We start from the raw sequence: 115,343 nt of genomic DNA, 5'->3' as shown, positions 1-115,343 counted from the left end.
CGTGTAATCTACATGTAGTTGCTCTACCCAGCCGGAGACTTTGGGATTTACGTTAAAGAGCTTTTGCTCATCGTATTCGACCTTGCCAACGGCACTGACCGTGGTTGAAAGATCTTTTTGTTGAACTGTTGCCGTACGTACATTCATATTTTGGACAACTACGGGATTGATCTTAACCATCCCTTCCGAACTGTTTGCCTGGTCGGCATAAACGGGCACCAGATCCATCCCCATCTTGGACTTACCGGGCTTGTCATAAATCTCGCTGGGGTTCATCGGGGCCTGCCAGTACAGAATTTCTCGGTCTCCCTTTTGGGAGGCCTCTGATTGTATATCCTTCTGCATATCATCATGCTGCATCTTTTCAGTAGCCTGAGAAGTTGAAGCAGTTGTATTTGTTGATTGTGTCCCCAGCCAGTAGCCGCCCAGTGTGAAGATGGTAATTACCCCCAGGGAAAAAAGTATAGATTTGGTATTCATGGTGTTGGTCCTCATTGTTCTGTTTTTCTAAAATGGTTTAAAGGTCGGTGCCGGTAAGGGCTTCTAGTTCGGCTACGGCTTTATGGTAATCGGCCACAAATCGATGGTAATCAAGGCGAAACTCAAAAAGCGTCATTTCACTGTCGAGCAGGGAAAGAAAGTCCACTTTATCATTTTGATAGCCGGCCATCGAAGATTCCAGCGACTCTTCGGCCTGCGGAATAATGCCGGTTTTATAGAGGTCAACCAGCCTCCGGTGTTTCTCAAGGTTGGTTAACGACTGCTGGAGCATTTGTTCAACGGAGTTTGCTACATTTCGGTAGCGATATTCCACGGAAGATTGCCTGATGCGGTTTTCCTGGACCTTTTTGTTCTGCTTCTTATTGTAAAACAGCGGTATCTTGACATTGAACATGGCTGAAACAAAATCGTAGCCCGCCATTCCGTTTTGAAGTTCATTGCGTTGGGTATAGGCCAGCCCTACCGCAAAATCGGGATAGCGGTCTTTTTGGGCCAAATCTACCTGTTGCCCACTTTGTTTTACAGCTGTTTTCCATGCAGCGAGCATGGGACTGGTGCTGTCGGCTTGCTGGATGAGTGAGCTTAATTCGAATTCGTACTCTAACGGTTTCGGTTCGGAAGCTAACGCTCTTCCAAGCGAGGCATCTGCTGGCTGATCTATCAGTGTGTTAATTTGGGCCTGCATCGCTTCACGCTGTTGGCGAAGCTTGAGTTCGCGGTCAATCATCTTGGAAAGGGCCACCTGTGCTCGCAGTACATCTTGCTGAATGCCCTTGCCCACACCATATCGCGTTTCCGCGATTTTCACGAATTCCCTGAGCAACTCCTGATTGCTGCCGACGGTAGCCAGGGCTTGATCTATGTAATAGAGATCGTAATAGACTTGCTTGGTTTTCTTTATCAGCTGATTTTTGAGCTCGTGATACTGGTGCAAAGTTATGTCAGACTCACTGCGCGCAATGTCTCCTTTAAGCCCGAGCTTACCCGGGAAAGGAAAAGGCTGCATCAGGGAGATTTGCTTGCCGGTCATCGGTTCCTGGTCAAGGGCAAAGCTGTTTACGGGTAGGTTCATGAGATTTAAGCCCAGCGTCGGGTCGGGCAAGGCTTCTTGCTGAGAAATTCGGGTTTTACTTGCTTCCCATCCCTGAAAGGAAGATTGCAGTTCAGGGTTTTGGGTCAATACCTTTTGGATAAGTTTATCCAAGACAAGCGTTGAATCATTAGCTTGTCCTTTTGCTGCTAATGGGGATATCAATAAAAAGGAAAGGAGTAATATCAGGGGGGCAAAGATTATTTTGTTCATAGTTATTGCTGCGTATTTAGTTCAGTCAATGGTAAAAAAAGAGTTTTTTATCTTATTTATGACTAAACTAACACCAACTTCCTTAAATGAACCTTAAATCATCCCGGGGTTTTCAATAAAAAAGTCCTGCACCATTAATGCAGGACTTTGAGACAAAGTAATGGACTAAGACTTAGTCTCGACTGGCCGAGGACCAGTGAAGTGCGGTAATATTCCAGTTTCCTTCTTCTTGCTTAAGGACCGCCAGTTCAAGACTGTTTAGATCCAATTTTCTATCGCTGTAGGTGCCCCAGGTGTGTGTTTGAGTTGAAACCCAAGCAGTATTGCCCTTAATCGTTACATTTCGTGATTCAACTTCCCGTTTCATAGCACTCAGAAATTTCCCATCAGAATGAAAGTGGTGAGACAAATATTCCTCCTTTGTTTCGATATTCCCGCCTTCGAGGATTCGTACAGATTCTGATAGTAGGTTTTTGGCTGCCTGGCTGTCATTATCAATAATTGCCTGGTGGAACGCATCAAGTGCCTTGATTACATTCTTTTCTGAAGCAGAAGGCTGGCCTACAGATATAGAAGTTCCGATTATAAGTAGGAAAATTGCAGCTAATGATATTCGAGTAAACATAATGTTGTTTTAATGATTAATTGAGTTGGGTTAAGGTCATTCGATCAATAAGTATGCTTCCAGTTCCATTTAGTTTTAGCCCCACACTTCCCGTCTCGGGGGCATCCCCATGGCCATGGACTACCATCTCTTTGTTGATATAACCCCGGAAATGAGTGCCGTTTCCGACCGTGCGGACAAACAGCATTCCCGAAGCAGAATAAGATTCTTCGGCAAAGACTTCACGGTTGCCCTCGCTGACACGTCCTTGTGAAATAGTCCCGTCGGAAGAGAGCGTCACAAAATCATAGTTTTGAGCATCCTGCACATGGTTGACGAGAGAAATACTACCCTCAAAATCAGACAGGTCCAAGTAATAATCGACCTGCACATTTTGGAATGAGTCCTTACCTACAACGAAATTCGTGGTGGAATCTACAGAGAGTTTAAGAAATTGATTGTTGCCACTGGTTACAATGGTTGGCTGTAGCTGGGAGGCAGAACCTTCCAGCCACCGGAAATGAGAAAGTAATGTACTAACGCCATTCGGACCGATATCCCAAGACCAGTTGCCATTATCACTGACCCTGAAGGTGGTATTTGCTTGTTGCAGACTATCCGTAGGGACGGAGGTATTGCTTTGCTGTTCTACCAACTGACCGGTGCCCGCACCATAGCCAAAGACCATTTCGGCACCGTGGTCGCTGGTTTTATAGAGGAAGAATATTCCAGGTAAGGCGAGGACAAACAGGCCGATTCGAATGGTCTGCTGATCCCATTTTGAATACCAGTGGAGAAGAATCCGTAGCAAGGCATAAATCCCAAAGAACCAAACTGTCCACAAGGCCCAGTCGGCATGTTCATTTAAAACCGATTGCGCTCCCGACGGCAAAAACACGCTGTCAGCAGCCAGGGTGCCTGAATAATAAGCAGCAATGGCTGAAATAGAACCAATTCCATAAAGGATGGTTGTTTTCAGGTCATCCCACCACTTATCGGGTAGAAAAGAGTTCAGCAGATCCATCAGTACGGCAAGTAGAATGATGGCAATGGGAAAGTGTACAAGCAGGGGGTGTATATTAGGTGCCCACTCGGGAAGTAATTCCATAGGAAACCTATCTATTTAATGGAGTTTTCAAAATGATACGTACTAAAGCGATTATCTAAAGTATTAAATATGGTGTTCTATTTATAAACAGAATTTCCGACTTTCTGTCTGAAGGTATTCCTGTTGAAGAGTTTTTGGATTCTATCTTATCCAGTCGGGGTTTATGTTTTAACCAATCTTCTTCCCGAAATGTAATCTCAGTTTTATCAAAATGCTTAGAGTGTTGTACTAATTCACTAATTTCATCCAAATTATCTTCTATTTTTGACATAGTTGGAATGCTGATATTTGGGTTTCGAATTCTTTTCACGGAAATTATAGATACTAAAAATAAGTTATGGCTACCTTAAATTAAGCTTAAACTCTAATCGAATATTTTAGATCATAGCCACCGAAAATGAGACCACTCCGCCTGCAAGAATAGCGATAAACAGATAAACAACTATTTTCTTGAGCTTACCGCCGCCTTCCATATTCATCATTTTCATTCTATGGGTCTGCATGTACTTTTTGTGCAGCCAAATAAGTATGCTGGCTATCCAGATAAAAATGAGGTTCATCCAGAAGGTGTAATCGATTTTAAACTGTGTGATCTCCGATACGACCCGCCGGCTTTCCGGTACGATGTCCAGTAGTGAGAACAGTCCGTTCAGGATCAAGGCCGTAAGTACAATGCTGACAAACATGATTCCCGCAATATACAGGGCGACCCGCCAGCCGTAATATTTGGCATTGATATGGACCAGCGGGGGTACCATCAGATCGGAATAGATAAAGCCCATGATGCCGGCGAAGAGCACTCCGTTTTGATTGAGCACCGTCGCAAGTGGGATATTGCCCATTGAGCCAATGAAAGTAGCAGCTGCTACAAAAGGAGCAACAAGGGCATTCTCCAAGGTTACCAGCCAGCCGGGCAGGTGCTGGGCTTCGGTCAGAAACAGGCTCGCCCAGAACGACTCGGGGACCAGCACGGCCACAAAGCCGGCAATGGTGAAGCCAATAAGGATGTCTTCCCAGGCCATCTTCCAGTCATTGACAAACTTGTGTCCGACCAGCTGCCATCCTTCTTTACTGGTGATGCGTTCTTTCCAGTCGAAATCCTCAGTCAGTCCGTCGTCATCCTGTTCCACTTTTTCGCGGGCGGCCTCCAACCAGTTTTCGGGATAGGTCCATTTGATAAGCAGGCTACTGATAGCAATGAGTACCAGTCCGCCAATAAGTTCAGCCGCCAGGAACTGCCAGCCCAGAAAAATGAGGATCAGAATGCCCAATTCAATGACAAGGTTGGTGGAGGCAAACATAAACGCTACGGCTGCAATAAAGTGGGCTCCCTTTTTGACCAGCGATCGCGCGGCGGCCAGGGCGGCAAACGAGCAGGACGAGGAGGCGGCCCCGAAGAAGGTGGACAGGGAAATGCTTTTGAAATTGGCGTCGCCCATATATTTGGTGAGCTCTTTCTTGGGGACAAAGGCTTGGATCATCCCGCTGACAAAATAACCAAGTACAAATGCCCAACCGGCCTTCCAGAAGAACCCGAGGGCCGTTTTTACTGATTCACCGTACAGGCTTATAAAATCCATAAATAATAGGAACAGTTATTTAAAATTAGGTTCTACAAATAATTGTTACGCGAATTATTCAACAACAAATTTAAAACCACATTCGTACCCCGCCCACCAGGCCAAATGTACTAACGTCACCTCCTTCCAGACGGGTAAAGTCGGCGGTGTCGCCTAGCTTCCGATTCCAGGAGATACCGACGTATGGTGCAAATTCCCGCTCGATTTCATATCGTAGCCGGAACCCGAGTTGTACGTTGTTGAAGCCGGAACCAACGCCAAATTCAGGTACTTCCTGCACAGCAAACTTGGTAGCAAAGCGGGGTTGTCCGATCAGCCGCTGAGTAATCAGCAGATCATACTCTCCTTCAACCACGGCAGAAATATCACCGTCTTGGCTGACAAAAAGCCCTCCGTCAACTTCAAATAAGTAGGGAGCTAGGCCCTGAAATCCGACGACGCCAAATACACGGCTGTCATTCCCCTCGCGATTATACATCAGGTCATACCGGATTCCCACCTGCAGATCGAAATAGGGGCTGATCCCACGACTGTAGAGGCCCTGGAACTCCATTTCGCCTTCCTTTTCAATCGTTAAGGCTTCGCCTTCTGCTTTAAACCAGAACTTATTAAGATCTTTGCCTATCCATCCCTGGGCATCCCAGACGATGGGGTCAGCCCCACTTATTCGGTAGTATTCCAACCGGTCTGTCATGAAAAACAAGTAGGTGTTATCGTCCATCATCAGGTCGTTGCTAAACTCAGGTGCTTTTTGAGCAAAGGCTGAGCTGCCGGTGATTACGATGATAGCTAAGATAGTGAGAATGAATGATGAGGTGCGTTTTATCATGGTCATGATGTTGCAATTTTGTATGTCAGATAGAATTCGTTTGGTAAGGCTTGTTGGATGTACTTACGAATAGTCTTGCCCGTAAATGCTTCCATTTTCATCAGCCACCTGAACGACCCGGAACATGCCGCGCTCCATGTGATAGAGGATGTGGCAGTGGAACGCCCAGCGCCCTTTGTCTCGCGGCGTAATGAGTGCTGAAATGCGTTGAGCGGGTTGTACCAATAGGGTATGTTGACGAGGATTGTATTGCCCGTTGCCGTTTTCCAGCTCCATCCACATGCCGTGCAGGTGAATCGGGTGCTCCATCATCGTATCGTTGACCAGCGTGAGCCGGAGCCGTTCGTTGTGTTTAAATTCGATAGGACCGTCCACTTCATGAAACTGATCGCCGTCAAACGACCACATGTAGCGTTCCATGTTTCCAGTCAGGTGTAGTTCTACGTCTCGCTGGGCATTGCGTTTATCCCTGTTAGGACGCAGGCTTTTCAAGTCATCATAGACCAGCACTTTTCGTCCGTCGTTGCCAAGGCCGATGCCGGGTTCGTCGAGCCGGTCAAACTGATTCTGTGCAATAGCAGCCGCGCCCGGTCCGTGCTTGTCGGGACCATGCTTGACGGGGGATTTGGGGTCTTTGGACATATCCATGTTGCCATGATCCATATCTCCGTGATTCATATCCCCATCATCCATTCCTTCCATGTTGTCGCCTTCCATATCCATGTCCCCCATAGCCATCATCATGCCCATATCTCGCATGCTGCGTTTGGGGCGGGGGCGAAGATCAGGTACTGGGGCTTCCATCCCTTCTCTGGGCGTCAGCGTACCACGGGCATAACCACTTCGGTCAAGCGATTCTGCAAAAATGGTATAAGGCTTTTCTTCTTTGGGTTCGACAACAACATCATAGGTTTCGGCAATACCGATGCGAAATTCGTCAATGGGTACCGGCTCTACATTCTGCCCATCAGCTGCTACCACGGTCATCTCCAGGCCGGGAATGCGTACGTCAAAAGCTGTGGTGCCAGCTGAGGCGTTGATAAAACGCAGGCGCACTTTTTCACCTTTCTTGAACAGGGCATTCCAGTTGGAGTCGGGCCCACGACCGTTCATCAGGTAGGTATAGGTGGCGCCGGTGACATCCAGTAGATCGGTGGCGCTCATCCGCATATTTCCGAACATGGCATAGTCTTTAATCGTGTCGCCAAGACCGTTCTTTTTAACATCACTGAAAAATTCTCCAAGGTCGCGCTTCTGATAGTTATAATAGCCCTCCATTTTGATGTTGTTCGCCAACACGTCGTGGGGATCTTCGAAGGTCCAGTCGGAGAGCACAATTGGATAGTCGCGATCATACTCGACCGGGTTCTCATCGGCAGGATCAATGACAAGTGGCCCGTAATGGCCCAACTGCTCCTGTAGCCCGGAGTGGCTGTGATACCAATAGGTCCCGCTCTGCCGCACCGGGTACCGGTATTCAAAGGTTTCTCCGGGAGCAATACCGTCAAAACTAACACCGGGGACCCCATCCATCTGGAACGGCAGCAGAATCCCATGCCAGTGGATTGAAGTGGTGTCTTCCAGTTCATTTGTGACCCGAAGCATTACGTCTTGTCCTTCCTGCAGGCGGATCAACGGCCCAGGCACCGAACCATTGATACCTATGGCTTCGCCTCGTTTTCCATCGATCTTGTGAGGCATTTTGCCGATGGTCAGATCAATAACATTATCAGGGCCTTTGGGGGTTAACACATCTCGCTTCTCACTGCCGAAGCCCGCTAACGCGTAGCCCGGCAATACCGCACTTGCCCCGGCAAAAGCTGCCAAGGAGCCAGCATATCGGAGAAAGGTGCGGCGATTCATACCATTATTGTTATCGTCACTCATAAATCAGTGTAAGCTGTTGTTTTAATTAGCTAAAGCGTCGGTTTTCAAATATCGAACCGAAACATACAAACTGAACCTTAAATTAAGCTTAAAACATTATTGGTTAGCATCTTTTATCTTAAGACCGTTTTGTTAATAATCAGAAAGTCTGTGGTATGTGGATATTTTTAGTGGAAGATGAAAAGCAGCTGGCCAGTAATTTGAAGCGAGGATTGGAAGAGGAAGGTCACGTTGTGGAGGTCATGCATGATGGGGAAGAGGCCGAGCTGCAGGGATTGGTAAATGATTATGATTTGGTGATTTTAGACTGGCGGCTGCCTAACCGTGATGGCAAGCAAATTTTGGAGCATTGGCGTGCGGAAGAGCGAATGTTTCCTGTCCTCATGCTAACGGCGCTTGGGGATCTGGATCATAAGGTTTCCGGGTTGGATGCCGGAGCCGATGATTATATGGGCAAACCGTTTTCGTTTGAAGAGCTGCTGGCCCGCGTTCGGGCATTGGGACGACGTTCCTCTGAGTTGCAGAATGATGAAGTGGTTTCGGTGGGACCTATAGAACTGGACGCGCGTAAACACTGGGTGAAAGTATGTGGCATTAAGCGATCGCTTCGGCCGAAAGAGTTTATTTTGTTAGAACTTTTGGTGAGCGAGCCGGAAACGGTGTTCTCTAAGACCCAGTTGGCAGAGCGGGTGTGGGGATCGGCTTACCACGTGAGTGATAATACGATTGAGGCGACGATTTCCACGTTGCGACAGAAGCTGGCCGATTCGTTTGAAGAGTGCGAGGAAGCATTTTTGGCGGACCACTCCCAAGTTATTGAAACCATACGAGGCGCAGGATATCGATTGAATGGTGACTTAATAAAAGAAAATGAGTAAGATTGTGAGCAGTTTGACGAGCTTTTTTGATCGCCTGTCTATTTCTAAGAAGCTGGCATTTTGGTATGGATTGAGTTTGTTTATCATGTTAAGTGCTTTCGGCTATTTTTTATATGAATCCTTTCATCAGTCGATTCACCATAACTATGATCGCCATCTGCGGTTCGAGGCTGAGCAGTTGCTTCCGCATATCGATACCGACGGGGATACACTGGCTATTGACTTGTCAGGGTATAGTCGCAATGCAGCGCTTAAAAGTGGCGTTGAGTACGGAACCTATGTGAGATTATATAATCAGGAAGGGCGGCTTATATACAGGAGTCCGAACTTTACCGGTGTCGATCAGCCACTGCAAACTGATATCCCTGATTCGCCCGAGGAATATTCGTTCAGCAGCCAGTGGCAGGATCTGCCGGCACGTACGCTGTTTTATCCGATTATGGATGATGAGGGATTCAACGGCTGGCTGGAAGTCACCGGATTCGAATGGACACTGCACGAAGAACTGAGCCGATTCAGGCGATATTTGTTGGTTCTTATTGCAATAAGTGTGGCCTTTTCCATCCTTGGAGGGTACTGGCTGTCACGTCGCGCTCTGTCCCCGGTATCGTCAATTATTGACGCCGCCAAATCTATTACGACTACAGATCTTGATAAACGCATCCCCGTAAACTATCAGGTTAGGGACGAACTTACCGACCTGGCGGAAACGTTTAATATGATGCTCAATCGCCTGCAAAAAGGTTTTGAGCGGGAAAAACGCTTTACCTCTGATGCAGCACATGAACTCATGACCCCTTTATCATCCTTGCAAAGCGATGCGGAAATTATGCTTCGCAAGCCACGCTCAAAAGAAGAGTATCGTGAAACCATCCAGCGGATGCTCACGGAAACACGCCGCATGAGCGAGATGGTACATCTGTTGCTTCAGTTGTCAAGGGTAGAATCAGTGCATCGTTCGCAGCCGGAAACCATTAATATAAGTCGCATTACAGAAGCAGTGGCCGATCAACACCAAGAAAGTGCTCAGGCAAAGAATATCAGTATTCAAACACAAATTGATCCTGAACTGCAAGTCCGGGCGCATGGAGCCTATATCGAGGAGGTAATCAATAATCTGATGGAAAATGCTGTGAAGTACACACCTAACGGTGGCCAGGTAAAGCTACAACTACAACGCAGCAGTGGCAAGGCGGTTATCCATCTTAGTGATACCGGAATCGGTTTTGATGAAGAAACCAAAAAGCATCTGTTTGAGCGGTTCTACCGGGCTAATGAGTTAACCGTTCAGGAACAATCCGGGAGTGGCTTGGGGCTGCCACTCGTAAAAGCCATAATTGAATTGTATGGTGGAAGGATTAGAGCTTACAGCGAAGGAGAGGGTAAAGGAAGTACATTCGTGGTTGAATTGCCGCTGTCAGAAGCAAAGGAAATTTAATGTGGTTTGCTCGCTTCGATTTTTTTGAAGATACCCTTCGCAGTTAAATCCTGAACCTTTTCAATATTCCAACCGGCCTTTTCAACATTTTTTACCGTATTACGGGCAATATGAACACCGCTCAGGTAATGGATTGGAGCATCCAGTTTTTCCATTAGGCTTGCCAGAAAGGATTGGTCGGCTGTCATATGTTCCAGTAGATGCAGCCGGCCGCCGGGTTTGGTGACGCGCAGAGCTTCTTTTAATCCCAATATAGGATCTGGCACCGAGCAAAACACAAAGGTGGCAACCACCTCCTCAAAATGATTATCGGAAAAATCCATTTGCTGGGCATCCATTTCACGTAGTGTAATGTGATCTTTTGCAGGGTCGGGCAGTAATTTATTAGCTCGTTTCAGCATGCCAGGAGAAAGGTCTATTCCTGTTATTTCAACATCCTCGAGATAGTATGGAATATTCTTGCCTGTCCCCACTCCGATTTCCAATACCGTTGGTCCATGGATGTTCTGCCATAGCTTTTGCCGCCATTTTTTATACCACAGCTGCTCGACCGGCCATTCCATAAAATTATAAATAACTGATGTAGCGTTATACCGATTTTTAGTGAACTGGGTTTGTTTAGGATTGGGATTCTTCATTTAAATCGAAATTGTGATATCTATTTCAATTTTCAAGTCGGTTTATAACAAGCGAATCACAAAGTAGCTTTCATCATCTTCACTAGTGAATTTTTGCCAGATAATACCCAACTCTTTGTCGATGATCTCTATAATCTGGTATCCGAATTCTTTCATTTTTATACCCATTACATAAATGCGGAAATTTACTTCTGAATTTATTTGGTATTGCTCGGTTTGAAGGGTGTCATTAGATACAATCCGTCGGTTATGGATGTTTACTCTACTTTTGCCTCCCAGAAACCCCACCAGTCCCTTGTCGATATTCATTTGAAAATTAATGGATTCCATTTCCCATCCCGGTTCTGGAGACACGGGGTAAAAAGCAGTTGTTTCGTTTACATTTATTTTTATTTCACTGCCCTTCGCATAATCTGAGAAGGATAGGAGGTTTACCAAGATTTTACGCTCATCTGGATTGCAAGTATAGATTGTCTTCGTACTGTCGACCAGGTCACCCTTTCTATTGTAACTGTATAGTTTGACGGGCATTCTTAGCAGATCATTTTGTTTTTCAATAGTCTCAACTTTGAGAACCTGTTTTCCCGTCTGCTTCCCTTCTGGTGAATAGTCTGTTTTCACATATTGATTACCTTCAATTTCGTGTATAAGCATACGATTGTTGTTCTGAGCCATCAAGGGAATTATGGATATGGCGTAAAGAACAATAACAAGAAAGATATTTCTGTAATGGTACTTCTTGTTCATACTATCGTATCATCTTTTGTCAGACTGGTATTCAAATTCATAAAACTTCAGGTACAAAATATAATTGGTGTAGATACAATAATAATTCTAACTGTTGATTTAAGCTTTTTTTAAGGTACCACCCCGTATATACTATAAAAGAACCCTCGTACAATAAATTAAAACCTCTTTATCCTATTTAAGTTATGTTCTTTTTAGCAAGATGGATTATCAAGTCAAGATGGTGGATCATCGCTGCAACGTTGCTGCTTACAGGTTTTATGGGATGGAAAACGGTACAAACCATCAGTCTGAATGCCGATTTTTCTACCTATTTGAGCCAGGATGACCCTCTCGTCCAGGAATATAACCGCATAGGGGAAGTGTATGGCAGTAACTCCACCGGCATGGTGCTGATTACTGCGGATAAAGTTTTTACCTCCGAAACCCTTGGGCTAATCAACCGGTTGACCGAGGCCTACAGCGATGTGGAAGGGATTCGGTATGTCACCAGTTTAACGAACGTACTCGACTTCAGGAAAACCGAATGGGGGCTGGAAGTTGGCAAGCTGCTCAATAAGGGCGAAGTTCCCGGGGATCCGAAAGTGCTTGCCCGGCTAGAAGAGTATGTGTTGAACAAGGAGCGCTACGAAGGCAACCTGGTTTCCAATGACGAAACCACAACAGCCATCATTTTGCGCTTTGCCAACGGCAGCAACGAGTTCGCTACCAGTCTGCTCGTACGTGAGGCTTCCGATCAGGTGCTTGGAGAAAGTGTCCCGGGCAGTGCAACATTATACTATGGTGGTATGCCGTTCCTGGTTTATAACATGACCCTGCTTATCGGCCAAAATATGACGGTGCTGATCCCGCTGATGCTTCTCCTGCTGATCGTAGTACTCTATCTGGGCCTGCGCCACTGGACCGGGGTCGTATTTCCACTGACGGTGGTGGTTGTCAGCACGGTATGGACCACCGGACTTATGGGTCTGTGGGGATTGCAATTCGATTTGCTGACCGGGATCATGCCCGTCGTACTTATTGCACTGGGCAGCGCCGACGGTATCCATCTGATGAAGCGATTTTATGAACGCCGCCAATTGGGAGAATCACCGGAAAAAGCCGCCCGTTTTACCTTCCGAGATATGGGCACCCCCATTATTCTCACCACCATCACTACCATGGTGGGTTTTGCCTCGCTGAGCATTTCGGATTTTTCCGTAATCCGCCAGTTTGGCCTGCTTACGGCCTTGGGTGTGGTGCTGGCGCTGGTCGTCACCCTCACCTTACTTCCCGCGCTATTGTCGTTCGGAGTAGGATTCGAAGCAAAAACTACGGTGGCTAAAAACAGAGGCAAAGTGCCCGGTACCGATCGCTTTGCTGGCTGGGTCTTTAATCATCGATGGACACTCGTCTCGGCGACAGCTGTCGTAGTCGCTGCCTCGCTGATAGCCATTCCCCGCATCAAAAAAGATGTGGACTGGACCCTCTGCCTGGCTGAGGGAAGCGATGCCTATCACGCTGAAATGCTGCTGCGAGATAAATTCGGGGGTTCACTGCCGCTTCAGGTTGTCGTTCGCGGCGATCTGAAAGACCCGGCCGTCCTTACGGCCATGCGTACCGTTGAGCGCAAATTGCAGACTGTCAGCGAAGTTAGCAAGCCGCAGTCTATGGCCAATATCATCGGGGAAATGAACGAGGTGATGAATGACCATTTTGTGATCCCGAAGACCCGGCAGGGCGTTACCAACTTATGGTTTCTGGTGGAAGATGAAGAGGAGATGGAGCAAATGATCGGCCCCGAAGAAGACGAGAGCCTGATGAACTTTAAGCTGGGCACCTGGGATACCGCTACCCTGGTTGCCTCGGTGGACAGCGTAAATGCGTACTTGAAGACCCTGCCCTCAAAAATGGCCGTGGTAAACCTGGAGCAGGTTTCCGGCCCCGCCCGCACCCGCCTTGACCAATTACGACAGACCGAACTGGCCCGGGAATTGGAATGGCTGCTGCAGCGATACGGGGTAGCATCAACGGAGGAACAGCGGAACCGTATTGTTGCGTCAGCACTGGAGTTTACTATTAATGATGCAATCCGTTCCCAAGTGCGCAGCTCGCTGGCCGATTACCTGCAAAGTCCGCAGGCCGAACTGGAATTATCTTCCGGCCGTATCCAAACCATTACTGCTGCGATTGCCCGGAGCCTGGATGAAGCGGCTACAACCTCCGCCGGGCAAATAGCTAAACAAATTCGACAAGCCAATCCCGGTGTAACCCGCGAAGATGCCGAATGGCTGGCCGGTTCCCTGTCGGCTGTCGTGGATGAAAGCCTGGGGGAAGCCCGGATCGGATTGGCGCTGAACCGCCTTGATCCGCTGATAAATGAAACAGCTGACCGGTCACTGATACGAAAATATGCAAAAGGTCTGCTTTGGAGAACTGCTGATGCCCAAGTGTTGGTGGATGCCGCCCGGGCGCCCGAACTGCTGGGTGATTATACCTCAGCCATCGACCGTAAGGCCGAATGGAATATATACCAGGCAGGCATGCCCAGCGTACTTAAAAGCATGGAAGAAAATCTGACACCCACCCAGGTCGAAAGCCTGCTTCTGTCCCTGGTTTTTGTGCTTATCCTGCTGGCTATTATTTTTCGCTCCAGCCTTGTTGCTTTTATTGGCGTAGCTCCCATTACACTTACTATTCTGATCAATTTTGCGGTAATGGGCTATCTGGGCATCGGGCTGGATTCGTTTACCGCTATGATCGCCTCCATCATCATCGGCCTGGGCATCGACACCGACATCCACTTTATTTCGCGCTTCCGCGAGGAGTTCAACGCCTGCGGCGATAAGCTCAAAGCCCTGAAAACAACGCTGAGCACCACCGGACTGGCTATCGTTACCAACGCCCTGGCGGTCGGCAGTGGATTTCTTGTGCTGTTGTTTGCCGGCGGGCAGCATATCCGCAGGTTTGGAGGATTGACCTCGCTGACCATGTTCGTAAGTGCTACTTTCAGCCTGACACTTCTGGCTGTGCTGCTTCTGTGGCTCAAGCCGAAATATCTGATTGGAAAAACGGATCGAAAAACAAAACCAGTAACTAAAAACTAAAAGCATTATGAGACGGTTTAAATTATTCCTACCAATTCTGATACTGATATTTTATGCGTTTCCTTCATGGGGACAATCACCTGATATGGTCCTGGCCAAAGTCGATTCAGTGCAGAACGCTTTTGAGGACATGACGGCCAATGAGACCATGACTCTTATCGGCCGCGGCGGCAACCAGAAGGAACGCAAAGTGCGCATCAACCAGAAGGGCAGTGAACTGCGCATGGTGCGGTTCCTTGAACCGGCCGATGTGCGCGGCGTGGGATTTCTACGGCTGGCATCTGACCGGCTTTATCTTTATTTGCCGGCTTTCAGGAAAGTTCGGAGAATCGCATCATCTGCAACCAACGAAAATTTTATGGGTACCGATTTTACCTATGAAGATATGTCTCGCAGCAGTTATTCGGAGGATTATATAGCCCAAGATCTGTCGATGGAAAATGGGCAATACCGGTTGTTACTGGAACCTCAGCCCCATGCGGATGTTAACTACCACCATTTGATAATTTTCGCCGATACGTCCAACTATGTATTGCGTAAAGTTGAATTTTACGACGGGGAAGAGGAGAAGATTAAGGAATTGACGATTGATAATGTAGAAAAAATCGATGGCTATTGGATGGGCAAAGTGATGAGAATGAAATCGTTAGATAAAAACCACGAAACGGTGATGGAACTGTCTGATATCCGGTTTGATCAGGGGCTCTCAGACAGGGAATTCAGTGAACGCTCTCTCAAACGACCCATCCGGTGATCAGTGATGGTCCGAAAAAGAGTCATATCGTTATTTATAAGTATGGGGCTTTCCCTCATGTTCTTGCTCACGATCAATACGCAGCTGACTAATGCCCAACCCACCCTTAGCGGTTTCCTACAGTTGGACAAGCGGTTTGTGACGGGCGGAGACAGCACCTATATCGATAACTTTTACAACCAGTTTCGATTGGAAATGAAAGCCCCGGTGGGTGCTCAACTCTATCTATTTAGCAGCCTGGATTTCCGTTTTTATGATTTTCCCGAGACGCAGTCGCTTAGTGACTTGGAACGCCTGGAATCCGAATTTCCCCATGAGCTTTCGGTGTGGGAGGCTTTTATCGATGTTTATGGATTCTTGTTTGATGATTTGGACATCCGCATGGGAAAACAACGCATTGCCTGGGGACGGGCCGACAAACTGAATCCCACCGACAACCTGAACCCCAATGATTTCTCCGACCTCGTTAATTTTACCGAGATGGCTACTTCTTGGGCGTTCAAGGGGACATGGTATTTTGATGACAACCGGTTAACGGGAGTATGGCTGCCGGGCATTACCCCGGTTCTGCTTCCGCGGAATGGGGCCGGCCTTTTTCTAGGTGATTTGGGTACATTCAATGACGAATTGAACCTTCCCGACCGGACGCCTGCAAACAGCATGTTTGCCTTTCGCTGGGATGGCAGCATCGATAAATGGGATTATTCCCTTATTTACTTTAATGGCTATGATGATATCCCTATAGCAACAAGCTTGACTATCTCTCCGCCACTACAGCCCCAGATAGAGATGGAATTCCCTAGGATGCAGGTTATTGGAGCTGATGTTGTGACTGAGCTTTCGGGAATAGGACTATGGGGAGAGGCTGGTCTGTTCTTACCTGAAAAGGTGGAGTTAATTTCAGATGTAAATGGTTTTTCAAGCCGGGAAATCCAATTGGTAGATAAACCCTATCTGAAGTTTACGCTCGGTGGTGATTATACTTTCACAAATGGTATCTACCTGAATACCCAGTGGATGCATGGATTTTACACCGAGCGGGGGACAGGAAATTTGAACGACTATTTTGTAATAGGACTTGAGCAGGATTTTTTAAATGAAGATGTGTTAGTTGCTTTGAATAATACCCTGGAAGTTAACGATTGGAAACAGCTGGGATACGGGCTATCGCCTGAGCTTACCTACCAGGCCATCGACAATTTAGAAGCCGGATTAGGGGCATTTTTGATTTGGGGAGAAGAAGGAACACTATTTAACAGTTGGGAAGAGCTGGATCAAGTTTTTGTAAGATTTCGGGTAGACTTTTAAGAGCGGTCAATTGGCAAAGGAACGCACCCATATCCTTGCTCCAGGGCTCGTTTGGAAAACTGGTATGCTTCTTCAATGATCATTTCAGTCTTGCTGAAATCCAGCACGCTCGTGAGACGGGTATTAATACAGAGATCCAAGAGGTACAGCTCTGTATTTGCAGCAATTTTTTGAATATCATTTCTCAACTTTTCGTGTTGGCTAACTTGGGCAGTACGAATGATCATATTAAACAATCCATTTACCGTGTTTTTAAACTGGTGCCTGCAATCGCTCAACATGCAATAAATGGCATCTGCTCCCAGCTCGTAAGCTTTGTCTATAGGGATGTTGTTGGTGATTCCTCCATCAACCATTTGATTACCATTTATAATTTGCGGAGGAAAATATACTGGTAGGGCACAACTTGCTAGCAGGGCAGGTTGTAATTTACCGTTATTAATATAGGTGGAACCAGCTTTTTGAAGGTCGGTTGCTACTACCGTCAGCGGGATATCAAGTTCTTCAAAAGTATCGACTGGTAGATTCCTTTTCAGGAAATGTTTTATACCTGTGGGTTTGAACAAACTAGAAGCATTACCCCATTTCCATAGAAGCTCCGGGTTGAACCGGTAAAGTTTCTGTTCTGAAATTCCTTTCCATAGTTCTTTTAATTGATTTATATCTAATCCAGAAGCTATGAAAGCTCCGTTAATAGCCCCAATTGAAGTACCAATAATAAAATCCGGCTTTACTCCCTGTTCCACCATAGCTTGATAGAAACCAATTTCAGCAGCCCCTTGGGCCCCGCCTCCACAAAGAACAAGTCCCGTTTTTTTAGATTCGGCATGCATATTATTGGTTGCCATGTTCTTGTTCATTCAACTCTTCTGCATTCCAAGGAGTAGCTCGGTCGCTGTAGGTGTTGCTAATTCGGATGATGTCTTCTTGGGAAATATTCGAATGATTACCTACGCTTTCATCCCTTAGATAATTCAAAATAGCAGCCATTTCCGCTGCACTGAGCCGTGCTTTAAAAGAAGGCATGCTGCCTTGATATTCTTGTTCTTGTACTTCAATCTCACCCTGCAGGCCATGAAGTAAAATACGGACGGGAACAGATTTATCGCTGGTAATCCACTCTGAATCGACTAGTGGTGGGAATGCCCCTGATACCCCCTTGGCATTACTTCCATGACAGGAGGCGCAGTTTTGAGAATACAGGTTTTCACCATTCAATAATGCCGGATCTCCTTCCTTGTTAAAAGGCACCTCGCCGGGTTCATCCAGGCCGGGAATCATTTTTCTCATATTGCCATATTCTTCGGAGAGACGACGGTTCATTTGGGCCATATTTTGCTGCCCCATCCGCTGGTGCATTCGGGCCATCTGGTCGTGCATGCCCATCATCTGGCTATACCACTCACCGGTCATATGACTTTGCATGTGCATGCCCATGCCTTCAGCCATCATATTATCACCCTGCATATGACGCCCCATGTTTCCTGCCATCATTTGGCGGTGGCTGACATCCATGTCGCTGTGCATTTTCTGAATCTGGCGGTAAACCGATTGTAAGTCCGAAGGCAGTGTGTCCGTTGCGTCTTCGTAGTTTGCCAGCAGCATTTTGTAATTAGATTGCAGAGAATCATAGGCGGTTTCTAATTCCTCTCGTTGCTCTTCACTCATGTAGCCAGAGCCTCCCATTTGACAGGAGGATAGAAAAACGAGGAGTCCTATTGTTAATAGATAAAGTCCAATGTCTTTTTTATTCATCACAACTCTCTTTTCTAGTTAAAGTTAATTCATGATAAACTTCTTTTAATAGGATTCATAACCATCCGTTTCTAAATCCTGCTTTTTTTAATCCATTCACAAGATGTCTGGATCCACGCATAAGCTTCCAGATCAGTCCGGTCCTATAGTTTTCGATCATCAAGACAACCGGCCCAAGATTGATACCATAATGATAGGAAGACGTCCACCCATCCTGAGTTTTTTGGTTGTTGGGATAACTGAGATTGAAACTACATCTCAGGCAATATTTCCCTGTAATCTGGGGATACACGTCTTGGAAATTTTGGATAGTTGGCAAGACAATTTCAGGGGCGAAGGGGAGTGATGTGAGGACAGCCCACGGGGCAACCGTGCCATCATCGGGGCCGTAGGGTGCGCCACGGGCGATATAGCCGAAGAAGGAGCGTTCAATGCCGTTAACTTTTTTGGTACTCCAACCCGGGCCATCGCTGGCTGTTATTCCCCAGAAACTTTTCCCATAGCCTTTAAAATCCAATGGATTTCGTATGGCGTATTCTTGCTGGATATAGGTAGCACGACGGCTGTTCTCAAAATAGTCGATTCCTTTTTCCCGCATAAAATCGTCCTGGATTCCACGAAAATCGATCCAGATGTGGGAGTATTGGTGGATAAACAGCGGTCCGCCATAGATGAATTCATAGCCATATATCTTTTTCCATTCATAGGTAGATGTCCAGGCTTTGTAGCTTTCCTTTGATAATGGTTGAGACGGAGAGCCGAGGGCGAGGAAGTACAGGAGCCCGGCCTCGTCATAGCCTTCCCACCGATAGGGCAGAAAGCCGTCCTTCGGTGTCCACCCGTGGGTGATTGTGGCCTTACCGTTGCAAGCCCATTTCCAATCGACGCGGCGATAAATGTCATCGGCCAGGGTACGTATTTCCTGTTCCTGTTTGGTATCGCGGTCAAAAAAAGCGGCAGCCAGTAGCATGCCAGCCAGCAGAATACCGGTATCGATCGTCGACAATTCGCACTTACCAGCACGTTTCCCAGTCTTCATATCCAGAAAATGATAATAGAAACCTTTGTGTCCGGTAGCACTTGGAGCGGGACTTTGCTCGCTGGTCCAAAAGAAGCGCAGGGTGGATAAGGTACGTTGAATTGCTTCCCTTCGTGATATCCAGTCGCGTTCAACGCCTACCACATAGGCTCCCAATGCAAAGCCGACCGATGCGATGCTAGCGGGTGCTCCTAACTGTGAATTGTCTGCTACCAGGCCATTACTCGGGTTTGTTTCGTGCAAAAAATAATCAAAAGCGTGACGCTGTAGTGTATCAATTCTGTTGTTATCAAAATCGGGAGGTATTTCATGTTCCGCCGGAGAACTACTGAATTTTATGTTATCTGACTTTTCCTTTAGCTGTTGAAAAGCTTCTTCCGTTATTCTCTGGGTAGAGATGCCCTCATAGAGCTTATTTTGAATAGACTTTATTATTTGTTCAATTACTTCTGAATCAGCGCCAGTAGCAACCAGCATTCGGCGGAGCTTAGCCTTATCGAAAGGTTCTTTTTCTCCAGAGGCTTTTGTGACATTTATCGTTCTCATAGTCATAGTGGTTATTAATCGACTTCTGATGGTAATATACCATAGTAATTTTGATCAATTTGTTTCCTCCAAAGGTATCCGTTTCAGAATATTTGCAACTCTTGAAATCGGTGGCTTTTCATGATATATCCCGTCAAAGGAGAGTACTGGAAGAATCAGGGGATTGCCCAGTTCAGATATCAACTCTTTTGCTTTTTGCGTGTCAAACCGCAAATCGATAAAGGTGAATGATTGCTGTTTCTCCCGAAGCAGGTTTACCAGCTCGTGAAGATAGTGGCACCACTCTTTGCAGTAAATAATTAAAGTAGCATTTATTTCAGTACGCACATTATCTAAGTATTTCATTTGGTTACTTAATATTTATTGACATTACAGATATCCTGAGCTTCCTTCAATACTTGGTTCTTCTTGCGATTGTCCAGTCCTATACTTGTTAGGATCTTATCATTCTCACATAACTGTTGACAAAAAATGACATTTTGCTGAAGCAGCTGCTGTTTATCTTTTTTACTAAGGGTTGAAAGACAGGTTACAGGATGGAGATTCACTTGGCTAATAAGATCTTTAAGCCCATTATTTTGGGGATAATCCCAACTTAATAGTTTAAGACCGATACAATTCCCATACTGCAGGGCATCTTTGGTAAATCGGGTATTGGTAACCACCCAACCCTGGTGTTGTTTATCTTCGTGACCGGATTGATTGCTCCAGTTTCTTTCCACATCCTGGAATCGTGATTGAATGTAGAGCGGGACTTTCACATTACATGTATGCCCTTTACGGTTGTGGAATTTGCATTCTATCATGAAATGCTTGTCATCCTTTTCAGCAATCACGTCAATTTCATGGGATACGCAGTTGCCCTCTACAACTATTCCTGTTTCAGTATGGTACCCTAATCTCTTAAGTAGTTCACCAACAAACTTTTCAAAGGGGTAACCAGTAGGTCCCAGCTCTAATAATGCTTCTTTTAACTTATAACGTCCGGCGGAACGATCAGAATACTGTCTAAGCAGTCGAAAAGCCCTTTTATAGATCTCCTGAGTGGAAATGCCATCATAGAGTATCCCACTGATTGCATTTGCAATTCGATCAATAATTTGTTGATCAGCACCTGCACTGTTGAGTGAACGCCGAAGTTTATTTTCATCAAATGGCTCTTTTTCTCCAGAAGCTTTGGTGACTGTGATCGGTACCATATATTAGACCATTATTGGATTGAAATAACTACAAATTTGATTGTCCAGTATTACCGGACCGTTGAATAAACTGTTTCCACTTACCTTTGACAGGAAGGAAGGCCGGTACCTTCTGCTTATATTCGAGGTATTCTTCCCCAAATTCTTCAATTACTTTCTTCTCTTCCCTTCGGGCAAGCAGGACATAAATGAGAATGATAACTGGAAAAAGACCCACGGAAAATATAGTCGGCCAGTGAATAACCCCCTCTCCAAAAAGCCCGATAAACAATCCGGTGTATTGGGGATGTCTGACCAGGCTGTATAATCCGTCGGTTGCCAGCCTGTTTTCCTGCTTGGCATGGTAAAGCTGACGCCAGCCCTGGATAAAAATTCCGAAGCCAATAAAAAGTAAGGCATAGCCCAGAATCATCGAGATCATCATACCAGTTTCACCAACGCCCACTAAAGTAGACCAAAGATTGGCATTTAGGTCACCACTACCACTATCCAACCCCAAGAACCGAACCATCAGATAAATAGTAAGTGGGAAGCCATACATCTCTGCATACAACGCGATAATAAAGCTCTGAATCAACCCGGCTCCCACCCACTCCCGCCAGGTTTTGGGTGCCATATACTTGTATAATAGCCAGGAAGCAATAACGATAACAAAAAGCGCTATAACCCAGGCTCCTGAATGTTCAATTCCTAGTTCCATATAATTATTCCGTTCAGTTAAAAGAGTTTTTGGTAATGGAAATGGATCATTTTCTAAATGAACCGTTGCTTAATACCCAGTGATCGATTTGTTTTGTCTATCGATTTTTCGGGATTGGATTCTATGCCAGTTAGTGCTCGAATGGCATCGATGGTTTCGGGAATTACAATGGCCTGGTTATCAACCAGGTAGGCGTAGTAAAGCTCGTCTCCCTCCACTTTCAACATATCTTCCCATATGGCCACCTCGTACATATCACCATGGGGACGGCCTATATCCAGCATTAATTCTTTCACAGCATTATTTGCTGATAATTCATTATCCATGCGTATAAAAGCGGTTCGGGAAGAGGTGCCAAACGCTTCCAGCACTTCTTCTTTGGATGCTTCCCGGGTCAATTGAACAGTCCAGTAGTGCAGGTGAGAAAGTGTTTGGGGTACTTTTACAGCTGCGGTTACGACATCCAGCTCGGGATCCACGCTTTGGGCATCGGGGCCTTGATGACTGGGTATGTCTGGTTCAGGTACCATCGTATTCATGATGCCATTTTTATGGCTTTCCCATGGGTCGGTGGCTCGCCGCAGCAGAGTACCGCGCGCTTTTTTAAGCAATCCGGCCCGTTTCAATGCATTCAGGGTTCGTACAATGGAGGTGGTGTTGCAGGAGACAACTCTCGTTGCATCTCTTCCTACCGTTGAACCATAGTTGGATTCGGCACTGAAAGAGTGACCAGTAGTTTGATGCTTCTCACCACCTTGTACGATATATTTCACACTGGCAAGTTTATATTTTTCGGCATTTTGGGCTCCGAACTTTTTGGGAGCACAGTCCACAACTACATCGGCACCGTCAAGCAGATCATCAAGACCGCCGGCTATCTGGATGTTTTTGCTGGTCATCAATTTTCGCCCATCTTCGGTATTGGCAAATATGGAGTATCCTTTTGATTCAGCTGATTGAATTCTCCAGTCGGCAGCTACATCTCCAATGCCAATAAGCTCCATATCATCCTGTAGGGTTACTGCCTCCGCTACTCTTTTCCCGATTACTCCATAGCCATTTACGGCAACTTTAATTTTCTTCATAGGTTTAGCCTTAAATTTAATTGCTTTGTTTTAAGATTTTTTTCCGTTCCTCAAACTCTTCCCGTTCAATTTCCCCGCGGGCAAATCTTTTCTTTAATATTTCCATGGCATTTTCTTCCAGTTCTGTTTTGGGGCGATAGGGGATGACATTGAAAACAACCAGAAGGATAATACCAACCACAATGAGCCACCATATCCAGTGCATGCCTATAAAGTGATGATCGTAAAACATAATACTGATGTTTTAATTAACGGTTGGTAAATACAGCCAGAACTGTATTTAAACTATTAGTAAGATAGGAACAGGCGCCTTAAAACAAGCTTAAATTAGGAGAGGAGTTTTCTTAATCTTGATTTTGTGGGGCTGCCTGTTTATCAAGAAGTATCTTATTCAGATTGGAATGTGTAATTATCCCTTTAAGTTTGCCGTTTTCAATGACTGGATAAAGGGTTTGGTTTTCCAATCGAAGGACATCAATTACATCAGCCAATACTAAATTGGGTTCAAAGGTCTTAACATCTTCCTGAATTAGATCAATTATTGGTTGTTCTGATTTGCCTTCCTGAATTGCTTGGATAACGAATCTAAAGGAGACGATTCCCACAAATTGATCTCCGTTTGTGACAACAAGTTCTGAGGATTGGTTTTCAAGCATCAGAGAAGTGGCTTGTGCTACTGTGGCACTCAGTGAAATACTTTGGAAATTTCCGGTCATGACATCTTTTGCTGATATCAGTTTCATAGATTCTGCCATAGAAACCTGTCGCGATTCAGCACCGGCACCAAGAAATACAAATACCCCGATAAATAGTAGAAACGGATTGTAAAAAAGTCCAAACAGGATGAAGCCTATGGCCAGTAGTTGTCCTACTGAGGCAGCAACTTGGGTGGCTTTGGCACGCTTCATCTTAAAGGCCAACAAGGCCCGAAGCATGCGGCCTCCATCCATTGGAAATGCCGGTATTAAGTTGAAAAGGACCAGAATGATGTTAATTGCGAGCAAATCAGACAGGAAATTACTCCCCGTTACGTGATGGCTAATATCCAATTGGCTCTGTCCGGTTACAATTATCAACAAGAATAGCACAATGGCAATGACCACATTTACTGCAGGACCGGCAGCCGCAACAACTAATTCTTGCCTGGGATCTTCGGGCATTCGCTCAAGCCTTGCTACTCCACCAATGGGCAATAAATTGATATCCTGTGTGTCGATCCCATACTGACGAGCTGCCAGAGCATGTCCAAATTCGTGCAGCGTAACACAAGCAAACAGCAAGACCAGAAAGAACAACCCTGTTATAATTTCAAAAAGTCCGTGCCCTAGTTGCAGGTGCATCCAGGAGAGCCAAATGACCAGCAGGATGAAGGTCCAATGGATAAAGACTTTAATGCCTGCTGGTTTGCCGATGTATAGCGACCATTTCATGATGGATTACTTTCCACCTGTTCATCCGCACCCAATCCAATATTGTATATAGCCGCTATTAATGCACCAACCAGCCAACCCAGGATAAAGGTTTGTATGATCCCAAAAAATGCATCCAATGCCGGGACACTCATACGAATTATGGGTTCTACATCCAGTCCATGCAAAAGGCTGTTAAAGAAGAAAATAGTTCCCTCTCTTCCCACCGAAACCATCAGGATGATACAACCGATATAAAGAACAGCGCCGGTTGTGCCAATGGCCAGCCCCATTTTTTTGATGTTTAGTGTTTTCATAGTTGTTTCTCCAATAGGTTAGTGTTGAGGAACATCATGATCTGATCCTTTGTGGTGATGACCGATCATCAGGATATGGCATAGAAACATGGCTACGATAAAAAGAAAAAATGTCACATTGCTATTCAGTCCCAAGAAGGGAGCGAAGAAAAGCAGCAGTAGCGGAATACCACATCCTATAATCATCCAAAGCGTATGCTTGCTCATTTTCTTAGAGGTCAGTTGTTGGATAACGATTGCTTGAGCCAGTTAAACTCTTCCTTTGAAATTTCACCGGTTTGTAATCGTCTCCGGTGAATTTCGATAGCTGCGTTTCTGATTTCATTCTGGTGTTTTCTACGTAGGGCAAAGTACCAGATCAGAAGAGAGACCCCGGCCATCAGAATCCAAAGGGCTGGGGCCCAATGAGTATTAAGGGCATTTAGCCAGTCCATGATCAGTTGTGGTGTTGTTGATGGTTACTGCCTTTCATGCCATCTTTTTTGTTCATCATCCCCTGGTCGCCCATCATCTGCATACATTTCATATGCATCTTCATCATGGATGATTCGCCCATCATCTCCATCATTTTGGAGTGATTCATTTCGCCATCTTCCATCATAGATTGCATCATCTCCATATGTTTCTGCATGCGCTCTTTCATTTCAGGATCGTTCATCATTTTCTCCATATTATCCATCATGGCTGAGTGATCCATATCTTCGGAATTCATCATATGCTGCATCATTTTCTTGCGCATTTCGGGATTCTGAGCCATGTGTTCCATCATCATAGTGCGCATGGTGGAATCTTGCATCATTTCCTGCATCTGCTGTTTTTTCTTTTGCATATCGTTGTTCTGCTGTTGGGCAAAACCTAAACTAGTGATAAGGAAAAGTGCTGATAGTATAAGTGTTAAGCGTTTCATAGTAGTCACCTTTTAGTTGGATTAAATTCCAGTTTAATTTCTTGTTATAGGTTGCTGATTACCTTTTCTAACCTTTTTCGGACCTCGTCAGCAATAGGCTGAAGTCCATCATTGGATACAGCCTGCATCGAAGCGACCGGGTTGACGGCGGAAACTTCTACCGTGCCATCTTCATTTTCTTCTACAATGACGTTACAGGGTAGCATCACGCCAATCTTGTCTTCTGCCTGCAGTGCCTTGTGAGCAAAATTTGGATTGCAGGCTCCCAGGTTTTATACTTTTTGAAATCCACGTCCAGTTTCTTTTTTAACGTGTCTTTGACGTCGATTTCCGTCAGTACGCCGAATCCCTCTTCTTTGAGAAGGTCGGTAACTTTTTCGATGGCCTGATCAAAGGGAAGATCGACTGTTTTTGAAGTAAAATATTCCATGAGTTAAGAATTTTTTGATTTAATAGCTTATAAACATTCTACTCTAACATACGGCTGTTTCCCTTAAGGTAACCTTAAAGTGTTGAGATTAATTGAGTATACCAGCCCCCTGTTTCCCATCTCGAATTCGGGTCACTTGTTCAATAGGGCTGACAAAAACGATACCGTCTCCTTTATGACCAGTCCGGCCATGTTTTTTGATGATTTCGGTAATTGCGTCTACATTTTCGGTTTCTGCAGCAATCTCAATTTTTGCTACATGCGAATGCATGGCTGGGAAGCTTAGAGATCCGTGCTGATCCTCGGGGTCACTGAATCGACCTGTGCCTTCGCCTTCGAAGACAGTCATGCAGCAATACCCTTCGTTTCGGAGTGCCGTATATACATCTTCCAGTAGCATTGGCCGTATATAAGCTTTGACAAGTTTCATGATAACCTCACATTTAGCGTTCGATTTTAAGAAAACGGGCATTGATAGCCACAATTACCGTACTGAGTGACATTAGCACAGCACCAAGGGCGGGGCTCAGGATTATCCCGTAGGTGTATAAAACTCCTGCGGCCAACGGTATCGCGAAGGCGTTGTATCCCGTAGCCCACCATAGGTTTTGTACCATTTTCTTGTAGGTCGCTTTTGCAAGTGCAATTAGTGAAGCTACATCCTTCGGGTTACTCTGGGTGAGAATGATATCACCGGTCTCTACAGCGACATCAGAACCGGCCCCGATGGCAATACCCACGTCTGCCTGCGCCAGGGCGGGAGCGTCGTTCACTCCGTCGCCTGTCATAGCTACTTTGAGTCCGCGTTGTTGCACTTCTTTTATTTTGGCGGCTTTTTCCTCGGGCAATACCTCGGCAAAGAAATCATCCAGTCCAAGCTCGTTGGCAACATAGGCGGCTGTTTGCCGGTTATCGCCGGTGAGCATAATACACTGAATACCCATATCATGGAGGCTTTGAATAGCCTCGCGGGAATCATCCCGGATACTGTCGCCAAGGGCGATTGCCCCCTGAAGTTGGTCGTTAATAATTACGAACACCACCGTTTTCCCCTGTCCTGAAAGCTGCTCGTACTGTTCTGTTGGATGGTCAATGTTATGTTCACGCAGGTAGCCGGGGCTCACTACTTTGATCTGTTTGCCATCTACGCGACCTTCTATTCCTTTTCCTGTGATAGAGTTGAACTCCTCTACTTTCATCAACCCGTCGGTTGCTTTTACGATGCCACGGGCGATAGGATGTTCAGAGTTTTGCTCCAGCGAGCCGGCAAGGCTCAAGAGTTGTTCCTTATCGTCGAAGCCATTGAATGTCAGTACATCAGTTACGCCAAACTCACCATGGGTAAGTGTTCCCGTTTTATCGAAGATGATAGCTCCAAGATTGCGGGCTTCCTCAAAAGCGGTACGGTTGCGGATCAGGAATCCATTTTGGGCGGCCAGGCTGGTGGATACGGCTACGACCAGCGGTACGGCCAGTCCCAGCGCATGCGGACAGGCAATCACCATTACGGTAACCGTACGTTCCAGGGCGAATACAAAATTTTCGGTGGTAAAGAAAGTCCACGCAAAGAAGGTAAGCGCACCGGCACCTAAGGCAATGATTGTTAGCCAAAATGCTGCACGGTTAGCCAAGTCCTGTGTTCGAGATTTGCTTTCTTGTGCCTGCCGTACAAGGTCAATGACCTGGGAGAGAAAGGAGTCTTCCCCCGTCCGGTTAACTTCAATAGTAAGAGATCCTTCTCCATTAATAGATCCCCCGATTACTTCATCGTCTTTTTGTTTGGACACGGGCTTAGATTCTCCCGTCATCAGTGATTCGTTAACTGAACTTTTCCCCTCCAGGACAACACCATCTGCAGGAATCTTCTCACCAGGTTTTACCAGCACCTTAAATCCTTTCTGAAGCTCCTCAAGCGGGACATCTTTTGTTGATCCATCGTCTTGCACAACATGCGCTTCCGAAGGCATGAGTTTGGCCAGCTCTTCTAACGCACGAGAGGCGCTCATCACCGACTTCATCTCGATATAATGGCCGATCAGCATAATATCCACCAAGGTGGCTAGCTCCCAGAAGAAAACCTGTCCTTCTACTGCAAAGACTACGAGAGTGCTATATACGTAAGCGGCCGTAATGGCAACACCGATCAGGGTCATCATTCCGGGCTGGCGATCACTTACCTCGTCGTAGAGGCCCTTCAAAAATGGCCACCCACCATAAAAGAACACGATGCTAGAAAGGATGAATGAGATATAGGTATCACCGGTAAACTGGAGGGTATCTCCTAATCCCAAGAACCCCTGAATCATGTGAGAAAGAATCAGGATAGGAATGGTTAGGGCAATGGATATCCAAAAACGCTTCAGAAAATCCTCGGCCATGTGGGCGTGGTGTTCAGCATGCCCACCGGAGTGCTTGTGTTCTCTATGATTTTCGTGGTTATGTTCATGGTCGTGATGCTGATTGCCACTGTGATTATGATCGTGCTTCATGTCTTGGTGAGAATGTTCCATAATACCATCCTTAAGCTATTTATTGTGGTAACCCATAGATTATGGGCCTTGGTTTTCAGGTATTATAGGAAGAAGAGGCTTAAATTAAGCTTAAAAAGCTTAATTTTTATTTCTAAAAAATGGTAATCCCCAACACAACTAATTTGTGTTGAGCATTCCTGATGAATACGTACACGAGCTGATTGCTGCGACAGGATGAGATTGGGTTGAATCATTCTGGTATTCGTTTCAGAAATTCTTTAGCTCCTACAAATCCAACCACTCGTGACTCTTTGATTTCTATTCCGTTTTTATTCAGAAATATGATCGTGGGTACGCCAGCCACGCCAAACTTTTTGCGTATTGCTTCAGCTTCGGGGGATTCATAATCGGTGAGGTCGACTTTTATCGTTCGGTAGGATTGCAGTGCAGAGATAACTTCTTCATTGGTAAACGTGATCCGATCCAACTCCAGGCATGGCACGCACCAGTCAGCATAAAAATCGAGTACTACGGGTGTTCCTGCCTGGGCCGCTTTTTCCAGTTTATCGGGATGATATGATTCCCATTGAACTGTTGGTTTTGTCAGATTCATAGTGAATAGAACACCACCAATTATACCGGCAACACCCACTATTCGTTTAACGCGGTTAAATGTTTTAAGGTTTTGTCCGGAGGATTCCATAAATCCGAGGTAGATGCCACCCAGGATAAGTGTCGGGGGGAGGATATACAGTACGTATTGAGGAAACCAGGCCAGAGCAAGGAAAAACAGGGCAGCGCCGATCAAAACTACTCCAAATACCTTTTTGACCCACACCATCCATTCCCCGGATTTCGGAAGTTTGGACAGTAGACTGCTGAAGGTACCGAGGACGAGATACGGAAGCCCAAGACCGAATGCCATCACAAAGAAGGTAAAAAAGCCAAACAATGGGTTACCTTGGGCACCTACAAATGTCAGCAGGGCGATTACTGGTGGTCCGATGCAGGGGGCTGCAAAAATACCTACCATTACCCCAGAAAGAAAAAGACCTACAGGCCCTACAGACCGTTGGGATCCACCCAGCTTTTGCAATACCCATTGTGGTGGCTGCAACTCATAAAGTCCGAACATACTCAATGCCATAGCCAGCAGAATTCCCCCCACTGCAGCCAAAACGACTGAACTTTGTAGCCAGCTTCCAAACAGACTGCCCGTGTAGGCAGCCGCTACCCCCAGTACGCTGTACATAAAGACAATGCCCAATATGTAAATTAAAGCCTTTGTAAAAGACTGATATGCACTTATTTGTTGATCAGCACGTCCGCCAAACAGCGACACGGTGACCGAGAGCATGGGATACACACAAGGGGTTAGATTAAGCGCCAGTCCAATCAGGAAAATACTTAAGAATGCCCAGACAGCCCCGCGTTCACTGAACATAGTGGCAATGGAATTGTCAGGCAACAACGTTGAAGAATTGCCGGCTGTCGATGTTTGCCCATAGTCCTCAAATAGATCTTGATTGATGGATTTGTATCCGGTATTGGCTGCGGCCACTTCAACAGGAATGGAAATATCAAGGGTTGATGGTGGCAGACAAGAGTTATCATTGCATGCCTGAACGCGCAGGGTGCCTGTTATGGTGTACGATCCGGGGGATATATCGGGGGTAGTAGTGAGCGTAAAAAATATTGGGGCATTGCCCTGATATACATCGATAGGCTCATCGGCAAAGGCAAAGGTGAATCGTTCCGAATCGGGATATTGTATTCCGCTCATACTGAACCCCGAAAGAGAATCAAGGCTCAGCTCAGTACCGATCAAATAATCGAGCGTGGGTTTTTGCGCATTGACGTGCCAGGTATCATCGATATTCATTTCTACTGCCACAGCCATAGAGTCTCCAGCTGGGATTACATTTTGCGAGAGTTTGACTTCGGTGGATACTTTCCCGGTACTACCCACAGGCTGGGCTTGGAGCAGGGGACCAATACTGGATAGAAGAAAAGTGAAAAGTAGTGGAACGAGATTTTTTTGAATGTTCATAGGTGGTAGGGGCAATTGGGGATTAGGATTACCTTTCTTCTGCCAGAAGCTCTTTCAAACGGGGTTCAAGTTCTTTATTGGTCAGTGCTCCCACGGCAAAGTATCGGAGATTACCCTTCCGGCCGATAATATAGGTCGTCGGGATGCCCATCGTAGGACCGTATTTTTCCATAACGGTACCGTCGGTGTCGATGTACATCGGATAGGTAACGTTATACTCTTCCATAAACGGACGCACTACCGATTCGCCCTGTTCGTCAACTGAGACACCGAGCGTGACATATCCCTGGTCTTTGTATTTTTCGTATAAGGCAACAAGATCAGGAGTCTCTTCCCGGCATGGTGCACACCAGGTAGCCCAGATATTCATCAGTACGACTTTTCCTTTTTGATCGGAGAGGCGAAACGGTTCTCCACTCAGGAGCGTGATCTCGAAATCCGTGGCGGGGGCTTCTTTTTTAGCCTCATGTAACGGGGCGGAAGCAGGATCAAGGTGTTCCACTTTCTTGGCAGTGGCACTTCCCATACCCTGTTGTTCTGTAGTTTCGTTCTGTTCCGCTCCACAAGCTGTGAAAGCAATCAACAACATTGAATAGATAAAGTATTTCATAGTGTAAGCAGTTTTCGGTTGAACAATTTATTACCCCTATATTTCTATAGTGAAGGGGAGAATAAGCAGTTTAAGTTGTCGACCTCAAGGTTTTTGGGCTGCCGAATCGGCTTGCTGAGATTCCCATTTATCCTTTCGGACGATTTGACCGGTTGGCGTAATTATCTCTCTGGGTCCCGGCTCCTCCATGGGAAATTTGTTGATGCCCACTCCTGAATCTCGGTTTTCAGGGACGTAATGATTGTGTGAGCCGTGATTTACGGCTGTGTACGGTTTGGGATTAAAAAAGCCCAGTGAATCTGCCAGGGCAAAGCCTGCAGCAATGAGCACTCCCAGTATAAACAGGTATTTGTATTTGTTTTTAGATGTCATAGCGTCATTTATGGTTTAATCTTTCCAAAATAGGCGACTTGGTCGGGCCCATTAAAAAAGTATACGTCAACTGGTCCGGGCTCTTCCGCCATACCCGGGGATTGAGCCGGCATGCCGGGCACGGTAATACCCTTGGCGTTGGGTTGTTTTTTAAGCAGTTCCCGAACTGCTTTGGCCGGGACATGCCCTTCTACGATATATCCCCTGACAACTGCCGTATGGCAGGCACTGAGTTTATCCGGAACATCTTTTTGTTTCTTAACGGAGGCAAGCGTATCTGTCGGCTGCTCGGTCACTGAAAATCCGTTTTCCTCCATGTAGGTGGCCCACTTGGAGCAACACTTGCAGTTCGGATTTTTGTACATCGTCACATTGATCGGTTTGGGTTGTGCAAGGGCTACATCATCTGTTGTATTGGTTTTATCTTGTTTTCCCTGGGAGCAGCCAATAATGCCGATAAACAGGACGAGAACTGCCAAGAAATATGATCGTGAAGTTTGGTATTTCATTTTTAAAGGATATAGAGTTATTGAATTAAAAATCAGTGAGGTGGATTGGATACTATTTGGTTAGGAGCTAAGGCTATGTAATTAGATGCGAGGATATGGAAAGCCCTCCTAATAGTATCGCTTAGAGAAGAGTTGCTAATTCAGAAAAGTGCTGTTTATCAAGAAGATGGGAGGAGTAGAATAAGATAACGAATTATCCAGCGGAAGGTTTATGAATAGTCCGTTACCCTGAATGTGATGGGAAACTGTTTGGATCGGCCCGATAGCTTCAGTAAACAATTTTTCTACGGGCAACAGGCTCGTCAGGTCAATAAAGGAATGGGAGAAAGCTTGCTGGCAAACTTCCCTGAAGGTGCAACTGTCTATCTGATCTTTGTTTGTGGAACTGTCCGTATTTTCTGCGTTAATCTTCGGGCAGCATTCTACAGACTCATTAGAAACATTAGCCACAACTTGTGGCGTGCTCGCCATTTGACAGAACAGGTTGACCGCATGAAGTGCGGAAGGCAAAACTATATTTGCTGCCAAGGTAATCAGCAGGAACAATATAGCATGTCGGTATTTCCTGATGTTTGCTGTCAATAGGTTACGTTAGTTGTAAAATAGCTACAAGAAGATAAGAAACTAGGTGGCCATAATAAATTGAGGGAACACCAAACCTGTTTGCTATGGATTAGTTCAGGAGAGAATTTCAGAATAAAGTTTCTAAGATGGTCTATTCAGTTTAATACTAAGCGTAGTTGGTCTCTAACATCGATTGATCAAATACATAAGTAATAAATAGATGGAGTAAAGATCTTAGCAAGATAATATAGTACTTTTTGTAGTACCGAGACCTAATGACTAAATTCTTAGATTTCACAACAAGCGTTAGCTTGCTCTTCTACTTGACTTGTAGAATCGCTTTTAGCAGTAAGGCTAAATCCCTTATCGGAGTACTTATTCTGGATGCGGATGGCGTTGCCGATAGCAATAAGGGCTACACCAACATCAGCAAATATAGCTTCCCACATGGTAGCCATTCCTAGGGTAGCCAGGACCATCACCAGGACTTTAATCCCCAACGCAAAACCGATGTTTTGCCATACGATGCGATGCGTAAAGTTTGCGATCTCAATAGCCATTGGTATCTTGGATGGCTGATCGGTTTGAATAACCACATCGGCCGTTTCAACGGTCGCATCCGATCCAATACCGCCCATGGCTATCCCGATGTCGGCCAGTGTAATGACTGGAGCATCATTGACCCCATCTCCAATAAATCCTACTGTTTTGGATGGGCTTAGCGCTTGCTCGACGTGTCGATATTTTTCGTCAGGTAACAGGCTTCCATACGCATGATCCAACCCCAGCTTTCGAGATACATGGTCGACCACTTCTTGGTTATCTCCGGACAGCATCACGATTTCGTTGACACCATGTTTTCGAAGGTCCTCAATAGCTTGCTTGCTATCCTCCTTGATCTGGTCGGCAATGCTGATGGTACCAACATGTATGCCATCCTCGGCCACATGTACATAGGTATAAGGATCATCAACATCGGTGGAAGAAATGCTGATACCCTCCTGTTTTAATAGGTCACTGTTTCCGACGACAACAGTTTTCCCGTTGACGCTGCCTTTTAATCCTTTGCCGGAAATTTCCTGCTGATTTTCTACGGGGTGCAGCTGTTGCCCATTGGTGCGGTTGAGGATCGCTTTTGCTATCGGATGAGTGGAGTCCTGTTCCAGGGAAGCGGCCAGTCTAAGCAATTCTTCCTGGCTATATCCATTCACGGGATGGATATAGCGAACCTCAAAGCTGCCTTCGGTCATCGTGCCCGTTTTGTCCATGAACAGGGTTTTCATCTTTCGCAGCTGATCAAGGAAATCCGAACCTTTAAGCAGAATGCCGTTTCGGGAGGCTGCCCCGATACCACCGAAATAACCGAGGGGAATGGAAATAACTAATCCACATGGGCAAGAGACAACGAGGAAAATAAGGGCTCGGTAAAACCAATCCTGAAAGACATAGTTTTCAACCACAAAATACGGGACGAATGTAAGAGCTACCGCCAGCCAAACGACGATGGGGGTATAGATACTGGCAAACCTCGTCATAAACCGTTGCGTCGGGGCTTTTCGCTTGGAAGCTTCCTGGACCATCGTTAAAATGTTGGATAGCTTTGTATCCTCATAGCCGCTGGTTACTTTAATGCGGACCGGTCGGTCCTGGTTGATTGAACCGGCCCATACCTCTTCACCCGATTCCCGACTCATGGGTTTTGATTCACCGGTCAGGGCTGCGGTATTAAAGGAAGCCTTTTCGGTAAGGAGCTCGCCATCAAGTGGTACTTTTTCGCCGGGTTTTACCTGGATGATTTCACCTGTTTCAATCTTGGAGGGATGGACGCTTTCCGTTGTCCCATTGCGCTCTACCGTAGCCGTGTCCGGTTGTTGATCTATCAGGCTCTTAATGGATTGCTTTGCCCGGTTCACCGCTCCATCCTGGGCGTATTCGCCTACCATGTAGAAGAGCATGACGGCTACCCCTTCAGCATATTCGCCAATGGCAAAAGCACCAACAGTGGCAATGCCCATCAGCAAGAACTCACTGAATATGGTGCCGCTTTTTATAGACTTGAACGCTTTCATCCACACCGGTCCGCCGACAACAATATATGAAAGTCCATATAGTGGCAAATACACATAGGCCTGACTGGAAAACGAAAACGCGTGTTCAACAATCAAGGCCGCTGCTAAAAACAGGGCGCTGGCAATGGCCTCTTTATATTTTTTTATAAATGTCATGATTATTCAGTTGTGATTTTGTTTGAGCCATTCCCACGCACTCTCGGCTTGATCAATGGGAAAGAATTGCATCTCTTCCTTGGTGATGGGATCGACGAGCTTCGTACCCCACTCTTGCCATTTTTTATCTCCCACTACCGCAATTCGATCAAAATATCCAATGTATTCGGCATCAAGCTGCAAGTCTTTCCAAAATGCTGCGGTATCCTGCCATCCCCCAAAATCTTCCAGTATCATGATTAAATGGGGGTCATCAGATGCAGTTGCAAACTTGTTTAAAGCCGGTTCTAGGTCATCCAAGTCTTCTTTTGAAAGCTTGCCGGATGCCTTGATGGCAAGAATATCGTCATTAGTATGAGCATTTACTTCAATCATAGCATGAAATTGTTTTCTTCGACTTCAAATTCTACTTCCAAGATAACTGCCGGTCGCAAAGAGTGCTTGCATCTTTATGTGAATCTTGTGCAAAATTATGCGGACAATGAGTTTGGGACAGCGGGTTTTAAGGTGTCATGCGGACAGCAGGCCCGACAGTGGTTTGAGCAGAAGCGGATCCTGTTAACAGCAATGTTGCTCATAGCCGATCAATTGAATTTCGTTTGTTCTCTTTGATCTCTTTGAAATGCGACGGCGACAACCCGGTTTCTTTTTTGAACTGCCGGGAGAAATGTTGCTGGCTGCTATAGTCAAGTTCCAGAGCAATCTGGCCAAGCGTCTTTTCATCATAAACGATGAGTTCTTTGGCCCGTTCAATTTTCTGTAGTATAAAGTAACGCTCGATAGACTTGCCTTCGACTCCCGAAAACAGGCGACTAAGGTGTTGATAGTCTTTGTGGATGTTCTCAGAGAGATAATCCGACAGGTTCTTTTCTAATGGTTCTTCTGACCGAACTTGCTGAATAATGAGCTGCTTAATCTGTTCTACAGTACGGCTATTTTCATCATCGATGATGTCAAAGCCATTATTGCGAATAATGGATACCAATCGCTCATAATCTTTTTCGGTAACAGTTTCGGATAGGTAAAGTTCGCCGAGTTCAATCTTTTGGACCTCGAAGCCGGCATCGGTGAGTTTTTCCTGCAGAACTTCAGCACAATGGCTGCACACCATGTTTTTAATATGAAAATGTTTGTGATCCATAACTTAAAAGGTATGATAATTTGAGAAAACTGTCACTGCGGTCAAGCAGTGACAGTCTCGGGGATAGTGATGGGACGTTGGTTATCGTATGACATCGTCATCGGTTTCCCCGGTTCGGATTCGTACAGCTTTTTCTACGTTGGATACAAATATCTTTCCGTCTCCGTAGTTTCCAGTGTGCCCCTTTTCAACGATCACCGAAATTATTTCATCAACTCTATTTGTGGGTACGACAGTTTCTAGCTTAATGCGTTGGACTAGTTGAGCCGCTTCTTTTTCTTGGGCATGTCCCCAGCCGCGCACGTCACTGAGCGTGATGCCGGGGGCATCCTCAAGATTTTCAAGGGCGTCAATAACATAATCGATCATGTTGGTTCGAATAAAAGCTTTGATCTCTTTCATAATAATCTTGGTTTAGACTTGGCCAGTTTCAAAAACTGGCCAAGTTGTATTAGAAATTTACAGTTCGGCGTGGGTGACTGGTTCGGCAAACCACTTGTAGATGGTCGGTAGTACCACCAGCGTAAGTAGGGTAGAGGTAAACAATCCACCTACAACCACGGCCGCCAGCGGGCGCTGCACGTTGGAGCCGATATCATTGGCTAGCAGTAGCGGCAACAGGCCCAAACCGGTGGTCAAGGCGGTCATCAGTACGGGACGCAGGCGCAGCAGCGAAGCCCGTACGACTGACTTCTCGGTGGACATGCCTTCCTCTCGCAGCTGATTGATATAGGATACAATCACCAGTCCGTTAAGCACCGCAATACCGAAGATCGCGATAAAGCCTACCGCAGCCGGTACCGACAGGTATAGCCCGGAAATCCAGAGGGCAAAGATGCCCCCGATGGTGGCAAACGGAATATTCAGGAAGATAAGTACCGCATAGCGCCAGCTTCCAAAGGTGGAAAACAGCATAAAGAAGATCAGTCCCAGGGTAATGGGAACCACCACCATCAGCCGGTTCATCGCACGCCGTTGGTTTTCAAACTGTCCGCCGTATTCGGTAAAGTACCCGGCGGGCAGATCTACTTGCTGGTCTACTTTTTGGCGAATCTCGTTGACGACGCTCCCCATATCCCGACCGCGTACGTTCAGTTGCACGTATGTACGTCGACTGGCCTTGTTGCGGGATATTTGTTTGGGACCGGTAAAGACCTCCACATCTGCGATCTGGGAGAGCGGTATTAGGGAACCTTTTGCCGTTCGAACGGGCAACTCTCGCACTTGCTCAATGCGTTTGCGTTGGTTTTCCTGCAGGCGAACGAAGATATCAAAGCGGCGAATACCCTCAAATACCTGACCGGCTACCGAGCCCCCAATACCGGTTTCTACGGTTTTCAGAAAGTCGTCGATGCTGATGCCCAGTCGTGCCAGCTGCTCGCGATCGGGTCGCACAAGGATTTGTGGTTTGCCACCCTGTTGTTGGGCACGGACATCCACGGCTCCTTCTACGCTTTTGGCAACCTCCGCAATCTCTTGGGCCTTTTGAGCCAGGGTATCGAGATCATCACCATACAAGCTGGCAACGACCTGGGCGCGAACGCCACTGAGTAGCTCATCCGTACGAAGCTGGATAGGCTGAGAAAAGTTGGAAGCCACGCCCGGCAGATCTTCCTGCAGTTTTTCAGCCATCGCCGACTGCAGCTCTTCATAGCTGCGTCCGGCTTCCCACTCATCGAGGGGTTTTAGGTTCACGACATTGAAGACCACGTTCACCGGCTCGGGATCGCCGCCTACTTCGGCACGTCCTACGCGGGAATAGATCCCTTGCACTTCGGGAAAGGTTTGCATCGACTCCTGAATACGCTTCGTGTATTCTTTGGTGGTCGGAAGGTTAGCGCCCGGTGGCAGTACAGAGCGTACTGCAAAGGTACCTTCCCGCAAGGTCGGCTGAAACTCGGTTCCCAGGAAGGGGAATACCGCCATACTTGCGGCAAACAGCACGAGAGCTCCACCAAAGACCATCTTGGGGAATTTCGTGGCTTTTTCAATCAGCGGGCGGCTGTATCCTTTCACCTTGCGGACCAACCACGGCTCTTTGTCCATCCCCTTATCCGGCAGGATGAAACTGGAAATGACCGGGATGTAAGTCAGGGCTAGAAAGATGGCTCCGCCCAGTGCAAAGGTAATGGTATAGGCCAGGGGCTTAAACATTTTACCCTCGACGCCTTCCAGCGAAAAGAGCGGGATGAATACGATAATAATAATGCTGGTCGCAAAGATCACCGGGCGTATCACTTCGCGTGCAGCTTCGCCTACCACCCGCACCAGAGATACATTTTCAGTATCCCGTTCTTCCAGCAGGCGATAGGTATTTTCCACGATCACGGTGGCACTATCCCCGATCATACCAATGCTGATCGCCAAGCCCCCCAGACTCATCAAGTTCGCCGATATGCCCATGAGGTTCATCCCAATGAAGGCAATCAAAAATGCAATGGGAACGGTGGATATAATAATAAGTGTCGAGCGAAGGTCCCCCATAAAAAAGTAGAGAATGACTAGCACTAGAATGGCCCCGATGTACAGAGCATTGCTGACTGTACCCACGGCTTTGCTGACGAGCTGTCCCTGCGAGTAAAAGGGCTTCATAACCATGCCGTCGGGCAGTGCTTTATTAATGGCATCGATCTTTTGATCCACCTGCGCCAGCAGGTCCTGCGTGTTCGTGTCAATGAGCTTTAACACAAAACCACCAACCGATTCCTCTTGATCTTTAATAAGGGTCCCCCGCTTAATCTCGGAGCCGAATTCCACCTTGGCGACATCCTTTACGTAAATGGGCGTACCATCAGAGTTCTTGACAATGATGTTTCGGATATCCTCCAGCCCCTGCTTGTCTGGCTTAATCCAGCCGTAGCCGCGGACGAGGTATTCTTCCCCACCGCGTTCCAGAAAAGAAGCACCCACATTTCGGTTGTTACTGTTGATGGCTTTTTCCAGATCCTCAAGGGTAAGTCCGCGTGAAATTAGAGCGTTCATATCGGCATTGACCTGGAACTGACGGACATCTCCGCCAAGGGAGAGCACGCCGGTAACGCCGGGTACGGTTCGCAGCTGGGGCTTTACGATCCAGTCCTGGGCCGTGCGAAGTTCCATCAGGGAATGGTCGGCGGTATCAGTGTTGGTTACTTCGTACATCATGATCGTCCCGAGTCCCGTAGTAATAGGACCCAGTTGCGGTTGTCCCAGCCCATCAGGAATGGATTCCTTTGCTTTGGAGAGTCGTTCCATGACTAATCTTCGGGCAAAATAGATGTCGGTGCCATCCTCGAAGTATATGTTTACGCGCGAAAGCCCGAAGATAGAGGTACTTTGCACGCGATCCAGCTTGGGCAGTCCATACATCGAGATTTCGATGGGGTAGCTAATTTGCGTTTCCACATCCACCGGAGAAAGACCGGGGCTGGAAGTAAAAACCTGCACCATGGTGGGCGATACGTCCGGGAAGGAGTCGATGGGAACATCCTCAAAAGAGAAGTATCCATAGACGCCAACGGCCGCCACCAGAATGAGGATCGTCAAACGATTCTTTAATACTTTGTCTATTATTTGTTGAAGCATAAGTCTGTCATTTAAGAAATTCGATGTTGCAACGAGCAGTTAATGTCCATGAGATGCGCTTCGTCCCTGAGCGGTAAGAGCGGACTTCAGGTCAAAGGCTCCGGCGATAACAGCTTGCTGGCCGGGTTTCAGGCCCGATGCAATTTCCACATAGCCCTCATTTTCACTGCCCAGCATGACCTCGACCGGTTTGTAGCTGCCATTCTCGTTGCCAGGGACAAACACCACTTGCTCACCCTCAATCGTTTGTACGGCGTCAATGGGAATCATGGCTACGTTCCGTTCTTTCCCTGTTGATATACGAGCGGTACCGAACATCCCGGCCCTCAGCTTTCGATTAGGGTTTTCAACAACTGCGCGAACCGGCATGGTGCGCGTCTGCTTTTCGAGGCTATAAGAGACCCAGTCTGTTTTTCCCTCAAAGGTTTCTCCGGGGATGCTTCGAACCGAAAGGCTTACGTTTTGTCCTTTGTCCAGATACCGGATATCCTGCTCGTAGGCATCGATCATGACCCACATTTTGGAGAGGTTCGCTACGCGGATGGGCGTCTCGCTAGGACTGATTGTTTGCCCGGGCGAAATATCTCGCTCCTGGATCACTCCGTCGAGCGGACTCGTCAGATAAAAGTGGGACAGGGGCTCATCGCTGCCCGCTTGTATATTTTCGATGTCCTTTCTTGACAACCCATAGAGGCGTAGAGCCTCAGCCGCAGAATTCAGTTCGGCTTTGGCTTCCTGGTAATTGGCCTCGGCATCCAGCAGCTCGGCTTGTGAAGATATTTCCTGATCATACAGCGACTGCTCACGTTTGTAGCGTGCCTCTTCGGCTTTGAGTCGGGCCCGAAGTCGAATATATTCGGCCTTGGCTTTCCCCAAGCCCACACTACTCATGAGGGCAATCGGCTCGTCTTTTTTGACGCGTTCTCCCAGGTCTTTTATGACTTCAACAACCTTTGCCTCAATACGGGGGCCGACTTTGGCAATTTGATCCAGATCGTATCCAACGCTGGCGGGTCGTGAAATGGTTGAGGAGGCACTTCCTTCGGACAGTGTTTCCACTTTGATGCCGAGGTTACCTTCTTGCTGCTGAGTTAGATGCACTTCACGGGCATGCTGTCCGGATTCTTCATTGTGTTGTCCAGCTTCCTCAGTATGCTGCTCGGTTTCTCCGCTGTTTTGAGATTCTTGTTGATGTTGTTCGGTTTGCGTGTGGGCTTGGGAACCTGAATTAGATCCACAGCCTGTTAAAAGACTTCCTAACAGAAGTCCGGTAAGTGTTAAGATTGTTAAATTCTTCATGGTTGGTGATTCCATATTCATTCAAAAAATTAGTTTGCAGAAATTTCAGAGAGAGGCGTGCCGATGAGGCGTTCTACTTCGGCTACGGCCCGATTGTATTCGGCCAAGGCCTGGATGTAGCGAGTACGCGTCGAAAACAGCGTGCGCTGGGCATCCAGTACTTCCAGGTAATCGAACTTACCCTGCCGGTAGCCGGTTTGGGCTGCCTCAAAAGCTGTCTTGGCGCCGGGTAATACTTGTTTTTGCAGCTGATTGACTTCGTGAGCAGCTGCATCCAGCCGGTTGTAAGCTGCTTGCAGGGCCTTGTAGGTTTGGGTGACGGCCGCTTCCCGTTGGGTCTGCACGCGACTGAGCTCATACTTCGCCGCCTTGATATTCCCCTGATTGCGATCAAAGAAGGGCAGTGGAATAGAAACGCCTACAATGGCGGCGCTGGCACCTAAATCCTCCGCACGTTTGTATCCCCCGCTCACGGTGATATCGGGAATGCCTCTAGCTTGGGCCAGTTCAAGAGCTAATTCGCGTTGCTGCAATTCGGTAGCCCACCGCGCCACATCCGGATTTCGCTGGATATAGGTTTGCACCTTGGCGTATTCGGGGATGTCAGAAGGCATGCTCAGCTCACCTTTTAACTGCTTGAACTGTGGTTGCTCGCTCCCCCAATAGGAGGCCAGTGAACTACGAGCGGACTCCCATTGGTTGCGGGCATTTTCCAGATCAATTTTTGCGCGGGAAAGCTCAACCTGTGCTTTGGTCTGAGCCAGCTTGGAGACTTTTCCGGCCTTTACTTGGGCAGAGATAGAGTTGTACAGGTTTTGGGCCACATCAACCAGATCTTTTTGCTGCTGCCACTGGCGCTGAGCTTCCAGTGCTGAGATGTAGGCTTTGGTCACGCCGGTAAGCACGTCCAGCCGTTGGGCTTCATAGTCCCATCCGGCCAGCTCTTTGGTGGCACCAGCGAATTGTTTGCGCTTGAGGCGATCAGCACCGAGCAGGATTTTCTGTCCCAATTTGACGGTCACTTCTCGGCCGCCGTAGCCTTCAAAGGGACCCGTTCCGCCAAAGTTTTCCATTTCGGCATTGAGCTGCGGATTTGGAAGCAGGGAAGCCTGAATGCGTTCGGCTTCCTTCACGCGCACCTGCCAGCCGTAGCTTTGCAGCCGGGGATTTTCGAGCAGGGCTTTGGACAGCGCATCCGAGAAGGTCAATGTATCCGAAATAGTGACCCTGGATGCGGTATCCTGTGGGTTCACATTCTGATTTAAGGCGGGAGACGTCTCATAGGTTTGGTCTCCCAGCGTGCTTTCTGAAGGTGGTTCAATAACGGTTTCTTCTGTGGCACATCCGGCAGCAAGCACGAGCATGCCGAGGGCCAGTAGTGGGTTTAATAATTTCATGTGTTTCCAGCCAATTTTTGCTGTTATAGAGGGGCAAGCAGAACCGGCAGGATATAACTATTCCTTACCTGATTACATGACTTGCAAGTGAAATGGCGATATGGAAAGGGCTGGAACTACTTAGTTGTATAGAATACGGACAACCGTCTTGAGCGAAGCTGTTATCGTATCCTCAATCAAGGGAGGGACGTAAGAAACAAGTTGAAAGACCCGTGATTGCGGGAGGTTTTCAACCTTACTGTTCAAAATTCCATCAAGAAACTTGAGCGTGCGTTCCTGATCAAAACGTGTTGTTTGTTGTTCTTTTGCACAGTTCAGCGACAACGGTAAATCATGATGGTTGTCGAGATCTGCCTTTAGAGTAGGAGTAGTATGTTGATGTGCATCTTTGGCGTGTATCACATCTTCAGAAGGAATGCTCAAGAGGGAGCCGGCCTCAGACTCGATATTGATTTGCCCATCTTCTTCAAAGCAATAAACAAGGCTATCAACAAATCCGTGGATGCTTAAAAAATGCAATCCAAACAGGAAAAGGAGGGCAAGCGTTATGCCCTTGAGGCTTTTCTTGTATGTGGATTTAATCTGCTGCATTTGTGAAATCTTTTAAATCAAACCCAAAGTTACGGAATAGCTGAGAGGGAAAAAAGCAAAAAAGCAGTCTTTGTTAAATGAGACTGCCTTTTTTAAGAAGGGATTATGTTACCCAAATAATTTATTAAATACCTTCCGAATTAATCCCCCTACACGGATCAATATTTTTCCACCAAACTGATCAATTGTAATTCGCAGTTCATGTAGGAACAGATCTAGCAGGCGTCCTTTTTCTTTGGGAGAGAGCTTGCTTCCTTTCTCGCTTTTAGGATCTGTGTATTGGGCATACAAGCGAAGAATTCTTTGGGCTTTTTCAAATAAGGCACGGATTTGAACCGAGGCAGACAGTGCAATCATGCCGAGGATAACCACCCCAATTTCGGCCAAATTATTTGGAACCAGTAGGCCTGATAGCCAATCTGTACTGAGTAGAACTAAAATGAATAAGAAAGATAGAATTGTAATCATCGTTTTTTCTTTGATTTATGGGATTTGTAGTGGGAAATATCTTCGACTTTGACTTTTAGATCAGAGTAGTCATCATCAAACAAGGAGTTACCGGGAATCCTGTGACTTTGATTCTTTTGCATTTGTTTTAGCCACTGTTGCCCTAAAACCTTGGCTTGATGGTCGGATAAGCCATCGCCTTTTCCTTTTAGTAGCTCATCAACAGGATAGGTCTGCGTGGCCCCCGATGAGATAGCGACCATCCCATAGAGATATCCGATTATCTCCAGGATGGAGAGAATGAGCAGTAGGGTGGTATCAATACTAGAGGCAGAGAGTCTACCTGTCGACAGTAGTCCGGAAATGGTGAGACTGGCTATCCCGCTTTTTACGATTCCCCTACCTTTTTCGGGCGTTCTTTTTTTGAAAAGACCAATTAAGGTGGGGACCGCCTTAATTATCGGAGTTAGTATTTTGTGCATCAGTAGTGTCTTTTGAGGTTGGGGATTTTAATCGGTTGATCCGGCGTGGGATGAGTTCAAATTCGATAGATCGAATTCGCTGGTTATGATCGTCAAAGCGACTGTCCGTACGCTGGACATGGGTTTCCAGGCTCTTTTCCAATTTGCTTAGGTTATCAGCCTGTACCTTCACTTTCTCGTTAATGCCAATCATCAGCTCATACCATTTCTTAATTTCGGCGGTCTGATTATTGATGGAATCGTAGATGCCGGTCAAAAACAGGCAAATGATCGTGGTGACAATCAGTTCCTTGTATTTTTGGAAAAAGCCATCTTCTTGGGAGTTGTTCATGGGCCGTACCTCCTTATCGCTTCATCCAGCGTAATGGATTGCTTATTGGATTTGCAATGGAAGATGCCACTGGCAAGTGATTGGTAGTAATAGTGGCCGTCAATTCGTAGCCACCGTAGCGGACGCTGGGAATGACTGTTCCCTGCCCATCCATCCACGTGCAAACCGATAGCCGGTATGTTGTTACCTTCTTTGTTGGTGTAGCTCCAATCAAAGTACAAGCCTACGCCGTTAAATCCCCAAGTGGTGGCCAGTAGCCAGTGTTGGAGAGCGGAAGGTTGACTTTCAAGCCATTGGTCAAAAAGTAGTACATCAAATGCCATTCCGTGGCCGTGGGATTTTTGGTCTCCTTTTCGCCAGGCGGAGCTAATAAGGGTCGACAGGCCATGCCACCGGCGCCAGGCCAAAAAGGAGCGTAAAAACCCAATGTCCATGCGTTTGACGGTTCCGGGACCTTGGATTTCGAGTTCGCCGATAGAGAAGTGGTTGCCGTAGCTGTCCAGCAGTGCGTTATAATCCTGGGTATTCATTACTTCTTCCCTCTTGTGGCTATAAGTAATAGGCCAAGGGCTGCTAACCCGCCGACAACTTTTATTGGCGTTGGTATTTCGCTGTTTATGTACTTTTTAGCTTCATTGATGAGATCTTTCTGTGTTTCGGGGGCTTGTGCTTCCCCAAGTCCTCCGCTGCAGCCGCAACCGGATTGAGTAGCGCTAGTCCCGCCCGAAAGTCCACTACCGGAGCATCCACAGGGGTATTCATTTACAAAAGAGGTTTCCATAGTATTTCACCTGAATGTTTTGAGTTTTTAAAAGAGGATTTTCCAAAGAAGCAGGCCGCCTGCAATCCCCCCACCTGCCATTGCCGCATGGGTTTTCTTTACCTGCATGCCGCCAATACTAAAAGTGCCCGCTAGGATATCCTTGTGGGAATTAGGCTGCTGCTTGCTGGCAGATTTGTTTGTGGTTTTGGGTTTAGAGGTCGGTTTCGACTGCTTAGTAGTGGGTTTCTTAACTGTGTTGATATTTAGCTTTGGAGGAGCAGGTACCGGATTTTTGTCAATGACAGGCCGAGGTATAAGCACAGGCTTTGGCTTTGGAGTAGGTCGCGGCCGTACTCGTGGCCTTATTTGCTGGGTTCGATTGCGAGGGGCTGGTTCATCCAGAACTGGTCGAAGCATTACCGGACGCGTGGGCATCCGTCCTAGTCCTCGCGCTTCTGTAGGTTCTTCGTAGATATAACTTGATTCGGTATTCATGAGTGTTGGGGGGTCATATAGTTATAAGTTGCAAAGGCTATAGCGGCCATAGGAAGGACGTATATGGACAAGCTGGTTGCTGTGGAGAGACCGATTAGCTGACCGATGAGCTGTTTACGCCCCAGCACATCTTGGCTGTAATCTCTGCCGGTAGTGACGGAATCTGGTGGTAAGCCCGCGTAAATTGCAGTTTGCACCCTGTTTGGCCCGGCGTTATAGGCGGCAACGGCTTGGGCAATATTTCCGTTGAACTGCCTGAGCAGTTTGGCCAGATACTCAGCGCCATAATCAATATTGGCCTGGTGGTCAAAGGGGCTGTGATTCTCGGTAAACCCGGGGTGATAGCGTCGGTCGATTTGCATGATTCCTATACCGTTGCCATGATCTCCGGTGCCATCAGCTGACAGAGCCAATCCCATACGACTTTCCCGGGAAGCCACCGCAAGAAGCAGTGCCAAGGGAACGCCATATCGTCTGGAGGCTTCAGCGAAATATCCCATTAGCCCACGAATACGAGCGTAGGTAAGCTCGGCCGATATCGAAAAAGAGTTGGTCATCAGGCCACCATCTTGATCTTGTAGTTAACCTTACGCATTTGGCCGGCCATGATGGTAAATTGGTCAGTCGGTGCAAGAGCCTTGCGAGCAATGAGCTTGGGCAAGAAGCGATTGGTGCTGTCGTCATTTTTTGCGTAGAGGCCGATCTCTTTCACGGTGATATCAGTAGCCCCACGATTTTCAAATACCCGGGATAGGTTGAAATACGCTTCGTTGTTGGTTTCATCAATGGTCACCTGGTCATCGATCATCATCCCGTGATATAGGAGTTGGCCGTCCTCGGTGCCATGCGTAATTCCACCTAGATTGTATGGGGTTTCAGGACTAGCATCCGGGGAAAGATCGGTATCGGTCATTGATACGAATTTGTTGCTCTGTCCAAGCCGAAGGCCAAGCTGCCATCCCTTGTCGCTGGTTGAAGCATCGGCATTAAGGGAAGACATGGACGTACCGCCGCCTCCGATACACATGAGCATTCGCGCCCATCCGGTATGGGTGGTTTCAACAGCTTGTCGGCGCAGCGCTTTGGCGAATTCGGCCAGGAATCCCCCATTGGTTCCATTCAGGTCGGTATCCTGATTGAAGTTTTCCAGCTCGAATCGGCATTCGTAATCGAGCGTGAGCGTTTTACTGTCTGGCAGGTTAATAGCAGATTGGAGAATGTCCCGGGCATGCAGGTTTGCAATCGTCTTGAGGGCGTAACGGGAGACATCGATGTAGGTAACCAGCCCCATCTCACGAATGGTGATATCCCCACCGGTAGCGTTGGAAAAAGGAGCAGAGATTGTAAAGATCGATTTCTCCTGGTCGGTAACGACGCCGGAAACAGATACGGCTCCGCGCGACAGGAGAGCATCAATAGGATTATGTAGCCCCACGTCAGAAATACTTATCGGACGGGTTCCTGCACCTACCGTTGGATATACCTTCCGGAAGGGCATACAATAGCGTTGCGTTGTGGCAATATTCTTGTAGGTTTTCGAGATACAGGTTGCATCATCGGGGACGTAGGTCGAAGGGTCAATAGTCGTAGGTACACCTATAAGTCGGACGTAATCATTGTTGGTATGGGCGCTTTCGACTTCCCACGTGCCGTTGAGTTCGGGTACCGACTGGCATCCCCAAATATGAACCCATACCGGCTGGTGCCCATTGGGGTTTCCAGAGTGGGAACCGCTGAATACGTTTCGCAGATAACTGCGATAGATTTCCACGGCGCCATCCACAATGTGAATACTGGTGATCGTGTAGTCAGGCACATACTGCTCCAGCGGTGATATGAGTCGCTTGGTTCGGCCGCCGTGCATCATCCCGTGGATGTCACGGAGAAATCCTCCCACAAAGGACTCGCTATGAAGGCGCATCAGGTGTTTGCCGCCCATACGAATGTTACAGAACAGATCCATGCCGGATTTGGGCGTTCCAATTGATAAGGTGTGATTAATAGATTCCATATGGTTAAGAAATTGTGGTAATAATATTGGTGTTGGCGTTTCCGGTCTCCGGTCGCTGCTCCTCAGAAATGGCCGGATCTGTTTGCAGGGTCGCTGTTATCGGACCGGTGTGGGAGGTGGGTTCGTAATTTGTTGATGGTATCGAGAGGGCCGCCGGACGGAACTCAAATTCGGTAGCGTCGATAGGAGTAATATCAAGGTGGACAATCCCGAATGGCGTTTCGTTGACTTTCTGTACGTCATCAGGAGTGATAACCGAGTAAATGCGTGATTGGCCGACCTGCTCACCTGCGGTCTTGGATCGAACCCGGAAGTAGTGCCGAGCATCCAAGTAGGTGATGGGAAAATAAAGCGTATGGTAACGGACCATCTCCGCAGGCTCCCGATGATATTCAGGGGTGGTAGCCAGATTCTCGGGATCTAGGCCCCAATCCATCTGGGACGAGGCTTTTTTGCCGGTGGCCCATGAGATTTGGATGGAGCCATCGACCAGCATGCCACTGACCACGCGCATTTTAAATCCTTCGGAGAACTCTTTGCCGGTGATCTCGCTCATGCTAGGTGGTCCAGAAGATTTCAGTTACGAGGGCTTTTGAGGTCTCCAGTGCTCCGGAATCTTCATCCCACAGGCCCATCATGCTTCCTTTGTACAGCTCTTTGAATTGACGCTCGTCCATGTGCAGGGTTTCCCCGGGCTTCAGTCGAAACGTGTAATAACGCTCGTCGATGCGATTTTCGTCCAGGGCGATCATAAATTCGCCATCGCTGCTATTCTGGATGATGACCCCAAGGCGCATGGGGTTGCCGTTTACGAGTTTGACAGGACTTGCCCCCTGCTTGAGGACCGGGGAAATAGAGGTCCCGATACGTCCGGCGGCTCCGATCCCGATGGAAGGTGCATTTACCTGAAGTTGATCCAGTAGACTGTCCATTTTTTGGGTGAGCTCGCAAAGCGATTGGATGAGGCTATTCCACATCAGTTATACCTCCAGCGGGTTGGCATCGGACTTTTGAACCACGTAGGATTCGCAGAGGAAACTTACGTTGGCTTGAGATGGTCCTTTGTTGGACGCATAAACCTGAAACGGCATATTGGAGCCGATGATAAAAGGGACGTTGGCATAAAACTGTCCGAACTCGTCGTTGAGCTGTTCCAGGTAGACCTCGTTGCGGATGGTCGTATTATAGACTTTCAGGCTGGCAGTGATATCGCCGGGCCGGTCGCTGCTCATGGCCAGACGCCGAGCTTCCACGTCAATGCTTTTAGCTTTGACGCCCATGTCGATATTGACCGCTCCAGCTGCAAGTGTGGCTTGCCCGTAGAGAAAGCGCGGCTGCGGCATCGGACTGCCAATGTCAGAGTAGATGTTGATCAGTTTGGTAAGGCTGTAATGATCGTAGCCAATGAGTTGGATATTTACGGTCTGAGCTGCGCTGTGGGTATTGGTCAGCTCGAATACCAGGCTGTTGCTTTTCTGAATAATGAACGGGGCCAGCAGGCCGTCGATCTGTTGGAAAAGTCGGTGTACTACGGAAAGCTGCAGGTCGCGAAACAGGTACAAATCTTCATTGAGTCGAGCAGAGACAAATATGGTATTCATGTCAGGGGCATAGGGCAATATCTTTCGGACACCAAAACTTTCCCCGCCCATGCCATTCATCATAATGTGACCGGTGCCACCGGCTGGAATTTCAATGGCTTTGGCCGGATTAAAGGGCGTAGACTCGGTTGGAGGAATAAAATTCTTTACAATTTTCATGGTGGTCAGATAGGAGTTAGGGCAATAAAAAAGCCGGCAACGACCCGATGGCCGCTGCCGGATCAAGGGATTATTTTTCGGGCTTCATCTCAGCCACGACAATGCTGGCGCGCAGGTACAGCAGGCCTTGGCCGGACGTTGTCCAGTTTTCATCACTTGGGAACACCGAGGAATCCTCGAAATGAACCGACAGCGACAGAGTCTGATTCACAGCCAGATCGAAGGGATCGGCCAGGCGGTATTCGTCCGCTGAACGAAGGGCAGCGATACGTTTGAAGACCACCGGGGCATCTACGGTATTTGCCGTTCCGGCTACCAACTGCACGTCAGTGCCGGAGAAGTTGGAATGCTTGGAGATGGGCACGCGCAGGAACTCCTTATTGTCATTATCGGCCTGCAAAATGACGCCAGCATCTTTTAGCGAGTTGACGATCCCGCGGGCATCGATGCCGTTGGTCTCATCGTCCTCAATGAATTGCTTGGTCACCTCGAAGGAAAGGGCGAGTATGCGTCGCTTGAGTTCGCCCGGAAAAGGATTGCCTACGTAATTGTTGCGGGTGATTTTCCGCGTTGAGTTTGGCGGAAAGAAGTTAACGACAGCGCCATTTTGGGTGACTTGCTGGGTATCAAAATAGGTTTTGATGCGCGCGCTGGCGGGGACAATAGCTTTTTTAGAAATTTGGTTACTCATAGTTCGTTGTTAGTTAAAAGGGTTGTAAGTGGGGCCGTTGTGGCCTACTGCTTGTTCCCGCAGGCAGTCCCTAGTCAGCAAGAGCTATGAGAAAAATGGGTTGCCGATTACACCTCCACGGTATCTTCAAATACGGTTTCGATTTGAGAGACGTGGCCGGTTTCTTTGGGGAGGGGGACCGGTGGTGCTGGTTGTGGCGCTAAGTTTTCCTCATCCCACAGGTATTCGCTGCCTTCCATCAGGCCCTGGGAGGGCGTCCAGTCGGGCATGACGAATTTGATTAGTTCCATCACGCCTTGCACGCCGAGCCCCATGGCCAGACCGCGAAGGTGTTTGTTTTTGGTAAACATGGTAAAGGCCATGCCGAGGGTGAGCGGGAGGCCAACGCGGGCCGCTTGCTGGACGGTAGCCGAGCTTCCGCCAAGAATAGCAGGCACGGCCAGCCCATTAAGCTGCGCACCAATTGCCTGGCCGCCCACAATGTATCCGGCAGTGATAAGCTGCTGCTTAAATTCGCTTACCGCTTTTTCGGTAGTTGTTTGTTTTGCCATAGTTGCAGGTTTTGGGGTTGTTGGGTTTTCGATTACATCCAAGTGAGTTGGATTTTTTGCAAATATTCGTTGTGTCATAAGTTGGTTCGATAAGGGTTAATTAAGGATGCCGCGTCCGTCAATGTTTAGGTTCGTAATGATGTATACGTCACCATATTGGAAGACAGGACGTTTGCCGTCGTCGAAATAGTGGTAGTACTGGTGGTTTTCGCCCTTCTCGTCGCCAGGGTATATCACCTTATCGCTGTCGTACATAATGCGTTCGGCGTGACCGACCGCCGTTAATTCGGCACCGGAGGGCGGAAACAGCTCGTAGTCGTATTCGTCCGGCGGGAAATGGTGGAACTCTTCGTACATCTGCTCGGCATCCCCGTTGTCAAAGGCTCCTTTTAGGAGCTTCATGCGCTGGGTTGGAAAGGCAAAAAGCGTTGTTCCCTCGGCGTCGATAATCATGGCTAGATCCTCATCCTCAGAAAGTATGCGCTGCATAAATCCTTTTGTGTCAATAAACTCCAATTCACCAACGGAGCCCGCGTACACCAGTGGGTTGCCAAATAAGGTTCTCAGAGGCATGGGGAGAGATTTCGTTGTCTGTTTACTAGATCGGTTCGGGCGTATTTTTTCCTCCGGTGAACTGTCGCGATAAATACCAACCTCACGCACCCGAACGGTTCCTGTTACGCCATAGGTGGGCGCAATGCGGTTGAGTTCTTCGTACAATTCAGAACGGTCAGAAAATTTGGTTTTGACTAACTCGTTGACTACATCTTGCAGTTTGGTTACGGTGTTTTGGTTGGAGGTGAGATCCAATTGGGCTTGCTCCAATTCTTTTTGGGTTTGCTGGTGAGTGGCCTCCAGTTCGCGCAGGGTTTTCTTCGAGCGTTTCAGCTCCGAGGTAATCTGCTCAATGCGGGCCTGGGCTGATTGCTGCCATCCTCGTTCCAAGGCCAGGAAGAGCTCGGCTAGTTTCTGTTTAATGATCGGCAGCCACCGCTCGGTGTTATACATGCCCAGCCGTTGCTTGATTTGATCGTAGGTTACTTCGGTGCCGTCTGGGCCTGTTTTCTGTTTTTCGGCTTCGATATCTAATTCGTAATGGGCGTAAAAGTCAGATTCGTCGGCGATGATATTCCCTTTGTTTCCCGCCAGGCTTCGGCCCGATTGGACCGGCTCGTCCATACTCCAGCCAAATTCCTTATTCAGCTGATCGCCTGCCATTTGCTTAATGGAGCTCCATTTGATCTTGTTGTAGAAGCTTCGGTTTGGAGCGTTGGGATCAGGGATAAGATTAAACAGCACCCGTCCGTTGGCGTTATTTTTGGGCACTTCCAGAGTAAGCTCGTGACGGAACCGAGGAATGCGTTTGCCGTCGGAAGACAGGTTGTTTTCGATGGTACCGAACTCACCGCTGTAGTCTAGCCAGCCGATGCGAATGAGTCCTTGGTCAAGGGCGTGTTGGGCTGATTTAGGCAACTTCGAATCGATGAGGGATTGCTCCCGCTGGATAGCCGATTCCATGCGTTTACTTCTTTTGGCAACATCTTGACTTGCTTGGGACAGAGAGGACTGGAGCCGCTGGGTCTCACTGAGAAGTGATTCGATGCGAGCTTTCAGTACCTTGGTTTGGGCTTTGGAGCCGAAAAACTCTTTAACTCTGGGGTCGGAGTTGGTGGCGGCCACCATCTGCTCGTATTCCAGGGATTCTCCCTCGGAGTCAGCGGAGGTTTCCCGGCCATCTCCAAAGAAGAGCTCGTCAATCCAGCTTTGTTTCTTGCTGACCAACTCCAGGCGGTACTGATCGAAGGAATCCTTCATCAGGTAAAAGTGGATGTTTACTTTCGGGTGCTGGTTCCCCTGCCGGAGCCCGCGCCCGTTGCGCTGCTGAATCTGGGAGGGCGTGTAGGGCACGTCCATGTGATGCAGGTCAGTGGTCCATTTTTGCAGGTTCATGCCTTCGGCAATGGACTGGTTACCGATCAGCACCCGGTACTTGCCGACGTTGAAATCGTCCTGAACCTGTTTTTTGAGGGCTTCCTTGTCATCGGACGAAGAGACAAAATAGTCGTCTCCTTTCCCGTCGGTGCCAATAATAGAACCATTAATAATGGCAATTTCGGTGGCCAGAATCCCAGCTTTGGTGAGTTCTTGCTTAATAAGCTGGTGGTAACTTCCGCCTTTTTGACCTTCTACGGAGATCCAGTCGCAGAAGATGATTTGGTTGCGAAAGGATGGGGCAGCCGGATTCTTGCGCCCGCTATACAGGGCCTGAACAATCATCACCGCCCGGTCGAAGGTTTCTTCCATGGCGTCCGATCCATCGGAGAGCTTCTCGCGCTGTTTTTCAATCTTGTTAAGCAAGAACTGCTTCCCAACGGGGACTTCGTGAAGGTCGCCTTCGGTGGCTTCGATCTCACCGGCTACTTCCTCAAAGTATTCCAGGGATTTGAGTTCTTTAATAAGTTTGTGGCGGGACTGTCCATCGTAAGGGTTCGGGTTTTCTCTGACGGCATTCATCTTGGAGAAGTAATCGCCATATATGCTTTCCGGGATTCGCTTGGGAGCGGGGTTTTCGCGGTAGGCGTAACTTTCGGCTACGTTATCGACCAGGGCGCCCAGCTTCAGAAACTTTCCATCTACGCCTGCGAAGCTGTGGTCATATACGCGGAGGTCGGTCGCAATTTTGCTGCCATCGCCGGTAATGACCAAGAAATTGTCTTTGGTCTGGCATCCGCGCTGGCGCATACAGTCCAAGATGTTATCGGCCCGGAGAATGATATCATCAAAGAGCAGCTTGTGAATTTCGCTGGGCTCAATAACCTGCTGTTTGGTTTCGGCCTCGGGGCGCTTGAACTTTGGCTTTAACACTTTAGTTTGGCCCTGTTCATCTTTTACGAGGTTACCGCTATCATTTTTGAGCAGGTCTGGAAACTTCTCGTAAAATCCCACTAGCTGATCATAGCTTTTGATGTCCATAACCTCATCGATAATCGCCCGCATTTCGGGGAGGTTATAGTACCCGGCCACCACGCGCTCGGTTCGGTATTCGCCGTTGGTCTTTTTGACGATCTTTTCTTCCTCGCGGACAAACTGGTTGATGAAGTTATCGAGGTTGGCAATCTGGTATTTCTCCAACAGATCCGGAGCACAGAGGTTAAGCATGTGCCAAACCTCCACTGGGGAATTCACCACCGGTGTAGCGGTTAGGACAAACACGTTTCGGTAACCTATTTTCGAAAACAGCCACTTTGTTTTTTGAAGGGCATCTTCGGCTCGTTGGGAAGGTTTGTTAGCCGCAATACCCAGCTTGGCGGCTTTGGCGCTGCCCAGTGCATTTTTGTAGAAGTGGGCTTCGTCAAAGAAAAGGGCATCCACACCGAGCTCGTCAAAAAAGATATCGGTCTCTAATCGTTTAGCACTTGCTATATTGCGGAGCTTGGCCTCCCATTCTTCTTTCATCTTCTCCAGGCGCGTAACCATCGACCTCTTAGCCGTGGAGCTGAGAGCATCGTCTTCTTCGATAAGCGCGTCAAAGTTTTCGATCATTTGATCAAAGTATTCCACGCGCTCGCTGTACATATTCTGCTGCACCGATGGAGAGAGCGGCAGGCTCTTGAACGCATGGTCAGCAATAAAGATCGCATCCCAGTTATAAAGCTGGGCCATAGTCAGCTCCTTGTGGCGTTCGGTGCCGGTCATTTTCATGTTGAGAATTTTGGCTTCGGGAAACAGCATCGCGTATTCCTCGACCCACTTTTCCTGCACTTTCCCAGGCACTACGAACATGGGTTTGTGGCAGGCGCCTTGCTGCAGCAGCACTTGCGAGGCAATAATGGAGGAGAGCGTTTTTCCGGCGCCGACGTCGTGGCAGTTGGCGCCGCGTCCGTTCCAAACCAGTTTCTCGGCGACCGCGCGGTTGTGTTTGTACACCGCAAAATCTTTGACGCCATAGAAGGTGTCCGACATGCCCCGAACGCGGAGGGTGGCCCCGTCGAATTGAGGATTGATGTGGGCGTTATATTCGTGGTTATAGGCCTCTTCGATCAGCTCGCGAATCTCCGTGGAAGCCTTGGTACGTACCCATTGGTTGAACTTTTGGGGCACGCGCGTCAGCATCTGGTCGTTATGGGTCCGTTGTTTGGCGCGGGAACGCTCGATCAAAGCTGTAAAGCCCTTTTCTTCGGCTCGTTTGAGCGTCATATTCGGGAGCATGTTGTCGTCCTCGTCGTAGAAGACCAGCGGGAAACTGGAATCCTGAATGTAATTATTGATGATCTTGCTGAACGGCGTCTCGCCCCAACCCTGGTTCCAGTCATCGGCCGTTTCTTCTCCATTTTTAATATACCGCCCGCCTTTGCGAAGTTTCATATAGAAGCGGTTGCCGAGTTCGGCTTTGTCTTTGACGAGCCCGATATGTACGTCCCGATAGCCCAGCTCATCTTTTATCCACTTGGTAAGCACTTTCGTGGGCAAGTAGGTAAAAATGTGGCGCGGATCGACAGTAATGCTGTAGGCATCAATCCAATCGGGGAGAACTGCCTTCAGGGCCTCGGTATTTTTTTCCAGCTGGTTGTCTTCGGCTATTTCCAGCTTGCGCCGGACATTGCCGGCCAGGTATTGATAGCGAAACTCGTAGTTATTGGACTCTGGGTTATAAAAGAACTCCGGATGGTCCTCGATAGCTTTGTTGAGCTCCGACCGGCTGGCTGTGCCTCCTTTGTAGGTGGACTGGTAGAAATCAAGGCTCAGCTCTTCGCCGATGGAGCGGCCGTACATGGCAATTTCGGCCAGATCATTTGAGTTGGAAACCGCTGGTACGTAGTTGCGGTTGAACATCGAGTCGGCATCGATAATATCGGCATAGACCAGCTCTTCGCTGATCGGATCGCGCTTCACAAAGGTCGTCAGCTTATACAACCGGTTGTCATAGCGGAATACCTCGCGAATATCCTCATCTTCGTCGGGAATGCCGTAGGCATCGATATGAGATTGAAGTAGCTTCTTAAACTCTCCGCGAAGCGGCTCTTTTTGCTCGCTGTCTTGAGCCAGCGCCGTGACGAAATCATCGTATTTGTTTAGCATTTGGCAGGCCGAGCTTATCTTGGCGCGAAGGCCGTCACCCGCTTTATCCGATCCACCTACGGTAACAGGTTTGAAATAATGGCGCTGTTTTTCGTAGAATTTCTCCCCGTGCCAGACAATATTCCCGGCGTGATAATCGCGGGTCGTCTCCAGGCGCACGCCTTCATCGGGGATCCGGTAGAACGGCATCTTCCCCGGAAGCGGGTATGGGAAGCGAAGGTTATCTCCAAGAACCTTACCGGTCAAAGTCGCATCAACTTGGCCTTTTACGCCCATGCGGGTCAGGAATTGCATGTCGTGTCCTTGAATATGCTCACCTAATACCTGTTGGGGATATTTCTGATAATAGGGGTTATAATAGGCCCCGTAAGACTGGCCCTTATGTTCGGTGATGCTGACGGCCAGTTCCTCATAGGCAAACAGCTGGTTTAATTCACTGCTTATGTCAGGATGAGTTTCGCCGTCAATATCGGGGTATTTCTGAAACAAGATCAGATCCGTGGTGACTAGGGTATCGGCATTGTCTTTGAACGCGGTGGACGGGAGCCGGTAGGCACCCACAAATCGGGCTCGTTGGGCCATGGCCTGTCGGATGGCCGGATCCTTCTTGTCCATGGTACCGACCGAAGTAATTACCGCCAAAAATCCGCCGGGTTGGAGGGCGTCCAGGGACTTCAGGATAAAGTAGTCGTGGATGCGCGGATTTAGGGAAGCCAGCGGGTCTCGCTGGGTATGAATTTTGATATCGCCAAAGGGGACATTGCCTATGGCTCCTGTGAGATTATATAGTGAAAGGTCGGTCTGGGCAAAGTTTTCGTGCCGGACCAGCTGACTTGGGTACAAGAGCTGGGCAATGCGAGAGCTCACTGCCGACCGCTCGACCATCAGCATGCGATAAGCATCGCGTTTGGGAAGGAAGCCTGCAAAATTACCTACGCCCGCCCCGGGTTCTAAAATGTTGCCACCATCCACGCCCATGGTTTGGAGTTTATCCCAAATAAGTCTGACTAATGGGTAGGAGGTGTAATGCTCGTTGAGCAGGCCACGCTCGGTTCCGGTTGCGTCTTCGCCATATCCGAGCCCGCCGGCGCCGGTGTATTGTCGGAGTAGATCCAGATCGGATTCGGTAATCGCCCGGTCCTCTTTTTCCAAGACGGCCAGTGCCGCCTCGTTGGCTTTCCGGCGTTCGGATTTCGAGAGTTTAATGGGGTCGAACTTTTTTAAATGGAGGCCGGAAAAACGGCTTCCATATTCGGCCTCTCCCGCGCGATCTTCGGAAGGTTGGTATGATTGATCGCCTTCTTTTTCAGGGGTTTTCGTGTCTTGTTGGGCCGCCGAAAATATCTCGTCGAAATCGACCCCAATTACTTTTCCGTGGCCACGAAATAGCTCCAAGGCTTGCTCGCGATGTTCGTTGGGAAACCTGTCGAGGGAAAAGGCGAGGGCTAGTTTCTTTACGGTTTTGGTGAAGGAGTCTTGAAGTTGCTGTAGCTGGCTCGAAGGATTCTCGCGGGTCGTCAATTCGCTGGTTAATTTTTCTGGATTTCCAAGGAGGGCGTCGATAGAACTGGCTGCCTGCTCATCACCTTGATCAGCTTGCCAAGCCAGGTCGGTGAGCTGGTTCATTCGTTGGGTATTGAGTCTGCCATTTTTGTACGGTGTGTGAGCGGCTTTTGCTATTTGTGCCATCCGCTGGGTTTTAACCTGAATCTCGACGGGAATATCACCGGCGGTGCCAGCCATCACGATAAAATGGTGCGCTCGGTAGCCACCAACGGGTTCGGCGTATTTGTCTTCATGTTCAAATACTTCTCCGATTGTTCCTGAAGAAATTTCTTTGACTACTTGGTCCAGCTCAGCTTGGTTAGCTAGCACAATCATACATCCGGCCATATCGGTCAGGCCTTGGATATAAAGCTCATCTGCATTAGCCTGCTTGATATCAGTCTTAATACGTTTGCGACGCAATTTATTGATGACCGAGTAGGGAGACTTTACGCGGCCCTTGACCGTAGCTTTCGGTTGCAGGTCTTTGAGCTTGCTGGTTACCTCCGCCAAGGCCTGTTGGTAGTCGCCTCGCAAGTCAATCAGTTGTTTGATTTCGTCGGTAAGCTTGGTCTCCTCGACCGTATCGGTGTCGCCAGCCCGTTGTGGGTTGGGATCGTCGGCGTTGGGGATTCCGTCCCCATCAAAGTCGCCAAAAATGCCGGGGTAGTCCTCGGTTGTAATTTCTTCAAAAGGAGTAACAGTAGGATTGTCTCGCATGGGGTTAGCCTAATACTTTGGTTAGGAAGGCGTCCAGTTTGGCCTGACTTTCTTTGGCCGCTTCAATGTCTACTTGCTGCTGAGGTTTCCCGTCAGATGTACTGCTGTCCTTCTTTTTTGCAGTAGTTTTCTTCGATCGCTTAACAGGAGTTGGTTTATTTTTAGCAGCTGGTTTCTTCTTGGCCATTGGCGCAGGTGAGTTGGTCGCAGTAGATTTTTCCTTTTTGCCAAGCGCGCGTTCCTGGCGCTTGTACTCTTTGGCGCCCAGCACGACTTTTGCGTGGTCCTGCTTGTAAATTCGGATCTCCAGATCTCCATATTTGCTGACCAGTTTTTTCCAGCACGCTTTTAGCCCGCCCCCTTTTCCTTCCGTGCAGGCTTGATATTCCAGATGGCCGTCCAGCAGTAGATCCATGATGTACCGCTTCTTGGGATAGTCGGCTGTGTATCGGATAGAGAGGTGGGCATTTTCAGACTCCCCGGAATGCTTGGACCCGTAGCACGGCATCTTGCTGCCAAACATCGAGTTGATCCGTTTCCAGGATCGAATCTTGTGAAGGGTGTCGATCTCTTTGAGGGTAATCTTAAAAGGAGTATCCACTGGGTTTTCGCGGGTGTCTGGGTTGCTTTCTTCTTTGGTAGTAGGTTTGGTTGGTGCCACCTCGCGGTCTTGGGCCGTAAAGGGCACGGCGATAGCGGTCAGTTCCCGGTAGCGATTCTTTTCGGTTTCGGCTCCGCCTTCTTTGGTGACTTTGATCTCGATATCACACTCATGGGCGATGCTAGTGTTGCCTTTGTACTGCCCGTCCTTGGTGGCATGGGAGACCATGACGAACATGATCCCGTTTTCGCGGCACCATTGGGCCAGCTCGACCGTTTCCTTCGCGTTGGCATCAATCACCGAAATGGAATCGAGGATGCAGGCGAAGGACCGGTTTTTAAGCAGAATTTCTTTGAGGGCCTGAATTGATTTCCATTTGGTAAAATTCAGGTTCTGGTGGGTGGCTCCGAGTCGCTTGACGCGGTCGACCAAGGTTTTGCCAAAATGCTCTTCGGCGGGGATATATTCGATGCGGCCATGTTCGGCTAAGGCGTCAGCGAGTCCCAGGCTCATCGTTGATTTACCGGCTCCTTTTTCGCCCCAGATAAAAATGACGGCATTCTTCTCGGGTTCGCCGAGCAGCCGCCCGTAGGGTTGGGCTACTCGAATGCCTTTGATATTCAGTTTTGCAAGCTGCTGGGCAGTCATGGATTCCATATTAATCTCGTTTCGTTCGTTTGATTGCGATTCCAATTCCAATAATGGCAATGGTCCCTAGTACAAGGAGAGCTGGTTTGGGTAAGGCCCCTTTTGTTGGCACTTGTAGGGATTGTTGAGAAATACCGAGCCTGTTTAGTAGCACCCCGTCAGCTATGCCGCTAGTCGGGAGTCCCAATTGTTGCTGGGCTTGCTTAACCGCTGCCTGCGTTTCGGAGCCAAAAATGCCATCAATGCCATATTTGGGAAGTCCGATACCGAGGGCTTTCAGAGCCGATTGCAGGTGCATAACCTGGGGACCTTTGTCGCCTATCCTAAGAGTCATGTTGAAGATTGTTTTCTGTTATATAGGGAAAGGCCGGCTACACCGATGGCAATACCGGCCGAGAGAATACCTGCATGTTTGATTATTGTCGCAGGTTTGCTTTTGGCGACCGAATCCTGGAGTCCTATCATATCGCTTACCGCCTGCAGATCGACGTGCTCGAAGTACTGGTTGATGACGTCGGCATTTCGGTTGAATACTTGTTGGAAGGAGCGCCTGTCTTTGGTCAGGTCCGCCAGGACAAGGGCCGTGGTAGCGACTTGTCCTTTTCGCCCGCTCAGAGCGCGGTCGGCCAGACCGATTGCTTTTTTAAAAGCGTTTCGACTGGTTTGACGCAGGTAACTGCTTAGGTCACCCATTCCGTCATCAACGATCTGGTAGTCTAGGCTTTCAATAAGCTCATCCATTGGGCTCCTCCTGTTTCTTGTTGCGACCGGCCAACTGCTTTACGCTGTCTCGAAGTCCGGGCATGAGGGGAGCCAGGAAATACGCGCCCGCGCCAATACCAATCAGCCACAGGGCTTTGGTGAGCGTATTATTGACGCCACTAAATGCATGCTGGGGGTCGGGTAAGTTGATTTCATACCAAGACTCGGTGGGCTGGGCGTATACTCCGCTTTGTTGACCTTCCTCGATATCCAAATCAAGGGTCATCACGTTTGAGGAAGCCAGCGGCGTAGCTTGTGATACATTCGTCTCGGTAACGTTGCTGTAGTGAAGCTCAAATATGACGGGATGATTTCGGTCCGGTCGAAACGAGCGCCCGAAAACCAGGCGGGCTTGGCCGCGACAGCCGTCCCACATGCTGGTAACAATACGGGATATCGCTAAGACCGACCGGTTTTGGGGATCCAGGGCTGCGACTACCACATCCGGGCAAACGACAAAAAGGAACGAGTTCCAAAAGGTGCGGTAGATATCGACCTCCACATCCACTGAAAAGGGCACCCCGGATTTTGGTAGTCCGCGCTCGGGGTGACGCCCGATGATGCGAAGTTCTCCGGCTTCTGAGCTTATGATATTACCCGATATACTCGCCGAGCCTAAGCTGTTGTCACTATAGTTAGAATAGCTCACTGGTTACCTCCTTCGGGTTATGATTCTCAGGGTCAGGTATCCACCGGCGATCCATCCCAGCGTAGCTTTGTTTCGATCAAACCACGCGCGAATGCCTTTGGTGGGATCATCTTCGGCCAGGCGCTGGCAGAGTGTCTGCTTGGGTTGATCCGTTACCTCCGCACCCTTTGCTACTTCTTGCAGCTGGACGGTGGGTTGCAGGTATACGGTTTCTTGCGAGGTCGTTGGATTGGGATAGCGCCCGTTGGGAATATGTCCGTCAATAAAGTGAGAGATCCCAATTGGATGGGCTGTTGTTTGAATAGCTTCGGTCATATCAGGATTTCTTTTTTAACAGGGTGTACGTGACAGCTCCACCAACGATGACAACGCCGCCAATCAGCAGGAGGGATGTCATATTTCCGCTCGACTTTTGGGCTTGCATTAGCGCCATCTGTTGTTCGGGCGTCAAGCTAGTGCCCCCAGATTGGGATTTCCCGCCATTGATAACTCCATCCACCGTTACGGCGGTATCGGCCGCTGTGTTTAAAAAGCTGGACAGGTCATTGAGGATACTGCCAAACTTGGTCTTCTTTGAGGTGGTGGCCCCGGACCCCACGGGAGGGAGGAAACTGTTTGTGTAGTTAAACGGCTGGGTCGTTTGCAAGAAGTCTAACTGATCGTAGGAACTGCTGTTCATAGGGGTTGGGATATGCTTATTGGGATTTGGATTTTTTCTTTTTGGCGATAAACATGATGGCGGCTCCCAAAATGGCAACCCCGCCCACCGCTGCTCCTGCTATCATAGCTGTGGATGCCGTCTCTTGTTTGGCAGCTGTATCGGTGACGTTATGCTGTAAGGCCGTCATGAGCTGCTGTTTTTCCTGTTCTATTTTCTTCTTTTCGGCTAGCTTGCGCTCGTGGGCCTTGCAGAGAGCTTGCGATTTTTCGCGCTTGCGTCGGCATCTTTTTAGGGCCCCGAACATTTTGCCCTTGCAGCTTTGATTGGCATATCGGCAGGGATCATCTTCCTCCCAACCTTCCAGTCCACCACTGGGAAGCTGGCTGGATATGATCAGCTGATCATTTTCGGGTTGTATAGCTACGGGTTGCAGGTAGGAACTACTCATAAACAGTGGTTAATGGTTGAAGGCCCAGTAGCTGATTCCGCCAAGCGCGGCAAGCCCGGCTGAGAGTCCGCCGTACAGGAGCCATTTTTTGTTTCGGGATTGTTGTTGGCTGGCCAGAAAGCTGTTGTCTAAACTTCCAAATTTGTTCAAGTAATCAACGGCTGGTTGCCCATGCTCTTGGATAACCTGGGCGTACTGCTGGAGGATGGCGTTATCTTTTTGGGAAAACGAAATCACCTCCGAACGAACCCCTCGGGCCATTAGGTAGTCTCGCCATTGCCCGCGCTGGGTGCGTTCGCCCTTATCTTTGGCGCCAAACCATTTGGAAAACAGCGGTTTCATGGTGACGCCCATTTGTAGTGCTGACGAAGCCGCAGCGGTGAGGGTAACTGGGTCAATGCCTAATCCTTCCGGCATCCGGTTGGGCAGGTGCTTGGACTTTTTGATCAGTCGTTCGTCAAATTCGAAACCGGCATATTTAGCGACGGTTGTATCAAAAGATTTCCATCCCTCTGGGGATCGGAAGACGGTATAAATGTGGTCATAGGTTCGCCCCGTTCGGCTCACAATGCGAAAGCCGGTTTGGATGCCCAGGCTTTGCAGCAGGGCCGCCGACAGGATCGCGTGGTCGTCGCAATCTCCGGCTTGTTGCCGGATGGTGACATCGGGGGATTGGATCCGCTCGATATTCCACGGGTCACGCACGTAGTTGATATTTTTGGTTATCCACTTGTAAATGGCACCCGCAATTTGATCTACATTCCGCAGGTCAGGAAGACCGGTGTTAATATTCCGGGGAACCTTGCGGGTAATTTTTAGTGCTAGTCCGCGGATATCCTCGCGTCCGGTATATTTGGTAACCAGCTTTGAAGCCAGTTCTAGGACGTCTTCGATCCCAGGATAACGCCTGCGACTTGCAATAATAGAGGCGGCAGCATCTCCTTGGGGGGAGCCTGCTGCCGCCTTATTGCTCATCACTGAACCATGGGTCGTGACTGCGTTGCGGGAAGTTGGTATGGGATAGCTGCTACTCAATAGTTGGTGATATCGTTGATATGGATATGATTACCGGCTGGATTTGACGAGTTTCTGCAGTTCGGCGATGACATCGGTGAGCAGTCGCCGGACCTGCGGGCTGACGGTCGTGCTCGTGAAACTCAGCAGTTGATTGCAAGCGAAAGGGGCAGGGATATAGCAAAGCGTATTAGCGTGTTGCCCTAATCCATCCACAAGGGGATATATTGTTTTTGCAATGCGTTCGGCTCCTATATCCCTGCTTATCGCTTCCACAGAAAGTATCTTTGCCATCCGGACCCAATCGGCCGCGGTGATCGGTTGCCCGCCAGCTTGCAACAAGGCCAGCTGAGACTTAATACGCTTGGCATAGCAGGCGTATCCGCAGGGCCTGTCCGCCAGGTATTCCAAGGCCATTTTCAAAAGGGTGAGTTGTCCGGGGTTCATCGTGGTCGTTAGAGGCTAATGGTTGGTTCGGCGTGGCCGTTAGTGTGGGGCGGGTCAAACATGCCATTCAGAGTGGCAGGGGTTTCAAATTCGTTGGAATCCTCGGAGGGAAGGTGCCGAGGAGTCTGGTCCCCGGCACCTTTAGGTTGGCTCGCCTCGTCGGTAGAGGGGCTATGGGGTTGTTGGGGTAGCGAGCCAGAAGTAGGTTGAAGTTGGCTTTTAAGAGATTCGGCCATGGCCTTAGCTTGCTCTTCGCTGATATCAGGGGCGGCAGGCGTGGGGTTCAATTGTTGATTTTGCCCGCCCTGACCGGCAAACAGTTGGGAGATCACGGTAAAAAACATCGGGGCATTTTCTTCCAGCATATCTAACATGCGGCTTCCGGCATCGCGGCCGCCGGCCCGCTGCTCCATCTCCATGCGGAATTTGACCTTTTCCAGTTCGCCAAGCTCTTTTTCGAGAGCCTTCAGGTTACTTCGTTGAATTTCTTTGAGGCGGTCAATTTCGTTGCGGTGGGATTCCTTGAGGTCGCCCAGCTCTTTTTGGTGGGTCAAAAGGGTGGCCGTTTTGTCCTCGGAGAGCTGTCGCTTGAGGCCCATGATTTCATCGACGAGCTGGCGGATCTTGCGGTCGGCGTCATGCAGCTCACCTTCCAGGCGGAGGGCTCGTTGCTGGTAGTAGTTTTCGTGAGCGGTTCTGCTGTCTACGGCCGGTTCGTTGGCTTGAGTTTCTGGCTGCTCGCTGGCCCCGTCAATGCGAAAGCCGATCACAATATCTTCGTCAATGCCGGTGTGAAGCGAATACAGACCGGGTTCTAGCTTAAATATCGCTTTTACCACATTGAAGGGCTGCCTAAAATTAAATGGCAATTCCTTCTCTACTTGCTGGAGTCCGTCGGTCGTGCCGGTGATACGCCCAAAGATGGGCAGGCCCTGCTTCAGCTCTTGCAGGCAGGTGGCGTAGTCCTGCTCTTGGGTCTCATTCGGCAACTTTTCCAGCGTTTCAGGCATTGACTTAGCGTTGGTTGGCGTAATGCAATAGCATCACTGTGATCAGTAACTGATGCTAACGTAACACTAATTCAAATCAGAGAAAATACCCCGGGATGGGCTGGAACAGGGTGCAATAGCGTGTTATAGGATGGGACGGATTGGGATAGTATGAGACATCAGGAAATGATAATACGCTGTGACGAATTATTTGAGTCTTTGTGGTTTATTTATCAAACTGCAAGCATTGATTCATTACACTTTTTGTAACAAGCTGAGTTGTAGTAATACAGTTTCTTTACTATGAATGAAATTTGGTTAGAAGAACCAACAGAGAGTGACGAAAGTTGGGCTCAAATTGGAGAACATACATTAGATTGGTTGTCAAGATCTACCCTTCCTCGAGCTAGACAAATGAGATTATTTCTCAATTATAATCTCTCCCAATTACCTTCAACGTTTGCAAACAAACTAAAAAATGATCTAAGAGATCATTGGAGATCTGCTTTCTTTGAACTTATAGTTGGTCGAATACTTCAAGAAATCGGATATGAATTTAAACATGAAGTGACTTTGGCTGGTGGTAACAAACCCGACTTTTTAATAGAAACTTCGATAGGTAAAATTGTAATTGAGGCAACTTCTCCAATTATTAATTCTAGAGTAGGTGACTTTTACAAAAAAGTAAATCCGCTGATCAAAATTCTAAAAGACAATGCCCCAGAAAATTGGGTTATAAATATCAACAATCTACCTGACATTGGATTTAATGATTCAAAAAAACCATTCAAAGCATTTATCGAAAGAGAATTCGATAATATACCCACTAATAGTTCAAAAGAGGAGATAATAATCACAGAGAATTTTCCACAAGGAAAACTTAAACTTTCCCTTATCTATAAATTCGATCGTTCTAATCCAATCGGTTTTTATCCTTCTATTGGCTATGCCGAAAATTCTAAATACCGGATAGAACATATTATTGATGAAAAAAGAACCCAAGTCAGAGAAGTTGATAAACCAGTTATTTTGGCTATTCAAGGTTCAAATACAGGAACAGATCTAAATGATTTTGATCAAGTTTTATTTGGACAAACTTTCACTCGTATGAATCGAGATATGAAAGTTATTGAAAAGGGTTTTAATCCAAATGGACTATTTATAAGTGATAATGAAAGCCCTACCTATCAAGGAGTTTTAGCATTTCATGAGGTTGGTTGTAAACAGGTAAAAATTCCAACTTTATATCTGCATCAAAAAACTAATTCACAACTCAAAAATATTTTTGACGCATTTCATATTCGATATTATGAGGAATCAAACAATTGTATAAAAGAGATTGAGTCACAGAGAAATGATTACTTTAAAGATTTTAAATTCGTGACTGCATAATAGAGAAGCTAATCCTCCTTTTAGATAGACGCACTTTTGCCTATTCTCTGTCACTCTTGGTTTTAAAGTTGATCTTTCATTAGTTGCTAGTTCAATACCCAAAGGTCTACTGGCAATATGCAAGAGTATTAGGTGCCTCAGTAAATTTAAAATTTCAATTCAATAGGCCATTATGAAAAGAGTTTATATTGATACTCAGGGTCCTGATTATGACGCAGCAAAAAAAGTGGTTCAAGAAGCTATAAAGGTTTCTAAAGTTCATGGACCACGAAAAATCGTTTTTCTTACTCCTACATTAGGTAATACGGAATGGCTAGAAGAGATATTTTCGGAAAAAGTTACAGGTAATCTTAGAGATGGTATTACAACTTCAGGGATAACTTTTTCAAGAGATTCAAGAAAAACTTTCGATGAATATAATGATGATTGTCTTGTAGTTACTTATGCACTTTCATCAGATGATATTTTTGAATTAGAAAATATAAACAGAATAAAAGGGATATTTGCAATTCCTTGGATGAAAGACGGATGTCTAGATTGGGCAGAGGGAATGGGTGCACTAGAAATTAATTCCGGAAAAAGGAAAGTAAAAAAAGGTTTAAACTGTGTTGTTGAAAAAGCTTTAGATCAGTTATCAAATTCAGTTAATAAAAATGGACTCCATTCTAGCGATAAAGATCAAATTAAGACTTTCTTGAGAGCCTTGAACAAACACGATTATTCATTAAATGAAAACACTATCAAAGCATATTTAGCTTCTAATAACTGGTCAACTAAAAGCATAGATTATTTTATATCGCACGTAGAGAAATTAAATAGTGGTAGTTACTTTCAAGGAGGATCAAAAACTGGTTTAAATAAATTGGTAAAAAAATGGAAGGAAGAATGTGAGGATACCTAACCTTTTTTAAATCTACTTTGGCAGCTTTAAATGAATTTTCAAGATCATGAAAATGACAAGAGAAGAAGGTATTAATAAAACCTTTCCAGGTATATCCCATCTCGTAATACTAGGTGCCGGTGCTAGTATTGCTTCAACGATGAGAAACCCAGAGAAAAATGGGAAGGAGTTACCATCTATGAATAATTTTATAGATGTCGTTGGCTTAAATGACATTATTGAAGAATTGCCAGATGAAGTACAAGATGATAACTTTGAGAAATTATACAGTAATTTACATGCGGAAAAGCCAAAGTCGGATGAAATTAAAGAAGTTCAGAGAAGAGTTAGAGACTATTTTTCTGATATGGAACTTCCGGATGAACCAACGATATATGATTATCTGATTTTGTCACTAAGACCTAAGGATTTTATCGCAACTTTCAACTGGGATCCTTTTTTGTATCAGGCATTTTGTAGAAATATGGATAAAGCTCCTATGCCTCATATTTGCTTTCTTCATGGCAATGTAGCCATAGGATATAGCGATGAAGATGACAAAACTGGGCCGTCAGGCATGTACTCCAAAAGAACTGGGAACCAATTTGAACCAACAAAATTATTGTATCCTGTTGCTGAAAAAAATTATAATAATGATCAATTTATATCTAGAGAATGGAATCGATTTAGAACAAGACTAGAGAGTGATGACACCAAAAGAGTGACTATTTTCGGGTATGGTGCTCCTGATACAGATGTGGAAGCTATTGATATAATGAAAGAAGCTTGGGGTGGGGCTGAGGAGAGAAATATGGAGCAGTTCGAATTAATAAATGTGATTGAGAAAGGAGAGCTAAGAGAAACTTGGGACGATTTTATTCATACACATCATTATGATTATGGGAAAAGTTTTTTTGATTCGATTTTAGCAAAATACCCTCGCAGAACAGGAGAGCGATACATGCATCAATTCCTTCCCACTACCCCAGCAGAGGCATTTCAAGAACCTTTTCCAGTACCTCAAGATGTAGATACATTAGAAGAGTTATGGGATTGGTACGAGCCATTATTTGAAGTCGAAAGAGCATAGTAGCTAATGCGTTTTATAAAAAATGGTCCTGATATACCTGTACAATTAATTCAAGCATTAGAAGAAGAACGGCTAGTTATTTTTTGTGGAGCTGGTGTGTCAATGAAGGCAGGACTCCCAAACTTCAAGGGATTGGTTTGTCAGTTGAAAAAAAAGTTGGGGGCAAGTTTTGATTCAATAGAACAGCAAGAGTTTGATAAAAAGAATTATGATCGAGTTATAGGTCTACTTGAACGTGAAGAGCGTTTTGGCGCTAAAATAGTAAGAAAATATGTGAGAGAGATACTAGCTACACCGTCAAATCCAGACTTATCAACCCATGATGCAATTTTAAAATTATCTACTTTATCAAATGGCTCTAAAAGGTTAATAACTACAAATTTCGATTTACTATTCGAACAGGTAGATAACGATCTTAAGGTGGCTTCTGCACCTACTTTGCCACCTCCAAAACCTAAAAAGTGGAATAGCTTAGTACATCTCCATGGAAAGTTTGATAAACATGATCCATTATGCAAGCATTTGGTCTTAACTTCAAGTGATTTTGGAACGGCTTATCTACTTGAGCGATGGGCAAGTGTTTTTATTTCAGAGTTATTTAATCATTATACAGTACTCTTTATTGGTTATGGGCTTAACGATCCCGTAATGCGGTATTTGGTTGATGCGCTTTCAATTGAGAGAAGCATTGATCAACGTATTAAAAAGGCATATGCGCTTGTAGAGTACAAGAGCAAGGAAAATAGGGATTCAATAAGGGAGGAGTGGAAAGCAAAAAATATAATACCAATCCTTTATCATAATGATGATAATCAACATGAAAAACTTCACAAATCATTAATAAGATGGTCAAAAATTTTTGAGGGCGGGGCTACCTCAAAAAGAGAAATAGTAAAGAAAGTTGCCCCTAATGAACCCGACAGTTTATCAATTGAGCAGGTAGATCAACTATGTTGGGCAATTTTTCAGTCTGATACTCCTTCTTATGCTAGGCAGTTTGCAGATATCAAACCAACACCTCCAATAAGTTGGCTAGATACTTTTGAGAAACGAGACCTTTTGAGTGAGTTGGTAAGCCCGGAACAAAATTTTAGTCTGGCAGGATATTATTCTCGAACCAAATCTCCACCAAGTTTAAATGATAAAGAAATTGCTATAGGTCGGTGGCTTTCTCAACATTTAGAGAATAAGAGGCTCATAGATTGGGTAGTTGAACAGGGAGGTAATCTTCATCCTCAATTTGAAGATTACATAAGAAGAAGGCTTCAGAGTGATGGAAGTGAAATAAAAGAGCCTTATAAAAAAGCTTGGAGTACTTTGACAAGTGGCTATTTATTCTCCAGCCAAAATCAATTTGTAAATCCATATCACTTAAAAAAAATAGAATGGACCAAAGCAACCCGATTAAAGTTGCTCGAATTTTTAAAACCACAAATAAGTGTAAGAAAATATATTAATTGGGGTGTTGGTGAAAAGAAAGAGACATCTGATGCAATCGAAAGTACTAAAGAACTTATAAGAGCTGAAATATCTTTAAAAATCGGTAATACAGCCCAATCTGTATTTGATGATTTACGTCAAAGAGATGATTGGAGCACCATACTCTCTGATATAGTTTTTACTGTTATTCAGTATCTCCGAGAAGCCTATGATTTACTTGAAATAGCTGGTGTAGTAACTGAAGAATATGACCAAAGTCACATACATCAGCCTTCAATTGAACCCCATGAGCAAAATAATCACTTCCAGGACCAAACATTTTTAATTGAACTTATTAGGGAAGCTATTGATCAGCATGAGGAGGATGCTAATAAGGTTAAGTCAATTATAGAAGTATTACTTTCACACCCTTATCCCATTTTTAAGCGAATATCTTTGTATGCCGTCAATAAGATTAACGCATATTACAAGGTTTACGATCTCATATTAGATAAACCTGATGCATGGCTCTGGCGATATAGTGTAAGGAAAGAGATCTATGAATACCTGCCTAACCTGTGGGATGAGATAAATTTTATAGAAAGATCCAACTTATTTGATGTTATTAGGAAAGGGCCTTCGAGGGAGCTTTTTATCGATGATTTGGAAGATGAGGAACTTGAAGAGGCGGTTGATCGAAATGTATGGAATCTATTAGTGCGGATTAATTATCATTCCGAAACCGGTTTAAATAAAAAACAGAGAAATCTGTTAAATCAAATTGAAGGGCGAAGACCCAATTTTAGTTATAGAGGAACTGAAAGAGAGGATTTTCTTTTTTGGTCTGAATCTGGAAGCAGATCGTACCAAACAGATTACTCAATTGATGATTTGAAATCACAATCATTGAATGAAAGAGTTGACACGTTACTTGACCATGAAGACCATAGACGAGGTTTAATTGAGAACTGGCGGACATTTTGCTCACAATATCCAAGTGAAGCTAATGAAACATTAAATCATATATTAAGAAAGAAAAGATTTGATGAGGATGTTTTTTCGACAGCTTTTCACGGACTTAATTTAGATGTTATAAGTAGCAGTGACATTTTAGATCTTCTATTAAGTTTAAGTCGAGAGCAAGCATCATTAATTATCCGCTCATCTTCTAAGCTTCTTCAATCTATTTCAGAGGAATACGATGTAGTTCCAACAGATAAATTTTATACTCTATGGGATAGGCTGTATCCATTTGCTGTCAAGGGTTCATCTTCATTAAGTGATTCGGATAGAATTAATCAAGCTATTAACCATCCCGCCGGTTATTTAGTATTTGCCTTAATTATAGTAACCAACCAATATAATCTTAAAAAAGGTGATGGATTTCCTGTAGAAATAAAAGAGAGGCTGATGCGAGTTATTTCATCAGAACAGGGATCAGATAATTTGGGTCAGGTCATTTTAGGTCGTTATTTACCCTTTTTAAATAGTATTGATCCTAAATGGAGTCAGAATGAGCTCATACCACTTTTCGACTTGTCAGATCGAGAGCAGTCGATTAATCTTTGGCAAGGATACCTATGGAATCCCTCAATTAATATAGAGTTATGGGAATACATTAAGCCATATTTTATCAAAACATTTGATTATCTAGATAAATTAGAGGGAGGAAGTAAAAACCTGGCTCAAATTTTGGCCCTAGTTAATACAATGGATGAATATGATATAAGCTCAAAGGTAATAAGAAAGTCACTCAAGAAATTAACAGATGAGGATAGAGCAGAATTTTTTAGATGGTTTGAATTGTATTTAGATAATACCGATAAGGAGGATGAAAAAGCTAAAATTTGGCGTCAGGTATTAATCCCCCTTTTCAATACTACATGGCCTAAGGAAAGAAAATATAAATCAGAAATAGTAGCTAATAAAATTGCCACAGTCCTTTTAAAAAGTGAAGACGCTTTCCCTGAAGCAGTTAAGGTCTGTAAACCATACCTGGTACCAAGAAGTGAACGTTTTTATCATCCTCACGAATTGTTAGAAACAGATCTGATTGAAAGATTTCCTGAGGCAGCTTTAATATTTATTAATAAGTCCACACCAGAAAATCCTCCACAATGGTTTGCGCCAATCCATAAGGTTCTGCATCGAATAGAACAGACTAATGAGAAGTTAAAGGATAGGGAAGAATTTAAACGACTTCAGAAAATAATTATTGAAAATAACTTGGACTGGTTAGAATGAATATTAATTTAGTTCTTTGATACAGATCCAAATTCGGACAAGGTAGAACATGACTACTTCAACTAACTTCTTGCTGATAAAGGGGCCTACTATACACGAAAAATTGTCAGTTAAAAGAAGCTAAATGAATGGCTTGTTTTAACTTTCGGGATTTAATACAAAGAGAAGTTGAATTTTCGGGATTTAAAGCTCCCAATCAATAGCTTTAAGCCGTTCGGCTACTTTTTTAATAGCTCTCAGTACAGCATCACCTTCCGGAAGGTCACCAATAACTAACTCTTTAAAAGTGCCGTTATAAACAGATTTGATCTTATCCCAGGTCTCTTCGGGGTTGTCAAAAAGTAGGGCAGAGGCGGGATGTTCATATAGCCAATCGTACTTATCACCATAGCTTTCGATATCATCGGCTCCCACTTGAAGTAGCATCTCATCCAGCTTATCGCTTTCAAAGAAGTCTTGAATCGCCGGTTGCTTTAACAGCATGTGAATGTCATAAGTGTGGCGGACTTTATTTCCGAGATCCTCATACGGATTTTCGGCGTGTGAAAATCGGACCAGAGACATTATTTTCTCGCAAAAGGTCCGTTCTATGGTTAGTACTTTCAAAGGGAAGGGAGCTAATCCATATTTTTCAACTAGCTCTTCCTGACCTCTCGCTTTCATCATATCGGCAACAAAAGAATGAACCTCTACTTCTTCATGAGGTTCGAAATGTCCCAGCCTCGATACTTCTACTATGATTTTGTCGCGGACTTGGCCATAAGTTTGGTCATATCCATGTTTCGCATACTCGTAGGCTACTTTTCTATTCTTCCCACGTTTCATGGTAATTCCAGGTAATTCTACTTCCTCCAAATCAGTGTCATCAACCACCTTGCTGACGTCCCTGACTCTTTTGTCCATTTGGTTGTTGGATAGCCCGGGATCTTCTAACACTACGAGATCTATATCCTCGGAAAACCGGTTGATCGCCTGGTAGCATTTGGAAAGTGACGTGCCACCCTTAAATACAGCAACGTCTTTCATCTCGGAATGAAAGATCGCATGCAGGGCATAGGTTACCCAATAGTCTTTCTCGATATAGATTTCCCGAATATTCTTATGATCGGCGGTAGCCCTTATAGCATCCCGAAATATTTCGGCATCTTCGTGTAGGTTCATCTAAACAATATTCCAGTTTTGGGCTGTAGGCAAGCTACTACTAAGACTACCGAACTTGTAACTCGACAGTGGATTCAAGCTATTCTTCAATTTAGGAAAAGCGCTGTTGAACTCCTGGTAGGTAAGCAAAGCTCCCAACAGCGCACGTACGCGGGGAGGATATTGCAGGGCATAAGTAATCAGCTTATTTCTGTCGGGAGTACTTAAATCACGTATGCGACTTTGAAGTTGCCCGATAGCATTATCGATATCGAGGTCCGGGATTTTCTTAAAATCCTTTATAGCATCCAGAATCTCCAAAAAACGAATGTTTTCGTCAGTGGGATCCACGTAACTTTTGACCGATTTTATCTTCAGGTTATCGATCTCGGTATTGATCCTCTTTTTATTACAGGCCAGGGTCACGGTTTTGGGCACCTGTGTCGTAAGGCCCATCCGATTGTACAAAGACAAACCGGTGACATAAGCAATCCGATTGTCGCCTTCGTACAAATAGGGTTTTAGCAGTTGTTCTTCATTAGGTTTTAAATCACCAAAGAGCGACTTCTTCGGCTTGTAAAACAGGCCTTTGGAAATTCTTTTTACAACATCGTTGGATATCAACCGCTCGATGGCCTTGGTAGCAGCCCCGTACTCGCTGTTATCGATGCCGAGCTGGTCATATTTAAACGTCGTTCCTTCGTCAAAGGAAGAAACTTTGTCTTTTATTCTTTTTGCAGTACTCATAATGCTAGGTGTTATGCTAATGGCCTTTCAACAGCTTGTAGTAATATAGCATTAAATCGTTAAATATGTCAAGTTTTTTACGTTTTTTACTTGACATATGAGTATTTTCGGAAAGAAGGGTTCGAAATTGTTATGGGATTCACTAGTAGGCTTCCAGAATGGCTGAGTGAAAATTGAAACCTACACTAGAATCTATTGTCATTTCTTTTTTTTTCTGCACTGGAATTGGCTTTTTTCCTTTTGTACTCGGGGAGGAAAATTTTTAATCAGTTCTTTCTAAATATTTTTTCGAGCATTTACTCTAATACTATTTTCATTCTCTGTGTAAGAGGATATAATACCTTGACTATTTAACTTTTTGATTAACTCAGCGTTATAATCAGTCTTCTTTAATTTTGGTCTATGTCGACTTCTAACCATTTTATAATATGGATATGGGAGAGAAGAAATTAGCTGTTTAATTTGATTTCTCTCATAGAAATCAATTTGTGAAGTAATTAGTCTAATTTTCTTAGATTTAATTTTTCCTTTTTCCGTTAAGATTTTTAAAGTCTGGAATTGAACTTCAAAAGGTTGGTTGCTTACTAAAACATCTAAGAGTTCGTTTGCCAAGTCAGAATCTATTGACAAATCATTGATATTAATCGATTCAAAAATTTTCAGCTTGTCGGTTTTCTGAACTCTTGAACTTTTAAATAGTAGTTTCAATTCTTCTTCTTCAACATTAAACTCAGAGAATCTTTCTATAAAAGATTCCAGATGCTTGATTGTTAATTCAATATGAAGAGGATCAAAATCATTTTTTAACCGATTATAGTTTGTGGTTGTTAGACTTAAAATATTTGCCTTAATAATCTTCTTAACTTTATTCTTATCAAGTTTTTCAATACTTAAATTGTCAAATTGAAAAGCAATGCTCTGTAATAAAGAATTAAAGCTGTTTTCTTCGATAGCTTTTGTAAGAATAAGGTCAAGGGCAAATTTTCTGTTAGTTTTAGGAGATACAGCCTCATTCTCAAAGTCAATTTCCTCCAATATTTCATAATTAGATTGAGTATTTAAATAATCTACCAATGGAGGGTTTACGTTCTCAAATTTAGAATAATACGTTGCTAAATTTTCCCAAGAAGCCTTTAACTTAGATTCAGCAACCAGAAACTCCCACAAGTTGGATGGTACTGTTTTAATATCTGTTATTTGTCCAGACTGTTTTTTTATTAAACTACATTTCTGGTCTTCTGATATTTCTTCCTTGTTTAATAACTCTATAAAATATTTCTCTTCCTCTTTAAACTTGTCTTTCTTCAAAAGTATGTTTTCAACATAGATATTAATGTTTTTCTCTATGTAAGAGATTAAGTTATCGCATTCGGACTTTCTTATTACCGAGTAGTTAGCAGTATTTAAACTATTTAATAACTCATCTGAACCATCTAGATTTTTAACAATTGATGAAATTGTCTGTTCATTAATTTCATACAATTCATTTTCATAGATAAAGTTAAAAAGATGTGATCTGCTACTTGGTATTTTGAAGTATTGGAACTTTACAGAAAGTTCCTTTATAACCTCCTTGATATGTTTTCTACCTTCAGCATTTTCATAATATTCTATAAAGTCATCCTTCTCAGAAATAAATGTTTTTAATGCACCACTCGAGTACACATTTATCTCAATGATATCATTTATTTTCGCATATTTAATTATCAGGTCTAAATACTCTTCTTTCTTTTTTAATGAATACTTATCGCTATTCTCAATAAAGTGCCAAATTCCAGTCCACTGATGGGATAATAGTTTGATAAATTCAGGTAGTATATCATATTCTTCTTGAATAAAAGCTTCAATAAAGTCTGTCGACTCCTTTTTTTCATTAGACAGTTGCTTCAATATAATGTCTAATTTTTCAGTATAAGATGAGCTATTTTCAATAAGGTAAACTAACAAGTCAAAATTTAATACTTCGCTTTGACTAAGCTCCCTAGACCTTAAATCCTCAATGATTTCATCTATTTTGTCAAGACTATAATCAAATGGTACTCCTGTTTGGTTTTTAACGCTCAGGAGAAAGTTTTTATCCTTTATTGATAATGCACCTTCATAGAAATAAGAGATATAATTTTCATAGTCTTCATTTATATACCCATTACGTAAAAGAAGCACTAGAAAGTCGTTTTCAGCAAGTCCTTTGCCTAAAGCTTCCTTCTTAGGTAGATGTTCCAAATGTTCTTCAAGTCGTTGTGACTCAACTTTTTCAAGATCTCTTTTCAGCCTTGCTATTTCTGAATTAAGTTGTTCAATTTTGTTGCTTTTCTTGCTCTTGATTAACTTTTTGCGTTCCGAATAAGATCGATCAGGATCGATAAGGTTTTCAATATCTTTAAAGGAATAATTTGAAGAGGTAGAACGGTTGCGGTTATGATAGTAGCGGATTTTGCCACCATTTCTTATGTCTTCAAATAGTTCCTCATTATCTATGACCTCTTGAACAGGTTTTTTGCTCCCATTTACTTGAAGACCAAATACTTGTTGGTTAGCCATTCGATTTGAAAACTGTCCCAAATATAAACTTCTCAGTTCCTTTAAGTTTTTAATTCTTTCATCTTTGATCTCTTTGATCTCATTCTCTCTACTACTTATTGCTTTTTTGATTTTTGATTTACGCTGTCGTATTGCTTCCTGCTTTCTTTTATGAAATGCATCATAAACCATTCCTTCATCTTGCTGAAGGTTTGAGAAGTCTTCCGGATGGAGGTTTTTATAAATTATGATTGCTAGTAATTGATCTTTATCTAAAGTGACCTTGCCTAGCTTGTCTTTATAAATTGCAAATTCGTTGCAAATATTTTTGAGAATTCTCATATCGTCAATAAATAAAGATAGGTCAGATATAAGATTTCTAGATATTGAATCATCTGAGATTCTTTCCAACAACTTTTCTTTGGAGTTATTAGAGTTTATTACTGGTATGATTGGAATGATAAAATCAAAGAATTTGGTCCTATCCGTCTCATCATCGAACATTTCATCTCTTAGGGCATAGATAAAATTAATATCTCTATCTACTTGGTCCGAGTTATTTAATAGGATATTCAGCTCTCTCAACTTTGAAAATATATTTATCTCCTCATATCTATCTATATCTTCAAAAATAACAACGTTAAAATCTGTAACTTCAAAAAAGTACAGAATCTCATCTAAATGTTTATTCAAGATAGATGAGTCAATCTTTTCTGAAAGTTCTATTTCTCCCTTGGTAAGATTAAGTTTACTAAAGCTTAATCTGTTAAATAGTTTATATAACTTAAATAAGAATGCTCCAAATCCAGCTAAGAAAACTGCAATAGATAAATAGACAAATGCTCGAGTATTAACTAATTCTTCCCAGTTCTGAATAAAGCTAAATAAGTCAGGTTTAAATAAAATTACTGCCGAGATAAGCCAAATAGTTGTTAAACAACAAAGTAGGAATATCCTCCAGTTATTGATTGAATATATTTTTTTAAACCTTGAATCAGATATGACTTTTGGTTCAACCTTGTAGAAAATTTGTTGGAGAATACTCCGTTCTATTAACCTATTAGGATTGACTTCTCCGTCACTACTATCATCACTTGCAATTCCATTGTTACCTTTATTTACGTTTTCTGGATCAAATGAAGCTAGTGAAATATTTAAATAATCATGTTCAGGATGTCGCTTCTCATAACTCTTGAGAATGCTACTTTTCCCTGAACCATAAGTGCCTGTAACAGCTATATTACTAACTTTCTCATTTGCAAGAGCCCAATCTAGTGCTTCAAAATATTTGCCAGCCTCCTCTTCATCCATTTCATCGTAGGGGGTCAGATCTTCGAAGAGATCGGCCTCTAAAATCTTAGACTTATCGAATAGGTTGTATTTGTATTGGGCAAATTTGTGAATAAACCAAGACAAAATTTCAACAAAGTATTTTTTAAATGAAGCAATAATCTTGTCTTTCCCATCTAAATCTTCTTCTTCTATTTCTTTGGTAGATTCCTGATCCATAAATCTCTTGGTATTTTAAATTATTTTTCGAAAATCGAAACTCTACCTCATCATATTGCTCAGAAACTAATTAAATACTTTATTTCTTTTTATCTTTAATTGAAGCTGTATTTCATATATTTGACAAAATTTATCCGACACTCTCTTCCACTATCCCAATCTCCTCCTCACTTAACCCATAAAGCTTATACACAAGCTGGTCTATTTCTTCTTCCAGTTCGCTGGTATCGGCTTCGGGATTTTCTTCTTTGGCAGTAAGGATTTGGTCGACCTTTTTCTCAAATTTTTTCTGATTTTTATTATTTGTCTCTTTAATTGGGAGAGTTCTAATATCAGTTAATGTTAATTGGGAGAAGTCATCTTTACTTGCCAAAGATGATCCGCCTACAACTAAATATGAAAAGAAGCTGCTGTTAATTAGCGACAGGATATATTTAATTCTAAAAGAGTCATCAATTAACAAAACATTATATATGTCTTTTTTGTTAACAAACTCTTTTTTTGTAAGAGTACCCATCATTCTGAACTGTCGACTTATTAGACGACGAATTAATATACGCTCTCCTTTGAAGTAAGAGTACTCACCCGGCTTTTCTCTAAGATTATCTCCATATTTAACCCATTTATAATCTTCTTTAAGAGTATACCTGTATAAGTCTCCAATAAAGTAGCGTTTTCTATCTTTACCTTTGGTATCATATACGTCTCCATCATTTGCTAAAATACCTCGTGTTGTATCACAAATTTCTTCTAATAGGGAGGATTCCTTTAATGCTTTGTTTTTGATTTCGTAATAGGTGGGTTTAAATATAATCTCATACTTCTCTTCATTTTCCCAATAATCTGAGGGTAATATCTTCCACGATATTTCATTTAATTCGTCATCGCTTATTTTTTCTCTTGGGTGAAACTCAAATACTTCTGAGTTATATGAATCTCGTTTTTTATTTTGGAATAAGTATATTCCAGTATCAATGTATGCGTCCTCAAATACATCATATGGCAGTATAATTGCTTGTGTTATAGTACGTTCATCCTTAAGGTGCTCTCTAAGCCATTTGTAGTTTGAACCAGTTAGCCAAGATACAGGTGTGATATATGATGTATAAGAATCAGCCTTGCCGATCATATGTCCCAATTCAATAAAAGCAGAATAGACGTCATAGTTACCTTTCACTGCATAAAACTTATTTTTCAGATACTGCTTTTCATTAGAAGTTAGGGTAGTACCATAAGGAGGATTTGCTATTAGTACGTCAAAACCTGTAAAGTTGCCATCCTCATCCAGCACCTCCGGAAATTCAAAGCGCCATTCAAAGGCCTGATCATAGAAGGTGGCATTTTCGAGCTCTTCCAGCTCTTCTTCCAGTTTGCCAATTTTCTTTTTGGTCTTGGTTATCTTCTTCTGCTCCTTTTTGCTCTTCTTTTCTCCTTCAAACAGGTCCAGCTTCGCCTCTTCCTTAATCAGAATTTCGCGCTGTTTCTTCAGTTCTTGGCGTACTTCATGTTGTTCCTCTAGGCCAGCTTCAAAATTATCTTTTATTGTTTTAATCTGCTCTTTCAGCGCTCGTTTGTTCTCCCGGTCACCGGTTTCCTTATATCTTCGGACGGCCTGTTTGTAGTCTTCAATCGTCAGGTCATCGTTGTTGGCCAGAATTTGGGATAGGTCTGCATCCAGGTCGAAACGGCTTACCAGTGAGTTACCCTGCTTGATATTAATATCAATATTGGGCAGTACTTCGAGCTGTTGGAAGTCCGTACTTTCCTTGTAATACGCATGCTTAAGCAACTCGATCCACAGGCGCAGCCGGCAGATATTGACCGAGTTGGGATTGATATCCACCCCGAACAAACAGTTTTCAATGAGGATATTCTTTTCCCGGAACAGGGCTTTTTGCAGGCGCTGGGTGTCGGGACCAACCGTTCGTTCAATAGTCCCGTTCTCCTTCCACTTCGAATGTACCCGGTATTCGAAAAAGGGATCTTGTCCCACCGAGATACTGAGCTCATCATTGTCCACGCTGATCTCCACATCGCGGATGCGGTGGTTATCCTCATCCACAAAGATGCGGAGGTCACTTTTAATCGCTATCAACTCATTCAAGGCCGAAACCAAAAAGTGTCCCGATCCCACGGCCGGATCACAAATCGTGATGCTATTAACAACCTCGTTGGCCTTATTGTATGGGATTTCGTGGCGGGATATCTTGGCGGCTACATCATCAATGTCCTCACAGTCCCAGTTCCCGTAGGTTTCATTAAACTTTTGTACCACCGCCCGGCGTATGGTTTCCCGACACATGTACTCTGTGATATAGCCGGGCGTAAAGAACGAACCATCTTTATAACCGTTAATCTTTTCAAAGATGCGTCCCAGTACCGAAGCGTTAATAAGCGTCTTGGCTTCTTTCTGGACTTCAGCCGTACCTTCCGTGTTAAAGTTATAAGCATCAAGAAAACGCAAAAGGTACTCGAGAGCAGACAGCTTTTCTCCTTTCAGGCGCTCCCCGTCCCGGTTGCGAATTTTACTGCGATTATACACCGGCATCTGTAGTCCGTCCTCCAGCTCCGAGATACGAATCGTATCTTGCTCGATATCGGCCACATCAAACAGGGAGCTGTTCAGGTAGGGGATATGACCAAAGTGCTTATTGATGCGCTCGGAGCGATCTTCCACGGGGACGGCCAATACCTGGAAGAAGAGCTTATTCAGTCCATCATATTCGTCAATGTCGCGATGACTTAAAAACCGAAACCGATCGTCTTCCCGGTGATATTTAAAGAGCTGGGATTCCAGCAGCTTCAAAAACAGGATACGGTTAATCCAGGTGATCAATAGCTGGATCGCGACATTAAATAGCTGTTCTTCTTCGTCGTCGCCAAACTCTGATCGGTTGGGGAGCCGCGAAATCACGTTCAGGCTTTTAAGCTGGGTAATGGTATTTTCAATGAGAGAAGCATGCTGGCGGTTTTCCTCATCCAACCGGGTAATATAGTGGGTGCCTTTCTCTTTGTATTCTTTCAGGCCCATGATATAGAGTAGTTCACGGTAAAAGGCCTTGTTGAGCTCATTGCTGTCGCTGGCAAACGGTTGTTTGAGCAGGTGCGTAGGCGTAAATAGTTTAAAGACCGGCACCAACTTCTTCTGCTCGTCCCGGCTGAGCTCATCTTTTTCCAGTAGTTTTCGATAATTGCTCAGGTCTAATTCGGCTGCTGTAATGTTTGCCTCAAGCTCATCCACAAATTCCGAGAGGTGATCATAGACAAACTGGGTACGAGAACTTACTTTTTGTCCCTGTTTCCACTCCTCATACCAGTTTTGAAGCTTTTTGGATTCGTAGAAATGGCGCTCGAAATCCTGGGCGTCAAAGATATACCAATTGTACACATCGGTAATGATAATGTGTTTGATATCTTCGTTGCCGTTATCGATGCGTTCCCGGAGATAGTAAAGGATCGATTCGTGAAACGCCTTACGGTTTAGATCATCCCTGGTAATCATTCCCGATTTATTGGATGGCCGCTTGGCCTCGATGATGACACCTACATTCGACTTTCGGGTCTTGCCATTATGGATAGCCAGATCCTGTCGCTCCTTGGTGTTGATATAGTGGTCTTCTTCAAAATTAGTGTTGCTGAAGAAGGGCTTGATCAGGTTTTTCAGATGTTCTTCGGATTCGCCTTCCTCAACGGCATCATCAGCCTGGTTCAATAGTTTTAACAGGCGCTGCCGAAATGTTTCGAATTCCGTCTCGGTAATCGACTCTTGTAGGAAAGCATTATCAACGACTCGTCTTGGAGATATTGTCTCTATCTGCATCAGTAAATAGTTAAAAAACCAACTTTTTTATTTGACCTCATTCTAAGGACTGCAGTCCGAACAAGCAAAAATAGAAAAGAGACTGGAATTTAATAGGAAGTAAAGCTTTGGGGATATTTTTTTAACTTATCTCTTCAGGTCAATCACATTCTGATAAAATTATTGGTATTGACTTTATCCCAATCTGTTTAGCTGCGATATAGGTCGAATTTCCATCAATAATATCAAAAAGATCTATTTCTGTTCTATTTAGTCTAACAGAAATAGGTTTTCGTCTAGGTATTATCCCCTGATAAGCCTGGCGCATATAGATTAAAGCGTTGGCAATTCCTTTCGGGCGCTTTCTCGTAGGCCGAAGCCAGTCAATAGGCAGAATAGCCGTAGCTTCCGATATATCGAAAAAATGATCTATATGGTTGGGATCCAGGCAGAACATGCGCTGGTAGTTTTCAAGGTATGTCCCAACTTGTTCCATATTGAGCCAATCTGTGAGAGGTCCTTCTACTTCCTCGTCATTTGTAAAGTTGATCTGCAGTAACTGGCCTGTTTTATCTACAGCGAGGTGCAGTTTGTTGTAATCATGGTACTGACTATTGATTTCATCTACTTTTGCTGCCAGAAACTCAGTTGATATAGATGGTTTTACTATTTTTGGGCGGTTAATCGGCATTTCATTTACATGGTTATAGGTTTTCGCCATGGGGATTCTCCTGAATGGTCTGAATGATATAATCTACTTCTGACTTTCGGCATAACTTAACGGCTTCACGCCCGGTACTTTTATTCCGCCCATAACTGCGCACGGTTATCATTTTGCGATAACCGCACCGGTAAAAGGTGGTCCGGGAGATGCGTCCCAGCTTCTCACACATATAGCTTATTGCTTCTCCGATGGTCATAAAGTCTTCATAGTTGGAGCCGGTTTCCGTCGATGAATTGTTGGTGTTTTCAGGATTTTCAAAATTAGACATCATCTTTCTTATTTTCTTAGTGGGTGGTGTTAAGTACAATAAAAACTGATGGTTAAGTATCTAAGAAATCCGCTAAGATTCATCTTATATATCTTAGACCAATCTTAGACTTCTTAGTCGTTTCTTAGTGGATTTCTTAGTTATATTATTATTTACTAACTAACTATATATTATATACTTACAGTATGTTGGAGAGCCCAAAATTTGAGTTACTAAGAAAATAAGATGGTTATTTCAGTTTCTTAGTATGTCTCAGATTTCGGGCTATTTTGGTTAAAAAGGCGCTGTACTTTCGGCTTCCGCTACAACGTATTCTGTGGCTTCTTGAGAGTTTCGTTCCATCATCAAGTTGGCCTCCTCCCGTTTCCCAAAAGCCCGCAGCCACGAAGGTGTCAGGTTCTTTCTGGGTATGCGGTAACCATGCCTGTTTTCTTTGACGGTACCTTTAATCGGATCCTCGTAACTGTAATAATTGGTTTTTGCTTTTCCATTCAGGTCCAACGCTTCTATCTCTTCCCGGATAACATCTTGGCTGATATAGTCGCGTCCCTTGTTATAGTTGGTGTAGGCATCCCAAATGCCACTCCAGTATATTACTAGTCCGTCTTTGGTATTCCAGCCATAGTAGCGTTTGGGGAGTTCCCCATTTTCGTTCATAATTTCGAGGCTGGACAGGAATTGCTGCAGCGGAGTTTGCTGAATCTCGCGTTCGGCCGAATTAGCTAAAAATTCCACGCTATACCGAAAGATCTCCGAGTTGACGCGATTCTCTTTTATTAAAGCCTGAAGTTCGTTTAAATCTTCCTCACTGGACACGTGCCGGTTACTTTTATTATCAATAGAGGGAGTAAAAAACTCAGCGAATTCAACATCCCCTGGGTGGCAAACAAACAGGTCCACTGTAATAAGGGCCGCCATATTTTCGATCTGCCGGTCTTTGATTTGAAATTGGGTTCCTTCCTTTTCACTTCGTTTGGAAAGCTCTTCCTCTACGGCTTCGGTAAGCAGGCGTTTGATCCAGTGTAGTTCACTTTTAAACAGCGTCCGGTTAAAGTCATTGAATTTGTACAGTAGAGAAATAAAAAGCCGTTGCATCTCCCGTTTATGGTTCTCGAACCACCAGAGGTTTTGTACGTCGCCTCGTTTTTCTTTGGCATATTCAATCATGATACACCGTGAGCGAAAGTGGTCTTCGCTGGGTTTATAGTTGGAGATAAACATTAGTTGTGATCGTACGGGGCTCCAGGCATTCTTTGAGCGGTCATGGGCTGCACTAACGCCACGTTGTCTCAACTCGTACCACATGTTAAACACCTGTGGCGTGATCTTGCCTTTACCGGGCACAAACTCGTCCATGATCACCGGTATCTTGCTGTGGTTGGCCAGCTTGTTTTCGGCCGATTTCAGGGTGGGGTTCGAATCAACGTCGGTAAATGATTGGCCAAAGAAGTTCAGCATAATCTGTGATAGCTGTCCCTTACCGGTCGAGGGATCACCATACAAATAGAGAAAGACGACATGCTTGAATACGTCATAGATTTCATCAAAGAATAGAAACGAAAGCATATAGGAGAAAATGAGGTGACCCTCTGCTCGTTTTTCAGGCTGCTGTCCAGCTATGAGTTCGCCAAACTTATCCCGAACGGTATCAATGAAGTATCGCAGGTTTTGGTCAGTATAAAGGTGATGCTCATCATCGGTGTAGAATCCATCAACAGGAGGTTTAAGATCCAGTTGGGGTGCGGGCTCAATTCGACCGGGTTTAACATAGAAGGTAGTGTCCGCAGCTACCATGGGGAACAGGCCGGAATCTGCATTGGGGGCGATAATATATTGTGGCTCCCGAAGATGATCGTTAGGAATATTGATTAACGCATTGCGCGTCAGATAGAATTTATACCCATGATGTTCGATAAATCCGTAATAATTGAATTCGTAGACCGTCTGCGGCTGCCATCGGTTACACAGAAAACTCATAAAAAAGAGGATCTCATCATCAGACTTAAATCGTGCCGACTGATAGGAATGTTTAAAGATCTGCACCTGGAATGCTTTCTTCGAGAGTAGGTCCACGGGCTCCAATATGAACAGCTCGCTTTGCGTAAGGGTACGACTATCGGGCAGCAGCCAACTTACCTGACACTCATACAGGGTTTCATCCCATTTTAGCGTCTCAGGATTATATCGGATGATTTTTGAGTGAATTTCAATGTCAAAGCTACCAATCTTCCGGCTGGTACCGTCAGACTCATTGCGGAACCAACCAAAGTCCGCATGATTTGAGCTATCAATATATTCAAAGGGATCGGTTCCGTGTTTATACGATGTTTGTGATTTACTTTCCGTGTCGGGATAATCGGCGAGGATTGCCTGCTTTTCGGCGCTCATGTACCTTTTGTTGAGAGATTAATATTTGATGTTCGCTAACATGGCTGGGATTATAAATATCATCTCCAAAGCCATAAATGACCCACAGACCAAATCCTTCGACCAGCTGTGTTTCAATCATCCGTACGGTTTCTGTTTTATAGTTTCCATCCGGATCGATAAACTCAATGGTATCCCCAAGGGTATATCGGGTGATAATCTTTGCCATATCTGTGGTTATAATTGGTTTTCGAAGTTGGGAAGGCGGATTCCTTTTACCTGGCAAAGCACATCGGTGGCAACTTCAAACTCATCGCTCATACGATCACATAGTGTTTGTGTAGAAATGCCGAGAGCCTGCTCCATTTTGCAAAGCCGAGCGTCCGAAATGTAGTAGGGTTTTTTGAACCACTGACGGAAAGTATTCAGTTTAATATTAGGGAAGAGGGTCTCCCTAAACTCATTATACGTGTCATATTGATCGATTATCTCACCTTTGATCATATGTAGCCGCAGTCGGTTTACGTCATATTTGGTTATAGCTTGATGCACTGAAAAAATTGTCTTTTTAATATTGTAGGTTAGTAGTATTATAAGCGCGTTGTAGGTAAGCACTACCGTTACCGCAGGTGCTAATTTAGTGATGCGATAACAACGAAACAATATAAAAATGTCGTGATAACGTCATTAGCTATGAAGAGAGAGTGCAAGTACGGCTAAAACAACCACTTAAGTAAGGACAAAAAAAAGTGAAAGAAATTGAAGAAGACATCCTCCGGGAAAATGTCCAGTATTTGCTGGATGAATATTATGACGGGAACGTCTCAGAAATGCAACGCCAAACGGGAGCGAATCGCTCTGTAATTTCTGAACTGAAGAATGGGACTAAGAGCGAAGTTAATAGTTCCACCTTACGTCATTTTGCAGAGGCGGGTATCAACATAAACTGGCTCTTGACAGGAGAGGGACCACATTTTGTGATTGGTAATGAAGAGGAGCTAAAAACTGAGCTGAAACAAAAGCAGTTGCTTGAGAATAGGATGGAGGAGATCAAGGGATTGGTGTCAGATATCGACCAGCAGTTGGAAGAACATCCGGAGCTCAAGCTGGATCCGGATGTCATGTCAGCTTTGTTGGATTTGTTGAAGAAGGCAATTTAGTTGTAGCTGGACAGCTATTCATTCTGTTTGAATAGCCGTTCAATTACCCGCCGTTCAAAATATTTACGACGATCACCTGCCTGGAAACTGGGAATATGTTTTTTGTGGCCCGGAAGAAAATTACTTCGGTTTAAGACGGTTCGATGTGAGATTCCAAACTCCATCTGAATGTCTTTTGCGGTCATATATTTTGATTTGTCAGGTTTGACCATGATGGAGTCTAATACGAAATCTAGTTTGGCTTCGAGGGTAGCTATTGTTTGGAGCAGGGAATCTTTGGGGTTCTGTTCTGTCATGAATCTTCCTTTGATGCGTTATTTTTGGCCGCAAAAAGAAATGACTTTTCAGAACAAAATGCACTTTTTAAATCAACATTTTTTAAGAAATTTTAATCTATTGATTCGGTGATAAGTCCATTTCTATTAGCCGTATTAAGCAGGTCATTAGCTACGAGGTGAACATATTTGTTGGTTACTTCCAGACTTTTGTGTCCCAGCATGTTCTTTACTTCTATTACGTTGAATCCGTTGCGCAAAAGGAAAGTAGCACAAGAGTGCCGGAGACCATGAAAATGGATGGAGTCTTTCAGGTTGGCTTCCTCAGTCGCAAAGTATTTGAAACGTTTTGATACATTGCCTCCTCTTATGGCTTTTTCTCCACCGGGAACTGACATTGGACTTGGAAATACGAGTCCCTTCTTAGGATTTCCGTTAAATTCTTTCCATCGTTTTAGTTCGGTGTAAAGAGTATCAAAAATTGGGACCGTACGTTCGTAACCATTCTTGGTATCGGTAACGCGAAGGAACCGACTACCAAGATTTACATGCTCCCATCGAAGTTGAATGATTTCCTTTCTTCGTAGTCCGGTATAAAAGGCGAGGGTGATAAGTGGAATAAACCAATGCTGCTTTTGTTGATCGGTTTTAATAGCTCCCGACTCTTGGTGCTTTTTCTGATAGGCTTTGAACTTCTCGAATATTTCGTTGAGCTGTTCCTCATCAATAATTTTATCTACGAGGTTATCACGCGTTTTAGGGATACCAATATTATCGCATGGATTGGAATCCAGAATTTCTTTATCTACGATCCAATTGAAAAAAGCTTTAAGATGTATGAGGTAGTTCTTTTTGGAAGCGTTGGCCAGGTGAGGCTTCAAGCAAAACTTTTTGATATCACTACTGTTGATCATGGTCACCGGCATACTGTATCCGACCTCTTCCATGAATTGACTAATAATTTGTCGATAAGTTTTTTTGGTCTGCTCGGTTACGTTTGTTTTCTCTTTTAAAAATTGCTTCTGAAGTGTACTGATGATTGGGCTGGTAAGCGACGTACCATCGAGTTCTTGTTCTTTCTCATATTCTTGGAGATTCCAGTCATCATCGAATGGATTTATTTTGCCAGCATCATAGAGCTTTTCATACTCTAGCTTTTTTTGCTCTGCTATCTTTTTGTATTTGGTCCCGAGGGCATAGGTCTTTTTATAAGACTTACCATTCAGGGTGGTTTTAAAGATGATCGAATAGTTCCCACTTCTCTTAGTTAGACTTGCCATATGTATTTGATCGGGTTGGTTAAGAGTACACCAGAAATGTAGTACCAAATGTAGTACCGAGCAAGGAAAATAGGGGCTATTTGGGAAAAGGTTTCCCGAAAAGGAGGGATGGTAGCTAGTGTATATACCAACAAAAAACCCCGCTCATCGTGAAATAAACGGGGTTTTTGGTCTAAAAAAGAAGAGTACGCCTGAGAGGATTCGAACCCCTAACCTCCTGATCCGTAATCAGGTGCTCTATCCAGTTGAGCTACAGGCGCAGTTCAATAAGAGGCCAAAGATACGTCTATATTTATTCCATTTCAACTCTTTTGTGACAAGAATTTTCTAAATAATATTAACATTTTAAAACATTTTTCAAGTCACACCGTAATACATTTCTGATTACATTTAAAATGTTACTTCTTAAACATTAATCAATAAATACTGTTATGAAACATGCATTTCTGATGATACTGTGCGTTGGACTGGTATTTACAGCTTGCTCAACTACCGAGCAAACCGTAGATAGCCAGAAAGAGAAAGCACAGAGGGAAGATAGTTATGAAGAGCTGACTAAAGACGCTGAAAAGTACGAAGGATATTTCGACCTTTATCAAAAAGACAGCAATCTTTATTTGTCGGTATCCGAGGATCAGTTAGATGAGCTATTCCTTATGAATTTTGAACTTGCTCGCGGTATCGGATCTGCGGGTCTTTATGGCGGAAGCATGCTGTCTATTTTTGAGGGGTTGGTAGTATCCCTGGAAAAGCACGAAGGCAAAGTTATGCTGGTTCAGCATCCCCATCGGTATACGGCCGGTGGAGATGAAACCCTGGAAAGAGCGCTCAACCTTGCTTACGGAAGTTCGGTCCTTGAAACGGCCAAGGTGGAAGCCTTTAATGCTGATAGTTCAGAAATGTTAATCAATGTATATGATTGGTTTGTGGGGGACTTGTCAGGCATTTCCCAACGCCTGAAATATGCCGTAGGAGAAAACGGACAACCGGGCCGGGTAACATTTGATAAGAGTCGCTCACATCTCGAAAAAGTGCAGGCTTTTCCTGACAATGTAAATATTCAGGCCAAGTTGACGTTTAATAATGCTGAGGATAATGCACCTCGAACAGTGGCCGACGGTCGATATATTCCGCTGTCGCTGTTTTATACCATGGTTGAGCTGCCGGAAGAACCGATGAAGCCGCGCATGGCCGACGATCGCACCGGTTATTTTATGACGGTGCACAAGGATTTCTCCAAAGAGTCCGATAGTTTTTTCAAGCGATATGTTAATCGCTGGCGACTGGAGTGCGAAGAAGAATTGTCGGAAGGAGAACTTTGTACCCCAAAGAACCCCATCACTTATTATATAGATCGTACCGTTCCGGAAAAATATCGCGAGGCTATGATGAACGGCATCACCGCGTGGTCGGATGCCTTTGAAGATGCCGGATTTAAAAATGCTGTACAAGCAAAAATGTTGCCCGACAGTGTAATGGCCGAAGATATACGTTATCCGACTTTACGCTGGAGTACTTCTGATCAGCCCGGTTATGGAGCCATTGGTCCATCAGTGGTAGATCCGCGAACAGGAGAAATTTTGGATGCGGATATTCTTTTTGAAGCCTCTATGTTGCTGGGGGATAAAGATGAATATCGACATATGGTAGAGCCACGCAGTGCTATTGATGAAGTTTTTAATGTAAGCGATAAGGAGCTGGCGCTTATGAGCAAGGGTGTAAAAACCAAGTCTTTTTACAGTGAAATGAATGCCCAGTTTGATCTGATCCACAGCTTTTTGTTGGCTAACGGACAGATTGAAGCAGGCGATCCGGTGCCGAAAGAGTTTGTAGATCAGGCTCTGAAATGGGTAACTATGCATGAAGTAGGGCACACGCTGGGACTTCGTCACAATTTTCGATCATCCATAGATACGCCGCTCGATAAGCTTTATGATGAGGAATGGGGAGAAGAAAAGGGAGTATTCAGCTCTGCTATGGAATATCCTTCTATTAATCTCCATCCGGAGGATAAATCTAAAGATGCCTATTACTATAATCCTGGTGTGGGTTCGTATGATCGATGGGTGATTTCCTACGGATATACGCCTGATGATGAGAAAGCAGAAGAAATTGCACGTCAGGCCGCTCAACCGGGTCATGCATATGGAACCGATGAAGATGCTCGTGGAGCAGGTGCCGTAGATCCGCATGTAAATGTGTTTGATTTGGGATCTGATCCGCTGGCGTGGGGAAAAGAGCGAGCTGATCTCCTAAGAGGATTGATTCCTCAAATTGGGGAAATAAAATTAGAAGATAATGCCCCGTATTATGAGGCAACAGATCTGTTTCAAAGTTATCTCTACCAATATGCACGTGTGCTGACGCCGGCCGTAAAATATATTGGTGGACAGCATCAATATCGCGATCATGTAAGTGATCCCGATGGACGCATGCCGTTTGAGCCGGTGGAATATGAAGAGCAAAAAGAAGCACTCGACATGATTGTGAATTATGCTTTTGCGGCAGATGCGATGACGTTGCCACAGGATATCTTTCAAAAAATGGGGGCTGATCGCTGGAGCCATTGGGGCAATAGCACTACCTATGGTGGACGCGTGGATTACCCGCTGCACGGAACTATGCTTGGTATCCAAAGTTCACTTCTCGAGCAGTTGTTAGATCCGGTTCGTTTGTCGCGTATCCGTGATACTGAGGTTAAATTCGGTATCGAAAATACGGTGACCATTCCCGAGCTGATGAGTGCGCTGACCGAATCGATCTGGTCAGAGGTACTTGCATCGCCGGGTCAAAATATTGAAACCAATCGCCGGGATTTACAGCGAAATCACCTTAATCGGATGGTGAAACTGATAACCGAGGCTCCGGATGACATGCCTGCTGATGCTCGGTCAATAGCCAGGCAGCAACTTAAAATGTTGCAAAATCAGTTGGAAGCTCGTCTTTCACCGCCAACTTATGATTTCAATGATTATACTCAAGCTCATTTAGAAGAGTCTGTTTCAAGAATTGAAGCGGCCCTACAAGCGAGCTTCGATATAGAGAATTAGTTTTTGACTTTGATTGCATAAAAGGGAGTCCACTTAAAAATGGGCTCCTTTTTTATTGAGGATTACTATTGCTAAAGCTAATCAATAAATATGGTTCGGCTTACAATTCTGTCGAAGCATCCCTAAAACTTGCTGGAAATCGCCCGGCAGTTCAGAATTAAATTCAACTATCTCTCCTGTTGTGGGATGCTCAAATCCCAGTGTTTTAGCATGCAGACACTGGCGTTGCAAGGAGGCAAAGAGATTCTGGAACATCTGTTTTCGACTTCCGGTGTTGGGACCATACCGCACCGAATCCCCACCGTATTTTTGATCCCCGAAACCCCACAGGTTATTATCGGCCAGATGTACGCGAATTTGGTGCGTGCGACCGGTTTCCAACTTTAATTCGAGCAGGGTGAGGTGATCAAAATATTCGAGCACTTTGTAATGCGTTGTGGCATGCTTGCCTTTATCCTCCGGTACTACCGCCATCCGTTTCCTGTTATGCGGGTCGCGGCCGATAGCCCCGGTAATGGTTCCTTCTTTTTCATCGGGAGTACCCCAGACGATAGCCCAGTAAGTGCGTTCAATTTCTTTTGTTCGAAAGTATTCGCTTAGAATACGGTGGGCTTTGTCGTTTTTGGCAACAACAAGCAATCCGCTTGTGTCTTTATCTAATCGATGAACAATGCCCGGGCGCACCGTATCTTCTTCTGGTTCCGAAAGTTCATCGGTATGCCACATTAATCCATTGACCAAGGTGCCTGACCAATTCCCCTTTGCGGGATGAACGACCATATTTGCACTTTTATTAACGAGCAGCAGATCATCATCCTCATAAACAATATCCAAGGGAATTTCTTCGGCGGTAATATCCGGAGGGGTGGGAGTTGGAATTTGGACATCTATAATATCGTCGGGTTCAATATTATAAGATGCTTTTTCTTTTTTTTCGTTAACGGTTATGTGTCCATCTTTTATGGCTTCCTGTATTTTGGTCCGGGAGGTCTCTTCTATTTTGGAGGCCAGATATTTGTCTAAACGAGTGCCCGAAGTTTCTTCTTGCGGAACTTCCAGGTGATATTCTTGAAATTGGTTTCTGTTATTATTGGACATCAGATCGCTTAAATGAAGATTTATATTGATTGTTCAAAAAAGTACAAAAAAAACTGAAATTATTTTGTAAGGATTGCCTTCCTTAAGGGTCTTACTAATGACTGTTCATTAAGATAGATACCTTGAGGGCACAAACAAATTAGGCTCCCGTAAAAAACGGGGGCCTTTTTTATTTTAAATTAAGAACGCACATGAATATATGATTTGATAGATAACTGAATATCATAAAATAGTATCAGTTTAATTAGGGTTAATCAGTGTTCTTTTTTTTGTACTTTTAGATTCTAAATTAATCACCGACGGCTATGATACAATCACTGTATATTAAAGATTTTGCTTTGATCGATGAGTTGGAAGTTTCCTTCCAAGAGGGGCTCAATATCCTAACCGGTCAAACGGGAGCGGGTAAATCGATTATTGTTGGTGCACTCAATATGATCTTAGGCGAACGTGCTGATACGGAAGTGATTCGGCAGGGAGCCAGTAAAGCTATCGCCGAGGCTATTATAGAAGTTAGAGAATATGAAGAGGTTAACCAACTGCTCGAAGAAAATGCTGTTGAGAAACGACCGGAGCTGATTCTCAGGCGGGAAATTCGATCGTCGGGCAGCCGGGGCTTTATTAACGATACACCCGTGAACATTTCGGTATTGCGAGAGGTGGGTAATTACTTGGTGGATCTACATGGTCAACACGATCACCAGATGTTACTCAAGGAGGAGAATCATCGTGGTGTTATTGATGGGTTTGCTGAAGTACAGCCGGCCTTGAAAGCCTATGGGCAATCCTATCAAGAGATGGTGGAGCTTCGAAAAGAATTGCGAAGCCTGCAAAAACGGGAGCGTGAGCTCCAGGAAAAAGTGGAGTTGTATCAATTCCAGGTTGAGGAACTTGAGGATGCCGAGCTTGATCCCGAGGAAGAAGAAAAACTTGAGGAGGAAATACACCTGCTTGACAATGCTGAGGAGCTCGATCAAAAAGCAGGAGCCATTGTGGAGATGGGCGACCACAATGAGATAAATGTAATGGAATTACTGAACCAGATTAAGTTACACCTTGAGGATATTGCCCGTATCGAGCCGGAGTTTGAAAGTTATTTGGAAGAAATTTCATCGGCGCGTATTAGTATTCGGGAGACCGTACAATTTGCTGAGCGGTACCGCAGTAAGATTGAGTTTAATTCCAGTCGGTTGGAAAAGCTGCGCAAGCGCCAAAATCAGCTAAACAGCCTGCAGAAAAAATATCATCGCGGTATTCCCGAGTTGATCGAATATCTGCATGAAATCAAAAAAGAATTAAGTCTGGCAGAGAATTTTGATCTTGAGATTGAAAAGCTGGAGAAGAAGATTGATAACCAAGCTGATGTATTGGCCGAGAAAGCTAAAGAACTGCATAACGTTCGAGAAAAAGTAGGGGATGAGCTCTCAAAAAAGATTGAGGACGAGCTGAGCAAGCTGGGAATTCCGCACGCTAATTTTGAGGTGCGCGTGGACTGGATGGTGGCACCGGAGTCACAGGGATGGATCACTGTTGACGGTCGGCCTGTAGAGTGTACCGAACACGGTTGTGACGAGGTTCGACTGTACATTTCTACGAATAAGGGTGAAGAGCCGAAACCATTAGCTAAAATTGCTTCAGGTGGAGAAATTAGCCGGGTGATGCTGGCGCTAAAATCTATCATAGCCCGCGAGCAGAGTCTGCCGGTGATGATTTTTGACGAAATTGATACTGGAATAAGCGGAGAGATTTCTGAGAAAGTGGGACGTACGATGCGACGTCTATCCGAGCGATGCCAGATTATTGCGATTACGCATCAGCCTCAGATTGCCAGTCAGGCACATAAGCACTATAAAGTCCAGAAAGTAGAGCAGGACGGGCGAACGGTATCGCGCATTATTCCATTGAATGAAAATGAGCATATAACAGAAGTCGCTACACTGATGAGCGGTGAAGATATCACTGAGGCCGCCCTCGAAAGTGCGCAGGAATTGATCAATAGAAATACCTTTAAGAATTAAGCCACGACTAATAGACAGTATTTGGGTATAATTGGTTTTTATCCGCGTAAAACTACGGCAAAATATTATTAATTATGGGAAAACATCACTCCGATCGTTTTGTAACACTTGTCGACGACGCTAAAACCCGTATTGAGGAAATTACGCCTGAAGAAGTTAGGCAGAAACAAAAAGCCGGTGACGATTTTGTGTTGTTGGATGTCCGTGAGCAGGATGAATGGGAAGATGCACACATTGCAGGAGCCGAGTATCTTGGTCGCGGTATTTTGGAGCGTGATATTGAGGAAGAATATCCTGATGCAGAAGAGGAGATTGTTCTGTATTGTGGAGGCGGATATCGTTCAGCCTTGGCTGCTGATAATCTGCAGAAAATGGGGTATCAAAACGTGAAATCTCTGGCTGGTGGATTTCGATCCTGGACAGAAGCAGGGTATCCTATAAAGAAGGAGACATAAAAAGAGGTTGGATGCTTGTGCACCTAACCTCAAAGCAAGGGAAACCGGATAATAGAAGTCTGTAGATGATTTCAGGGTGGACTCATTTGATCAAATTAATAGTTGGGATCGTCTCCATCATTATCTGATGAAGGAGTACCTGTTTTTATATCATGATCGTGATCCTGGTTGTTAACCCAAACTACCTCGGTGTTGGGTGCTACCTCAAGGTTTTCAGGAACAAACTGGTCGTTTTCCATTTCGACAGTATCTCGATCTACCGCTTCCACACTACTTGTTACGGTAATTTGCCCGGTCATATCTGGTGTATGGATAGTACAGTAATAATCAACTGTTTCCTCTTCCTCAAAGGTATAGCTAAACGTTTCTCCGGGTCCGATTAACCCACTTTCAAAGTTTGCGGATTGATTTTGGTTGTTGTCATCATTCTCGGTGTCGGTATCAGTACTTGAATCACCGCATCCAGTAAAAATAAGAAACAGTGATACTACAATAGCTAACAATGTATTTTGATGGTTGCTTATTAGCATAATGAATCCCCCATAATTGTAATTAGATAGCTGAAGGTCGTTTCTTGCCTATACAGCAGTTTTGTGATGAGGGTTGCCTTCCGAAGGGAAGTTTTTTAGATCAATGTCTCAGCGAGCAGTTTGGCAGGGTGGAAGGTCTGTACGTTAACGCCATCTTTTATCTGATGACGACATGAAAATCCCGGTACACAGACGAGCGCATCTTCCGGGAGATGTTTCAAGGCAGGGAAGAGTCGTTGTTTCCCAATATCCATCGATACTTCATAATGACTGACTTCATATCCAAAGCTGCCCGCCATTCCGCAGCAGCCGGTATCCCAAACCTCTACTTCATAGCCGGCATCTTCCAGCGCTTTGCGAATGGCCGAATTGCCAATGAGTGATTTGGCGTGACAGTGTCCGTGTACAAATACCTTTTTGTCTTTTGTAGATACAGGAGAATCTGCCAGTAAGTCAGCGGAAAACTCCTCAAAGGTATGGCTGGCATTGGCAACTTTTTGTGCTGAGTGAACCTGATCTTCGTCACATAGGTCGAGGTATTCATCACGCAGCGTTAAAATCTCTGAGGGTTCAAGTCCGATAATAGGCATTCCGCGATCGGCAAAGTTGGCCAGCCGGGGCAGGTTGGTGTCCAATATTTTTTTGGCATGGGTGAGCATCCCCTTGGATATTTGCGGACGCCCCACCTCGTGAAAATCAGGGACAATAACCCTATAGCCTTGGGACTCTAAAAACCGCACAGCCGCTTTGCCTATTTCCGGTTCGTGGTAATTGGTAAAAATATCAATTAAGAGAACCACTTCCTGTCTACTTTCTTGTCCAACGTCTGGATTTGACGTCGGACGAGTTAAATTAGCGTGGTTCTTATCCCACCAGTCCATAAACGTTTTATTGGCAAAAGTAGGCAAGTCGCGGCGTATGTCGATACCCAGAAACTGTTGCAGAAGTTCCTTAGTCACAGGCTGACGCATTATCCAATTTGTAAATGTTGGAAACAGCGAAGCCAGGGGATATAGCTTAGCTGCTTGACCAAAAAATCGTTCGCCCAGTGATATCCCGTGTTCTTTATGCCAACCTTGGGTGAATTCAGCTTTCATTTTCGCCATATCCACATTGGCGGGACATTCACTTTTGCAAGCCTTGCAACTCAGGCACAGACCCAAGGCATCCTTTAGTTCCTTGGATTGAAAAGCCTCTTTTTGTTTACCCGAAAATAGCTGGCGAAAAAGATTTGCCCGTCCGCGGGTGGAATCCTTTTCCTCTTTGGTAGCCATATAGCTGGGACACATTGTGCCCCCACTTTCTGACAGTTTTCGGCAAACCCCCGCCCCGTTGCAAAGCTCGACCGCGTCCGCAAAGCCCTCTTCTTTACGCCAGTTGAAATGGGTGTCAACGTTGGGCTTTTTATAAGAAGGAGAATACCGGAGATCCTGCTCCATCGGTTTGGAATCGGTAATCTTTCCGGGATTGAAAATGCCATTCGGATCCCAAATCTGTTTTACTTTCTTGAGCAGCGGCATCATCTCTGCCCCAAGCACTTTTTCGATATATGGGGCGCGTGCACGTCCGTCGCCGTGTTCGCCGGATAACGAACCGCGATAGCTGCGTACCAAGTCGGCAATTTCCCCAGCCATGGTTTTCATCTTTTCAATCTCTTCTGGTTTTTGCAGATTAATAACCGGGCGCAGGTGTAGCTCTCCAACCGAAGCGTGCGCATAAAACACACAGTTGGTTTCGTGTTTGTCCAAGATCTTTTGGAAGTCATCGATATAATCGGGCAGGTCGGGGACACGCACCGCGGTATCTTCAGCAAAGGTAGGCGTTCGTCCCTCTGAGCCCAGTCCCATCAGTAGTCCCAGTCCCGCTTTACGCAGGTTCCAGACGCGCTCCATTTTATGTTCATTGGTGATGATGGGCGTAGCTTCACTGAGCTTCATCTCTTGTAGGTTTTTGGAAAGCTTTTCAGCTTTTTGCTGAAGAGTATCAGCGTCATCACCGTCAAACTGGACAATTAGAATCGCTTTGGGATCACCATCCAAAAAGAAGCGGTTTTCGCGCTGTTCGATATTGCCTTTTGTGGCGTTGAGGATAATATCATCGACCAACTCAACGGCAGCAGGATCTTCCTTCACAATTTCGACTGTGGCTTCAAGAGCTTTTCGTATGGTTGAAAAATGGGGTACTAAAATAATGGATTCTGAGTCGCGAGGGACAAGGTTTAATTTTGCCGAAGTGGTCATCGCTAACGTTCCTTCACTGCCGCATAGCAGTTCAGCCATATTGAATTTTCTGCCGTCGGGATTAAAGGGCTGCATTTCGCAAAGACGATCAAGGGCATAACCGGTATTGCGCCGAATAATTTCGGGATGCGGATAGTTTTCTAAAATCTGATCACGATGCTCACGAACGAGCGCAATTATTTCTCGATAAATATGGCCCTCGAGCGTATCGAGCTCCATCTTCGCTGCCAGTTCAGTCTCCGAAAGCGGCTTGAAAGTAGCACGTGAACCGTCACTCAATACGGCATCAATTTCGAGAATATGTTCTCGGGTTGTTTTATGCTTGATGGAAAAAATACCGCATGAGTTATTACCGATCATGCCGCCAATCATACAGCGATTCGTGGTGGCGGTATCGGGACCAAAGAGCAGATTATATTTACCAGCCTCCCGGTTTAAGGTATCCCGAATGACGCCGGGCTGTACGTAGGCAAACTGCTCACTCTCGTCAATTTCAATGATCTGGTTCATGTTGCGGCCTACATCCATGACAATGCCACCGCCGGTTGTTTGTCCTGCCAGGCTGGTGCCCGCTCCCCGCGCCGTGATACTTTTTCCGTTTTCGCGAGCCCATAGGACAAGTTTTGCAATGTCTTGTTGCGACTCTGGGAAAGCTACGCCTTCGGGCAATTCCTCATAGCTGGAGGCATCGTTGGCGTACAAGTGGCGTGTTTGGTCGTCGGTATGAATGTCGGGAGTGGAGGATTCGAGAGATATATCCATAGGAGAAAGATATACCAATATTTGGATGCCTTTGCAAGGTTATAGTACAAACCCCGAAAATTTATAATCCTCGGGGTTTAAATAATCAGTAAACTTTTTAGCTACTTAAAAAACCTAATAAAGTGTCCTGTTGAGGAAGTCCCCGGTACTTGAACTATCAAAAAGTTACATAAATGTGTTCTCGGCGCGCTTCAGAATCTCATCACCAATAGCTAATCCGGCCGTTGCAGCGGGGCTGGGGGCGTTGAGAATATGAATTTCCCGTTCAGTAACTTCAAACTGGAAGTCATCGAGGATTTCACCATTGGGCTTTAAGGCCATTGCACGAACGCCCGAGGGAGAAGGTTTGAGATGTTTGGGACGAATAGAGGGAATCAGTTTTTGAAGTCCTTTTACAAAAACTTTTTTGGAAAAGGATCGATACCATTCATCTAATCCCATTTTCCAATACTTTCTGGACAGATTATAGAACCCGGGGAAGTTGAGCGTTTCAATCGTTTCCTCCAGATCAAATGAAAGCTTGTCGTATCCTTCGCGCTTGAAGGCAAAAACGGCATTGGGTCCACATTCTACTGCCCCGCGGACCATCTTGGTAAAGTGTACGCCAAGGAATGGAAACGCCGGATTGGGCATGGGGTAAATTAGACCGTTCACAAAGTGTTTCACCTCCGGTTTCAACTCGTAGTATTCGCCGCGAAAGGGCACAATTTGGATATCTGGACGAACGCCTGCAGACTCAGCAACATGATCACTGTACAAACCGGCACAGTTAATTAAATATTTTCCGTCGAAAGTATCAGTCGTTGTTTTTACAGAAAGACCGCTTTTATTTTGATCGATGTTCGTGACCTCTTGCTCACATGCAACCCGGTTATTATTTTCTTCGATGAGCGTTCGCAGTTGTTGGCAGACGCCTACGTAATCAACAATACCAGAGCAGGGCACGTGAATGCCTTTTACGCTATTGGTTACGTAGGGTTCAATTTCGGTAACCTCTTGCGGATCAATTTTTTTGATGCCTTCGATACCGTTGATCTGGCCTGTCTCAAAAATCTTGTTCAAGCGCGGAATATCCTCTTCATCGGTAGCAACGATGACCTTGCCACAAATTTCATAATCTACACCGTGTCGCTCACAAAAATTAACAAGTTGGTGGCGTCCGTCTACGCAGTTTTTGGCGCGATAGCTGTTGGGCTTGTAGTAGATGCCCGAATGAATAACACCGGAGTTGTTTCCGGTCTGGTGAGCAGCAACGTCATCCTCTTTTTCGAGCACCAGGATATTTAAATCGGAGTAGGATTGGGTAATTTTATACGCTGTCGAAAGGCCGACGATGCCGGCTCCTACTATGATGAAGTCGTACGTTGCCATAAGTTAAATGTTGTTCGTCTCTAACAATTAGTCGCCTAAAATACAAAAACGCAGGCTGGGGATAAATAAAAAAGGCCGGAGTATCTACTTCCGGCCTTTGATGGTTAAAGTGTGTTGGATATTAAATATTTTCACTTTCTGGTATTGGGAATGACTCCCAGACGTTATCACCGGATCGGTCGAGTGGCAGCTCACCCAAACGATTATAACGACGCATATCTACCCAGCGATGCCCTTCAAAGAAAAGTTCATATCGTCGTTGACGAAGCATCTCATCTTCGAGTGCTTGTTGGGTTTGTGGGCCACTGTAGTCGGACAGTCCCGCCGCGTTACGAATAACATTAATATCATCTTCAGCAGCAGTTAAGTTAGGAGTACTACCATGGATGTTGGCTTCTGCTCGAATGAGTAGCAGCTCAGCATTCTTGATAATAGGCATAGGTGCTGTTTGGGTTTTATAAACAAACAGCCCGTAATCACTGGAAAGTTCGTCAAGACTGGCAGTGTTTACGTCGCCGTTCTCATCTAAGCGTAGGATTGCTTTATTACCAACGACCCTGTTGTCTCCACTTTCGGCATCAGTTACAAATGAGGGATGGACAACATAACTGTCACCCGCGCCCGATTGGGGATTAGAGAACAGTGGATTCGTAATATCATTTGATCCTGTGGAGAAGACATGGTAGACACCATTTTTGAGGTCGCCGCTTGCATCTAAAAATGAGTTGCCGACAAATCCCATGGCTGCATCAAAATTCCCCCGGTATACAGCAACACGAGCCCGTAGGCCACGGTTGAACTGTAAAAAGGTTGAAGGGCTGTCAAAGCCTTCAAAGCCTGGTGAAAGGGGGAATGAGAATTCGCTTCCGGCATTCGAGAGGTGGGTGGCAGCTTCATCAAGAAGATCAGCAACCAGTTGATAGCTGTCAGCTTTACTTAGCAATGCACCGGTCGAAAAGAAATCAGTTTGATTTTGTTTACGGATCCCATTCTCATTATGCATTGTCAAAGCCATAAGATATTGATAGGCTTTAATAGTTTTGGCAAAACCAAAGATACCGTTTCGTTCTGCTTCACTTACAGCATTGTTATCAGTGATGGTTTTTACTGATTCGATGAGAATGTTAGCATTACGAATACTGGTATAGAAGGCTGCCCAAGGACGCGAAGTATAGAAAGATCCGGCATCGAGTTCAGAAGAGCCGCCGCCTAATAGATCCTGAGTATTACGTGGTTCAGCTGCTAAAAAGCGATACATTTCCCGGCCTATCATACCAACGTTAATATGGTAAATACGAAGGTCGGTTCTTAGACTCGATTCGGTACCCGTTATAAGAGTGTTAATCTCTGACGGGGTGGGATTCTCAACTACCGTTTCCAGTGCTGTGTTATTAGGATCAGGACGATCCTCAACGTTGACGATATTACAGCTTACAAATGACAAGGCAAGCAGAAGTACTGAAGCGATCGATATATGATGTTTAATATTGTTCATAATAGTCAATACTTATAAATTAAAAATCGATATTAAAGTGGAAATAATACTGCTTGGTTGAGGGATAGGGTGTCACCTCAATACCTTGAGCAATGGGTTGATTACCAAAGTTGGAAACTTCGGGGTCATAACTACGATAGGGAGATATGGTAAACAGATTTGTCGCAGATACACCGAAGCGTATTCCTCTTAAGGCAGAACTAATACCTTCTATCATTTGTGTTGGGACATTGTAATATAGCCCAATTTCTCGCATGCGCAGGTATGACCCGTCCTGCACAAATTGTCGGGTGGTAACACCTAACAAGCTGGCACGTTTTACTCCGTTCTTGGTATCATCTGTAATACCGCCGGCTTCGTTAACAAAGTCGGGGAAGGTAAGGTCGGTATCATCATAATCAGCTGTGGTACCGTTTAGGTCCGACAGGAGTTCAGTAAGATTGATGACATCGCCACCTTTTTTCCAGTGTAGCATAAAGGAGAAATCAACATTCTTTAATATATTGAGCTGGTTATACCAAGAAAGTTGAAAGTTGGGCTCACCGTCACCTAATTTTTTGGTGGTAATATCTCCACTAAAATTACCGTTGCTGTCTTTTACAGGATCAAGACCAACAATTTGTGTGGCCGACTTCCCTTCTTCCACGCGATAAACACCCAATGATGTCCCGAATCCACCCACGTCAAAGGCAGGAACTGAGAGGTCAGTTACCTCTGAAACATTTTTAGAGAAGGTAAAGGTGGAATTCCAATTGAGATTGTTATTGCGAACAGGAGTAAGGTCCAGACTGGCTTCAATACCACGGTTGCGCAATCCACCTCCGTTAAAGCTTTCGAAACTAAAGCCGGTAGATGGTTCTAGTTCACGTTGCAGCAACAGTTCTGAAATGTTTTTCTGGTAAACGGTAACGCTTAAGTTCGCTGTTCCTCCCCAAGCGCTGATATCAAAACCGGCTTCCAACTCTTTCTGGCGTTCGGGTTGAATATCATCGGTTCCCCGTGTATTGGTGATTAATATACCTCCGGATCCACCTATATTAGACGGGCCCAGTGAGGTAAACTTTGCACCGAAGGTAGAAAGATTACCCGTTTGTCCGTATGCAGTACGAAGTTTTAAATTATCGATTGGGCCATTGCCTTCCCAGAAATCCATATTCGAGATATTCCAAGCAAACGATGCTTTGGGATAATAAAATATTTCATTCACATTTCCATTACGATCTGACTTATCACCCCGTAATCCTACAGTGGTAATATAGGTATCGTTGTAATTGAACTCTTCCTGGATGAAAAATCCACGATCTCGTTGGTAGATCCTGGTTTGGTTATTACTGACGCTCACTGTTTGGTCAACATTGGTTTGGGTCCCCAAAATACCTCTGCCAACAGTAGAGATAGTGTTTTGGTCGTTGTTAAATGAAGTATATCCACCTTGTGAAACTAGTGTCGCGTTTTCGGAAAGGCTAAAGGTGTGTATCAGCATTAATGAGGTGTTGGTATTCAAGTTGTTGGTATTGGTTTCAACAAGGGTTCCGGGTTGAGCACTGATGCGCTCAAACTGAAGATCGCTTGGAAAAATGAGCTTATTGTTTTGGCTAAAAAAGTCAACACCACCCTGGAACTGGAGGGCCAGGTAATTCCCATCTTTTTGGAAGATATCATATTCAGCTTTCACAGATGTTAATACGCGATTGACATTTTCAGAGTTTGAAAATAGATCTCTTGTCTGAAGCTGGTTTGCGGTATTGAATGGGTGGGCAGGATAGACACCGTTTTCAGGTCGCAAATCAATAAAATTCGGAGTGGCTACCATGGAAACACCAAAGGTAGTACCGGTATTGTCATTCCCCGTAAGCCCCCTTCGCGATTCAGAGTGAATATAGTTTGAGGAAACGGAAACATTGAACTTCTCGGTAAATTGGTGGTCTACATTGGCCCGGATCGATTGTTTTTCATATCCGGTGGTTTTGATGATGCCTTCATCATTTTGAAGCATGCCGCTTACATAAAAGGAGGTAGATTCATTTCCAAAGCTACTGCTAATCTGGGTTTTTGAAAGTACTCCTTCTTGACCATACATGAGTTCTTCATAATCCAGAAAGCGATTGCTGGATTTGGCTTCATTAAAAAGCGCTTTTCCTTTAGGGCCAAAGGCTGATTCAGCAGTTGCTTCTGTAAACTGACGTTGTCCCAGCTTTTTCTGGATAGTTGTAAGGCCAATAGATTGAGAGGCACTAAATTGTGCTTTCCCTCCACTGCCTCTCTTGGTTGTAATAATAACCACACCGCCTGAGGCTCGTTGCCCGTAAATAGCGGCTGCAGAAGCACCTTTGAGCACTTCAATACTTTGAATTTCATCAGGATTCAGATCGGCCACCCTATTTACCGGATTGTCTTGGTTCGAAGAGCTACCGCCAGCTGCTGCTTGTGTTACCGCATTGGATCCGTTTGCTATGGCATCATTATTTAGGTAGATACCGTCAATAATGTACAGCGGCTCAGAGGAACCATTGATGGTGGTAACGCCACGTAGTTTAACCGACATACCTCCACCAGGGGCACCTGTATTTGAGGTAATATTCGCGCCTGCCACTTTCCCGTATAAACTTGAGCTAAGCGTTTGTGAAGAAGTGGTTCCGGTAAGTTGTTCAGAATCAACTGAACTTACAGCGTTAGCAAGGTTTTCACGCTGTACTGATGAGGCGAGGCCAGTTACAACCACCTCATCAAGGTTTGCTACGCTTTTCTGTAATTCTATGGTTATTTCATTGTTATCGGCGCTAACCTCAACGTTTTTTTGATTATATCCAACATAGGTAATACGAAGGGTTGCTGACTGGGCTGGTATTTCCAGCGAAAAAAATCCTTCAGTATTTGTTGTTGTTCCTTGTTCAGACCCTGGGTCATAAATGTTGACACCAACAAGGGCTTGTCCACTTTGAGCATCTATTACGGTTCCTTCAACGGTAAATTGCGCTACTGCACTTTGTGAAAGAAGCAGAAACACGACCCCCAGAAGGTACTTGGTATTTTTTTTAATCATGATAAATAGAATTAAAGGTTGAATGTGTGCTTAATGTTAACAAGCATCTTTTCCATAATTCGAAAAGCTAATTTAAGAAGCAAGTTCAATTTTATTATTTGGCTTAGCTTGAAGATGTTTTTCTGGTGAATTCGAGAAGAAAAACACCGGTAGGAGGTAAGAAAGACTATAAAACAGTTGTGAGAGTAGAGCTGAAAAGAATAAAAAATGAATGCTTATCTTGTGTTTGCTGTTTTATATCTTAGTTGCTCTGAAATCCCAAAAATTTAATATTGATGAAATGAAGAAATATTCTTGGTTATTGATCTTGTTATTAGCAGTTGGTTCTATAGCATGTGGTAATGGTGAAGAAAAATCACAAACGGAAGAAACTGCTGCAGTAGAAACGGATCAGAGTAATAATTCTGATGCTCAATATGTAGAGCAGGCTACGTTTACCGATTTTGATGGAAATGAGGTATCCGTTTCGGATTTTGAAGGAAAGGTGGTGTTGATCGATTTTTGGGAGACATGGTGTAAGCCGTGTCTGGCAAGCTTTCCTACCATGCAAGATGTTCAGGAAGAGTATCCCGAAGATTTTGTAGTGTTGGCCGTTACACCCGGCTTTACGGATACGCAGGAAGATGCCGAAGCTTTTGCCCGGAAGAATGACTATACCTTTGAGTATCTCATGGATTCAAACAATCTGCATCGAAAGTTAGGCGTGCAGGGCATCCCCTTTAAGGTATATGTTGATGCCGAAGGAAATTTCATAGAAAAATCGATGGGAACATCAGGACCAAAAGGAGATTACAAGAAGCTAAAAAAGATCATTGAAGAGCATAAATAATATAGGGTTGCGTAGGAATGTATTTTTATTTGCCGTTGTTGAGTAACAACGGTAAATGTTGTATTTTAAAAGACTTTCACAAAACAGAAATTAAGTAATAAAATTCATGGCACAGAAGGTAAAAGAGAAACTTCCTTACAAAGTTAAGGACATTGGACTGGCTGAGTTTGGCCGAAAAGAGATACGTTTGGCCGAGGCAGAGATGCCCGGTTTGATGGCGCTCCGCGAGGAATATACGGATGAACAGCCGTTGGAGGGTGCACGTATTGCGGGTTGCCTGCATATGACGGTACAAACTGCAGTATTAATTGAAACACTGATTGAGCTGGGAGCTGATGTACAGTGGTCTTCCTGCAATATTTTTTCTACCCAAGATCATGCCGCTGCTGCAATGGCAGAGCGAGGTGTTCCGGTATATGCCTGGAAGGGAATGAACGAAGAGGAGTTTTGGTGGGCTATTGAGCAGACGCTCTTCTTTGAAGATGGAGAACCGCTGAATATGATTCTTGATGACGGCGGAGATTTGACCAAGCTCGTGCATGAAGATTATCCTGAGCTGCTTGACGGCATCAACGGAATTTCTGAGGAGACCACGACCGGTGTGAATCGCCTCTATCAAATGTCGAAAAATGGAACGCTCGGTGCTCCTGCAATCAACGTTAATGATTCGGTAACGAAATCGAAGTTTGATAATAAGTACGGTTGCTGCGAGTCTTGTGTAGATGCGGTTAAGCGTGCTACCGATATTATGCTGGCCGGAAAGGTTGCGGTTGTGGCCGGATACGGCGACGTTGGTAAAGGTTCTGCTGCTTCATTACGTGGAGCCGGTGCTCGTGTCATCGTTACGGAAATTGATCCCATCTGTGCACTTCAAGCCGCAATGGAAGGTTACGAAGTGATGAAGATGGACGATGCCGTTAAAGAAGCAGATATCGTAGTTACGGCAACGGGTAATAAAGATATTATTACCGAGCGTCATTTTAAGAATATGAAGGATAAGACGATTGTCGGTAATATTGGTCACTTTGATAATGAAATTGATGTTTCTTGGCTCAAAGAAAATTCTGAGCGCGATAATATCAAGCCTCAAGTTGACCTGTTTAAGCTCGATGACAATGGAAAAGAGATTATCCTTCTTTCCGAAGGTCGCTTGATGAACCTTGGTAATGCAACAGGGCATCCGTCTTTTGTGATGTCAAACAGCTTTACCAACCAGACGCTGGCACAGATTGCACTATGGAATCGTCCCGAGGATTTTGATATGGACGTTAGTGTATTGCCAAAAGAGCTGGATGAAAAAGTGGCTCGTCTGCACCTCAAGAAAATAGGAGTGGAGCTTGAAGAGCTATCTGAAGAGCAGGCTGAATATATTGATGTTCCCAAAGAGGGACCATACAAGCCTGATCATTATCGCTATTAATTTTTGATAGCAGTTTGTAACTAATTTTGGCCTCATTCATCGCAAGATGAATGAGGCCTTTTATTTTTAATTTAAAAGCTGTTAAGCAGAGATGTTGCATCACTCCCGTACGAATGCAGTTCGCTCTCATACAAAACCTCTCCTTCTCTTGTTGTTTGGTATTTAACAACACCGCCCGGAACATCTTCTCCCACGCGCCACATTTTAAGAGAGGTCCCACCGGTAACTCCAAAGTTTAGTAAGTCTGTGTTAAATGTTCCCGCTGGTGTTTCAACAGATACATTGGTTTGTTCCTGGGCACCCTTAATGGATTCTTTCGTGAGTTCTGCAGGTTGATTATACCACCCTTCGGAAACCGGCTTTTCCTGTATTTCTCCATCTCCCAGCTGCTCCCGGTATCGGAGAATGGATTTTCTGTTTTCGGAAAACAGTATCTCGGCAATGTATTGAGGCTCTTCGGATTCTTTTTCCAGGAGCGCAATTTGCCACCACTGTTTGCCGCTATCCAACTCTTTTAGGAAGGCTTTCTTCATGGTGAGTCCGTCACTTTCAGTTGTGATTTTCCATTCTGTCACTTCTGATTCTTCGTAGGAGTCTAACTCAAGGCCATAACCGTAGCTGCTGAAGAGATAGCTAAACATCATGGGATACATATTGGCCGAGCCAAAGTTCATACCGCTTATCCCTGTGTAGTTGACCTGTTGCGACAGATGGCGTGTGAATGTCTCATTGTTGTCGGATGGCATAGTGAGCGTAAAATTTGAAGGCATATAATTTTCTGCCATTACACTAACGGTGTAAAGACCGACGCTCCCAAATCGTATCGTAGCCACACCGGTTGAGTCAGTAGTGGATTTGCGTCCATTCGAGGCTTCGACCTGGGCACCTTTTACAGGTTCATTATTTTCATTCAGCACTTTAATTTCTGCTGAGTGTACGGGTAGATCATTTAGCAGTTGTGCACTGGGAGAACATCCAAAGAAGAAAAAAGCTATGGATAAAAATGTCGCCAGTAATTTGTATTTGTAAAAACGTTTTCCAGAATATTTAAATAGCTTCATAGTAGAGGTTTTTATTGAGTTTAAAATCCAAATTTTTCGAAGAGATTTTCTTGGTTATACTAAATTATGAAACCATAAATGCTTCAATAGTATATGCGTGATGGATGAATAAAAAAGGTCAAATTCATTGATGTTCTTTTTATAAAGTTGAGAAGTTTTGAATATTTTTATGTCAAAATTTTAAATGAATTGATATTATGTCTGATAACAAGAAAGAAATAAGTATTACGGTAGAGCTCGACGACAATAACGTCCCCGAAAAAATCGATTGGAATGCCACCGATAAAGAGGGGGAGGGTATTGCCAACTGCAAGGCGATGTTTTTATCGATGTGGGATCCCAAAAAACAGGATACCTTGCGCCTGGATTTGTGGACGAAGGAGATGACTAAAGATGAGATGAAAATCTTCTTTCATCAGACGTTGGTGACGATGGCCGATACGCTGGAAAATGCTACCGAAGAAGAAGGGATGGCCGAAGATATGCGTGACTTTACCGCTTACTTCGCCGACAAGATGGAAATATTGGATAGTTAGGAATTAAAAATCAATAAAATGAGGCAGGACCATCTTACATTCAGCTATTTTTAATTTTTCATTGATATAGAATAGAGCCAAAAGTCACGGCGCTGTCGCGCTCACGTTCATCCCACAAATCGTAGCTTAAAATTTCTCCCTGTACATTGGGCATTGCCTGTAGGAAGGTGTACAACGGTGGGAATCCGCATATCCGATAGGGATCATAATCCTCTTTCATGAGTTTAAGCATTGCGGCCCGGTCGTTTTGAACACCATGTTCTAAAAAGCGTTTATCAAAGGATTCTACCTCATCAAACATCGTGGCAGCGGGAGTTTCGTCCCCAAATTTTTTGCCAATATGAGCTAAATCACCGCTGATTAGGAATAAGGTGTCGTTATCATCACCGTAATTTTTATTCAGAAATGTGGAAAAACTATCAAGTTTCTGACCTAAATGTCCATTTTCCACATAGTATAAGTCGTCGAGTCCTCGGATAACGAAAGGCACGATTTCGTATTCGTGATCCCAAAGATAGCTTAGAAAAAGTAGATGTAGTTCAAGGCTGTGCTCCATTCGGTGAGCACGATCATGAGAGGAGATCCCCATGTCATCCTCGGCATGTTGTAATTCCTTTATAGCTTTCTGATCTCTGGGAATCGTTCCTAATGGCATTTCAAAGTCTTTATTGATCAGAATAAAAGGATCGTTTTGATATAAATCGGGATAAAGGCCGGCATAATGCGAAGTAGCCAGCATAATTACGCGTTTGGGCTTTAAATCCCGAATGGGAGCAAACGCTTTTACGTAACTCTCCAACGCTACACGCGGATCGATATGTGGGGCATAAAGGGCTTTGGCGGAGTCTACGGGGTTAATGTTTTCTTGAGGGTGGTTAGCAAAAGCCTCATCCAGATATTCTTTTAGTTCGTTGGGATCAGCAGGGTAGGAAGCACCGGCCGTTACAGATTGATGAATCGTTGATGCCTCATATTCTGTCTCGATGCTTTTGGCATGTTGCTCAAAATAATCGGAAGCCAAAACCCGATTCTTATCCAATAGCTGAATGAATTGGAGCAGATCGTCTTTGGTGATACCCTTTCCTAAATGAGATTCCAAATCGTTAATGCTTTTTTGTCCGTCAAGGATGGAAAGTAATTGCCCGGCTTCACGTTTTAGAGCAAAATCAGTCGTGGCATATCCCCGCTGATCATGGAAATAGAGGAGTGCATTCCCGTTTTCTTGCATGGGGATAACCTGTATATCCCGACGCAACGGAGGAATAGGTTGTGATTTTGAGTCGAAGATCTTTTGCTCACTCATGGTTGGTATTTGTTCGAAGACTGTGTCATCCTGAATTCATTTCAGGATCTAAATTTTTGGAAGATACTGAAACAAAGCCTATCCCGACACATCGGGATTCAGCATGACATTTTAATTATTATTCTTCCCGCATCGCCCGGCATTCGCACTTAATTCCGTATTGTTCACAGAGCGGATGATCGGGCGGTTCTGAAATACGAGCCTTACAGGCATTTCGTCCATGATGAATCATCAAATGCGAAAGATTGGTCCAGTGTTCCCTCGGAAAGAGCGCCATCAGGTCACGTTCGATTTTGTCCGTGTTTTTTTCGTGCTCGGTTAGTCCATAACGGTTTGAAAATCGACGTACGTGTGTATCAACAACAACCCCATTATTTATATTAAAGGCATTGCCAAGCACAACATTGGCCGTTTTACGAGCTACACCGTAAAATTCCAGGAGGTCGTTCATATTCTGGGGGACTTCTCCGTCGTGGTTTTCAACAATAGCCTGTGCCGATTGCTTTAACGCTTTGGCTTTGTTGCGATAAAATCCGGTGGAACGAACCAGCTCTTCCAATTCTTGGATAGGCGCCTCGGCCATGGCTTCGGGAGTGGGATAAGCTTCAAACAAATCCGGTGTTGTCTTATTCACGCGAACATCAGTACACTGTGCACTTAAAATTGTAGCACATAAAAGTTCAAACGGATTTCGGTAGTCTAATGCACAATGCGGATTCGGATAATGTTTGTAAAGTTGATCCAGAATTTCTTTAGCATGCCCCTTTTGCTCCTCCGTTTTTTCGGGAAGTTTCGGGAGATCGTCGTACTGCTTGGTTTTCGCCATTTGTGATGATTGTTTATCGGATATACTTGATAGAAGGTTTCGAATTACTACCTCATCCGGACGCTGAATTTGCGATCGAATGAATTAACAAAGTTATATCGTACCCATCGGATGGCAAAATAAGCCATCAGATAGGTTTTGCAAAGGCTTCTAATAGTGTTTTTGTGTGATCCTGAACTTAGCGTGTCTCGAACATACGGAAGTTCAGGGTCTGCAGTAAAAAACTATTGTCAAAGGTAGATTTCAACGTCTAATTTCCCCTACCTTTGGCTTCACTAAATAAATGAAAACAAACGGAATGTCTCTACCAAAAGAAAAGGCCAAAAAATTAGTTTCGAGTCCCTATGCGTGGTTAGTGCTGGGGGTGTTAACACTCATCTATATATCCAGCTTTGTTGATCGACAAATTATTGCGGTATTAGCTCCGCAGATTCAGGACGAACTTTCGCTCAGCAACTTCCAGGTAGGTATTCTCTACGGTACTGCTTTTTCCTTTATTTATGCGTTGTGTGGGATACCGATGGGGCGGCTGGCTGATATCTATTCGCGAAAGCTGATGATTATTGCCGGGTTGGTTGTGTGGAGCTTGATGACTGTTATTAGTGGATTTGCAACTTCTCTTACCTTTCTGATCGTCGCCCGGTTTTTTGTAGGGATCAGTGAGTCAGCTTTGAGTCCGGCGGTGTATTCTCTGTTGTCGGATTACTTTAAGCCCGAACAGCGGGGGACCGTTTTTTCTATTTATGCTGCCGGAATTTTTATAGGGATTGGTGTTTCATTCTTAGTGGGAGGTGGGATTGCCGAGTCATATGATTGGCGTACCTCCCTGATGGCTGTGGGAGCACCGGGACTGCTTATTGCCACCGTAGCGTGGTTTGTTATTAGGGAGTTTCCGCGAGGTATCACGCAATCCAGCGACAATCAACGATTTGACACCGAGAAAAGTTTTGGCGAAGTGGTACGGTACATCATCAGAAAAAAAACGGTGAGGTATCACTTCCTGGGGTTTTCCTTTATGGCTTTTACCGGCTATACAATTTTAGGTTTTATTGGGATTGTTCTTACCGATATTCATGGCGCAGGTTCATTGGTCCCTCAATACGGTTGGTTTATGATGGCAACAGGACTAAGCGTGATGGCATCGGGTAAAGCCGCCGACTGGCTGGCTCAAAAAATAGCACCTTCGTACCGTTTTGTACCAGGAATCATTGCAGCTTTGGGTTGTTTGCCGCTTTATTACTTTGGATTATTTGCGGAATCAGCGATGATCGCCTTGGTATTAATTGGATTGGCGAATATGATATCATCATCCTATAACGGAATATCGGTAGCCATTTTACAGTATCTTGTGAAGCCAAACATGCGGGCACTGGCCAGTGGATTGTATCTGTTTGTGATTAGCGTGGTAGGCTTTGGTATTGGCCCTCCACTTACCGGCTGGCTTATGGATACGATTTTTACCGGCAATTATGGCGCGGCAAAAGCCCTGATGTTGGTATTTAGTTGCTGTGGAGTATTGGCGACGATCTTTTTCTGGATGGCTATGCAACATTACGATCAGGATGAGGAAACAAAATAATTACTGCCACTGGTAATTGTGGAAAACCTAATGGATTTGTGGAAAAGTATTCGTTGACAATGATCTTGGCAGGCGTTTTATTAAAAATAGATTTAAAGGTGTCCCGATTTATATCGGGATGAAAAGGGAATCCGGTGAAAGGCCGGAACTGTTCCCGCAACTGTAATTCGAAATATTCTTTGTTCTAAGCCACTGTCTCAGCCCTAAACGAGGCGGGAAGGTGCAAAGAAATAATCGGTAAGTCAGGAGACCTGCCTTTAAGTCAAGTAAACGAGGCCTTCGGGAGTTAAGGTGTTGTTGAAAGGCAGGTGCCGTATACCCGATTTATTGTATATCACCATTACTTTCTATTCCTGTCTTTGCAACGTTTTAGCGTCCCCTCCTCATAATTTAAAGCTAAAACAGATCATTATGATTACGCATAATCTTGGATACCCGCGGATAGGTATCAACAGAGATTTAAAAAAAGTAGTAGAGCAATACTGGAAAGGAGAGATTGACAAAACAAAGCTGGACGAATCTGTCTCGGCTCTTAAAGTGATGCACTGGACAACTCAGAAAAATGCCGGCATCGACATGGTGCCCTCAAACGACTTTTCTCTTTACGACCAAGTACTCGACACAGCTATGCTGGTAGGGGCCGTTCCTGAACGCTATGAAGAGCTTTTTGAAGAAGAGGATAACAAGATCTACAGCTATCCTATTGATACTTATTTTGCAATGGCTCGGGGGTTGCAAGATGAGGATCACGATATTGCAGCCATGGAGATGACCAAATGGTTTAACACCAACTACCACTATATTGTCCCTGAATTTACCCCGGACCAAGAGTTTCAGTGCCTGTCATCCAAAATTTTTGATGAGTATGAAGAAGCAAAATCTGTGGGGGTTATCACGAAGCCCGTACTGATTGGACCGGTAAGCTTTTTGCTGCTGGGTAAAGAGAAGGATGCCCCGGATGACTTCCACCGGCTGGACCTGCTTGACAAGCTACTGCCTGTGTATCAAAACATCTTGACGAAACTGCAAAATATGGGCGTGGAATGGGTGCAGATTGAGGAGCCTTTCCTGGCCCTGGATATTGATGAAGATACCAGGGGTGCTTTTCAGAAGGCATACCGGGCACTGGCAGAGGAGCGATCAGAATTAAAGCTTTTGCTCACCACCTATTTTGAAGGTTTGGAAGATAATGTCGAGCTGGCCGGCGACTTGCCAGTTGATGGGTTGCATATCGATCTTGTGGAAGCTCCTGACCAGATGGATACTGTGATTGATGCTCTTGATGAAGATATTTCGCTCTCACTGGGTGTTGTTGACGGTCGTAATATCTGGAAAACAGACTTACAGAAAGCTGCCGAATTTATTCAACAAGCGGCTGAACAGCTTGGCAATGATAAAATCATGGTTGCGCCCTCTTGCTCATTGCTTCATTGTCCTGTTGACTTAGAACAAGAAACTGATGAAACTGCCCTGCCTCCTGAAATAAAACGATGGATGGCTTTTTCCAAACAAAAACTGGATGAGCTAACGCTACTAAAAAAGTTTGTCGGCAGTTCGTTGAGTGAGGAGGAAGAAAAGTTGTTTGAACAACATCAGGCCGATATTTCTGGCAAAGAAGAATCGGGACTGGTACACAACAAGAACGTTCAAAAACGTATGCAATTGCTCGATGGTGAGATGCTGCATCGGGATCATCCGTACAACGAGCGAAAGACAGAACAGGAGGAACATCTCGATGTGCCTGATCTGTTCCCAACTACCACCATCGGCTCTTTTCCTCAGACTCCCGAAGTGCGTAAATGGCGGTCAGAATTCCGAAAAGGGAACTTATCAAAGGAGGAGTATGAAGGACGGATAGAAGGAGCGATTGATAAGCTCATCCATCAACAGGAAGAGATTGGACTGGACTTGTTGGTGCATGGTGAGTTTGAACGTAATGATATGGTGGAATACTTCGGCGAACATTTTGCCGGTTTTGCCTTTACGCGGCATGGTTGGGTACAGAGTTACGGTACCCGCGGTGTGAAACCTCCTGTTATTTACGGGGATGTCCATCGACCTGATCCGGTAACTGTGCGCTGGTCTTCGTATGCTCAATCACAAACCGATAAGCCGGTGAAAGGGATGCTAACCGGGCCTGTAACTATTCTGCAGTGGTCCTTTGTCCGTGATGACCAATCCCGCGAGGAAACTGCCAAACAAATTGCCCTGGCTATTCGTGATGAGGTAAAAGATCTCGAGGAAGCGGGTATACAGGCGATTCAGATTGATGAACCCGCTTTTAGAGAAGGTCTGCCGCTACGCCGTAAAAACTGGAATCACTACCTTGAGTGGGCTGTCGATGCTTTCCGCCTGGCTTCAACCGTTGTTAAGGATCGCACCCAGATTCACACCCACATGTGCTATTCGGAGTTCAATGATATCATTGAGCACATTGCCCGTCTGGATGCTGATGTAATTTCAATGGAGACCTCTCGATCACAGATGGAACTGTTGGAAGCGTTCGTGGAGTTTGATTATCCCAACGAGATCGGCCCCGGGATTTATGACATCCACTCCCCGCGGGTGCCTTCCACCAGCGAAATGATGAGCCTGCTCGAAAAGGCCGTTGATGTACTTGATGCTTCTCAGCTTTGGGTAAACCCGGATTGCGGACTCAAGACCCGTGGTTGGGAAGAAACTGTTCCTTCTCTTGAGAATATGGTATCTGCGGCCCGGCAGATGCGACAAAAACAAAGTGTTGAGGCATAAAATACGCGACTCATTCAATGATTGGGGGTTTAGAATTAAGAATCTTGAGTTCCCAATCCTCTTTGCTTTACCCTAACTGAATTAATAGAAATTAGATTATCAATTTTTAAATAAACATACAATGTCGACAAAATTAATCGGACGTACTTCTGTACGAGATAATATTAAACTCAGTGAAGATCCATCTTATCCTATTTTTAAAGAACTGTACGAAAAACAAAAGAAAGTGGTTTGGTTTCCTGAGGAGCTGAATATTCAGCAGGATGCTCTTGACTACCATTCTCTGACTGACGATGAAAAGGAATTATTTGACACAGCAGTTGGCTATTTCTGCTCGTCGGAGCTGCTGGTACAAAATGTACTGGTCAACTCATTTTTCCCGCTGCTAACTGATCCGCATGCGAAGATGAGTTTTAGCACACAGCTTTTTATGGAAAATATCCACAGTGATTTCTTTGAAATTGTGCTGCAATCGTTTGGCCTGGATCGCGAGAAAATGTACGATGTGGCATTTGATGATCCCATCTTGCGTAAAAAACAGGATCTTATCGTCGATGAAATTGATAAGATTAGTCATGGGAAAATTAATCCCGAAACGCTTGAAGGACAAAAACAGGTGTTGCGGGCTATTTTGCTAAATAATATTGTACTGGAAGGGATCTTCTTCTATTCCTCTTTTGCCCACTTTTTTGCACTTAAAGATATGGCCAAGATGAAAAACGTAGTGTCCGGTGTAGAGCTGGTATTGATCGATGAGTCATTACACCTGCAAAATGGTATCGAGGCCATCCTCATTATGCTGGATGAAAACCCGGAGATTGTTGAGGATACTGAATATGTGCAGGATATCCGCAATGTAATTCTGGAAGGAACATCACTCGAAATTGAATACGTGAAGCATCAGTTTGGTGATCGGACGATCCTGGGAATTTCATCGGGAGAAATGGAGCGTTATCTCAAATACATTACCGACCGGCGACTGCAAGAGCTGGGTTTTCAGCAGGAGTTCCATATCAATGAAAATCCGCTTCGATTCCTGCAAAAAGAGGACGTCAAAAAGTTAATCAACTTCTTCGAAGTCTCATCCACCGAATATACGAATTACTAAACCATTCTTTGTCATGCTGAACTCCGATGTGTCGGGACGGGCTTTGTTTTCAGCATCTCATGTATTAGATCCCGAAACAAGTTCTGGATGACATAGAGATTAAATTCCAGATTTATAAACTAACTCAATCAATACCATGAAACGAACAGTCATAAAACGCGACGGAACGGAAGAACCTTTCCGTACCCAGAAAATTATTAATGCCATCTTCGAAATAATCCAAGGGTTGGAGGTTGAAGACGATTACGAAATCGTTTTCAAAATTATGAAAGAACTTGATCTGAAAGTACCTAAAAGAGTTGCCACCGAGGAGCTTGATCAACTTGTGCTAAAAGCCATCGAGCAGCTTATCCCCAAGCATCCTGTTTACGATACGTTAGCCACTCGGCAACTATTGAAGATCATAGACAAAGATATCAACCGGCGACTGGATCATTTCCGGGATTATTTAGCCCGAGGATTCGAAGAAAATTTGCTGGATGAGAGTCTTAAGGAGTTTGATTTTGAGCTGTTGGCTAATAGCCTGAATTTTGATCGCGACGGGCTGCTTGGGTATTTCGGGTTGACTACACTTAAAGATCGCTACTTGATGCGAGATCGGGATGATCAAATTATTGAAAAGCCTCAATGGTTTTTTATGCGGGTAGCTATGGGAATTGGAAATTCCAATGGGGAAGTTATTAAGATTTACAACAAGCTTTCAAAACTTGAATATTTACACTCTACGCCCACGTTATTTAACTCTGGTACCACTACTGCTCAGTATTCATCGTGCTACGTAAGTGTTATTGATGATTCGCTGGATTCCATTATGGATAAAGCCCGTGAAACGGCCTTTTTGGCGAAATATGCCGGCGGCGTAGGTACCGATGTGACCCGCATTCGGGCAACAGGTTCTAATATTAAATCGCTAAATGCTCCTTCATCAGGTGCTATTCCGTTCATCAAAATTTTTGACACGCTGGTTAATTCTATTCAGCAGGGCGGACGTCGGCGCAGCTCGCAGGTGATGTCGATGCAGCCATGGCATCTTGATATCGATGGATTTCTGGATTTGCGTGAGACAACCGGGAATGCCTATTTTCGTACGCCGTCACTGAATACCAGCTTATGGATGCC

Annotated in this window: 100 protein-coding genes, 1 tRNA gene, 1 pseudogene and 1 riboswitch (2 of these 103 only partly in view); of the genes and pseudogenes, 20 read left to right on the top strand and 82 right to left on the bottom strand. The window is 45.1% G+C overall.

Annotation, left to right across the window (positions count from 1 at the left end):
* The 7 genes from CK503_RS08760 to CK503_RS08725 all read right to left on the bottom strand — a co-directional run.
* A protein-coding gene (locus CK503_RS08760; RefSeq protein WP_255233368.1) for an efflux RND transporter periplasmic adaptor subunit crosses the window boundary here: on the bottom strand, positions 1-480 show its beginning. Its footprint begins 945 nt before the window's first position; the window shows 480 of its 1,425 coding nt (coding positions 1-480); its start codon is at positions 478-480; the stop codon falls past the left edge of the window.
* A gap of 37 nt (positions 481-517) precedes the next feature.
* The gene (locus CK503_RS08755; protein ID WP_095606424.1) at positions 518-1,804 is read right to left on the bottom strand and encodes a TolC family protein; all 1,287 of its coding nucleotides are present in this window, start codon (positions 1,802-1,804) and stop codon (positions 518-520) included.
* Positions 1,805-1,976: 172 nt separating this feature from the next.
* On the bottom strand, positions 1,977-2,429 hold the full coding sequence (locus CK503_RS08750) for a nuclear transport factor 2 family protein (RefSeq protein WP_095606423.1): 453 nt from the start codon (positions 2,427-2,429) through the stop codon (positions 1,977-1,979).
* 16 nt (positions 2,430-2,445) lie between these two features.
* Positions 2,446-3,516 (bottom strand): DUF2231 domain-containing protein, encoded by a 1,071-nt coding sequence (locus tag CK503_RS08745; protein ID WP_095606422.1) that lies wholly within the window; start codon positions 3,514-3,516, stop codon positions 2,446-2,448.
* Between the two features lie 377 nt (positions 3,517-3,893).
* Positions 3,894-5,096, bottom strand: a complete 1,203-nt coding sequence (locus CK503_RS08735) for a permease (RefSeq protein ID WP_095606420.1) — start codon at positions 5,094-5,096, stop codon at positions 3,894-3,896.
* A gap of 70 nt (positions 5,097-5,166) precedes the next feature.
* Positions 5,167-5,931, bottom strand: a complete 765-nt coding sequence (locus CK503_RS08730) for a copper resistance protein B (RefSeq protein WP_095606419.1) — start codon at positions 5,929-5,931, stop codon at positions 5,167-5,169.
* Between the two features lie 57 nt (positions 5,932-5,988).
* Complete coding sequence (locus tag CK503_RS08725; RefSeq protein ID WP_255233371.1) at positions 5,989-7,788, bottom strand: copper resistance system multicopper oxidase; 1,800 nt, start codon at positions 7,786-7,788, stop codon at positions 5,989-5,991.
* Positions 7,789-7,967: 179 nt separating this feature from the next.
* Between CK503_RS08725 and CK503_RS08720 the strand changes: the two genes are divergently transcribed.
* A complete protein-coding gene (locus CK503_RS08720; protein WP_095606417.1) occupies positions 7,968-8,690 on the top strand; it encodes a response regulator transcription factor in 723 nt (240 codons plus the stop codon).
* Positions 8,683-10,128, top strand: coding sequence for a sensor histidine kinase (locus CK503_RS08715; protein ID WP_095606416.1), 1,446 nt, complete (start codon positions 8,683-8,685; stop codon positions 10,126-10,128). Before CK503_RS08720 ends, CK503_RS08715 begins: the two co-directional genes overlap by 8 nt.
* On the opposite strand, the gene CK503_RS08710 is transcribed toward CK503_RS08715, so the two are convergent.
* Together CK503_RS08710 and CK503_RS08705 are read right to left on the bottom strand one after the other, a co-directional pair.
* On the bottom strand, positions 10,125-10,766 hold the full coding sequence (locus CK503_RS08710) for a class I SAM-dependent methyltransferase (protein WP_095606415.1): 642 nt from the start codon (positions 10,764-10,766) through the stop codon (positions 10,125-10,127). The two genes, CK503_RS08715 and CK503_RS08710, sit on opposite strands and share 4 nt — an antisense overlap.
* Before the next feature lie 42 nt (positions 10,767-10,808).
* Positions 10,809-11,513, bottom strand: a complete 705-nt coding sequence (locus CK503_RS08705) for a TapB family protein (protein WP_095606414.1) — start codon at positions 11,511-11,513, stop codon at positions 10,809-10,811.
* A gap of 185 nt (positions 11,514-11,698) precedes the next feature.
* Here CK503_RS08705 and CK503_RS08700 point away from each other — a divergent pair, with 185 nt between their 5' ends.
* From CK503_RS08700 to CK503_RS08690, 3 genes are read left to right on the top strand one after another with little or no spacing between them, the layout of a single operon-like run.
* The gene (locus CK503_RS08700; protein ID WP_095606413.1) at positions 11,699-14,599 is read left to right on the top strand and encodes an efflux RND transporter permease subunit; all 2,901 of its coding nucleotides are present in this window, start codon (positions 11,699-11,701) and stop codon (positions 14,597-14,599) included.
* A 7-nt stretch (positions 14,600-14,606) separates the two neighbouring features.
* Entirely contained in the window at positions 14,607-15,353 is a 747-nt protein-coding gene (locus CK503_RS08695) for an outer membrane lipoprotein-sorting protein (RefSeq protein WP_095606412.1), read from the top strand.
* A gap of 42 nt (positions 15,354-15,395) precedes the next feature.
* The gene (locus CK503_RS08690; protein ID WP_095606411.1) at positions 15,396-16,661 is read left to right on the top strand and encodes a DUF1302 family protein; all 1,266 of its coding nucleotides are present in this window, start codon (positions 15,396-15,398) and stop codon (positions 16,659-16,661) included.
* Here the strand turns inward: CK503_RS08690 and CK503_RS08685 are convergent.
* The 52 genes and pseudogenes from CK503_RS08685 to CK503_RS08430 form a co-directional block, all read right to left on the bottom strand.
* Complete coding sequence (locus tag CK503_RS08685; protein ID WP_176466259.1) at positions 16,658-17,509, bottom strand: patatin-like phospholipase family protein; 852 nt, start codon at positions 17,507-17,509, stop codon at positions 16,658-16,660. The two genes, CK503_RS08690 and CK503_RS08685, sit on opposite strands and share 4 nt — an antisense overlap.
* Positions 17,496-18,416, bottom strand: a complete 921-nt coding sequence (locus tag CK503_RS08680) for a c-type cytochrome (protein WP_095606409.1) — start codon at positions 18,414-18,416, stop codon at positions 17,496-17,498. Before CK503_RS08680 ends, CK503_RS08685 begins: the two co-directional genes overlap by 14 nt.
* 55 nt (positions 18,417-18,471) lie before the next feature.
* Positions 18,472-20,001, bottom strand: a complete 1,530-nt coding sequence (locus CK503_RS08675; protein WP_217988377.1) for a glucoamylase family protein — start codon at positions 19,999-20,001, stop codon at positions 18,472-18,474.
* 54 nt (positions 20,002-20,055) lie between these two features.
* On the bottom strand, positions 20,056-20,346 hold the full coding sequence (locus CK503_RS08670) for a glutaredoxin family protein (RefSeq protein ID WP_095606407.1): 291 nt from the start codon (positions 20,344-20,346) through the stop codon (positions 20,056-20,058).
* A gap of 8 nt (positions 20,347-20,354) precedes the next feature.
* Positions 20,355-21,200 carry an ATP cone domain-containing protein gene (locus CK503_RS08665; protein ID WP_095606406.1) on the bottom strand — a complete coding sequence of 282 codons (846 nt, stop codon included), beginning with the start codon at positions 21,198-21,200 and terminating at the stop codon, positions 20,355-20,357.
* A gap of 28 nt (positions 21,201-21,228) precedes the next feature.
* Positions 21,229-21,900: a methyltransferase family protein gene (locus tag CK503_RS08660; protein ID WP_095606405.1), complete on the bottom strand. Its 672-nt coding sequence runs from the start codon at positions 21,898-21,900 to the stop codon at positions 21,229-21,231.
* A 53-nt stretch (positions 21,901-21,953) separates the two neighbouring features.
* A complete protein-coding gene (locus CK503_RS08655; protein WP_095606404.1) occupies positions 21,954-22,985 on the bottom strand; it encodes a type II glyceraldehyde-3-phosphate dehydrogenase in 1,032 nt (343 codons plus the stop codon).
* A 16-nt stretch (positions 22,986-23,001) separates the two neighbouring features.
* Complete coding sequence (locus CK503_RS08650; protein ID WP_217988376.1) at positions 23,002-23,217, bottom strand: SHOCT domain-containing protein; 216 nt, start codon at positions 23,215-23,217, stop codon at positions 23,002-23,004.
* A gap of 112 nt (positions 23,218-23,329) precedes the next feature.
* Positions 23,330-24,415, bottom strand: coding sequence for a site-2 protease family protein (locus tag CK503_RS08645; RefSeq protein ID WP_095606402.1), 1,086 nt, complete (start codon positions 24,413-24,415; stop codon positions 23,330-23,332).
* Positions 24,412-24,711 carry a DUF5676 family membrane protein gene (locus CK503_RS08640; RefSeq protein WP_095606401.1) on the bottom strand — a complete coding sequence of 100 codons (300 nt, stop codon included), beginning with the start codon at positions 24,709-24,711 and terminating at the stop codon, positions 24,412-24,414. The genes CK503_RS08645 and CK503_RS08640 overlap by 4 nt, the downstream gene beginning before the upstream one ends.
* Positions 24,712-24,729: 18 nt before the next feature.
* Positions 24,730-24,918 (bottom strand): hypothetical protein, encoded by a 189-nt coding sequence (locus CK503_RS08635; protein ID WP_095606400.1) that lies wholly within the window; start codon positions 24,916-24,918, stop codon positions 24,730-24,732.
* A 229-nt stretch (positions 24,919-25,147) separates the two neighbouring features.
* The gene (locus CK503_RS08625; protein WP_095606398.1) at positions 25,148-25,618 is read right to left on the bottom strand and encodes a hypothetical protein; all 471 of its coding nucleotides are present in this window, start codon (positions 25,616-25,618) and stop codon (positions 25,148-25,150) included.
* 44 nt (positions 25,619-25,662) lie between these two features.
* Positions 25,663-26,048, bottom strand: a pseudogene (locus CK503_RS16450) (DUF302 domain-containing protein).
* An 88-nt stretch (positions 26,049-26,136) separates the two neighbouring features.
* Positions 26,137-26,478 carry a P-II family nitrogen regulator gene (locus CK503_RS08615; protein WP_176466258.1) on the bottom strand — a complete coding sequence of 114 codons (342 nt, stop codon included), beginning with the start codon at positions 26,476-26,478 and terminating at the stop codon, positions 26,137-26,139.
* Between the two features lie 13 nt (positions 26,479-26,491).
* Entirely contained in the window at positions 26,492-28,558 is a 2,067-nt protein-coding gene (locus CK503_RS08610) for a heavy metal translocating P-type ATPase (protein ID WP_095606397.1), read from the bottom strand.
* Between the two features lie 211 nt (positions 28,559-28,769).
* Positions 28,770-30,569, bottom strand: coding sequence for a protein-disulfide reductase DsbD family protein (locus tag CK503_RS08605; protein ID WP_095606396.1), 1,800 nt, complete (start codon positions 30,567-30,569; stop codon positions 28,770-28,772).
* Between the two features lie 28 nt (positions 30,570-30,597).
* Entirely contained in the window at positions 30,598-31,179 is a 582-nt protein-coding gene (locus tag CK503_RS08600; RefSeq protein ID WP_095606395.1) for a TlpA disulfide reductase family protein, read from the bottom strand.
* Positions 31,180-31,263: 84 nt separating this feature from the next.
* Entirely contained in the window at positions 31,264-31,551 is a 288-nt protein-coding gene (locus CK503_RS08595; protein WP_095606394.1) for a hypothetical protein, read from the bottom strand.
* 8 nt (positions 31,552-31,559) lie between these two features.
* Positions 31,560-32,060 carry a DUF411 domain-containing protein gene (locus CK503_RS08590; RefSeq protein ID WP_095606393.1) on the bottom strand — a complete coding sequence of 167 codons (501 nt, stop codon included), beginning with the start codon at positions 32,058-32,060 and terminating at the stop codon, positions 31,560-31,562.
* Between the two features lie 135 nt (positions 32,061-32,195).
* A complete protein-coding gene (locus CK503_RS15990) occupies positions 32,196-32,531 on the bottom strand; it encodes a hypothetical protein (RefSeq protein WP_141239907.1) in 336 nt (111 codons plus the stop codon).
* 380 nt (positions 32,532-32,911) lie between these two features.
* Positions 32,912-34,849 carry a heavy metal translocating P-type ATPase gene (locus CK503_RS08585; protein WP_255233366.1) on the bottom strand — a complete coding sequence of 646 codons (1,938 nt, stop codon included), beginning with the start codon at positions 34,847-34,849 and terminating at the stop codon, positions 32,912-32,914.
* Positions 34,850-34,855: 6 nt separating this feature from the next.
* Positions 34,856-35,224, bottom strand: coding sequence for a SpoIIAA family protein (locus tag CK503_RS08580; protein WP_095606391.1), 369 nt, complete (start codon positions 35,222-35,224; stop codon positions 34,856-34,858).
* 199 nt (positions 35,225-35,423) lie between these two features.
* The gene (locus tag CK503_RS08575) at positions 35,424-35,990 is read right to left on the bottom strand and encodes a helix-turn-helix domain-containing protein (RefSeq protein WP_095606390.1); all 567 of its coding nucleotides are present in this window, start codon (positions 35,988-35,990) and stop codon (positions 35,424-35,426) included.
* A gap of 81 nt (positions 35,991-36,071) precedes the next feature.
* Positions 36,072-36,392 carry a P-II family nitrogen regulator gene (locus CK503_RS08570; protein WP_095606389.1) on the bottom strand — a complete coding sequence of 107 codons (321 nt, stop codon included), beginning with the start codon at positions 36,390-36,392 and terminating at the stop codon, positions 36,072-36,074.
* 57 nt (positions 36,393-36,449) lie between these two features.
* Positions 36,450-39,554, bottom strand: coding sequence for an efflux RND transporter permease subunit (locus CK503_RS08565; RefSeq protein WP_095606388.1), 3,105 nt, complete (start codon positions 39,552-39,554; stop codon positions 36,450-36,452).
* A gap of 39 nt (positions 39,555-39,593) precedes the next feature.
* Positions 39,594-40,868 carry an efflux RND transporter periplasmic adaptor subunit gene (locus CK503_RS08560; RefSeq protein ID WP_255233365.1) on the bottom strand — a complete coding sequence of 425 codons (1,275 nt, stop codon included), beginning with the start codon at positions 40,866-40,868 and terminating at the stop codon, positions 39,594-39,596.
* Between the two features lie 14 nt (positions 40,869-40,882).
* On the bottom strand, positions 40,883-42,217 hold the full coding sequence (locus tag CK503_RS08555; RefSeq protein WP_176466257.1) for a TolC family protein: 1,335 nt from the start codon (positions 42,215-42,217) through the stop codon (positions 40,883-40,885).
* Between the two features lie 153 nt (positions 42,218-42,370).
* The gene (locus tag CK503_RS08550; RefSeq protein WP_095606386.1) at positions 42,371-42,841 is read right to left on the bottom strand and encodes a hypothetical protein; all 471 of its coding nucleotides are present in this window, start codon (positions 42,839-42,841) and stop codon (positions 42,371-42,373) included.
* Between the two features lie 108 nt (positions 42,842-42,949).
* Complete coding sequence (locus CK503_RS08545; protein WP_095606385.1) at positions 42,950-43,309, bottom strand: hypothetical protein; 360 nt, start codon at positions 43,307-43,309, stop codon at positions 42,950-42,952.
* Complete coding sequence (locus CK503_RS08540; protein WP_095606384.1) at positions 43,306-43,770, bottom strand: hypothetical protein; 465 nt, start codon at positions 43,768-43,770, stop codon at positions 43,306-43,308. Before CK503_RS08540 ends, CK503_RS08545 begins: the two co-directional genes overlap by 4 nt.
* Entirely contained in the window at positions 43,742-44,101 is a 360-nt protein-coding gene (locus tag CK503_RS08535) for a hypothetical protein (RefSeq protein ID WP_095606383.1), read from the bottom strand. Before CK503_RS08535 ends, CK503_RS08540 begins: the two co-directional genes overlap by 29 nt.
* Positions 44,098-44,631, bottom strand: coding sequence for a hypothetical protein (locus CK503_RS08530; RefSeq protein ID WP_095606382.1), 534 nt, complete (start codon positions 44,629-44,631; stop codon positions 44,098-44,100). Before CK503_RS08530 ends, CK503_RS08535 begins: the two co-directional genes overlap by 4 nt.
* Positions 44,631-44,882 (bottom strand): hypothetical protein, encoded by a 252-nt coding sequence (locus CK503_RS08525; RefSeq protein ID WP_095606381.1) that lies wholly within the window; start codon positions 44,880-44,882, stop codon positions 44,631-44,633. Before CK503_RS08525 ends, CK503_RS08530 begins: the two co-directional genes overlap by 1 nt.
* Positions 44,883-44,909: 27 nt before the next feature.
* Positions 44,910-45,359 (bottom strand): hypothetical protein, encoded by a 450-nt coding sequence (locus tag CK503_RS08520; protein ID WP_095606380.1) that lies wholly within the window; start codon positions 45,357-45,359, stop codon positions 44,910-44,912.
* A complete protein-coding gene (locus CK503_RS08515) occupies positions 45,356-45,916 on the bottom strand; it encodes a transglycosylase SLT domain-containing protein (protein ID WP_095606379.1) in 561 nt (186 codons plus the stop codon). The genes CK503_RS08520 and CK503_RS08515 overlap by 4 nt, the downstream gene beginning before the upstream one ends.
* Entirely contained in the window at positions 45,916-47,280 is a 1,365-nt protein-coding gene (locus tag CK503_RS08510) for a hypothetical protein (protein WP_176466256.1), read from the bottom strand. The genes CK503_RS08515 and CK503_RS08510 overlap by 1 nt, the downstream gene beginning before the upstream one ends.
* 94 nt (positions 47,281-47,374) lie before the next feature.
* Entirely contained in the window at positions 47,375-47,884 is a 510-nt protein-coding gene (locus CK503_RS08505; RefSeq protein WP_141239905.1) for a hypothetical protein, read from the bottom strand.
* A 43-nt stretch (positions 47,885-47,927) separates the two neighbouring features.
* On the bottom strand, positions 47,928-48,302 hold the full coding sequence (locus CK503_RS08500) for a hypothetical protein (protein ID WP_095606376.1): 375 nt from the start codon (positions 48,300-48,302) through the stop codon (positions 47,928-47,930).
* Positions 48,303-48,350: 48 nt separating this feature from the next.
* A complete protein-coding gene (locus tag CK503_RS08495) occupies positions 48,351-49,130 on the bottom strand; it encodes a hypothetical protein (protein ID WP_095606375.1) in 780 nt (259 codons plus the stop codon).
* 70 nt (positions 49,131-49,200) lie between these two features.
* Positions 49,201-49,821 (bottom strand): hypothetical protein, encoded by a 621-nt coding sequence (locus CK503_RS08490; protein WP_095606374.1) that lies wholly within the window; start codon positions 49,819-49,821, stop codon positions 49,201-49,203.
* 107 nt (positions 49,822-49,928) lie between these two features.
* Positions 49,929-50,450, bottom strand: a complete 522-nt coding sequence (locus tag CK503_RS08485; protein ID WP_095606373.1) for a hypothetical protein — start codon at positions 50,448-50,450, stop codon at positions 49,929-49,931.
* A gap of 18 nt (positions 50,451-50,468) precedes the next feature.
* Positions 50,469-57,716 (bottom strand): helicase-like domain-containing protein, encoded by a 7,248-nt coding sequence (locus CK503_RS08480; RefSeq protein ID WP_095606372.1) that lies wholly within the window; start codon positions 57,714-57,716, stop codon positions 50,469-50,471.
* A 4-nt stretch (positions 57,717-57,720) separates the two neighbouring features.
* Complete coding sequence (locus CK503_RS08475) at positions 57,721-58,974, bottom strand: P-loop NTPase family protein (protein WP_095606371.1); 1,254 nt, start codon at positions 58,972-58,974, stop codon at positions 57,721-57,723.
* Position 58,975: 1 nt separating this feature from the next.
* Positions 58,976-59,299 carry a peptidoglycan-binding domain-containing protein gene (locus CK503_RS08470; protein WP_095606370.1) on the bottom strand — a complete coding sequence of 108 codons (324 nt, stop codon included), beginning with the start codon at positions 59,297-59,299 and terminating at the stop codon, positions 58,976-58,978.
* Positions 59,296-59,706, bottom strand: coding sequence for a hypothetical protein (locus CK503_RS08465; protein ID WP_095606369.1), 411 nt, complete (start codon positions 59,704-59,706; stop codon positions 59,296-59,298). The genes CK503_RS08470 and CK503_RS08465 overlap by 4 nt, the downstream gene beginning before the upstream one ends.
* Positions 59,699-60,376: a hypothetical protein gene (locus CK503_RS08460; RefSeq protein WP_095606368.1), complete on the bottom strand. Its 678-nt coding sequence runs from the start codon at positions 60,374-60,376 to the stop codon at positions 59,699-59,701. The genes CK503_RS08465 and CK503_RS08460 overlap by 8 nt, the downstream gene beginning before the upstream one ends.
* Positions 60,377-60,379: 3 nt before the next feature.
* Positions 60,380-60,691 (bottom strand): hypothetical protein, encoded by a 312-nt coding sequence (locus tag CK503_RS08455; RefSeq protein WP_095606367.1) that lies wholly within the window; start codon positions 60,689-60,691, stop codon positions 60,380-60,382.
* 1 nt (position 60,692) lies between these two features.
* The gene (locus CK503_RS08450) at positions 60,693-61,055 is read right to left on the bottom strand and encodes a hypothetical protein (protein WP_095606366.1); all 363 of its coding nucleotides are present in this window, start codon (positions 61,053-61,055) and stop codon (positions 60,693-60,695) included.
* Positions 61,056-61,071: 16 nt separating this feature from the next.
* On the bottom strand, positions 61,072-61,485 hold the full coding sequence (locus tag CK503_RS08445; protein ID WP_095606365.1) for a hypothetical protein: 414 nt from the start codon (positions 61,483-61,485) through the stop codon (positions 61,072-61,074).
* Positions 61,486-61,494: 9 nt separating this feature from the next.
* A complete protein-coding gene (locus tag CK503_RS08440) occupies positions 61,495-62,460 on the bottom strand; it encodes a transglutaminase-like domain-containing protein (protein ID WP_095606364.1) in 966 nt (321 codons plus the stop codon).
* Between the two features lie 90 nt (positions 62,461-62,550).
* Entirely contained in the window at positions 62,551-62,946 is a 396-nt protein-coding gene (locus CK503_RS08435; protein ID WP_095606363.1) for a hypothetical protein, read from the bottom strand.
* Positions 62,947-62,954: 8 nt separating this feature from the next.
* Positions 62,955-63,956 carry a hypothetical protein gene (locus tag CK503_RS08430; RefSeq protein WP_095606362.1) on the bottom strand — a complete coding sequence of 334 codons (1,002 nt, stop codon included), beginning with the start codon at positions 63,954-63,956 and terminating at the stop codon, positions 62,955-62,957.
* Between the two features lie 282 nt (positions 63,957-64,238).
* Between CK503_RS08430 and CK503_RS08425 the strand changes: the two genes are divergently transcribed.
* The 4 genes from CK503_RS08425 to CK503_RS08410 all read left to right on the top strand — a co-directional run bounded on the left by CK503_RS08425 (position 64,239) and on the right by CK503_RS08410 (position 70,960).
* Positions 64,239-65,327: a hypothetical protein gene (locus CK503_RS08425; protein ID WP_095606361.1), complete on the top strand. Its 1,089-nt coding sequence runs from the start codon at positions 64,239-64,241 to the stop codon at positions 65,325-65,327.
* A 172-nt stretch (positions 65,328-65,499) separates the two neighbouring features.
* Entirely contained in the window at positions 65,500-66,228 is a 729-nt protein-coding gene (locus CK503_RS08420) for a DUF1889 family protein (protein WP_095606360.1), read from the top strand.
* Between the two features lie 52 nt (positions 66,229-66,280).
* Complete coding sequence (locus CK503_RS08415) at positions 66,281-67,297, top strand: hypothetical protein (RefSeq protein ID WP_217988374.1); 1,017 nt, start codon at positions 66,281-66,283, stop codon at positions 67,295-67,297.
* Between the two features lie 6 nt (positions 67,298-67,303).
* A complete protein-coding gene (locus tag CK503_RS08410; RefSeq protein ID WP_095606358.1) occupies positions 67,304-70,960 on the top strand; it encodes an SIR2 family protein in 3,657 nt (1,218 codons plus the stop codon).
* Between the two features lie 183 nt (positions 70,961-71,143).
* On the opposite strand, the gene CK503_RS08405 is transcribed toward CK503_RS08410, so the two are convergent.
* From CK503_RS08405 to CK503_RS08365, 9 genes are all read right to left on the bottom strand, one after another.
* Positions 71,144-72,121, bottom strand: coding sequence for a nucleotidyl transferase AbiEii/AbiGii toxin family protein (locus tag CK503_RS08405; RefSeq protein ID WP_095606357.1), 978 nt, complete (start codon positions 72,119-72,121; stop codon positions 71,144-71,146).
* The gene (locus CK503_RS08400) at positions 72,122-72,847 is read right to left on the bottom strand and encodes a DUF6088 family protein (RefSeq protein ID WP_095606356.1); all 726 of its coding nucleotides are present in this window, start codon (positions 72,845-72,847) and stop codon (positions 72,122-72,124) included.
* Between the two features lie 276 nt (positions 72,848-73,123).
* On the bottom strand, positions 73,124-76,876 hold the full coding sequence (locus CK503_RS08395) for a YobI family P-loop NTPase (protein ID WP_095606355.1): 3,753 nt from the start codon (positions 76,874-76,876) through the stop codon (positions 73,124-73,126).
* A 130-nt stretch (positions 76,877-77,006) separates the two neighbouring features.
* Positions 77,007-80,696 carry a type IIG restriction enzyme/methyltransferase gene (locus CK503_RS08390; RefSeq protein ID WP_095606354.1) on the bottom strand — a complete coding sequence of 1,230 codons (3,690 nt, stop codon included), beginning with the start codon at positions 80,694-80,696 and terminating at the stop codon, positions 77,007-77,009.
* A gap of 139 nt (positions 80,697-80,835) precedes the next feature.
* The gene (locus CK503_RS08385) at positions 80,836-81,396 is read right to left on the bottom strand and encodes a hypothetical protein (protein ID WP_095606353.1); all 561 of its coding nucleotides are present in this window, start codon (positions 81,394-81,396) and stop codon (positions 80,836-80,838) included.
* Positions 81,380-81,670 (bottom strand): hypothetical protein, encoded by a 291-nt coding sequence (locus CK503_RS08380; RefSeq protein ID WP_141239904.1) that lies wholly within the window; start codon positions 81,668-81,670, stop codon positions 81,380-81,382. The genes CK503_RS08385 and CK503_RS08380 overlap by 17 nt, the downstream gene beginning before the upstream one ends.
* Before the next feature lie 270 nt (positions 81,671-81,940).
* The gene (locus CK503_RS08375; RefSeq protein WP_095606351.1) at positions 81,941-84,055 is read right to left on the bottom strand and encodes a hypothetical protein; all 2,115 of its coding nucleotides are present in this window, start codon (positions 84,053-84,055) and stop codon (positions 81,941-81,943) included.
* Positions 84,003-84,263, bottom strand: a complete 261-nt coding sequence (locus CK503_RS08370; protein ID WP_095606350.1) for a hypothetical protein — start codon at positions 84,261-84,263, stop codon at positions 84,003-84,005. Before CK503_RS08370 ends, CK503_RS08375 begins: the two co-directional genes overlap by 53 nt.
* Positions 84,264-84,271: 8 nt before the next feature.
* On the bottom strand, positions 84,272-84,586 hold the full coding sequence (locus CK503_RS08365) for a hypothetical protein (RefSeq protein ID WP_217988373.1): 315 nt from the start codon (positions 84,584-84,586) through the stop codon (positions 84,272-84,274).
* Between the two features lie 197 nt (positions 84,587-84,783).
* Here CK503_RS08365 and CK503_RS08360 point away from each other — a divergent pair, with 197 nt between their 5' ends.
* Entirely contained in the window at positions 84,784-85,194 is a 411-nt protein-coding gene (locus tag CK503_RS08360) for a helix-turn-helix domain-containing protein (protein ID WP_095606348.1), read from the top strand.
* Positions 85,195-85,208: 14 nt separating this feature from the next.
* Here CK503_RS08360 and CK503_RS08355 read toward each other — a convergent pair whose 3' ends face one another.
* The 3 genes from CK503_RS08355 to CK503_RS08345 all read right to left on the bottom strand — a co-directional run bounded on the left by CK503_RS08355 (position 85,209) and on the right by CK503_RS08345 (position 87,009).
* The gene (locus tag CK503_RS08355) at positions 85,209-85,490 is read right to left on the bottom strand and encodes a hypothetical protein (protein WP_095606347.1); all 282 of its coding nucleotides are present in this window, start codon (positions 85,488-85,490) and stop codon (positions 85,209-85,211) included.
* Positions 85,491-85,582: 92 nt separating this feature from the next.
* Positions 85,583-86,749 (bottom strand): tyrosine-type recombinase/integrase, encoded by a 1,167-nt coding sequence (locus CK503_RS08350; protein ID WP_095606346.1) that lies wholly within the window; start codon positions 86,747-86,749, stop codon positions 85,583-85,585.
* A gap of 186 nt (positions 86,750-86,935) precedes the next feature.
* Positions 86,936-87,009, bottom strand: a tRNA-Arg gene (locus CK503_RS08345).
* 171 nt (positions 87,010-87,180) lie between these two features.
* On the opposite strand from CK503_RS08345, the gene CK503_RS08340 reads away from it, so the two are divergent.
* Complete coding sequence (locus tag CK503_RS08340) at positions 87,181-89,799, top strand: zinc-dependent metalloprotease (RefSeq protein ID WP_095606345.1); 2,619 nt, start codon at positions 87,181-87,183, stop codon at positions 89,797-89,799.
* A gap of 81 nt (positions 89,800-89,880) precedes the next feature.
* Here CK503_RS08340 and CK503_RS08335 read toward each other — a convergent pair whose 3' ends face one another.
* Positions 89,881-90,897, bottom strand: a complete 1,017-nt coding sequence (locus CK503_RS08335; protein ID WP_095606344.1) for an RluA family pseudouridine synthase — start codon at positions 90,895-90,897, stop codon at positions 89,881-89,883.
* A gap of 305 nt (positions 90,898-91,202) precedes the next feature.
* Between CK503_RS08335 and recN the strand changes: the two genes are divergently transcribed.
* Positions 91,203-92,915, top strand: a complete 1,713-nt coding sequence (recN, locus tag CK503_RS08330; RefSeq protein WP_095606343.1) for a DNA repair protein RecN — start codon at positions 91,203-91,205, stop codon at positions 92,913-92,915.
* A 74-nt stretch (positions 92,916-92,989) separates the two neighbouring features.
* Positions 92,990-93,370 carry a rhodanese-like domain-containing protein gene (locus CK503_RS08325; RefSeq protein WP_095606342.1) on the top strand — a complete coding sequence of 127 codons (381 nt, stop codon included), beginning with the start codon at positions 92,990-92,992 and terminating at the stop codon, positions 93,368-93,370.
* 95 nt (positions 93,371-93,465) lie between these two features.
* On the opposite strand, the gene CK503_RS08320 is transcribed toward CK503_RS08325, so the two are convergent.
* The 5 genes from CK503_RS08320 to CK503_RS08300 form a co-directional block, all read right to left on the bottom strand.
* Positions 93,466-93,900, bottom strand: coding sequence for a cupredoxin domain-containing protein (locus CK503_RS08320; RefSeq protein WP_095606341.1), 435 nt, complete (start codon positions 93,898-93,900; stop codon positions 93,466-93,468).
* 95 nt (positions 93,901-93,995) lie between these two features.
* Entirely contained in the window at positions 93,996-96,902 is a 2,907-nt protein-coding gene (locus tag CK503_RS08315; RefSeq protein WP_255233364.1) for an FAD-binding and (Fe-S)-binding domain-containing protein, read from the bottom strand.
* 165 nt (positions 96,903-97,067) lie between these two features.
* On the bottom strand, positions 97,068-98,273 hold the full coding sequence (gene lhgO / locus CK503_RS08310; RefSeq protein WP_095606340.1) for an L-2-hydroxyglutarate oxidase: 1,206 nt from the start codon (positions 98,271-98,273) through the stop codon (positions 97,068-97,070).
* A 121-nt stretch (positions 98,274-98,394) separates the two neighbouring features.
* On the bottom strand, positions 98,395-99,768 hold the full coding sequence (locus tag CK503_RS08305; protein WP_095606339.1) for a RagB/SusD family nutrient uptake outer membrane protein: 1,374 nt from the start codon (positions 99,766-99,768) through the stop codon (positions 98,395-98,397).
* A gap of 19 nt (positions 99,769-99,787) precedes the next feature.
* Complete coding sequence (locus tag CK503_RS08300; RefSeq protein ID WP_095606338.1) at positions 99,788-102,811, bottom strand: SusC/RagA family TonB-linked outer membrane protein; 3,024 nt, start codon at positions 102,809-102,811, stop codon at positions 99,788-99,790.
* Between the two features lie 280 nt (positions 102,812-103,091).
* Between CK503_RS08300 and CK503_RS08295 the strand changes: the two genes are divergently transcribed.
* Together CK503_RS08295 and ahcY are read left to right on the top strand one after the other, a co-directional pair.
* Positions 103,092-103,640 carry a TlpA family protein disulfide reductase gene (locus CK503_RS08295; RefSeq protein WP_176466255.1) on the top strand — a complete coding sequence of 183 codons (549 nt, stop codon included), beginning with the start codon at positions 103,092-103,094 and terminating at the stop codon, positions 103,638-103,640.
* A 106-nt stretch (positions 103,641-103,746) separates the two neighbouring features.
* Positions 103,747-105,060, top strand: coding sequence for an adenosylhomocysteinase (gene ahcY, locus CK503_RS08290; RefSeq protein WP_095606336.1), 1,314 nt, complete (start codon positions 103,747-103,749; stop codon positions 105,058-105,060).
* 71 nt (positions 105,061-105,131) lie between these two features.
* On the opposite strand, the gene CK503_RS08285 is transcribed toward ahcY, so the two are convergent.
* Positions 105,132-106,121, bottom strand: a complete 990-nt coding sequence (locus CK503_RS08285) for a carboxypeptidase-like regulatory domain-containing protein (RefSeq protein WP_095606335.1) — start codon at positions 106,119-106,121, stop codon at positions 105,132-105,134.
* A 197-nt stretch (positions 106,122-106,318) separates the two neighbouring features.
* Between CK503_RS08285 and gldC the strand changes: the two genes are divergently transcribed.
* A complete protein-coding gene (gldC, locus tag CK503_RS08280) occupies positions 106,319-106,657 on the top strand; it encodes a gliding motility protein GldC (protein ID WP_095606334.1) in 339 nt (112 codons plus the stop codon).
* 58 nt (positions 106,658-106,715) lie between these two features.
* Here the strand turns inward: gldC and amrB are convergent, their stop codons facing one another.
* Positions 106,716-107,960, bottom strand: coding sequence for an AmmeMemoRadiSam system protein B (gene amrB, locus CK503_RS08275; protein WP_095606333.1), 1,245 nt, complete (start codon positions 107,958-107,960; stop codon positions 106,716-106,718).
* A gap of 118 nt (positions 107,961-108,078) precedes the next feature.
* The gene (nth, locus tag CK503_RS08270) at positions 108,079-108,786 is read right to left on the bottom strand and encodes an endonuclease III (RefSeq protein WP_095606332.1); all 708 of its coding nucleotides are present in this window, start codon (positions 108,784-108,786) and stop codon (positions 108,079-108,081) included.
* Between the two features lie 298 nt (positions 108,787-109,084).
* On the opposite strand from nth, the gene CK503_RS08265 reads away from it, so the two are divergent.
* The 4 genes from CK503_RS08265 to CK503_RS08250 all read left to right on the top strand — a co-directional run.
* The gene (locus CK503_RS08265) at positions 109,085-110,365 is read left to right on the top strand and encodes a spinster family MFS transporter (protein ID WP_095606331.1); all 1,281 of its coding nucleotides are present in this window, start codon (positions 109,085-109,087) and stop codon (positions 110,363-110,365) included.
* Positions 110,366-110,444: 79 nt separating this feature from the next.
* Positions 110,445-110,638, top strand: a riboswitch (cobalamin riboswitch).
* A 138-nt stretch (positions 110,639-110,776) separates the two neighbouring features.
* Positions 110,777-113,116 carry a 5-methyltetrahydropteroyltriglutamate--homocysteine S-methyltransferase gene (metE, locus tag CK503_RS08260; RefSeq protein ID WP_095606330.1) on the top strand — a complete coding sequence of 780 codons (2,340 nt, stop codon included), beginning with the start codon at positions 110,777-110,779 and terminating at the stop codon, positions 113,114-113,116.
* Positions 113,117-113,237: 121 nt separating this feature from the next.
* Complete coding sequence (locus tag CK503_RS08255; protein WP_095606329.1) at positions 113,238-114,224, top strand: ribonucleotide-diphosphate reductase subunit beta; 987 nt, start codon at positions 113,238-113,240, stop codon at positions 114,222-114,224.
* A gap of 136 nt (positions 114,225-114,360) precedes the next feature.
* On the top strand, positions 114,361-115,343 hold the start of the coding sequence (locus CK503_RS08250) for a ribonucleoside-diphosphate reductase subunit alpha (protein WP_095606328.1). It continues 1,453 nt past the right edge of the window; the window shows 983 of its 2,436 coding nt (coding positions 1-983); its start codon is at positions 114,361-114,363; its stop codon lies off the right edge, out of view.

Origin of the sequence: Fodinibius salipaludis, assembly GCF_002287075.1 — a bacterium.
Lineage (GTDB): Bacteria > Bacteroidota > Rhodothermia > Balneolales > Balneolaceae > Fodinibius > Fodinibius salipaludis.
This window is presented reverse-complemented; position numbering and strand designations above follow the sequence as displayed.

Bases quoted from the DNA above. Each gene is read 5' to 3' on its own strand.
- CK503_RS08755 (WP_095606424.1), bottom strand. From the start codon at position 1,804: ATGAACAAAATAATCTTTGCCCCCCTGATATTACTCCTTTCCTTTTTA.
- CK503_RS08750 (WP_095606423.1), bottom strand. From the start codon at position 2,429: ATGTTTACTCGAATATCATTAGCTGCAATTTTCCTACTTATAATCGGA.
- CK503_RS08745 (WP_095606422.1), bottom strand. From the start codon at position 3,516: ATGGAATTACTTCCCGAGTGGGCACCTAATATACACCCCCTGCTTGTA.
- CK503_RS08735 (WP_095606420.1), bottom strand. From the start codon at position 5,096: ATGGATTTTATAAGCCTGTACGGTGAATCAGTAAAAACGGCCCTCGGG.
- CK503_RS08730 (WP_095606419.1), bottom strand. From the start codon at position 5,931: ATGACCATGATAAAACGCACCTCATCATTCATTCTCACTATCTTAGCT.
- CK503_RS08725 (WP_255233371.1), bottom strand. From the start codon at position 7,788: ATGAATCGCCGCACCTTTCTCCGATATGCTGGCTCCTTGGCAGCTTTT.
- CK503_RS08720 (WP_095606417.1), top strand. From the start codon at position 7,968: ATGTGGATATTTTTAGTGGAAGATGAAAAGCAGCTGGCCAGTAATTTG.
- CK503_RS08715 (WP_095606416.1), top strand. From the start codon at position 8,683: ATGAGTAAGATTGTGAGCAGTTTGACGAGCTTTTTTGATCGCCTGTCT.
- CK503_RS08710 (WP_095606415.1), bottom strand. From the start codon at position 10,766: ATGAAGAATCCCAATCCTAAACAAACCCAGTTCACTAAAAATCGGTAT.
- CK503_RS08705 (WP_095606414.1), bottom strand. From the start codon at position 11,513: ATGAACAAGAAGTACCATTACAGAAATATCTTTCTTGTTATTGTTCTT.
- CK503_RS08700 (WP_095606413.1), top strand. From the start codon at position 11,699: ATGTTCTTTTTAGCAAGATGGATTATCAAGTCAAGATGGTGGATCATC.
- CK503_RS08695 (WP_095606412.1), top strand. From the start codon at position 14,607: ATGAGACGGTTTAAATTATTCCTACCAATTCTGATACTGATATTTTAT.
- CK503_RS08690 (WP_095606411.1), top strand. From the start codon at position 15,396: ATGGGGCTTTCCCTCATGTTCTTGCTCACGATCAATACGCAGCTGACT.
- CK503_RS08685 (WP_176466259.1), bottom strand. From the start codon at position 17,509: ATGGCAACCAATAATATGCATGCCGAATCTAAAAAAACGGGACTTGTT.
- CK503_RS08680 (WP_095606409.1), bottom strand. From the start codon at position 18,416: ATGAATAAAAAAGACATTGGACTTTATCTATTAACAATAGGACTCCTC.
- CK503_RS08675 (WP_217988377.1), bottom strand. From the start codon at position 20,001: ATGAGAACGATAAATGTCACAAAAGCCTCTGGAGAAAAAGAACCTTTC.
- CK503_RS08670 (WP_095606407.1), bottom strand. From the start codon at position 20,346: ATGAAATACTTAGATAATGTGCGTACTGAAATAAATGCTACTTTAATT.
- CK503_RS08665 (WP_095606406.1), bottom strand. From the start codon at position 21,200: ATGGTACCGATCACAGTCACCAAAGCTTCTGGAGAAAAAGAGCCATTT.
- CK503_RS08660 (WP_095606405.1), bottom strand. From the start codon at position 21,900: ATGGAACTAGGAATTGAACATTCAGGAGCCTGGGTTATAGCGCTTTTT.
- CK503_RS08655 (WP_095606404.1), bottom strand. From the start codon at position 22,985: ATGAAGAAAATTAAAGTTGCCGTAAATGGCTATGGAGTAATCGGGAAA.
- CK503_RS08650 (WP_217988376.1), bottom strand. From the start codon at position 23,217: ATGTTTTACGATCATCACTTTATAGGCATGCACTGGATATGGTGGCTC.
- CK503_RS08645 (WP_095606402.1), bottom strand. From the start codon at position 24,415: ATGAAATGGTCGCTATACATCGGCAAACCAGCAGGCATTAAAGTCTTT.
- CK503_RS08640 (WP_095606401.1), bottom strand. From the start codon at position 24,711: ATGAAAACACTAAACATCAAAAAAATGGGGCTGGCCATTGGCACAACC.
- CK503_RS08635 (WP_095606400.1), bottom strand. From the start codon at position 24,918: ATGAGCAAGCATACGCTTTGGATGATTATAGGATGTGGTATTCCGCTA.
- CK503_RS08625 (WP_095606398.1), bottom strand. From the start codon at position 25,618: ATGAAACGCTTAACACTTATACTATCAGCACTTTTCCTTATCACTAGT.
- CK503_RS08615 (WP_176466258.1), bottom strand. From the start codon at position 26,478: ATGAAACTTGTCAAAGCTTATATACGGCCAATGCTACTGGAAGATGTA.
- CK503_RS08610 (WP_095606397.1), bottom strand. From the start codon at position 28,558: ATGGAACATTCTCACCAAGACATGAAGCACGATCATAATCACAGTGGC.
- CK503_RS08605 (WP_095606396.1), bottom strand. From the start codon at position 30,569: ATGAACATTCAAAAAAATCTCGTTCCACTACTTTTCACTTTTCTTCTA.
- CK503_RS08600 (WP_095606395.1), bottom strand. From the start codon at position 31,179: ATGAAATACTTTATCTATTCAATGTTGTTGATTGCTTTCACAGCTTGT.
- CK503_RS08595 (WP_095606394.1), bottom strand. From the start codon at position 31,551: ATGACATCTAAAAACAAATACAAATACCTGTTTATACTGGGAGTGCTC.
- CK503_RS08590 (WP_095606393.1), bottom strand. From the start codon at position 32,060: ATGAAATACCAAACTTCACGATCATATTTCTTGGCAGTTCTCGTCCTG.
- CK503_RS15990 (WP_141239907.1), bottom strand. From the start codon at position 32,531: ATGGCGAGCACGCCACAAGTTGTGGCTAATGTTTCTAATGAGTCTGTA.
- CK503_RS08585 (WP_255233366.1), bottom strand. From the start codon at position 34,849: ATGACATTTATAAAAAAATATAAAGAGGCCATTGCCAGCGCCCTGTTT.
- CK503_RS08580 (WP_095606391.1), bottom strand. From the start codon at position 35,224: ATGATTGAAGTAAATGCTCATACTAATGACGATATTCTTGCCATCAAG.
- CK503_RS08575 (WP_095606390.1), bottom strand. From the start codon at position 35,990: ATGGATCACAAACATTTTCATATTAAAAACATGGTGTGCAGCCATTGT.
- CK503_RS08570 (WP_095606389.1), bottom strand. From the start codon at position 36,392: ATGAAAGAGATCAAAGCTTTTATTCGAACCAACATGATCGATTATGTT.
- CK503_RS08565 (WP_095606388.1), bottom strand. From the start codon at position 39,554: ATGCTTCAACAAATAATAGACAAAGTATTAAAGAATCGTTTGACGATC.
- CK503_RS08560 (WP_255233365.1), bottom strand. From the start codon at position 40,868: ATGGAATCACCAACCATGAAGAATTTAACAATCTTAACACTTACCGGA.
- CK503_RS08555 (WP_176466257.1), bottom strand. From the start codon at position 42,217: ATGCTCGTGCTTGCTGCCGGATGTGCCACAGAAGAAACCGTTATTGAA.
- CK503_RS08550 (WP_095606386.1), bottom strand. From the start codon at position 42,841: ATGCAGCAGATTAAATCCACATACAAGAAAAGCCTCAAGGGCATAACG.
- CK503_RS08545 (WP_095606385.1), bottom strand. From the start codon at position 43,309: ATGATTACAATTCTATCTTTCTTATTCATTTTAGTTCTACTCAGTACA.
- CK503_RS08540 (WP_095606384.1), bottom strand. From the start codon at position 43,770: ATGCACAAAATACTAACTCCGATAATTAAGGCGGTCCCCACCTTAATT.
- CK503_RS08535 (WP_095606383.1), bottom strand. From the start codon at position 44,101: ATGAACAACTCCCAAGAAGATGGCTTTTTCCAAAAATACAAGGAACTG.
- CK503_RS08530 (WP_095606382.1), bottom strand. From the start codon at position 44,631: ATGAATACCCAGGATTATAACGCACTGCTGGACAGCTACGGCAACCAC.
- CK503_RS08525 (WP_095606381.1), bottom strand. From the start codon at position 44,882: ATGGAAACCTCTTTTGTAAATGAATACCCCTGTGGATGCTCCGGTAGT.
- CK503_RS08520 (WP_095606380.1), bottom strand. From the start codon at position 45,359: ATGAATACCGAATCAAGTTATATCTACGAAGAACCTACAGAAGCGCGA.
- CK503_RS08515 (WP_095606379.1), bottom strand. From the start codon at position 45,916: ATGACCAACTCTTTTTCGATATCGGCCGAGCTTACCTACGCTCGTATT.
- CK503_RS08510 (WP_176466256.1), bottom strand. From the start codon at position 47,280: ATGCGCCTTCATAGCGAGTCCTTTGTGGGAGGATTTCTCCGTGACATC.
- CK503_RS08505 (WP_141239905.1), bottom strand. From the start codon at position 47,884: ATGCGCGTGGTCAGTGGCATGCTGGTCGATGGCTCCATCCAAATCTCA.
- CK503_RS08500 (WP_095606376.1), bottom strand. From the start codon at position 48,302: ATGGACAGTCTACTGGATCAACTTCAGGTAAATGCACCTTCCATCGGG.
- CK503_RS08495 (WP_095606375.1), bottom strand. From the start codon at position 49,130: ATGAAAATTGTAAAGAATTTTATTCCTCCAACCGAGTCTACGCCCTTT.
- CK503_RS08490 (WP_095606374.1), bottom strand. From the start codon at position 49,821: ATGAGTAACCAAATTTCTAAAAAAGCTATTGTCCCCGCCAGCGCGCGC.
- CK503_RS08485 (WP_095606373.1), bottom strand. From the start codon at position 50,450: ATGACACAACGAATATTTGCAAAAAATCCAACTCACTTGGATGTAATC.
- CK503_RS08480 (WP_095606372.1), bottom strand. From the start codon at position 57,716: ATGCGAGACAATCCTACTGTTACTCCTTTTGAAGAAATTACAACCGAG.
- CK503_RS08475 (WP_095606371.1), bottom strand. From the start codon at position 58,974: ATGGAATCCATGACTGCCCAGCAGCTTGCAAAACTGAATATCAAAGGC.
- CK503_RS08470 (WP_095606370.1), bottom strand. From the start codon at position 59,299: ATGACTCTTAGGATAGGCGACAAAGGTCCCCAGGTTATGCACCTGCAA.
- CK503_RS08465 (WP_095606369.1), bottom strand. From the start codon at position 59,706: ATGGATGAGCTTATTGAAAGCCTAGACTACCAGATCGTTGATGACGGA.
- CK503_RS08455 (WP_095606367.1), bottom strand. From the start codon at position 60,691: ATGACCGAAGCTATTCAAACAACAGCCCATCCAATTGGGATCTCTCAC.
- CK503_RS08450 (WP_095606366.1), bottom strand. From the start codon at position 61,055: ATGAACAGCAGTTCCTACGATCAGTTAGACTTCTTGCAAACGACCCAG.
- CK503_RS08445 (WP_095606365.1), bottom strand. From the start codon at position 61,485: ATGAGTAGTTCCTACCTGCAACCCGTAGCTATACAACCCGAAAATGAT.
- CK503_RS08440 (WP_095606364.1), bottom strand. From the start codon at position 62,460: ATGAGCAATAAGGCGGCAGCAGGCTCCCCCCAAGGAGATGCTGCCGCC.
- CK503_RS08435 (WP_095606363.1), bottom strand. From the start codon at position 62,946: ATGAACCCCGGACAACTCACCCTTTTGAAAATGGCCTTGGAATACCTG.
- CK503_RS08430 (WP_095606362.1), bottom strand. From the start codon at position 63,956: ATGCCTGAAACGCTGGAAAAGTTGCCGAATGAGACCCAAGAGCAGGAC.
- CK503_RS08425 (WP_095606361.1), top strand. From the start codon at position 64,239: ATGAATGAAATTTGGTTAGAAGAACCAACAGAGAGTGACGAAAGTTGG.
- CK503_RS08420 (WP_095606360.1), top strand. From the start codon at position 65,500: ATGAAAAGAGTTTATATTGATACTCAGGGTCCTGATTATGACGCAGCA.
- CK503_RS08415 (WP_217988374.1), top strand. From the start codon at position 66,281: ATGACAAGAGAAGAAGGTATTAATAAAACCTTTCCAGGTATATCCCAT.
- CK503_RS08410 (WP_095606358.1), top strand. From the start codon at position 67,304: ATGCGTTTTATAAAAAATGGTCCTGATATACCTGTACAATTAATTCAA.
- CK503_RS08405 (WP_095606357.1), bottom strand. From the start codon at position 72,121: ATGAACCTACACGAAGATGCCGAAATATTTCGGGATGCTATAAGGGCT.
- CK503_RS08400 (WP_095606356.1), bottom strand. From the start codon at position 72,847: ATGAGTACTGCAAAAAGAATAAAAGACAAAGTTTCTTCCTTTGACGAA.
- CK503_RS08395 (WP_095606355.1), bottom strand. From the start codon at position 76,876: ATGGATCAGGAATCTACCAAAGAAATAGAAGAAGAAGATTTAGATGGG.
- CK503_RS08390 (WP_095606354.1), bottom strand. From the start codon at position 80,696: ATGCAGATAGAGACAATATCTCCAAGACGAGTCGTTGATAATGCTTTC.
- CK503_RS08385 (WP_095606353.1), bottom strand. From the start codon at position 81,396: ATGGCGAAAACCTATAACCATGTAAATGAAATGCCGATTAACCGCCCA.
- CK503_RS08380 (WP_141239904.1), bottom strand. From the start codon at position 81,670: ATGATGTCTAATTTTGAAAATCCTGAAAACACCAACAATTCATCGACG.
- CK503_RS08375 (WP_095606351.1), bottom strand. From the start codon at position 84,055: ATGAGCGCCGAAAAGCAGGCAATCCTCGCCGATTATCCCGACACGGAA.
- CK503_RS08370 (WP_095606350.1), bottom strand. From the start codon at position 84,263: ATGGCAAAGATTATCACCCGATATACCCTTGGGGATACCATTGAGTTT.
- CK503_RS08355 (WP_095606347.1), bottom strand. From the start codon at position 85,490: ATGACAGAACAGAACCCCAAAGATTCCCTGCTCCAAACAATAGCTACC.
- CK503_RS08350 (WP_095606346.1), bottom strand. From the start codon at position 86,749: ATGGCAAGTCTAACTAAGAGAAGTGGGAACTATTCGATCATCTTTAAA.
- CK503_RS08340 (WP_095606345.1), top strand. From the start codon at position 87,181: ATGAAACATGCATTTCTGATGATACTGTGCGTTGGACTGGTATTTACA.
- CK503_RS08335 (WP_095606344.1), bottom strand. From the start codon at position 90,897: ATGTCCAATAATAACAGAAACCAATTTCAAGAATATCACCTGGAAGTT.
- recN (WP_095606343.1), top strand. From the start codon at position 91,203: ATGATACAATCACTGTATATTAAAGATTTTGCTTTGATCGATGAGTTG.
- CK503_RS08325 (WP_095606342.1), top strand. From the start codon at position 92,990: ATGGGAAAACATCACTCCGATCGTTTTGTAACACTTGTCGACGACGCT.
- CK503_RS08320 (WP_095606341.1), bottom strand. From the start codon at position 93,900: ATGCTAATAAGCAACCATCAAAATACATTGTTAGCTATTGTAGTATCA.
- CK503_RS08315 (WP_255233364.1), bottom strand. From the start codon at position 96,902: ATGGATATATCTCTCGAATCCTCCACTCCCGACATTCATACCGACGAC.
- lhgO (WP_095606340.1), bottom strand. From the start codon at position 98,273: ATGGCAACGTACGACTTCATCATAGTAGGAGCCGGCATCGTCGGCCTT.
- CK503_RS08305 (WP_095606339.1), bottom strand. From the start codon at position 99,768: ATGAACAATATTAAACATCATATATCGATCGCTTCAGTACTTCTGCTT.
- CK503_RS08300 (WP_095606338.1), bottom strand. From the start codon at position 102,811: ATGATTAAAAAAAATACCAAGTACCTTCTGGGGGTCGTGTTTCTGCTT.
- CK503_RS08295 (WP_176466255.1), top strand. From the start codon at position 103,092: ATGAAGAAATATTCTTGGTTATTGATCTTGTTATTAGCAGTTGGTTCT.
- ahcY (WP_095606336.1), top strand. From the start codon at position 103,747: ATGGCACAGAAGGTAAAAGAGAAACTTCCTTACAAAGTTAAGGACATT.
- CK503_RS08285 (WP_095606335.1), bottom strand. From the start codon at position 106,121: ATGAAGCTATTTAAATATTCTGGAAAACGTTTTTACAAATACAAATTA.
- gldC (WP_095606334.1), top strand. From the start codon at position 106,319: ATGTCTGATAACAAGAAAGAAATAAGTATTACGGTAGAGCTCGACGAC.
- amrB (WP_095606333.1), bottom strand. From the start codon at position 107,960: ATGAGTGAGCAAAAGATCTTCGACTCAAAATCACAACCTATTCCTCCG.
- nth (WP_095606332.1), bottom strand. From the start codon at position 108,786: ATGGCGAAAACCAAGCAGTACGACGATCTCCCGAAACTTCCCGAAAAA.
- CK503_RS08265 (WP_095606331.1), top strand. From the start codon at position 109,085: ATGTCTCTACCAAAAGAAAAGGCCAAAAAATTAGTTTCGAGTCCCTAT.
- metE (WP_095606330.1), top strand. From the start codon at position 110,777: ATGATTACGCATAATCTTGGATACCCGCGGATAGGTATCAACAGAGAT.
- CK503_RS08255 (WP_095606329.1), top strand. From the start codon at position 113,238: ATGTCGACAAAATTAATCGGACGTACTTCTGTACGAGATAATATTAAA.